The 115343-nt window shown below is 42.6% G+C and carries 106 protein-coding genes and 1 pseudogene (2 of these 107 running past the window's edge); 63 read left to right on the top strand and 44 right to left on the bottom strand.

Annotation, left to right across the window (positions count from 1 at the left end; all coding sequences use genetic code 11):
• Positions 1–368, bottom strand: the start of a protein-coding gene (locus AAFX28_RS00995) for an SGNH/GDSL hydrolase family protein (protein ID WP_408684816.1). 883 nt of this gene lie to the left of the window's left edge; the window shows 368 of its 1251 coding nt (coding positions 1–368); it begins with the start codon at positions 366–368; its stop codon lies beyond the left edge, outside the window.
• Positions 369–792: 424 nt separating this feature from the next.
• Here AAFX28_RS00995 and AAFX28_RS00990 point away from each other — a divergent pair, with 424 nt between their 5' ends.
• The 4 genes from AAFX28_RS00990 to AAFX28_RS00975 all read left to right on the top strand — a co-directional run bounded on the left by AAFX28_RS00990 (position 793) and on the right by AAFX28_RS00975 (position 5334).
• Positions 793–2814 carry a S8 family serine peptidase gene (locus tag AAFX28_RS00990; RefSeq protein ID WP_408684814.1) on the top strand — a complete coding sequence of 674 codons (2022 nt, stop codon included), beginning with the start codon at positions 793–795 and terminating at the stop codon, positions 2812–2814.
• Between the two features lie 9 nt (positions 2815–2823).
• Positions 2824–3171 carry an ATPase gene (locus tag AAFX28_RS00985; RefSeq protein ID WP_408684812.1) on the top strand — a complete coding sequence of 116 codons (348 nt, stop codon included), beginning with the start codon at positions 2824–2826 and terminating at the stop codon, positions 3169–3171.
• Between the two features lie 127 nt (positions 3172–3298).
• Positions 3299–4828, top strand: coding sequence for a phospholipase D-like domain-containing protein (locus AAFX28_RS00980; protein ID WP_408684810.1), 1530 nt, complete (start codon positions 3299–3301; stop codon positions 4826–4828).
• A gap of 86 nt (positions 4829–4914) precedes the next feature.
• Positions 4915–5334: a VOC family protein gene (locus AAFX28_RS00975; protein ID WP_408684808.1), complete on the top strand. Its 420-nt coding sequence runs from the start codon at positions 4915–4917 to the stop codon at positions 5332–5334.
• A 45-nt stretch (positions 5335–5379) separates the two neighbouring features.
• Here the strand turns inward: AAFX28_RS00975 and AAFX28_RS00970 are convergent, their stop codons facing one another.
• A complete protein-coding gene (locus AAFX28_RS00970) occupies positions 5380–7359 on the bottom strand; it encodes a methyl-accepting chemotaxis protein (protein WP_408684806.1) in 1980 nt (659 codons plus the stop codon).
• 421 nt (positions 7360–7780) lie between these two features.
• On the bottom strand, positions 7781–8506 hold the full coding sequence (locus AAFX28_RS00965) for a TetR/AcrR family transcriptional regulator (RefSeq protein WP_408684804.1): 726 nt from the start codon (positions 8504–8506) through the stop codon (positions 7781–7783).
• A 213-nt stretch (positions 8507–8719) separates the two neighbouring features.
• Between AAFX28_RS00965 and AAFX28_RS00960 the strand changes: the two genes are divergently transcribed.
• The 11 genes from AAFX28_RS00960 to AAFX28_RS00910 all read left to right on the top strand — a co-directional run bounded on the left by AAFX28_RS00960 (position 8720) and on the right by AAFX28_RS00910 (position 24464).
• On the top strand, positions 8720–9766 hold the full coding sequence (locus AAFX28_RS00960; RefSeq protein WP_408684802.1) for an efflux RND transporter periplasmic adaptor subunit: 1047 nt from the start codon (positions 8720–8722) through the stop codon (positions 9764–9766).
• Between the two features lies 1 nt (position 9767).
• A complete protein-coding gene (locus tag AAFX28_RS00955; protein WP_408684800.1) occupies positions 9768–10823 on the top strand; it encodes an efflux RND transporter periplasmic adaptor subunit in 1056 nt (351 codons plus the stop codon).
• A complete protein-coding gene (locus AAFX28_RS00950; RefSeq protein ID WP_408684798.1) occupies positions 10820–13882 on the top strand; it encodes an efflux RND transporter permease subunit in 3063 nt (1020 codons plus the stop codon). The genes AAFX28_RS00955 and AAFX28_RS00950 overlap by 4 nt, the downstream gene beginning before the upstream one ends.
• A 247-nt stretch (positions 13883–14129) precedes the next feature.
• Positions 14130–15890 (top strand): ABC transporter ATP-binding protein, encoded by a 1761-nt coding sequence (locus AAFX28_RS00945; protein ID WP_408684796.1) that lies wholly within the window; start codon positions 14130–14132, stop codon positions 15888–15890.
• A complete protein-coding gene (locus AAFX28_RS00940) occupies positions 15884–17668 on the top strand; it encodes an ABC transporter ATP-binding protein (RefSeq protein WP_408684795.1) in 1785 nt (594 codons plus the stop codon). Before AAFX28_RS00945 ends, AAFX28_RS00940 begins: the two co-directional genes overlap by 7 nt.
• A gap of 636 nt (positions 17669–18304) precedes the next feature.
• Positions 18305–19045 carry an SDR family oxidoreductase gene (locus AAFX28_RS00935; protein ID WP_408684793.1) on the top strand — a complete coding sequence of 247 codons (741 nt, stop codon included), beginning with the start codon at positions 18305–18307 and terminating at the stop codon, positions 19043–19045.
• A gap of 14 nt (positions 19046–19059) precedes the next feature.
• Positions 19060–20268 carry an acetyl-CoA C-acetyltransferase gene (locus AAFX28_RS00930; RefSeq protein WP_408684791.1) on the top strand — a complete coding sequence of 403 codons (1209 nt, stop codon included), beginning with the start codon at positions 19060–19062 and terminating at the stop codon, positions 20266–20268.
• A 33-nt stretch (positions 20269–20301) separates the two neighbouring features.
• Entirely contained in the window at positions 20302–20649 is a 348-nt protein-coding gene (locus AAFX28_RS00925) for a phasin family protein (RefSeq protein WP_408684789.1), read from the top strand.
• A 58-nt stretch (positions 20650–20707) separates the two neighbouring features.
• Complete coding sequence (phaC, locus tag AAFX28_RS00920) at positions 20708–22483, top strand: class I poly(R)-hydroxyalkanoic acid synthase (RefSeq protein ID WP_408684787.1); 1776 nt, start codon at positions 20708–20710, stop codon at positions 22481–22483.
• 119 nt (positions 22484–22602) lie between these two features.
• Positions 22603–23295 carry an aspartate/glutamate racemase family protein gene (locus AAFX28_RS00915; RefSeq protein ID WP_408684786.1) on the top strand — a complete coding sequence of 231 codons (693 nt, stop codon included), beginning with the start codon at positions 22603–22605 and terminating at the stop codon, positions 23293–23295.
• A complete protein-coding gene (locus AAFX28_RS00910; RefSeq protein ID WP_408684785.1) occupies positions 23295–24464 on the top strand; it encodes an MFS transporter in 1170 nt (389 codons plus the stop codon). Before AAFX28_RS00915 ends, AAFX28_RS00910 begins: the two co-directional genes overlap by 1 nt.
• Positions 24465–24539: 75 nt before the next feature.
• On the opposite strand, the gene AAFX28_RS00905 is transcribed toward AAFX28_RS00910, so the two are convergent.
• A complete protein-coding gene (locus AAFX28_RS00905; protein ID WP_408684784.1) occupies positions 24540–24725 on the bottom strand; it encodes a hypothetical protein in 186 nt (61 codons plus the stop codon).
• Positions 24726–24904: 179 nt separating this feature from the next.
• The gene (locus AAFX28_RS00900) at positions 24905–26563 is read right to left on the bottom strand and encodes an FAD-dependent oxidoreductase (RefSeq protein WP_408684783.1); all 1659 of its coding nucleotides are present in this window, start codon (positions 26561–26563) and stop codon (positions 24905–24907) included.
• A 192-nt stretch (positions 26564–26755) separates the two neighbouring features.
• Between AAFX28_RS00900 and AAFX28_RS00895 the strand changes: the two are divergent.
• The 3 genes and pseudogenes from AAFX28_RS00895 to AAFX28_RS00885 all read left to right on the top strand — a co-directional run bounded on the left by AAFX28_RS00895 (position 26756) and on the right by AAFX28_RS00885 (position 27928).
• Positions 26756–27054 (top strand): annotated as a pseudogene (locus AAFX28_RS00895) (ArsR/SmtB family transcription factor).
• Positions 27047–27460, top strand: coding sequence for a YeeE/YedE family protein (locus AAFX28_RS00890; RefSeq protein ID WP_408686791.1), 414 nt, complete (start codon positions 27047–27049; stop codon positions 27458–27460). The pseudogene AAFX28_RS00895 and the gene AAFX28_RS00890 overlap by 8 nt, the downstream one beginning before the upstream one ends.
• 12 nt (positions 27461–27472) lie before the next feature.
• Entirely contained in the window at positions 27473–27928 is a 456-nt protein-coding gene (locus AAFX28_RS00885; RefSeq protein WP_408686790.1) for a DUF6691 family protein, read from the top strand.
• Here the strand turns inward: AAFX28_RS00885 and AAFX28_RS00880 are convergent.
• Positions 27921–28805 (bottom strand): endonuclease/exonuclease/phosphatase family protein, encoded by an 885-nt coding sequence (locus tag AAFX28_RS00880; protein ID WP_408686789.1) that lies wholly within the window; start codon positions 28803–28805, stop codon positions 27921–27923. The two genes, AAFX28_RS00885 and AAFX28_RS00880, sit on opposite strands and share 8 nt — an antisense overlap.
• A gap of 294 nt (positions 28806–29099) precedes the next feature.
• Here AAFX28_RS00880 and nrdD point away from each other — a divergent pair, with 294 nt between their 5' ends.
• From nrdD to AAFX28_RS00855, 5 genes are all read left to right on the top strand, one after another.
• The gene (gene nrdD, locus AAFX28_RS00875; RefSeq protein ID WP_408684782.1) at positions 29100–31220 is read left to right on the top strand and encodes an anaerobic ribonucleoside-triphosphate reductase; all 2121 of its coding nucleotides are present in this window, start codon (positions 29100–29102) and stop codon (positions 31218–31220) included.
• Between the two features lie 77 nt (positions 31221–31297).
• Positions 31298–31768 (top strand): anaerobic ribonucleoside-triphosphate reductase-activating protein, encoded by a 471-nt coding sequence (gene nrdG, locus AAFX28_RS00870; RefSeq protein ID WP_408684781.1) that lies wholly within the window; start codon positions 31298–31300, stop codon positions 31766–31768.
• Between the two features lie 158 nt (positions 31769–31926).
• On the top strand, positions 31927–33108 hold the full coding sequence (locus AAFX28_RS00865; protein WP_408684779.1) for an aromatic amino acid transaminase: 1182 nt from the start codon (positions 31927–31929) through the stop codon (positions 33106–33108).
• Between the two features lie 55 nt (positions 33109–33163).
• Entirely contained in the window at positions 33164–33814 is a 651-nt protein-coding gene (locus AAFX28_RS00860) for an ATP-dependent zinc protease (protein WP_408684778.1), read from the top strand.
• A gap of 213 nt (positions 33815–34027) precedes the next feature.
• Positions 34028–34411 carry an NUDIX hydrolase gene (locus tag AAFX28_RS00855; RefSeq protein ID WP_408684776.1) on the top strand — a complete coding sequence of 128 codons (384 nt, stop codon included), beginning with the start codon at positions 34028–34030 and terminating at the stop codon, positions 34409–34411.
• Positions 34412–34482: 71 nt separating this feature from the next.
• Here the strand turns inward: AAFX28_RS00855 and AAFX28_RS00850 are convergent, their stop codons facing one another.
• Positions 34483–34956 carry an FKBP-type peptidyl-prolyl cis-trans isomerase gene (locus AAFX28_RS00850; RefSeq protein WP_408684774.1) on the bottom strand — a complete coding sequence of 158 codons (474 nt, stop codon included), beginning with the start codon at positions 34954–34956 and terminating at the stop codon, positions 34483–34485.
• Between the two features lie 17 nt (positions 34957–34973).
• On the bottom strand, positions 34974–35594 hold the full coding sequence (locus AAFX28_RS00845) for a thiol:disulfide interchange protein DsbA/DsbL (protein WP_408684772.1): 621 nt from the start codon (positions 35592–35594) through the stop codon (positions 34974–34976).
• Between the two features lie 252 nt (positions 35595–35846).
• Here AAFX28_RS00845 and AAFX28_RS00840 point away from each other — a divergent pair, with 252 nt between their 5' ends.
• Complete coding sequence (locus tag AAFX28_RS00840) at positions 35847–36464, top strand: OmpA family protein (protein ID WP_408684770.1); 618 nt, start codon at positions 35847–35849, stop codon at positions 36462–36464.
• 90 nt (positions 36465–36554) lie between these two features.
• On the opposite strand, the gene AAFX28_RS00835 is transcribed toward AAFX28_RS00840, so the two are convergent.
• Positions 36555–36800 carry a YgjV family protein gene (locus AAFX28_RS00835; RefSeq protein ID WP_134837198.1) on the bottom strand — a complete coding sequence of 82 codons (246 nt, stop codon included), beginning with the start codon at positions 36798–36800 and terminating at the stop codon, positions 36555–36557.
• A 286-nt stretch (positions 36801–37086) separates the two neighbouring features.
• A complete protein-coding gene (locus AAFX28_RS00830; RefSeq protein ID WP_004411669.1) occupies positions 37087–37404 on the bottom strand; it encodes a DUF496 family protein in 318 nt (105 codons plus the stop codon).
• Between the two features lie 186 nt (positions 37405–37590).
• Between AAFX28_RS00830 and AAFX28_RS00825 the strand changes: the two genes are divergently transcribed.
• From AAFX28_RS00825 to luxQ, 6 genes are all read left to right on the top strand, one after another.
• The gene (locus AAFX28_RS00825; RefSeq protein WP_408684768.1) at positions 37591–37782 is read left to right on the top strand and encodes a hypothetical protein; all 192 of its coding nucleotides are present in this window, start codon (positions 37591–37593) and stop codon (positions 37780–37782) included.
• A 36-nt stretch (positions 37783–37818) separates the two neighbouring features.
• Positions 37819–38469, top strand: a complete 651-nt coding sequence (locus AAFX28_RS00820; protein ID WP_408684766.1) for a YceH family protein — start codon at positions 37819–37821, stop codon at positions 38467–38469.
• On the top strand, positions 38469–38783 hold the full coding sequence (locus AAFX28_RS00815; protein ID WP_408684764.1) for a GIY-YIG nuclease family protein: 315 nt from the start codon (positions 38469–38471) through the stop codon (positions 38781–38783). The genes AAFX28_RS00820 and AAFX28_RS00815 overlap by 1 nt, the downstream gene beginning before the upstream one ends.
• A gap of 75 nt (positions 38784–38858) precedes the next feature.
• Positions 38859–40019 carry a conjugal transfer protein TraF gene (locus tag AAFX28_RS00810; protein WP_408684762.1) on the top strand — a complete coding sequence of 387 codons (1161 nt, stop codon included), beginning with the start codon at positions 38859–38861 and terminating at the stop codon, positions 40017–40019.
• A 146-nt stretch (positions 40020–40165) separates the two neighbouring features.
• Complete coding sequence (locus tag AAFX28_RS00805) at positions 40166–41263, top strand: substrate-binding domain-containing protein (protein ID WP_408684761.1); 1098 nt, start codon at positions 40166–40168, stop codon at positions 41261–41263.
• On the top strand, positions 41263–43821 hold the full coding sequence (gene luxQ, locus AAFX28_RS00800; protein WP_408684759.1) for a quorum-sensing autoinducer 2 sensor kinase/phosphatase LuxQ: 2559 nt from the start codon (positions 41263–41265) through the stop codon (positions 43819–43821). The genes AAFX28_RS00805 and luxQ overlap by 1 nt, the downstream gene beginning before the upstream one ends.
• A 61-nt stretch (positions 43822–43882) precedes the next feature.
• Here luxQ and AAFX28_RS00795 read toward each other — a convergent pair whose 3' ends face one another.
• The 4 genes from AAFX28_RS00795 to yccS form a co-directional block, all read right to left on the bottom strand.
• Positions 43883–45142: a hydroxymethylglutaryl-CoA reductase gene (locus AAFX28_RS00795; RefSeq protein WP_408684757.1), complete on the bottom strand. Its 1260-nt coding sequence runs from the start codon at positions 45140–45142 to the stop codon at positions 43883–43885.
• Between the two features lie 99 nt (positions 45143–45241).
• Positions 45242–45523 (bottom strand): hypothetical protein, encoded by a 282-nt coding sequence (locus tag AAFX28_RS00790; RefSeq protein WP_408684755.1) that lies wholly within the window; start codon positions 45521–45523, stop codon positions 45242–45244.
• Between the two features lie 55 nt (positions 45524–45578).
• On the bottom strand, positions 45579–45740 hold the full coding sequence (locus AAFX28_RS00785; protein WP_408684753.1) for a hypothetical protein: 162 nt from the start codon (positions 45738–45740) through the stop codon (positions 45579–45581).
• A 226-nt stretch (positions 45741–45966) separates the two neighbouring features.
• Positions 45967–48135 carry a YccS family putative transporter gene (gene yccS, locus AAFX28_RS00780; RefSeq protein ID WP_408684752.1) on the bottom strand — a complete coding sequence of 723 codons (2169 nt, stop codon included), beginning with the start codon at positions 48133–48135 and terminating at the stop codon, positions 45967–45969.
• Positions 48136–48377: 242 nt separating this feature from the next.
• Here yccS and helD point away from each other — a divergent pair, with 242 nt between their 5' ends.
• The 4 genes from helD (at position 48378) to AAFX28_RS00760 (ending at position 52550) form a co-directional block, all read left to right on the top strand.
• Entirely contained in the window at positions 48378–50444 is a 2067-nt protein-coding gene (helD, locus tag AAFX28_RS00775; protein WP_408686788.1) for a DNA helicase IV, read from the top strand.
• 11 nt (positions 50445–50455) lie between these two features.
• Positions 50456–50776: a divalent-cation tolerance protein CutA gene (gene cutA / locus AAFX28_RS00770; RefSeq protein WP_408684750.1), complete on the top strand. Its 321-nt coding sequence runs from the start codon at positions 50456–50458 to the stop codon at positions 50774–50776.
• Positions 50777–50962: 186 nt separating this feature from the next.
• Complete coding sequence (locus AAFX28_RS00765; RefSeq protein WP_408684748.1) at positions 50963–51802, top strand: isopenicillin N synthase family dioxygenase; 840 nt, start codon at positions 50963–50965, stop codon at positions 51800–51802.
• A 130-nt stretch (positions 51803–51932) separates the two neighbouring features.
• The gene (locus tag AAFX28_RS00760) at positions 51933–52550 is read left to right on the top strand and encodes a DNA-J related domain-containing protein (RefSeq protein ID WP_408684746.1); all 618 of its coding nucleotides are present in this window, start codon (positions 51933–51935) and stop codon (positions 52548–52550) included.
• Here the strand turns inward: AAFX28_RS00760 and AAFX28_RS00755 are convergent.
• The 5 genes from AAFX28_RS00755 to tesA all read right to left on the bottom strand — a co-directional run bounded on the left by AAFX28_RS00755 (position 52539) and on the right by tesA (position 58872).
• Complete coding sequence (locus AAFX28_RS00755; protein ID WP_408684744.1) at positions 52539–53090, bottom strand: GNAT family N-acetyltransferase; 552 nt, start codon at positions 53088–53090, stop codon at positions 52539–52541. The two genes, AAFX28_RS00760 and AAFX28_RS00755, sit on opposite strands and share 12 nt — an antisense overlap.
• 60 nt (positions 53091–53150) lie before the next feature.
• Complete coding sequence (locus tag AAFX28_RS00750) at positions 53151–54806, bottom strand: P-loop domain-containing protein (protein ID WP_408684743.1); 1656 nt, start codon at positions 54804–54806, stop codon at positions 53151–53153.
• An 82-nt stretch (positions 54807–54888) separates the two neighbouring features.
• A complete protein-coding gene (locus AAFX28_RS00745) occupies positions 54889–56802 on the bottom strand; it encodes an EAL domain-containing protein (RefSeq protein WP_408684741.1) in 1914 nt (637 codons plus the stop codon).
• 212 nt (positions 56803–57014) lie between these two features.
• Positions 57015–58199 (bottom strand): enoyl-ACP reductase FabV, encoded by a 1185-nt coding sequence (gene fabV, locus AAFX28_RS00740; RefSeq protein WP_408684739.1) that lies wholly within the window; start codon positions 58197–58199, stop codon positions 57015–57017.
• Between the two features lie 73 nt (positions 58200–58272).
• Positions 58273–58872, bottom strand: a complete 600-nt coding sequence (tesA, locus tag AAFX28_RS00735; protein WP_408684737.1) for a multifunctional acyl-CoA thioesterase I/protease I/lysophospholipase L1 — start codon at positions 58870–58872, stop codon at positions 58273–58275.
• On the opposite strand from tesA, the gene AAFX28_RS00730 reads away from it, so the two are divergent.
• The 3 genes from AAFX28_RS00730 to AAFX28_RS00720 all read left to right on the top strand — a co-directional run bounded on the left by AAFX28_RS00730 (position 58871) and on the right by AAFX28_RS00720 (position 63719).
• Positions 58871–59545 carry an ABC transporter ATP-binding protein gene (locus AAFX28_RS00730; protein ID WP_408684735.1) on the top strand — a complete coding sequence of 225 codons (675 nt, stop codon included), beginning with the start codon at positions 58871–58873 and terminating at the stop codon, positions 59543–59545. The genes tesA and AAFX28_RS00730 overlap by 2 nt on opposite strands.
• On the top strand, positions 59545–61986 hold the full coding sequence (locus AAFX28_RS00725) for an ABC transporter permease (protein ID WP_408684733.1): 2442 nt from the start codon (positions 59545–59547) through the stop codon (positions 61984–61986). The genes AAFX28_RS00730 and AAFX28_RS00725 overlap by 1 nt, the downstream gene beginning before the upstream one ends.
• 287 nt (positions 61987–62273) lie before the next feature.
• Positions 62274–63719, top strand: coding sequence for an FAD-dependent oxidoreductase (locus AAFX28_RS00720; protein WP_408686787.1), 1446 nt, complete (start codon positions 62274–62276; stop codon positions 63717–63719).
• Between the two features lie 48 nt (positions 63720–63767).
• Here the strand turns inward: AAFX28_RS00720 and AAFX28_RS00715 are convergent, their stop codons facing one another.
• The 3 genes from AAFX28_RS00715 to AAFX28_RS00705 are packed head-to-tail and all read right to left on the bottom strand — an operon-like array spanning position 63768 to position 66156.
• Positions 63768–64700 carry a biotin-dependent carboxyltransferase family protein gene (locus AAFX28_RS00715; RefSeq protein WP_408684732.1) on the bottom strand — a complete coding sequence of 311 codons (933 nt, stop codon included), beginning with the start codon at positions 64698–64700 and terminating at the stop codon, positions 63768–63770.
• Entirely contained in the window at positions 64697–65404 is a 708-nt protein-coding gene (locus AAFX28_RS00710; RefSeq protein ID WP_408684730.1) for a 5-oxoprolinase subunit B family protein, read from the bottom strand. Before AAFX28_RS00710 ends, AAFX28_RS00715 begins: the two co-directional genes overlap by 4 nt.
• Positions 65401–66156 carry a 5-oxoprolinase subunit PxpA gene (locus AAFX28_RS00705; RefSeq protein WP_408684728.1) on the bottom strand — a complete coding sequence of 252 codons (756 nt, stop codon included), beginning with the start codon at positions 66154–66156 and terminating at the stop codon, positions 65401–65403. Before AAFX28_RS00705 ends, AAFX28_RS00710 begins: the two co-directional genes overlap by 4 nt.
• Before the next feature lie 169 nt (positions 66157–66325).
• Between AAFX28_RS00705 and AAFX28_RS00700 the strand changes: the two genes are divergently transcribed.
• From AAFX28_RS00700 to galE, 4 genes are all read left to right on the top strand, one after another.
• Positions 66326–68350 (top strand): TonB-dependent receptor plug domain-containing protein, encoded by a 2025-nt coding sequence (locus AAFX28_RS00700; RefSeq protein ID WP_408684726.1) that lies wholly within the window; start codon positions 66326–66328, stop codon positions 68348–68350.
• Positions 68340–68834 (top strand): YfiR family protein, encoded by a 495-nt coding sequence (locus tag AAFX28_RS00695; RefSeq protein WP_408684725.1) that lies wholly within the window; start codon positions 68340–68342, stop codon positions 68832–68834. Before AAFX28_RS00700 ends, AAFX28_RS00695 begins: the two co-directional genes overlap by 11 nt.
• Entirely contained in the window at positions 68834–70801 is a 1968-nt protein-coding gene (locus AAFX28_RS00690) for a diguanylate cyclase (RefSeq protein WP_408684723.1), read from the top strand. The genes AAFX28_RS00695 and AAFX28_RS00690 overlap by 1 nt, the downstream gene beginning before the upstream one ends.
• An 84-nt stretch (positions 70802–70885) precedes the next feature.
• Positions 70886–71902 carry a UDP-glucose 4-epimerase GalE gene (gene galE / locus AAFX28_RS00685; protein WP_408684721.1) on the top strand — a complete coding sequence of 339 codons (1017 nt, stop codon included), beginning with the start codon at positions 70886–70888 and terminating at the stop codon, positions 71900–71902.
• 112 nt (positions 71903–72014) lie between these two features.
• Here galE and AAFX28_RS00680 read toward each other — a convergent pair whose 3' ends face one another.
• From AAFX28_RS00680 to napF, 6 genes are all read right to left on the bottom strand, one after another.
• A complete protein-coding gene (locus tag AAFX28_RS00680; RefSeq protein ID WP_408684720.1) occupies positions 72015–72152 on the bottom strand; it encodes a TIGR02808 family protein in 138 nt (45 codons plus the stop codon).
• Between the two features lie 13 nt (positions 72153–72165).
• Positions 72166–72744, bottom strand: coding sequence for a NapC/NirT family cytochrome c (locus AAFX28_RS00675; protein ID WP_408684718.1), 579 nt, complete (start codon positions 72742–72744; stop codon positions 72166–72168).
• Between the two features lie 28 nt (positions 72745–72772).
• On the bottom strand, positions 72773–73228 hold the full coding sequence (locus AAFX28_RS00670; RefSeq protein ID WP_408684716.1) for a nitrate reductase cytochrome c-type subunit: 456 nt from the start codon (positions 73226–73228) through the stop codon (positions 72773–72775).
• A 72-nt stretch (positions 73229–73300) separates the two neighbouring features.
• Positions 73301–75790, bottom strand: coding sequence for a periplasmic nitrate reductase subunit alpha (gene napA / locus AAFX28_RS00665; protein WP_408684714.1), 2490 nt, complete (start codon positions 75788–75790; stop codon positions 73301–73303).
• A complete protein-coding gene (locus AAFX28_RS00660) occupies positions 75787–76101 on the bottom strand; it encodes a chaperone NapD (RefSeq protein ID WP_408684712.1) in 315 nt (104 codons plus the stop codon). Before AAFX28_RS00660 ends, napA begins: the two co-directional genes overlap by 4 nt.
• A gap of 18 nt (positions 76102–76119) precedes the next feature.
• Positions 76120–76602 (bottom strand): ferredoxin-type protein NapF, encoded by a 483-nt coding sequence (gene napF / locus AAFX28_RS00655; RefSeq protein WP_408684711.1) that lies wholly within the window; start codon positions 76600–76602, stop codon positions 76120–76122.
• Positions 76603–76845: 243 nt separating this feature from the next.
• Between napF and narQ the strand changes: the two genes are divergently transcribed.
• Together narQ and AAFX28_RS00645 are read left to right on the top strand one after the other, a co-directional pair.
• Positions 76846–78579, top strand: coding sequence for a nitrate/nitrite two-component system sensor histidine kinase NarQ (gene narQ / locus AAFX28_RS00650; protein WP_408684709.1), 1734 nt, complete (start codon positions 76846–76848; stop codon positions 78577–78579).
• Positions 78566–79198: a response regulator gene (locus AAFX28_RS00645; protein WP_408684707.1), complete on the top strand. Its 633-nt coding sequence runs from the start codon at positions 78566–78568 to the stop codon at positions 79196–79198. Before narQ ends, AAFX28_RS00645 begins: the two co-directional genes overlap by 14 nt.
• A 66-nt stretch (positions 79199–79264) precedes the next feature.
• On the opposite strand, the gene dcuC is transcribed toward AAFX28_RS00645, so the two are convergent.
• The 3 genes from dcuC to AAFX28_RS00630 all read right to left on the bottom strand — a co-directional run bounded on the left by dcuC (position 79265) and on the right by AAFX28_RS00630 (position 82722).
• Entirely contained in the window at positions 79265–80632 is a 1368-nt protein-coding gene (dcuC, locus tag AAFX28_RS00640; protein WP_408684705.1) for an anaerobic C4-dicarboxylate transporter DcuC, read from the bottom strand.
• 252 nt (positions 80633–80884) lie between these two features.
• Positions 80885–81730 carry an EAL domain-containing protein gene (locus AAFX28_RS00635; protein WP_408686786.1) on the bottom strand — a complete coding sequence of 282 codons (846 nt, stop codon included), beginning with the start codon at positions 81728–81730 and terminating at the stop codon, positions 80885–80887.
• Positions 81731–82086: 356 nt separating this feature from the next.
• Entirely contained in the window at positions 82087–82722 is a 636-nt protein-coding gene (locus AAFX28_RS00630) for a hypothetical protein (RefSeq protein WP_408686785.1), read from the bottom strand.
• 103 nt (positions 82723–82825) lie between these two features.
• On the opposite strand from AAFX28_RS00630, the gene AAFX28_RS00625 reads away from it, so the two are divergent.
• The 3 genes from AAFX28_RS00625 (at position 82826) to AAFX28_RS00615 (ending at position 84332) form a co-directional block, all read left to right on the top strand.
• The gene (locus tag AAFX28_RS00625) at positions 82826–83074 is read left to right on the top strand and encodes a DUF2164 domain-containing protein (protein ID WP_408684704.1); all 249 of its coding nucleotides are present in this window, start codon (positions 82826–82828) and stop codon (positions 83072–83074) included.
• A gap of 152 nt (positions 83075–83226) precedes the next feature.
• A complete protein-coding gene (locus tag AAFX28_RS00620) occupies positions 83227–83766 on the top strand; it encodes a cytochrome b (protein WP_408684702.1) in 540 nt (179 codons plus the stop codon).
• Complete coding sequence (locus AAFX28_RS00615) at positions 83763–84332, top strand: YceI family protein (RefSeq protein WP_408684700.1); 570 nt, start codon at positions 83763–83765, stop codon at positions 84330–84332. Before AAFX28_RS00620 ends, AAFX28_RS00615 begins: the two co-directional genes overlap by 4 nt.
• Positions 84333–84439: 107 nt before the next feature.
• Here the strand turns inward: AAFX28_RS00615 and focA are convergent, their stop codons facing one another.
• The gene (gene focA / locus AAFX28_RS00610; RefSeq protein ID WP_408684698.1) at positions 84440–85891 is read right to left on the bottom strand and encodes a formate transporter FocA; all 1452 of its coding nucleotides are present in this window, start codon (positions 85889–85891) and stop codon (positions 84440–84442) included.
• 254 nt (positions 85892–86145) lie between these two features.
• On the opposite strand from focA, the gene AAFX28_RS00605 reads away from it, so the two are divergent.
• Entirely contained in the window at positions 86146–87051 is a 906-nt protein-coding gene (locus AAFX28_RS00605) for a LysR substrate-binding domain-containing protein (protein WP_408684696.1), read from the top strand.
• Positions 87052–87221: 170 nt separating this feature from the next.
• Entirely contained in the window at positions 87222–87704 is a 483-nt protein-coding gene (locus tag AAFX28_RS00600) for a DUF1097 domain-containing protein (protein ID WP_408684694.1), read from the top strand.
• A 111-nt stretch (positions 87705–87815) separates the two neighbouring features.
• Here the strand turns inward: AAFX28_RS00600 and AAFX28_RS00595 are convergent, their stop codons facing one another.
• Complete coding sequence (locus tag AAFX28_RS00595) at positions 87816–89447, bottom strand: ATP-dependent endonuclease (protein ID WP_408684693.1); 1632 nt, start codon at positions 89445–89447, stop codon at positions 87816–87818.
• A 229-nt stretch (positions 89448–89676) separates the two neighbouring features.
• On the opposite strand from AAFX28_RS00595, the gene AAFX28_RS00590 reads away from it, so the two are divergent.
• The 5 genes from AAFX28_RS00590 (at position 89677) to AAFX28_RS00570 (ending at position 95005) form a co-directional block, all read left to right on the top strand.
• Complete coding sequence (locus AAFX28_RS00590; protein ID WP_408684691.1) at positions 89677–91428, top strand: bifunctional metallophosphatase/5'-nucleotidase; 1752 nt, start codon at positions 89677–89679, stop codon at positions 91426–91428.
• Positions 91429–91900: 472 nt separating this feature from the next.
• On the top strand, positions 91901–92860 hold the full coding sequence (locus AAFX28_RS00585; protein WP_408684689.1) for a TerC/Alx family metal homeostasis membrane protein: 960 nt from the start codon (positions 91901–91903) through the stop codon (positions 92858–92860).
• 287 nt (positions 92861–93147) lie between these two features.
• Complete coding sequence (locus AAFX28_RS00580; protein ID WP_408684688.1) at positions 93148–93342, top strand: hypothetical protein; 195 nt, start codon at positions 93148–93150, stop codon at positions 93340–93342.
• A gap of 132 nt (positions 93343–93474) precedes the next feature.
• Positions 93475–94173, top strand: a complete 699-nt coding sequence (locus AAFX28_RS00575) for a DUF1223 domain-containing protein (protein ID WP_408684686.1) — start codon at positions 93475–93477, stop codon at positions 94171–94173.
• A gap of 100 nt (positions 94174–94273) precedes the next feature.
• Positions 94274–95005 (top strand): hypothetical protein, encoded by a 732-nt coding sequence (locus AAFX28_RS00570; protein ID WP_408684684.1) that lies wholly within the window; start codon positions 94274–94276, stop codon positions 95003–95005.
• A 96-nt stretch (positions 95006–95101) separates the two neighbouring features.
• Here the strand turns inward: AAFX28_RS00570 and AAFX28_RS00565 are convergent, their stop codons facing one another.
• Positions 95102–95659, bottom strand: a complete 558-nt coding sequence (locus tag AAFX28_RS00565) for a PhnA domain-containing protein (RefSeq protein WP_408684683.1) — start codon at positions 95657–95659, stop codon at positions 95102–95104.
• Between the two features lie 265 nt (positions 95660–95924).
• Here AAFX28_RS00565 and AAFX28_RS00560 point away from each other — a divergent pair, with 265 nt between their 5' ends.
• The gene (locus AAFX28_RS00560; protein WP_408684681.1) at positions 95925–97007 is read left to right on the top strand and encodes a site-2 protease family protein; all 1083 of its coding nucleotides are present in this window, start codon (positions 95925–95927) and stop codon (positions 97005–97007) included.
• Positions 97008–97040: 33 nt separating this feature from the next.
• Here AAFX28_RS00560 and AAFX28_RS00555 read toward each other — a convergent pair whose 3' ends face one another.
• Positions 97041–97829 (bottom strand): M48 family metallopeptidase, encoded by a 789-nt coding sequence (locus tag AAFX28_RS00555; protein WP_408684679.1) that lies wholly within the window; start codon positions 97827–97829, stop codon positions 97041–97043.
• A 92-nt stretch (positions 97830–97921) separates the two neighbouring features.
• Between AAFX28_RS00555 and AAFX28_RS00550 the strand changes: the two genes are divergently transcribed.
• The 4 genes from AAFX28_RS00550 to AAFX28_RS00535 all read left to right on the top strand — a co-directional run bounded on the left by AAFX28_RS00550 (position 97922) and on the right by AAFX28_RS00535 (position 100647).
• Positions 97922–98371 (top strand): hotdog fold thioesterase, encoded by a 450-nt coding sequence (locus AAFX28_RS00550; RefSeq protein WP_408684678.1) that lies wholly within the window; start codon positions 97922–97924, stop codon positions 98369–98371.
• On the top strand, positions 98371–98604 hold the full coding sequence (locus tag AAFX28_RS00545; RefSeq protein WP_408684676.1) for a DUF3389 domain-containing protein: 234 nt from the start codon (positions 98371–98373) through the stop codon (positions 98602–98604). The genes AAFX28_RS00550 and AAFX28_RS00545 overlap by 1 nt, the downstream gene beginning before the upstream one ends.
• A 76-nt stretch (positions 98605–98680) precedes the next feature.
• On the top strand, positions 98681–100396 hold the full coding sequence (locus tag AAFX28_RS00540) for an SgrR family transcriptional regulator (RefSeq protein ID WP_408684674.1): 1716 nt from the start codon (positions 98681–98683) through the stop codon (positions 100394–100396).
• Entirely contained in the window at positions 100396–100647 is a 252-nt protein-coding gene (locus AAFX28_RS00535) for a hypothetical protein (protein ID WP_408684672.1), read from the top strand. Before AAFX28_RS00540 ends, AAFX28_RS00535 begins: the two co-directional genes overlap by 1 nt.
• Before the next feature lie 446 nt (positions 100648–101093).
• Here AAFX28_RS00535 and AAFX28_RS00530 read toward each other — a convergent pair whose 3' ends face one another.
• Positions 101094–103340, bottom strand: a complete 2247-nt coding sequence (locus AAFX28_RS00530; protein WP_408684670.1) for a TonB-dependent hemoglobin/transferrin/lactoferrin family receptor — start codon at positions 103338–103340, stop codon at positions 101094–101096.
• 255 nt (positions 103341–103595) lie between these two features.
• On the opposite strand from AAFX28_RS00530, the gene AAFX28_RS00525 reads away from it, so the two are divergent.
• A complete protein-coding gene (locus tag AAFX28_RS00525) occupies positions 103596–104492 on the top strand; it encodes a LysR family transcriptional regulator (RefSeq protein WP_408684668.1) in 897 nt (298 codons plus the stop codon).
• A gap of 33 nt (positions 104493–104525) precedes the next feature.
• On the opposite strand, the gene AAFX28_RS00520 is transcribed toward AAFX28_RS00525, so the two are convergent.
• A complete protein-coding gene (locus AAFX28_RS00520; RefSeq protein ID WP_408684666.1) occupies positions 104526–107210 on the bottom strand; it encodes a bifunctional acetate--CoA ligase family protein/GNAT family N-acetyltransferase in 2685 nt (894 codons plus the stop codon).
• Between the two features lie 217 nt (positions 107211–107427).
• Here AAFX28_RS00520 and AAFX28_RS00515 point away from each other — a divergent pair, with 217 nt between their 5' ends.
• Positions 107428–108003 carry an SPOR domain-containing protein gene (locus AAFX28_RS00515; protein WP_408684664.1) on the top strand — a complete coding sequence of 192 codons (576 nt, stop codon included), beginning with the start codon at positions 107428–107430 and terminating at the stop codon, positions 108001–108003.
• 162 nt (positions 108004–108165) lie between these two features.
• Positions 108166–109158 (top strand): D-alanine--D-alanine ligase, encoded by a 993-nt coding sequence (locus AAFX28_RS00510; RefSeq protein WP_408684663.1) that lies wholly within the window; start codon positions 108166–108168, stop codon positions 109156–109158.
• Here AAFX28_RS00510 and AAFX28_RS00505 read toward each other — a convergent pair.
• Positions 109155–110111, bottom strand: a complete 957-nt coding sequence (locus AAFX28_RS00505) for a tyrosine-type recombinase/integrase (protein ID WP_408684661.1) — start codon at positions 110109–110111, stop codon at positions 109155–109157. The two genes, AAFX28_RS00510 and AAFX28_RS00505, sit on opposite strands and share 4 nt — an antisense overlap.
• A gap of 99 nt (positions 110112–110210) precedes the next feature.
• Between AAFX28_RS00505 and AAFX28_RS00500 the strand changes: the two genes are divergently transcribed.
• A complete protein-coding gene (locus AAFX28_RS00500) occupies positions 110211–110588 on the top strand; it encodes a DUF3319 domain-containing protein (RefSeq protein WP_408684660.1) in 378 nt (125 codons plus the stop codon).
• 5 nt (positions 110589–110593) lie between these two features.
• A complete protein-coding gene (gene yciH, locus AAFX28_RS00495; RefSeq protein WP_408684658.1) occupies positions 110594–110905 on the top strand; it encodes a stress response translation initiation inhibitor YciH in 312 nt (103 codons plus the stop codon).
• Between the two features lie 226 nt (positions 110906–111131).
• On the opposite strand, the gene AAFX28_RS00490 is transcribed toward yciH, so the two are convergent.
• The 6 genes from AAFX28_RS00490 to vxrA form a co-directional block, all read right to left on the bottom strand.
• Entirely contained in the window at positions 111132–111551 is a 420-nt protein-coding gene (locus AAFX28_RS00490; RefSeq protein ID WP_408684656.1) for a hypothetical protein, read from the bottom strand.
• Between the two features lie 489 nt (positions 111552–112040).
• Positions 112041–112187 carry a YoaH family protein gene (locus AAFX28_RS00485; protein WP_408684654.1) on the bottom strand — a complete coding sequence of 49 codons (147 nt, stop codon included), beginning with the start codon at positions 112185–112187 and terminating at the stop codon, positions 112041–112043.
• 77 nt (positions 112188–112264) lie between these two features.
• Positions 112265–113473 carry a conjugal transfer protein TraF gene (locus tag AAFX28_RS00480; protein WP_408684652.1) on the bottom strand — a complete coding sequence of 403 codons (1209 nt, stop codon included), beginning with the start codon at positions 113471–113473 and terminating at the stop codon, positions 112265–112267.
• A 60-nt stretch (positions 113474–113533) separates the two neighbouring features.
• Positions 113534–114412, bottom strand: a complete 879-nt coding sequence (locus tag AAFX28_RS00475; protein ID WP_408684651.1) for a DUF2861 family protein — start codon at positions 114410–114412, stop codon at positions 113534–113536.
• Complete coding sequence (vxrB, locus tag AAFX28_RS00470) at positions 114412–115071, bottom strand: response regulator transcription factor VxrB (protein WP_408684650.1); 660 nt, start codon at positions 115069–115071, stop codon at positions 114412–114414. Before vxrB ends, AAFX28_RS00475 begins: the two co-directional genes overlap by 1 nt.
• Positions 115046–115343, bottom strand: partial view of a sensor histidine kinase VxrA gene (gene vxrA, locus AAFX28_RS00465; RefSeq protein WP_408686784.1) — the 3' end only. Its footprint extends 1118 nt past the window's final position; 298 of the gene's 1416 nt are visible here — the last part of the coding sequence; its start codon lies beyond the right edge, outside the window — the gene reads right to left on this strand; the stop codon is at positions 115046–115048. Before vxrA ends, vxrB begins: the two co-directional genes overlap by 26 nt.

Raw genomic sequence — 115343 nt, 5'->3', positions numbered from 1 at the left:
CGGTTATCTGCCGCAAAGAAGGTAATATCCGCGTTTTCGTTGGCAAGATCTAAGGTTTGTTCACAGCGCTGCTGAATTACACTTTGTGGCGTGTTGGTATAAAACATGTTTTTGAAAGAGACGGCACTCCACCAATAACCATCAATAGTGAAATAACTACCATCTGGGTTTTCAGCCCACTCCCAGTCTGTTGCTGGCTCGTCTAGAGAGTAGCTGGTTCGGTACCAACAACGTACATACGTATAGGTTTGATTGCTTCTAGCACTCGCTACCTGTGCTGAGCTAACCATTTCTGGAGCGATAGAGGTTTCTGATGCGGTTGCAGTGAGTGGCAACAAAGCACTCAATAAAATCATTATTCTATTCATAATCGTCTCGTTATATTTCGCGATAAATGAGAAATGGTCTCATCTAACGTCAGTTTCTGACTAATTACTCTAAATTGTCAAATATTCACATATGCAAAGTTTCAGCTTTGGGTTGAAGATCGACTTTCAATAGATTTGGTTAATGATGTTATACATAGTTATTTAGAATTTTTACTCAAATTAGATGAGTATTGATTCAGGTTGATTGTTATTAAGTGATTGCTTTGTAAGGATAAATGTAAGAATTTGGTGTTAACGGAAAGTGTTGCTTTGCAGATGTTTTGTTCAAATTTTAATATTCAGGACGTAAATGTATTGGCATTTATGTGTGTTGGATTATAGCTATGCTGCTCATCCAGATTTGGATTGGATGACTATTAATTAACATAAAGTGAATAAAATTGTCTCAAAAGGAATAAGGCAAATGCATCACATTCTAAATACAAAGAAAAGCTTGCTTTCGACGACTGCGGTTGCAGCTGCGTTAGCATTATCAACGTCAACTCACGCTTCTTTAACTGGGTTCGATGAATCGAATCTACCGACTAAATATATCGTAAAGTTTAAAGAAGACTCATCAACACCTTCCACATTAGCGAACAGTCAGTTTTTTGGCCCGCGTATTGTGCAAGAGTCGGTATTGGAGCAACTCGATGCCAATGAAATCGAAAAGTTAGGTGACCAAGCAATCTACAGCATTGAGATCGACAACTCTAAGTTGAAACAACTCAGCAATCGTAGCGACGTTGAATACATTGAGGTCGATCCACCTCGCTATTTACTCAGCGAAACAGTTCCTTGGGGTTACACCGCTGTTAATGCGCAGCTGCTTGATGATTCCAATGCGGGCAATCGAACGGTTTGTATCATTGACTCAGGCTACGACTTAGCACATAACGACCTAAGTGGTAATCGAGTTGATGGTACTGACGATAGCGGAACGGGCTCTTGGAGTTCGCCAGGCACCAATAACGCGCATGGCACTCACGTAGCGGGTACGATTGCTGCAATTGCAAATACTGAAGGCATTAAAGGGGTAATGCCAAATCAGAATGTTAATCTTCATATTGTCAAAGTGTTCAACGAAGCGGGTTGGGGTTACTCATCAAGCTTAGTGAAAGCGATACAGACGTGCGCAGACAATGGCGCAAATGTGGTAAACATGAGCTTGGGTGGCAGTCAATCAAGCGTTACAGAGCAAAACGCACTTAAGCGCATTTACGATCAAGGCGTGTTGTTAATTGCTGCAGCAGGTAACGATGGTAATACGGCACACAGCTACCCAGCATCTTATGATTCAGTAATGTCGGTCGCGGCAACGGATAATCAAAATGATCATGCGGCGTTTTCTCAAGCAACGGATCAGGTTGAAATATCAGGGCCGGGTGTGGCGATTCTTTCTACGGTAACGGTCGGGGAAGGCAAACTGTCTGATATCTATCTTAATGGAGTTAGTCAGTTTGAACGAGGCGTTGTACCACATAATAGACTCGTACAAAGAAGTGGTAGTTACACTCCCGAACCTGTTGAAGGTTCGATCACTGGTGTATTGTCCATGTGTGACATCGCAAATGGCAACTTTGTTTGTGACGATATGACAAATAAGGTTTGTTTAGCTGAGCGAATTGGCAATCAAGGTTCTGGCAATTATCCTGAAATTGATGCTGTACAAGCGTGTTACGATGCAGGTGCTAGAGCGGCTGTGGTATACAGTAACTCCGAGTTGCCGGGTCTACAAAATCCTTTCTTAGTGGATCAGAATGACACCGCGCGTCTTGTTTCAGTTACGGTTGATCGTCAGTTTGGCCAAGAGCTATTAGCGCATGTTGGGCAAGAGATTACTGTCTCGACTGAGCTAGGAAAAGACTACGAATATTACAATGGTACTTCAATGGCGACGCCGCACGTGACTGGTGTGGCAGGCTTAGTATGGAGTTACTACCCAAGTTGTACGGCTAGCCAAATCCGTAATGCTTTGACCAAAACTGCCACTGACATCGATGTTGCAGGGCGCGATAACCGCACGGGTTTCGGTCTAGTTAATGCTGGCGCAGCAAAAGAGTATCTAGCGCAAGGCTGTAATGGCTCAGGCGGAACAGATAACGCTTCTTACGTAAATGAAAGGCGTGAATCGATTCCTGACAACAATGCCAGAGGCGTAGTCAGTGACCTTGATGTTGATCGCTCCGGTGATTCAGGCGTTGTCAAGGTAGAGCTTGATATTAGCCATACGTATATCGGCGATCTTAGAGTAACTTTGACATCACCTGAAGGTGCTCAAGTCGTGCTTCATGAATACTTGGGTGACAGTAGCAATGACATCAAGATGAGTTACCAAGTGGATTTCTCAGGCTTTGATTCACTTGGGGTTTGGAAACTAAAAGTAGTCGATAGTGCCAGAAGAGATGTAGGTACTTTAAACCGGTGGTCATTGATGTTTCCGTAAGGAGTGGCAATGAATAACACAACGATACTTACGCTGTTGTCGGCACTACTTTTCCCAGCAATTGGGTTGATGAGTAGCAAAGCATTAGCAGCAAACAATCAAGGGTTTCCTATCGTAGACAATCGCCCTGAGCAAGTAGAGCAGCAAAGTGCACGCTACTTTGTTAAATACAAGCGAGGTAAAGAGCAACAGGTCCTTGAACTTATAGCGGCTAGTGGCTTAGAGATTGTCGAAACGCTCGAAAGTGAGCGAGTTTTAGTGGTGACCGGAGCGAGTGAAAGTGTCAATGCGCTCAATGATAGCCCTGCCGTGGAGTACACCGAACAGGAGCCATTAAGGAAATTGTTGAGTCCGTAACAGTATAAGGCGAACTAAGTGTTCGCCTTTTTCTTTGTGTATCAGATATTTTCGAATTTGAAATGTGCTGTTTGAACGGTCTTAGTTTAGTATTGAACTTAGTAGATAAGTACATGGAAATGAATTAATGCCTAATCTTAAGCGTAGCTCTGTCATCGCTCTTGCTGTTTTATCTTTGTCGGGCTGTGGCTCTTTGCCTGAACAAGTGGTTCATTCGAATGATCCTGTGATCTTTACAACCAGCACGTTGTCTCAACTCAGTGCTAAGTCTGAACCGAATAACGTAGGTACAAAGGCCAACTCGGTTGTATTGCAAGAGAGTGGCTGGGACGCACTGTCTCAAAGACTTGCTTTAGTTGAACTAGCAGAGCATACCATTGATATTCAGTACTATATTTGGAACTCAGATGTGTCAGGACTATACCTAGCGAATCGCTTGTACGCTGCTGCGGATCGTGGAGTCAAAGTGCGAGTAATGCTGGATGACATCAATCTGAATGAGAGGGAAGATCTGCTAACCGCATTGGATGCACACCCAAATATCGAGATTCGCGTTTTTAACCCAGTCCCAACTAGGCGAGGTGTGACCAAATGGTTAAGCTTCTTGGGGGATTTTTCGCGTTTAAATCGTCGTATGCACAATAAATCATTTACCGTCGATGGGGCGTTCTCAATTGTTGGTGGACGAAATATTGGTGATGAATACTTCGACCTTTCTGATGAAATAAATTTCAAAGATCGTGATGTACTGGTTAGCGGTGATGTCGTCTCGGATATTCAGTCTGGGTTTGTTGACTACTGGACCAGTCGGTGGGCATACCCTGTTGAGTTGTTAGGGGGGGAGGTCGATACTTCACTGCCGACGTCCGATCAAATTACAAAGCCGACTTATGCAAGCTACCCTCAACTGCCTGCCGATAAAGCAGATTCCAGTCAGCTTCTGACTAAAGTCATGGAAGGAGCGGACTGGGTAGAAGCGAACTATATTTATGACGATCCTATTCCTTCAGAGGTTAGTGATACGGACACACCGAAGCGTACTGCGCAGTATTTGTCTGAGTTAGTCGATACCGCAACTGATAGCGTTGTTATGGAATCAGCTTACTTGGTGTTTGACGACAGCCAGTTAGAAGAATGGCAACAGCTTGAGCAAACTGGTGTTGATGTTAAGGCGTTGACTAATTCAATGGCTTCTAACGATCTTGTGACTAACCATTCCGCGTATGCAGGACGTAGGCAAGAGATGCTGGAGCATGGTATTGACCTGTATGAATTAAAGCCTGACAGCAAACTGTGTATTGAATCGACAAAAGATAGCAATAAGTGTGCTCCGTCTGTTGCCTATGGACTTCATACAAAGTCACTTGTGATTGATGACCGCGTCGCTTCTATCGGCTCGTTTAATTTTAACCTGCGCTCAACTTACCTGAACACTGAATCGATCCTTGTCATCAATGACCAAGAGGTTGCCAAGAAGCTCAATGATAAGATGGAAAGAGCTTTGACTGATGATAATAGCTGGAGATTGGAGCTAAAAGATGGGGACGTCTATTGGCAGTCAGGTGATCGTGAGTGGGATAAGGAGCCAGAAACAGGTAAATGGCGAAGAATGCAGTCAAGCTTCTTACAATTACTACCAATCGAAAAATATCTTTAAAAATAGACAAATTAGCACTTTACCTCAACTTAACTTGAGGTATTAGCATGACCTTAGTTGCTTAAAAAGACCCTAAGGAGAGAGTTATGATTCAACTAGAGCATGTTAATTTAGTCGTTAAAGATATTCCTGAGATGTTGAAGTTTTACCAAGCAGCATTTCCTCATTGGTATGTACGTGATGAAGGACAGGGTGATTGGTACGGAAAGCCACGCAATTGGTTACATTTTGGCGATGAGTATCAGTACATTGCCATTAGCGATCATGGTGAAGGAGAAAATCGAGACTTATCGGGTCACCAAGTTGGATTAGCGCATTTTGCTTATGTGACGAGCAGTGTCGATGCGGTCATTGAAAGGCTTAATCAAGCAGGCTTCCCAATCGCAAAAGATGGTGCAGAAGAGCCTTATCGTAAGAATGTTTACTTTGTTGACCCTGCGGGTTTTGAGGTTGAGTTTGTAGAGTATTTGAGTGACGAACCTAAAAAGCGAAACCTGAGCTCCTAAACAAAAAAGCGAGCCATTTAGGCTCGCTTTTTTGTTATGTTTCGATCAGATTTTAAACGTAGATGCTAGGTTTCGAAGTGAACTTGCTAGCTGAGCTTGTTCTTTCGCAGTAGACGCAATTTGGCTTGCCCCTGTCGTTGACTCAGTAGATTTCTCTTCAACGGTCATGACATTCTTCGCAATATCTTGTGTCACGACGGCTTGCTCTTCAGTTGCCGTAGCAATCTGCTCTGCCATACTAAAGATATCGTTAACCGATTCAGAAATTAGACTTAACGTCTCTTCTACTTGACGTGAATCTTGTACGGCTGTCGCTGACTTCTTCTGACTACTATCAATTACGCTAAACGCCGATTCAACATCAGACTGTAACGAGTTAATGAAGCCTTCAATTTCAGAAGTAGACTGTTGCGTACGTTGTGCTAGCGTTCGAACCTCATCAGCAACAACGGCAAACCCTCTGCCTTGCTCACCCGCTCGTGCAGCTTCGATAGCAGCATTTAGAGCCAGCAAGTTCGTTTGTTCAGCAACAGATTTAATCACATCAATCACATTGTTAATGTTGTTGCTGCTCTCATGAAGGTGAGTGATTTTTTGTGCTAGTCCATCAATTTCTTGCGCAAGGCTTTCTATCGATTGATACGAGTTTTGAACAGTACTTAAGCCATTCTGAGTCTGATCGTTCACGACTTTAGCTGATTCTGCAGTTTGCTGAGTCTTGGTCGCAACTTCGTTAACTGTTGCTGAAAGCTCTTCAATTGCTGTTGCGATGAGACCGATTTGATCTTGCTGCTCTACCATAGAAGAAGAGTTGTACTGGCAAGTTTGAGCGGTTTCTTCTGCTGCTGAAGCAAGTGTTAAACTTGAGTGGGAGAGATTATCGATAACGTCTGAGAACTTTTCGAGCGTCGCATTGAGCGAGTACGCTATTTGCCCCAATTCACTGTTACCAACGTACGCCGCTCGCACAGTAAGGTTATTATCTTCACGCACAGACTTCATAACAGACGTGAGATTTTGTACGCGTTTAGTTAGATCTTTGATCGTAAAGAAGCTTATCAATGCGGCAGCGATGGTAATAAACGAGCAAATAATGATGCTTACAATGAGGTTAAGTTGAGCCGCATTTGCTTTTTGCTCCGTCAACTCAATCAAACCATTTGCAAGATGGTTTTCGATCTTCTTCAATTGACCGATACGGCCAGTAGCTTGGCTAAACCAATACACGGCGTCTGCATTAAAGTTTGAAGAGCGTGACTCGGCAAGGGCGCGAAGCTTGTTAACCTCCTGAATGGAACTGTCCTTCATTTGCTGAGTGTAGAACTGTTGATTTTCAGGATTGCTAAAGACACTGAAGTTAGAAAAGTAAGTATCTTGCTGAGTAACCAGAGAAATAAACTTGACCAACATTCCTGGCCCAAACTCATCTTTGGCAAAAGTGTTACTTAATACAGCGCGTTCAATACCTGCACGTTCTTTACCTTGGATAAAGTTATAGTATGCAACGGTTTCTTTCGTAATTTGAGCGTCCGTACTGATATCAGAAATCAATCCAGAGGCACTTAAGAGCATACTATTGAGCTGCGTGTAGTAAGCGAGGGCATCGGAAAGCTTGATTGATTGAGCATCGACCTGATTACGGATGTTTTCAATCTGCGTTAAACGCTCACTGATTTTCGTGTTGAGCTGTTGAATTTGGCTGTTTTCAATTTGGTTCGCTTGCCAGTAGCGAGTTCGTTGGTCAAGTTTGCCATCCGCCGCACTTCTTTGATTACGCAGCTCAGATTGAAATTGGGTGCCTTTTGAACCGAGGAAGCCGGCTGTCATTCCACGTTCTTTCTGAATCTCATGTACCAGCTCACTGTACACCACAGATAGTTTAGTTAGCTGGTTAAGGGAAGACATCTCTTTGGCTGTTGAGAGGTTGTGAGAAATGGATGAAACACTTAGCCAAAGAAATCCTAGAATAGGGAGTGTGATTAAAGCAGTGATTTTCTGCTTAAATGATAAATCGGACAGATTCATTAAATTTTCCTCTTTGCCAAACACGTATGAATGGCGGATAAGCCTTTTATTATTTTCGCTGATGAACCTATTGAGTAAGCGATGTAACTTCAATAACCCTTAATGGGTACATGGTTAATTTTTTGTTCAAGAACAAATGAATGGCATAAATTCGGTTACTTTATGATAACTCAATACTATTTCGGTTTTATTAGAATTCGCTTAACAAGTATAGCGAATCGTCTGATTGTGACAGGGACATTTTCAATGTTTTGACCTGAATTTGATTCAGATCAACTTGGTGAGGGTCAGGTTTGAATTGAAATGAAGGGCTAGCGACTTGTTATTAGGTGACATGCTCGCAACTGGGCTTGTTTGATAACGACTATTACAGTAAAAAGCGAGCTTGAATAGCTCGCTTTTTATCAGAAGAAAGTGTTGTTTAACTCAGCGTTAGTTTCTCGATATCACATTCGACATCGTAGACAAGATCAGAGACTTTCTCCGGCTTCAAAATATGTTCGGTAGGTACTTGGAAGCGACAAGCCATCATGTTGTTATACATTTCCCAATGCTTCAGTAAACAAATTTCAGGGTCATTGGTCTCATCGGCCCATGTTTCCTTCATAAATGGGGTTAAGCTCGCAGCACCATGAGCAAACATCATCATTTGCCATTTGATTTCCCAAATCTTAACCGGAGTATCAGGGTGGTTCTCGTTATAGTGGTCAGCTAATCCGTGGACAATCTGTTCAATTTCGCCAGAGTTATCAATGAAGTAGTCGAAAAGAGCATCTTCTTGACGAACAGCATCTGCAATTAACTGAATAGGCTGTTTACATTCAAGCATATGCGCGAGTAGGCGGACCGAAAAATGGTAGAGCTTTACATTGGATCCTACGCCTTCAGGCATATTGGCAATGATTGTGCGCATGTACTGTTCCATGTACAGATGCAGACCATCACTGATGGCATACCAAATTTGCTCTTTGCTACCAAAATGGTGGCGAATCAAACTATGCGATACACCAGCTTTCTCACTGATGTTACGTAATGACACTCGCTCATAACCTAGTTCACAAAATAGCTCGGTCGCGACTCGCATGATTTCGCACTTCGTCTTTTCTGCATCTTGGGCGCTTCGTCTGCCTTGCTTTCTTTCAGTCATAATTCCTAGTCAACTTTCTTCGACGCCTTCTTTCTACCAGAAAATGGGCGTTATTTCATTAAAGAATCATATAAACAGTATAGCCTACATGTCCTTTATATTACACAGGTGGAAAATAAACATTGATCTCGGTTATAAAATTTATATACTGCACAGGTGTGTAATAAATGAAGATGATAGAAAATGAACACATCAACACAAGGAATAAGACCAATGATGCGTTTCGCAGCGATAGGTTTATCGGCATTGGCAATTGCAGGTTGTAACAAAGCTAACTCTGAAATTAGTGAGTCTGTTGTAAAGCCAGTTAAACTGACTCAAGTGCCCAATATTCAGAATGCGCAATACGATTCGTTCATCGCTAATATCGATGCCACAGACAGAGCGTCTCTCTCATTTCAAGTTGCTGGTGAAGTCGAAGAGTTATTTGTTCACATGGGAAGCGAAGTTAAACAAGGTGATGTACTTGCAAAGCTAGACCCGACAGACTATCAACTCGCATACCAAGCACGCTTAGCTGAATTTAACCTAGCCAAGACGGCATTTTTACGGGCTGAGCAACTGCATCATAAGAAACTCATTAGTGTTGATACATTTGATCAAAATGAAGCGAGCTATAAAGCTGCTTCAGCGTCATTGGAACAAGCGAAGACCGACTTAAACTACACACAAATTCTTGCTCCATTTGATGGGGTGGTTTCGATTACTTTTAGCAAAGAGCATCAAGTTGTTGGTGCCAATCAGCCTGTACTGAATGTCATTGATAACGGTGTTATGGATGTGGTGTTCACAATCCCAGTGAGCTATGCCGAGCAATACGGACTTAGCCATTTGGAAGGCTCACTTTTTAACGTCGTGATGGACAGTCATCGTGATGTTTTGATTCCTGCAACATTCAAAGAGATTTCGACCAAACCTGATAGTGATACCAACAGCTATTCAGCGAGCGTGTCTATTGTACGCCCTCAACAACTGAACCTATTACCAGGGATGACAGCGCAAGTCAGATTACAAAACGAAGCAAATCATAGCTTAGTACGAGTTGCGGAAACCGCGTGGGTTTCGAAACAAGATTCAGTCGGTGAGCTATACCGATTTGATCAAGAAACTAAGACAATTTCAGCGGTCACGGTAGAGCTCGATACACAAGGCAATATCATTGCAGGTCTAAATAGCGGTGACCTTATCGTCGAAGCCGGAGTAGAGAAGCTACTACCAGGTCAACAAGTGAAAGCATGGACGAAAGAAGGTGGTATCTAACATGCGAAAGAATAAATTTTTACTAGCGGCAGTATCACTAAGTGTACTTGTTGCTTGTACACCTGACACGGAACATCGCCCAACTAAGCCGGTAATGGTGGATACTTTCACGGTTGAGCAGGCATCACAAAGTTCATATAGAAACTTTAACGCCCAAGTAATGCCTGCGGAATTAACGCCTCTAGCATTTCGTTTAGACGGAGAGTTGTCATCAATATTAGTTAAAGAAGGTGACAATGTCACAAAAGGGCAAACTCTAGCGATACTGGATGATTCTAAGAGTAAGCAGCAGCTTATCGATGCTCAGGTGAAATATGAACTCGCTTTGAAACAAGCGAAACGTGGTGAAGAGCTGCGAGCGAACAAAATGATTTCTCGTGCTGAGCTCGATGAATTGACAGCGAACTTGCAACTTTCCAAAGCTAACCTAGGCGCCGCGCAAGCAACAATGCGTTACATGCGTTTAACCGCGCCATTCTCAGGGGTGATTTCTTCTGTCGATAAGAAGAAGTTCGAAAACGTCACTCCAGGGGAGCAAGTCGTTACGATTTATCAAGACGATCAGGTTTACGTAAAGATTGAAGTTTCGGATTCGGTATTGGCAATGCTTAACCCAGAAGTTAACGCACAGGGCTATCAACCAATAGCGACATTTGCGGGTCATGAAGGTAGCTACCCAGTGAGTTATTTAGAGCATACCAGTGAGCTTCATCCGCAAAGCCAGACGTATGAACTTTGGCTAAGCATGGCGCAACTTGAACATCAAATTCTGCCAGGTACAAGCGCTCGCGTTTCAGTTGATCTAATGAAGGCTGGCCTAAACACTCTTGAAGCTTACCAGTTGCCAATGACTGCCATTGATGCTGGCAGCCAAAACCAAGAGTTCTACGTTTGGAAGCTTGAAGATGGCACCGCACACAAATACCCAGTAAGTATTGATCAAATTACCGGCAGTGGTGCTCTAGTAGCATCAGGCATTGTTAAGGGTGATGTACTTATCAATTCAAATTTAAGAAAGCTTCGTGAAGGTATGGAAATTAAGGGAGTTGAGCTGTGAGCATTGCTGAGTACTCAATAAAAAACAAAGTCATTAGCTGGCTATTTCTGATCATATTAGCGATTGGTGGTTACACCTCTTTTATGGATTTAGGTCGATTAGAAGACCCTGCATTTACCATTAAAGACGCGATGATCATCTCGACTTACCCTGGTGCAACTTCGCAAGAAGTGGAAGAGGAGCTGACCTATCCCTTAGAGAAAGAGATTCGCAAACTACCATACCTTGACAAAATTACCTCGACATCGTCTAACGGTATGTCGCAGATTATGGTCAGTATGGAGATGGAGTATGGTCCAGACGAGCTCCCACAAATCTGGGACGAGATGCGCCGAAAGATTAATGATCTTCAGCCAACGCTTCCATCTGGCGTGAACTCTATCCAAATCATTGATGACTTCGGTGATGTATACGGCATCATGCTAATGCTCACGGGAAGTGGATACGATTATGTCGAGCTAAAACGTTATGCAGACTACTTAAGTCGAGAGCTAGAACTTGTTGACGGTGTAGGTAAAGTCGCTATTGCAGGTGATCAGCAAGAACAGCTATTTGTTGAAGTATCTCTAGAACGTCTTGCTGCACTTAATCTAGATATGAATACGGTTGTTGGGTTACTGAGTCAGCAAAATAGCGTTCAGTCCGCGGGTGAAGTGATGGTTAATGGTCAAACTCTGACTATTCGACCAAATGGCACTATGAGCTCAGAACAGGAGCTTGAAGAGTTGATTATTCATGGTCGTGACACAGGTAACCTTATTCGACTTAAAGATGTTGCGACCATCAGTCGTGGCATTCAAGAAAAACCGTCTAATGTACTGACGTTCAACGGGCAACCTGCGATTAACCTTGCTATCTCTTTTGGCGCGGGTGTCAATGTCGTTGAAGTTGGCAAGGCGCTAGAAGCGGAGCTTCAATCGTTAGAGTCTATTCGTCCTGCTGGCGTTGAAATCAATTACTTCTATAACCAAGCGGCAGAAGTTGAAAAGTCAGTCGATGACTTTATTGTCAGTCTTGGCCAAGCAGTCGCTATTGTTATCATCGTATTGCTATTTGCAATGGGACTGCGTAGTGGTCTAATTATTGGTGCGGTACTGCTTCTGACAGTGTTCGGTACCTTTATTCTAATGAAGCAAAATGATGTTGAGCTACATCGTATCTCACTAGGCGCGCTGATCATTGCACTAGGTATGCTGGTGGACAATGCGATCGTCGTTGTAGAAGGTATTTTAGTTGGCTTAAAGCGCGGTAAAACAAAGCTTCAAGCAGCTATTGATATCGTGAAGCAAACACAATGGCCTCTGCTTGGTGCTACCATCATCGCAATTACCGCATTTGCACCTATTGGTCTGTCTGAGGATGCAACGGGTGAGTTCATGGGCTCATTGTTCTGGGTACTTTGCTATTCTCTATTCCTAAGTTGGATCACTGCGTTGACGCTGACTCCATTTTTGGCTGAGCTTCTACTGAAAGAAGAGAACAAAGAGACAACGTCTGAAGATGATGACCCGTACAAAGGTCTGCTGTTTACAGTTTTTGGTGCGAGCTTAAAATTTGCTTTACGTTTCCGTTGGCTGACTGTTGCGAGCATGATTGGTTTACTTGTTGTTGCCGTTGCTGGTTTTGGCATGGTGAAGCAACAGTTCTTCCCTCCATCAAATACACCCATGTTCTACGTTGATATGTGGATGCCAGAAGGGACCGATATTCGCGAAACGATTAAAGAAACGAAAAAAGTAGAGCAGTATATTCGTGAACAAGAAAATGTCGATTTCGTATCAACGACAACAGGCCAAGGTCTACAGCGTTTTGCATTGACTTATCAACCGGAAAAAAGCTACGAAGCGTATAGCCAATTGCAAATACGTACCACTGATCGTGAAACGATGTTTGAACTGTTGGCAGAGTTAGACGACAACCTAGCGGTTAAGTTTAACCAACCAACATTCCAATTTAAGTTAATGGAATTCGGACCTTCTCCAGCGTCAAAAATTGAAGCTCGTATTACAGGTCCAGACCCACAAGTACTTCGTGAGATTGCTGTTCAAGTCGAAGATGTATTACTGAAAGATCCTGGCGCTCGAAATGTAAGACATGACTGGCGAGAGCGTACCAAAGAGTTAGTACCTCAGTTTAATGAGTCTAAAGCTCGTCGACTTGGTATTTCTAAAGAAGACCTATCGAATACACTGCAGATGTCATTTGGTGGCACACCGATTGGTTTGTTACGTGATGGCACTCATATGCTGCCTATTATTGCTCGTCTTCCAGAACAAGAGCGAATTGACTTCGAATCGTTGGCGAACGTGAAAATTTGGAGTCCAACGCTTCAAAGTTACGTTCCGGTAGAGCAGGTGATTGATGGCGTCGCACTAGACTGGCAAGAACCGCTAATCCAGCGTCGCGACAGAAAACGCACACTGACAGTATTGGCAGATCACGATGTTCTTGGACATGAAACACCGGCGAGCCTATTCACTCGAATTAAACCGAATGTAGAAGCATTAACACTGCCTGAAGGCTACGAGATTACATGGGGTGGGGAATACGAGTCGTCGAAAGATGCACAAGAAGCTCTGTTTGGCTCACTGCCTATGGGTTACTTGTTGATGTTTATCATCACTATGTTGCTGTTTAACTCGTTCAGAAAGCCTTTGGTGATTTGGTTTACTGTTCCGCTGTCGATTATCGGTGTTTCAATCGGTCTACTAGCAACCGACATGCCATTTAGTTTTACCGCATTCCTTGGCTTACTAAGTCTGAGCGGTATGATTTTGAAAAACGGCATTGTATTGCTTGACCAAATTAATATCGAGCTAGACTCAGGTAAAGACCCTTATCAGGCGGTATTTGATAGTGCTATTTCTCGTGTTAGACCAGTAAGTATGGCTGCTTTAACAACGATCTTGGGGATGATCCCTCTCGTATTTGATGCATTTTTTGGCTCAATGGCGATAACAATCATGGCGGGCTTAGGTTTCGCTACGGTATTGACTCTTATTGTTGTACCTGTGCTATTCGCTATTTTCTATCGAATCAAACCATCCACTGCCGGATAGTTCAAGGATTGAAATCGATTCGTTTAAAGCCAGCCCGGATTAGTTCCGGGCTTTTTTCCATTTAGATTTAAGCCTTAAACACACTTCAAGCGGATGATTTTTCACGCTTAAGAGAGTAAAATGCTATGCTTCTAATGGCATTCTAAACATTACCTTATAAGCGTTTCTCATCATGTACTCATCACCGTTTCGTACTGAAATGCTAAATTGAATCGCATACTAAAACTTTCTAGAAAGAACGAGTCGTATGACCAAAACTGAGTTTTTCGCGCATTATGTGCGTATGAATCGCAAATCGTACTTGCTTGCGATTGTATTTATCTTTCTTGTGAACTGGCTGCAAGTCGAAATCCCTCGTTATATTCAACTTGCGATTGATTTGATTGAAGATGCTTCGGTCACAGGACATGCTCAGCTAAAAAGCTACGTTGGAATTGTGGTCGCTATGTCGATTGCAATGGTAGTTGTACGCATTTTGTCGCGCATCTATGCATTGAACCCTGGCAGGATTACAGAAGCGGCACTAAAAAATACGCTGCTTCAAAAGCTTAATCGTTTACCTAGTAGCTTTCATCAGCAGTTTGCTTCGGGCCGCTTAATTTCAATTATCAATAATGACCTCAATGGAATTCGACTTTTATTTGGCGTCGGATTTTTGCAGTTTTTTAATGCTCTGTTAGCGCTGTCACTAACTCCTTTGTACATGTGGCGTATCTCTCCTGAGCTTACACTGTATTCGGTCATTCCTATCTCAATTGCTTTTGTCATATTTCGCGTTGGTTTTACGCGTATGAAAACATTGCACCTTGAGCATATGAGTCGGTTGCAAAATTTGTCAGCGCAAATGATGAATTACTTGTCTGGCATCGACTTGATTAAGAGCCAGAAGATGTCTCCTTGGGTGAAAGCTGAGGTAGAAAAGCTCAACCAACAATTGTTGCGCTGTCGTATGAGGATCATGCGCATACAAGTCTACTTTATGCCTGTTTTAGATTACGCCAATGACTTAATGAAGATCATTATTCTCGGTCTAGGTGGATACATGTTGATGGCACAAGAGCTCACACTGGGTGAGATAACAGCATTTCTGACCTATTCGGTGCTGCTGGCGATGCCACTAATGCAGTTGGGACGTATTGCGACTATTTACCAGCGAGGGATTGTCGGTATTCAAAGCGCTCAAACAATCTTGAACGCGGAGATGCCTGAGCTAGATGAAGTTAAACTCTCTCAGCCTGAAGTTGAGCAACTCACAGGGAAAACTATCTCGGTCCGAAACTTGAGTTTTCAATACGATGTAGATGAAGAAAATATACTGTCCAATATTAGCTTTGATATCCCTAAAGGAAAGAAAGTTGGGATTCTTGGTGGGATAGGTGCGGGTAAAACGACGCTGGTTAACTGCCTAAACCATCATTTGGAAGTGCCTGCTGGAAGCATCTTTATTGGCGATAGAGACATTACCTCTTTTTCGCGTTCGGACTTACGTCGCTATATCAAAACAGTAACCCAAGATCCGTACTTGTTTTCAGCAACGGTTGAAGACAACATCCGCTTTGGTAGCCAGAGTGAGGTAGCTAAAGTGCAAGTCGATGAAGTATTAGAACTCAGTCAGCTAGCCAGTGATGTGTCTCGTTTTGAACATGGCGACCAAACCCTAGTGGGTGAAAAAGGCATTATGCTGTCTGGCGGGCAAAAGCAAAGGCTTAGTATTGCGCGTGCGCTTCTAGAACCGGCAGAGTTGATCATTATGGACAACGTACTCTCTGCAGTTGACTACGAAACAGAGAGAAAAATCTTAGAGAATCTATTCGACCATTTAGGTGACAAGTCCGTTTTGGTTGTGTCTCACCGCGTCAATGCACTTGAATATATGGATGAGATTGTTGTTCTAAATAACGGTGAAGTGATTGCGCGAGGGGATCATCAAACGTTGCTCAAAACGTGTGACTACTATCTAGAAACTTGGCAACTTCAACAAAACGAGACGGAGGCAGCAGCATGTTAAAAGGTGTCGACGTCAAATATCTTAAGCACTTTTTCAAGTTTGCAAAGAAGTATAAAAACTCAGCGATTCTAGGCATTGCTATGTTGCCGCTTACTGTGCTGACGAGCTTATTGTTTCCATGGTTGATTATTCAAATAATCGATGTTCACCTTAGTCAAGGAGACATGGACGGATTGTTAGAATATGTCTCGTATTTAGTTGCTGTTCTCGTCATGAGTTACTTCGTTGACACTACTTACTCATACAACTTGCGCAAGACAGGGCAAAACACGGTAACTGATATGCGAAGTGTTCTATTTGATCGCGTATTAAAGTTACCACGCAGCTATTTCGATGGTACGCCTATTGGTGTCACGCTTTCTCGCCTGACAAGTGATTTGGAAACCATCGGCGAGACTTTCGTTCAATCAGTTGTTGGTTTAGTGAAAGATACTTTGAACACTATTGCTTTGTTGGTGATGATGTTTTTAATCGATTGGCAACTGACTCTTATTGTATTGATTGTCATGCCGCCAGTTATGTACTTAACGGTATACGTTCGAAATAAACTTCGTGAACTTTATCTACTGACTCGATCTGCGTTAGCAAGAGGCGTTGGCTTTTTGCAGGAAGTCTTATTTGGTATGAAAACCGTTCAAATGTATCGGGCAGAAACTCAAGTAGAAGAGAAGTTCAAAAGCTACACCGACGAATTCTTGCATGCACAGAAGAAGATTAATAAATATGATGCGATTCTGTTCTCGTTTATCTCGGGTATTACTTCGATCACGATAGCTTTAATGATTTGGTATGGTTCAGAGCAAGTCATTGAAGGTGCTTTGACACTTGGTGTTTTGATTGCGTTTATCAACACGTTGGAAAAGGTATTTGTTCCTATCCGTGACTTCACTTCTCAAATTGCCTCGATCCAAAGTTCATTTGCGGCGTTTGATCATATTGAAGAGCTGTTTGCTCAACCGACAGAAGAAGAGGGGCGCAAACTGTTACCAAATAACGAAGTGAGTCCCCATTTAACGCAGTTCGAGACATTAGAGTTTCGCAATGTGAGTTTTCGATATAAAGAAGATGCTCCCTATGTATTAAATGATGTCTCTTTTGTGCTCAAAAAAGGTCATCAAATTGCACTGGTGGGATCAACTGGTTCAGGAAAGTCCACAATACTCCGTTTGATCTCTAGGACGTACCTAGATTACGAAGGTAGCATCTTACTAAATGGTATTGAGCTATCAGATATCGCCGTAGAGGACTCTATGCACCTGTTTTCCTTAATGATGCAGGATGTACATTTATTTGAAGAGAGCATTGAGTTTAATATTGCTTTGGGCAAGCCAGATATAGAAAGTAAAGATGTAGAACAGTCGGCACAATATGTGTACGCGAACCGTTTTATCGATAAACTCCCTGGACGATATGATTTCAAAATTGAAAAGAATGGCTCAAACCTATCAGTAGGGCAGACCCAGTTGATCTCATTTGCGCGTGCTGTTGCACAAGGTGGGCAAGTGATGATGTTAGACGAAGCGACGAGCTCGGTTGATTCCATCACTGAATCCTTAATTCAAAAAGCTATGCAACGATTGTTCAATGATAAGACGGTAATCGCCATTGCTCACCGATTGAGTACTGTAAGGCACTCCGACATGATACTTGTGCTAGACAAAGGTGAGATCATTGAGCGAGGAAGTCATAAGGAGCTATTGGCCCTCAATGGAATATACGCTGGCTTATTAAACGAAACTATCGATTCGTCTACGGAAAATATCGCAGTGAAAAATTAATAACGTAATAGTTGCTTAATAAAAAGTTCAATGAAACCATGTAGCCCGGATTTATTCCGGGCTTTTTTATACAAACATATTATAAATAGAAAATTTAAATCATTACTTTTTAACGTAGAGGTAGACATAAGTCTAAGTAATAAAATTTGGCATCACTACTGAAAATCATAATCTTATATGTTTTGTCGTTGAATATAGCCCAAGTTATTGATGATGTTTAATACTAAAGTACAAAGTCGTAATGATAAAAAACTCACTGACTTCTATTGGATTTTTCGTGGTTCGAGTTAAAGGCTTATACGTTGGAATATTTTTGTAAACACCTTAACTTCAAGGGTATGAGTTTATTAATCAATGAGATAGCTTTTATTGATTGGATTGTAGATTAAATAATTATGTGTAAAAACATTCACTTAAAGAGATTTAACAGTAATATAACATTTCATGCCATATGAGACTTTGTTCAACTTTATGCATTAATATCCGAAAAATATTTGAAGTGTAATATTTAGCGATTAAGTTTAATTATTAAAAGGCATTGGAAGTGCCTGTCCAATATTTAAATGGTTTTGGTTTTTACGCATTAATTAATCGTAAAGGCTTTTATGTGTTGCTGTTATGAATGGAGTCCATTGAATGAAGAAAATTGCTTTGATCACAGGGTCAAAAGGCGGAATAGGTTCCGCTATTTCCGAGCAACTTGTGAATGACGGCTATCGTGTTATTGCTACTTATTTTACGGGTAATCACCAGTGTGCATTAGATTGGTTCAATGAGAAGCAATTTAACGAAGATCAAGTTCGTTTATTTGAACTAGACGTTACCGATACAGAGCAGTGTGCAGAGAGATTGGCTGCATTACTTGCAGAGGAAGGGACAGTAGATGTGGTTATCAATAATGCGGGGATAACTCGCGATGGCACATTCAAAAAGATGCAAGCCTCTGCATGGAAAGAAGTTATCGAAACTAACCTCAACAGTGTATTCAACGTTACTCAACCTCTGTTTGCGGCAATGTGCGAGAAAGGCAATGGGCGAGTTATCAACATTTCTTCAGTCAATGGACTTAAAGGGCAATTCGGCCAAACCAACTATTCTGCAGCAAAAGCCGGAATGATAGGTTTCTCTAAGGCGTTAGCAGCAGAAGGCGCACGCAGCGGTGTGACGGTGAATGTTGTTGCTCCTGGTTATACAGGTACACCAATGGTCGAAGCGATGAAGCCAGAAGCTTTAGAATCTATTAAAGCTCAAATTCCAATGGGAAGACTCGCGACCCCCAATGAAGTCGCAAAATCTGTCGCTTATCTTGTTAGTGATGCTGGCGCTTATATTACAGGGGAAACTCTTTCTGTAAACGGCGGCTTATACATGCACTAAAAGAGGGTGAAATAATGGAAAAAGTATTTATTGTTGCTGCGAAACGCACACCAATTGGCTCTTTTGGTGGAATGCTAAAAGATACATCTGCGGGCAACTTAGCCTCGATTGCGATTAAGTCTGTGCTGACAGAAGGTAATGTCGACCCGAACCTAGTCGATGAAGTGATTGTTGGTAACGTAATTAGTGCTGGACAAGGTATGGGAGTTGGCCGCCAAGCTTCCATTTACGCCGGGATCCCAAATGAGGTTCCAGCATATTCCCTAAACATGGTTTGTGGCAGCGGAATGAAAACCGTGATGGATGCTGCAAGTCATATTAAAGCTGGGGACGCGCAAATAGTTGTCGCTGCTGGCGTTGAGGTAATGTCCCAGATCCCATTCACAGTACCTTCTGGAATTCGAGACGGTCATAAGATGGGTAGCATGAATCTTACAGATCTTTTGATCAACGACGGTTTGACGGATGTCTATAACCAATATCATATGGGCGTGACCGCTGAAAACATCGCGAAAGAAGTTAATCTGAGCCGTGAACAGCAAGATGAGTACGCTCTAGGTAGCCAGTTAAAAGCTGTTTCAGCGATTGAAGCTGGAAAATTCAAGCAAGAAATTGTGCCTGTTGACGTAAAACAGCGTCGAGAAACTGTGGTTTTTGATACGGACGAATATCCCAAAGCGGAAGCTACACTGAGTGGTTTATCTAAGTTGCGCCCTGCTTTTGATCGTGAAGGAACGGTAACCGCAGGGAATGCATCAGGGCTTAATGACGGCGCGAGTGCTGTAATTGTTGCAAGTGAATCGGTAGTCAAACAACACGGATTAAAACCTCTCGCAGAGATAGTCAGCTACGGCCAATCAGGGCTTGAGCCAGAACTAATGGGTTTAGGGCCTGTGGAAGCGATCAGTATTGCCTTGGATAAGGCGGGGTTGAGCATTGAAGACATTGACCTCTACGAACTGAATGAAGCGTTTGCCGCACAAGCATTAGGAGTCATTCATAAATTGGCAGAGAAGCATGAAGTTGGTGTTTCTTCCATTTTGGATAAGGCAAATGTCAATGGTGGAGCCATTGCGCTTGGACACCCACTTGGCGCGTCGGGTAACCGAATTCTAGTCTCACTCATTCATGAGCTTAACCGTCGAGGTGAGCAATATGGCGTGGCATCTTTATGTGTTGGTGGTGGTATGGGTACCGCAATAATCATCAAGTCTATTAACTAATTTTTAAATGGAATTAACCTAGGAGCATTACTCATGTATACAGACTTTTTTAAAACATTCAGCGATCAAACAGAAAAGAGCATGGAACCGTATCTAAAGTTCAATAAGCTTGTTACCAAAAACGTCGAAGTGTTGACTGAGCTCCAGCTCAACGCAATGCGCACTTATAGTGAAATGGGCTTAGCTCAAATGAAAGCTGCAAGTGAGATTAAAGATGTGACTTCTTTGACTGCGTTTAACAGCCAGCAGCTAAGTGTTTTGACAAAACTATCGCAACAGATGATGGACGATAGCAATAAGCTGCAAGCAGTAGCGAAAGAATTTAAAGATGATGTAGAACAGATGACGACGGAAAACCTTAAGACAGTGACTCCCGCATAACACTGCCTATATTAGCCGCCGAAAGGCGGCATTTTTTTCCGATCGTAGGAGTCTAACCATGTTACAAAACTTCTTTTCGGACTACCTTGTTAAGCTCCAAGAAACCAATCAAAAATGGTGGGAAGATCTAGAACTGAGCAGGGCAGCCGCAAACTCTCCTCTGAATAAAGCAATGCAAGAGGTGAACTTCGAAGACACAACAAAATTGTTTGAGAGCGCAGCTAATCAACCCGCAGCATTATTAAAAATACAAGCGGATTGGTGGCAACAACAGTTGCAGATTTGGCAAAACGTTGCGCTTAGTGCAAATGCTGAAGATGTCATCAAAGCAGAGAAAGGTGACAAACGCTTTTCTCATGAAGAGTGGCAGCAAGACGTATTCTTTAACTTCATTAAGCAGTCTTATCTACTCTTCAGCAAAACGTATCTTGAGACTATTGATAGCATCGAAGGTTTGGATGAAAAAGCTAAAGAACGTATCAGCTTCTTCTCACGACAAGCCATCAACGCGCTCTCACCGAGCAACTATATTGCGACAAACCCAGAGCTTCTGAAGCTAACACTGGAACAAAATGGGCAAAACCTATTAACCGGTTTAGAGCAGTTGAAGGAAGATGCAGAGTCGAGCGCTGATATTTTAAAGATTCGCATGACCAACAATAATGCGTTTCGAATCGGTGAAGATGTTGCGAACACGCCTGGTGATGTCGTTTACCAAAATCAATTGTTTGAGTTGATTCAATATCGTCCTCTTACTGAGCAGGTTAACTCTACTCCGCTAATGATAGTCCCGCCGTTTATCAATAAATACTACATTCTTGATTTGCGCGAGAAGAACTCAATGGTGCGTTGGTTACTAGAGCAAGGCCATTCGGTATTTATGATCTCATGGCGTAACCCTGGATCTGAGCAGCGTGATGTTGAGTTTGGTGATTACGTCACTGAAGGTGTCGCTAAGGCGGTATCAGCAATCGAAGATATTACAGGACAAGACCAAGTCAATGCTGCGGGTTACTGCATTGGTGGGACTGTTTTGGCGAGTACGATTGCTTATTACGCGGCGAAACGGATGAAAAAGCGCATTAAAAGCGCATCATTTTTCACGACCTTACTCGATTTTTCGCAGCCCGGTGAAGTCGGAGCATACATCAATGACACCATACTTAATGCCATAGAAATGCAGAACTCTGCAAAAGGCTATATGGATGGACGTTCATTGAGTGTGACGTTTAGTTTGCTACGAGAAAATAGCCTTTACTGGAATTACTATGTAGATAATTACCTTAAAGGTAACAGCCCGGTCGATTTTGATCTGCTTTATTGGAACAGTGACAGTACTAATGTAGCAGCCAAGACACATAACTTTATGTTAAGAGAGCTGTATCTAAACAACAAACTTGTGCAAGACAAGGGCGTGAAAATTGGTGGTGTTTGGATTGATCTCAACAAGATCAAAATCCCGAGTTACTTTATATCGGCCAAAGAAGACCATATTGCTCTCTGGCAAGGGACGTATCGTGGGGCTCTGAATGTGGGTGGTAATAAGACATTTGTTCTGGGTGAGTCGGGACATATTGCCGGTATTGTTAATCATCCAGACAAAGAGAAATACGGTTATTGGACGAGCGACACACTAGACGAAAGCGCTGATGAATGGCTAGCTAATGCCAAGCATAGTGAAGGTTCTTGGTGGACACATTGGCATCAATGGTTAATGAGTTTTAATGCCGAGGAGCAAATCGACCCATTCCCAGTAGGCAGCGAGCAATTTCCAGTGTTGTCACCAGCACCAGGCGACTATGTGAAGCAAGTGCTACCAATAGCTTTAAAATAGCCACTGCGTAAAGAGTCAAACCAATTAGGCTTCCTTCTCAATGTTGGAAGCCTTTTTATTTGTAATGTCATGGTCGATCTGTTTAATTATTTGTAACGACCATATGAGAGGGAAACAGCATGAAAACGATCGGGATTATTGGTGGAATGAGTTGGGAGTCAACGGCGACGTATTACAAACAGCTCAATGAGGGCGTCAAGCAACAACTGGGCGGACTTCATTCAGCAAAAGTCATTCTCAATAGTGTCGATTTTTCAGAAGTGGAAGCCCTACAACGTAGCGGAGAATGGGGTAAAAACGCTGAGATTTTATGTGATGCTGCCCAGTCCATTGAACGAGCTGGGGCAGATTTTGTTCTCATTGCAACCAACACCATGCATAAAGTCGCTGATCAGGTACAAGAAGCGGTCTCGATCCCCTTACTGCATATCGCAGATTCGACTGGTGAAGCACTAAAGAAACAAGGTATTACAAAAATAGGTCTGCTAGGGACTGCCTTTACTATGGAACAGGCGTTTTATAAGCAGCGGCTGACAGACAAATTTGGTATCGAAGTGCTTGTCCCAAATGGCGTTCAGAGAAAGTTGGTACATGACGTGATTTATAATGAATTGTGTCTTGGTAAAATCCATCGTCGTTCAAAAGATGACTATCACACGATTATTAATGATCTTGCTATGAATGGTGCTCAAGGGGTGATCCTTGGATGCACTGAAATAGGTTTGTTAGTTCAACAACATGAAACAGACGTTCCTCTTTTTGATACGGTAGAACTGCACGTTCAAGCCGCAGTCGAAAGGGCGCTTAGCTAATGAATCGAAACGTATGGCTGCTCTCTCTTTGCCAAGCATTGTTAATGACTGGGAACATTTTGCTTATCTCTGTCATAGGGTTGGTCGGAAAAGCCATTTCCCCCAGTGCTAGTTTGATTACGCTCCCAGTGGCTCTTCAGTTTTTAGGACTGATGAGTGCTACTATTCCAGCTTCGCTAATTATGGGACGCTTAGGACGTAAAAAAGGATTCAGTATTGGCAACTTGATTGGGATTAGCGGAGCGAGTGTTGCCACATACGCGCTATCACAAGAACTGTTTTATCTGTTTTGCGTGGGTACTTTTCTACTTGGTATCGGGATTGGGTTTGGGACACTTTATCGTTTTGCCGCAATAGAAGTTTGTGATGAAAGCGCAAGGCATCGAGCAATATCAATATCTATGGCTGGTGGCGTATTAGCTGCGATGTTGGGTCCTAACTTGGCTATTTACTCTCAGCAGTGGTCCTCCGACGGATTGTACGTCGGAGCGTTTATGGCGTTGATAGGCTTGAACATCTTAGCCCTCTGCTTACTACAGACCATTCACTTTCCTTCTTTAAACAAGTCTCATGGTCAGGAGAAGGCGCAGCCACTTGCAGAAATCATCACAGCTCCAAACTTTATGCTAGCTGTCTTTGCTGCCATGGTGGCGTATGCCGTGATGAATATTCTGATGACTGCCACACCACTTGCAATGATTGGTTGCGGATTCAACTTTGAAAAAGCGGCCGGTGTTATTGAATGGCACGTGTTAGGAATGTTTGTCCCTGCATTCTTTACTGGTAGCCTCGTTGAACGATTTGGCGCAAGGAAGATGATCTTAGTCGGTGGCCTACTGTTTGTGCTTTGTATTGCTATCAATATTCATGGCCAGTCTATTTGGCATTTTAGCATTGCACTTATATTGCTCGGTGTAGGTTGGAACTTTATGTTCATTGCTGCAACGGGTTTATTTAGTCAATCCTATGCACCTCAGAACAAGTCCAAAGCTCAAGCATTCAATGAATTTTTTGTCTTCAGTTGCGTGACGATAACGGCTCTACTTTCTGGATGGTTGGAGTCGACAGTCGGATGGGAGATGATGAATATCTATGTACTTCCAGTTGTATTAGTCGTCCTCGTGTTGTTTGGCCTAAATACATACAAAACACGTCAATCAATGGCCTAGTTGAAATTGAAAAATGAAAGGGCTGCAATCTAGCAGCCCTTTTTGATGTTTACTGAGATAATTCAAAGAAAGAGTTTAATTTAGATTGTGTTGAATTAATTCAATAAGTTCAGTTTCTGTTTCTGGCATCTTTTTCAGTTCAACCGCACAAGATGCACCACCTTTTAGCATGTAAGCGTTGGTTGTACAGTGATCATGGTGAAACCATTTTCCATCAATACAAACATCGGTATAACAGCGAGGGTCTTGTTTCAATTCCATAACTCAATCCTTTGTTAAAGACTTATTAACACATAGTCAACATAACCTTAATCTGTATGTGGTTAATTGATCTAAATCAATTTCGATCAGCCTCTATACCAAGGTAGTAGTGATATGGGCCACAAGTTGTAGCAACAAAAAAGGGGAGCGAGTGCTCCCCAAATGCAGTGTAGTGTCGATTACGCTTGAGCGTGCAGGTAGGTTCGATAGCCACCGATGAGGTTTCTGGCCTTGTATCCGTTGTTAACCAATTGTCTGTACGCGACGTTACCACGCAATCCAACTTGGCAGTATATGATGATTTCTTTGTCTTTTGGTAGCTCATCCATGCGCTGGCGGAGTTGATCAACTGGAATATTGATTGCCCCATCAAGGTAGCCAACTGACTCTAATTCACCTGGGTTGCGAACATCGAGAAGAATCTGGTCATCAGAGAGGTTGGTTACCTCATCATAATGAATTGGCATAGAATCGCCTTTGATGATGTTATTCGCAACAAATGCAGCTTGGTTAATAACATCTTTAGCTGAACCATATGGCGGAGCGTATGTGAGCTCTAAATGTTGGAGTTGCTCTACTGTCATTCCAGCACGCTGTGCAACCGCCATAACGTCTATACGCTTATCAACTCCGTCTTTACCAACAGCTTGTGCACCTAAGATTTTACCTGTAGCAGGATCAAAGAGAAGTTTGAATGAGACTATCTCAGCTCCAGGGTAGTAACTCGCATGGCTTGCGGTATGGACGTAGACTTTCTCATAATTGATCTTGTCACGTTTAAGCTGCTTTTCATTCTTACCTGTTGAAGCAACGGCGAGGTCAAATACTTTGCAAATAGCGGTACCTTGAGTGCCATGGTAAAGTTCGTTTCTGCCAAGCATATTGTCTGCAGCCATACGGCCTTGTCTATTAGCAGGCCCGGCCAAGGGAACGACGGTACTCTCGCCTGTAACGAAGTCTTTCTCTTCAATTGCGTCCCCAACAGCATAAATAGCGGGGTCAGAAGTCTGCATCATTTCATTGGTTTTAATACCACCGAGAGCTCCGATTTCTAGGCCAGATTGCTGAGCTAGCTTGGTCTCTGGTCGAACGCCAATTGCCATGATTAAAATATCAGTTTCTAATTGTTGACCGTTGCTGAGCGTCAGTTGAAGGTTTGGCTGAGTATGATGAGGTTGATGTTCCACAGCCTCTAACGCAACACCCAGTTTAAGGTCGATCCCTTTGTGTTTGATTTCAGCGTGAACAAAACCAGCCATTTCTCTATCAACGGGAGCCATCACTTGTTCGGAAAGTTCCAAGAGTGTGGTGTTCAAACCGAGTGAATGGAAAGCTTCCATCATCTCTAGTCCAATAAATCCGCCGCCAACAACCGTAGCATGGCGGATATCATGGGTTTTGATATGTTGGAGAATCTTGTCCATATCTGGAATGTTACGAAGGGAGTGGGTCAATGGGTTTTCAATTCCAGGAATTGGTGGAACAACCGGTGCAGCTCCGGGACTAAGGAGTAAGAAATCATAGCTTTCAGTATATTCGCTACCATCTAGGCTGCTTGTGACCGTCACTTTCTTTGCTTGACGATCAATGGCAGTGACTTCGCTCATCACGCGAACGTCAACATTAAAACGAGCCAAGAAGCTCTCTGGAGTCTGAAGAAGAAGTTTGCTGCGTTCCTTGATATCACCTCCGATATGATAAGGGAGACCACAGTTAGCAAAAGATACGTTTGGGCCGCGTTCTAACATGATGATTTCAGCGTTTTCGCTTAGACGACGTGCTCTTGCCGCAGCAGATGCTCCGCCAGCTACGCCACCAATAATTACAATCTTAGTCATTTCCCGCTCCTTCAAATTTTTATAACGAGGTGATGTAACCACTATAAAAACATTAATTAGCAAAGTCTAATGTTAATTTATCTAATTTCATTATTGCTAAATTAGGTTTGACTAATTTATAATAATTAGTAAACTCTAATGTAAATTGAAGTTTTGTGAGGGCGTAATTTGCAAGCGACAGAGTTAACCAAAATGCAGAGTAACGTTATAGAAGCGTCTGATTGCTTAGAGTCATGGCGCACCCTGAGAGGTTGATGGTGTTGTGCCAACTAACACAAGGTGAAATGGGCGTTAGTGAGCTCCAGTTGCAATCGACCTTAAGTCAGTCTGCTTTTTCTCAGCATTTAACCGTATTGAAAAAACACAACCTCATTGTGGCGAGAAAGTCGTCGCAACAAGTGTTCTATTCGTTGTCAGATCCACGTGTTGAACGGTTGATCGGCACGTTACATAGTGTTTTCTGTGACTCAGAAGGTAAAGATGATGTTTGAAATGATTCCATGGATGTCTTTACTGGGAGGGATACTCCTTGGGCTATCCGCGACTGTACTGATGTTGATGAATGGAAAAACCGCTGGGATTAGTGGTGTTATTAATGGCCTTCTTTCTCCAAAAACGGGTGATGTGTTGTGGCGTTTGTTGTTTATTGGAGGAATGGTCTTCGGTGGAGCATTAGGAGTAGAGCAGTTTGTGGTCACTACGCCAGAATTTGAGCAAATACCGTTTCTTACCATTGTTTTCGGAGGACTGTTCGTTGGGATTGGAACGAGAATAGGCAATGGATGTACCAGTGGCCATGGAATATGCGGAATTGGGAGACTTTCAACGCGCTCAATTGTGGCGACACTGATATTTATGGCTACCGCTGCTGTCACTGTTTATGTCCGATTACATTAAGAAGAGTTGATGATGAAAAAGATACTAATTACGTTCTCTCCTTTACTAAGTGGATTACTCTTTGGTTTAGGGATGTCTATTTCAGGAATGATTGACCCGCAAAAAGTCATTGGATTTTTAGATGTAACGGGCAGTTGGGACCCAAGTCTTGCTTTTGTTATGGGCGGTGCATTGTCGATATTTATGCCAAGTTATTTTTTTCTCATAAAGCCGCGTACCCACAGTGTTAGCCAAGAAGCGATAGCGTCTATAGGAAACAAGAAAGTGGATTCGCGTTTAATTGCAGGATCTGCATTGTTTGGTATCGGTTGGGGTATTGCCGGTATTTGCCCTGGACCAGCGATCTCTAGTTCTTTGCTTGGTGGCTATCCAGTATTGTTATTTCTCGTCACAATGATGCTGGGCTCTCTAATCGGTAAAGTAATTCTCAACCACAGAGAGCCAATCAACGAGGCAAAAGCTACTTAATCACTGTAGAAACTGGGCAATGGTCGCTCATTTGGTTGTTGAGTACATCGTCGATTTTGTAAAGGTCTTGCCAAGGAGAGCTAAAGCTTAGATTACTGCTTACAATAATATGATCGATAAGAGAACGGAATTGGTGTGTTTTGTCAGGATTGTTACGCGACTTGACCTTACATTTTGCCTCGGTTTTCTTTGTTGCCAATATCGCATTTGAATTCTCAGAGATATCAGCCCATAGCCAATCGCCTTTATAGTTTAGGTTGTGGTTAAAATCGCCCAAGATTATATAAGCATCACCGTTTGTCTCGCGTTTTTGAATCCAATCATTAAGCATTTCACCCTGCGCCTTGAGGGTTCGACATGATTTATTGCTCTTGTAGGCGCCAGAGCAGCGTGCTTTCAGGTGCACAGATAGAGTATGTATAGGTTGTTCCGAGTCTGAGTCGACCACGATGTAGCTAGCATACCTAAGCTTACTGTTACGTGAAGTATCGAGTCTTATGTCTGGTTTATCTATCACCGAAACACCATTCTTAACGGCAAAGCCTGTGTATTGGTTTATATCACTAAACTGATGATGTTGATTCTTCGGCTTCGCTCGATGTGAAAAGAAGATCTGATACTCATTACCGATGACTCGTTGTAAGGCAGACACATCATTCACCTCTTGAAACGCGACCACGTCACTATTCATAGATTCAAAATGGCGACTTAGAGATTGATAGTCGGGTTCTTCTCGTTGGGAAGGTTTGAACTTCGTAGATGGTGTACTACTTAACCATTCTAAATTCCAAGCAGAATAAACAGTTTCTGCGTAACTGTTGAATGATCCGAATAAAGTGAGAACGCCAATAAGTGGCCATGATTTTTGCATATCAATAAGGATGATGTGTTGAATTCTATTGCAACCTTTATCCTATAAGTCATCGCAAAAAATCAAGTCGAAAATTCGTCATTTTTGCAATTTTCACGATTTACTTTCTAAGTTGGATCAATGCCACCAAGATTGATTTGATCTTGAGCTAGGCTCTCATTTTATTGATCAAAATCAATACTTTCGACTGTGTCATCTCGTTAAATACGCCACAACATCTTGTGTCAGCTAAATAATAAATCGCCTATATAGTGTATTTTGTGGATAACTCTGTGAGTATGCTTAGGGTAAGGAGAATCAGTGAAACCAATCGTAATCAAGCGTGATGGGTCGAGAGCACCATTTAGTCGAGACCGTATCCAAGCAGCAGTGGAAGCAGCAGCGGATCACAATAGCCAAGAGATCGCTATCTACGCCTTAAATGTGGCGTTGGCAGTGGAGCTTAAGCTACAAGATCGCGATGAAGTTGAGATCACTGAAGTTCAAAACCTTGTTGAAGATGAATTGATGCAAGGCCCTTATAAAGAGCTGGCACGTTCGTACATTGAATACCGTCATGATCGTGATACAGCGCGTGAGAAACAAAGCGCGTTGACCCAAGAGATCGAAGGTTTGATCGAAGAGAGCAACTTAGATCTTATCAACGAAAATGCAAACAAAGACGGTAAAGTGATTCCAACGCAGCGTGACTTACTTGCGGGTATTGTTGCTAAGCACTATGCGAAAACTCACATTCTGCCGCGTGACATTGTTCAAGCACATGAACAGGGTGATATTCACTACCACGATTTAGACTACGCACCGTTCTTCCCAATGTTTAACTGTATGTTGATAGACTTGCAGGGTATGCTGACACGTGGCTTCAAAATGGGTAATGCAGAGATCGATACTCCGAAATCAATCTCTACTGCGACAGCGGTAACGGCGCAAATCATTGCACAAGTAGCAAGCCATATTTACGGCGGAACAACAATCAACCGTATTGATGAAGTATTAGAGCCGTATGTAATGACAAGCTACGACAAGCACTTCGAAATTGCGAAAGAATGGAATATTCCTGATGCAAAAGCGTTTGCTACGGCTCGTACTGAAAAAGAGTGTTACGACGCCTTCCAATCGCTAGAGTACGAAGTAAACACGTTACATACTGCAAACGGCCAAACTCCTTTCGTTACTTTTGGCTTTGGCCTTGGTACTAGCTGGGCATCTCGTCTTATCCAGCAATCTATTCTTAAGAACCGTATTGCAGGTCTGGGTAAAAATCGTAAAACAGCGGTATTCCCTAAGCTTGTTTTTGGCATCAAAGATGGCCTGAACCACAAAGCGGAAGATCCAAATTACGACATTAAGAAGCTAGCTCTAGAGTGTGCTTCTAAGCGTATGTACCCTGATATCCTGAACTACGACAAAGTCGTTGAGATTACAGGTTCGTTCAAAACACCTATGGGTTGTCGTTCATTTCTTGGTACCTATGAAGAGAACGGAGAGCTCGTTCATGAAGGTCGTAACAACCTTGGTGTTGTAAGCCTCAACTTGCCACGTATCGCGATTCAAGCGAAGGGCAGTGAAGCGAAGTTTTACGAACTCCTTGATTCAAAACTTAAGCTAGCTCGACGTGCATTAGAAACTCGTATTACTCGTCTCGAAAATGTCAAAGCACGTGTAGCGCCAATTCTGTACATGGAAGGTGCGTGTGGCGTTCGTCTGAAAGCAGATGACTCAATTGCTGATATCTTTAAGCACGGGCGTGCGTCCATTTCGTTGGGTTACATTGGTATCCACGAAACGGTTAATGCGTTGTTTGGTACAGAAGCACATGTTTATGACGACGCTGTTCTTCGTGAGAAAGCGCTTGGCATCATCAAGCATATGAAAGAAGCAGTAAACTCTTGGACTGACGAAACTGGTTATGGCTTTAGCCTATACGGCACACCAAGTGAGAACTTATGTAGCCGCTTCTGCCGCATCGATAACAAAGAGTTTGGTGTGATTAAGGGTGTGACTGATAAAGGATACTACACCAACAGTTTCCACTTAGATGTTGAGAAGAAAGTAAATCCATACGATAAGATCGATTTTGAGATGCCATATCCTGAAATATCGAGCGGTGGTTTCATTTGTTATGGTGAATTTCCGAACATGCAGCGTAACGTTGAAGCGTTAGAAAACGTCTGGGACTACAGTTACAGTCGTGTGCCATATTACGGTACTAACACACCGATTGATGAATGTTACGAATGTGGCTACAACGGTGAGTTTGATTGTACAAGTAAGGGCTTTACTTGCCCAAGCTGTGGTAACCACGACTCAACCAAAGTGTCAGTAACGCGTCGTGTATGTGGTTACCTAGGTAGTCCAGATGCTCGCCCATTTAACTTTGGTAAACAAGAAGAAGTTAAGCGTCGAGTGAAGCACCTTTAAGCGCTTGCACCCAAACTCATTTACTGAAAATCAACCTGTCGAGGGTTGATTTTCTTTTCGTCTATGAAGGTCTTGTCATGAACTACCACCAGTACTATCCAATTGATGTTGTTAATGGTCCAGGTACGCGCTGTACACTGTTTGTGTCAGGTTGTGTTCACCAGTGCCGTGGTTGTTATAACCAGTCAACGCAGCGTTTGGACTCTGGTATCTATTTCACTCAAGAGGCCGAAGATCAAATTATTGCAGATCTGAATGATACTCGGATTAAAAAGCGTGGTTTATCGTTATCTGGTGGCGATCCTTTACACCCAGCGAATGTCGCCGACATTTTAAAGCTGGTTAAGCGTGTTAAATCAGAGTGTCCTGGAAAAGATATTTGGGTTTGGACGGGTTATACATTAAGTGAGCTTGATGAAGCCCAAAGAGAAGTGGTTGAATATATTGATGTCCTGATTGATGGCAAATTTGAACAGGACAAGAAAGACCTGAACCTTGAGTGGCGGGGCAGTTCCAACCAGATCATTCATACCTTCAAGCTTCAGTAAATTTAACGCTGATAGTAAAGTTGTGAATGTTACGTGTATGTTAAACTTTACAGGTTTTAATCCTGATTTGCGCTAAGTCGATAAAATTTGTTTCTGAATTTATAGGTTAGATGATAACGTGTCAGCCGTTACTTGAATTTCAAAGGGTTATGACTTTCATGTTTTCTAATCTACCAACACCAGTATTAGATCCTATTTTATCTCTTTCCGTTGCATACCGTAACGATGAACGCTCAAACAAGGTTGACCTTGGCATTGGCGTATACAAAAACAGCGCAGGCGAAACACCAGTAATGAAGGCCATTCAATTGGCTCAAGACGTTGTTGTTGCAAATCAAAAGACCAAATCTTACGTTGGTCTAGCAGGTTGTGAAGAATTCAATCAGAGCATGATTGATTTACTTCTAACCGGGACATCAGCAATGGATCGCGTTGCTGCTATTCAAACTCCAGGTGCGAGCGGTGCATTACGTATGCTTGGTGATTTGATGAAAGTCGCGCAACCTGACACGACAGTTTGGATTTCGAATCCTAGCTATGTGAATCACAAACCAGTGATGGAAGCGGCTGGCCTTAAAGTTAAGTTCTACCACTATTTCTCTCCTGAAACGAAACAAGTTGATACGGCTAAAATGTTAGAAGACCTCTCACAAGCAGGCCCTTCTGATGTTGTACTTCTTCATGGTTGTTGTCATAACCCAACTGGGGCAGACATTGACTTTGAAGCATGGCAAGAAATCACAGCACTTTCACAAAAGAATGGGTTTACTCCCTTCGTTGATATCGCTTATCAAGGCTTTGGTGACGGCTTAGAAGAAGACGCAAAAGGTCTTCGCTATATGGCTGACAATGTGGAGGAGATGTTGATTACTACATCTTGTTCAAAAAACTTTGGCTTGTACCGTGAACGGACAGGCGCAGCAATTGTTGTCGGTCAAAATCAAAAAGACGTCGGCAATGCGAAAGGCAAGTTGCTGACGTTGGCACGCTCCACTTATACAATGCCGCCAGACCATGGTGCAGCATTAGTAAAAACTATCTTGCAAAATCAAGAGCTAACATCAGTCTGGAAGCAAGAGTTAAGTGAAATGCAGCAGCGCTTGTTAAACTTGCGTCAGACTTTGTGTAATGAATTGAGAAATACCCACAATACTTCACAATTCGACTTTATTGAAAGCCACAAAGGCATGTTTACTGTGCTAGGCTTTACACAAGACCAAATGACGCAACTCCGTGAAGAATATGGTATTTATGGTGTAGGCGATGGTCGTATTAACATCGCGGGCTTAACGGAAAAGGATATTCCCTACGTAGCCGAAGCGATTATCAAAGTATCTTAAATGTAATGGGGCGCAGGGCGTCCCTTATGTTGTTTTGTCGAGATTAGGTGGTCGAATGAATAAACCATGGAAAGTGCTAATTCCAATTATGTTAAGCGGTGGCTTAATGGCATGTTCCACAACGGGTCCTGCACCCGTTGAACCAGAAGAAAAGCCAGTTATCGAAGAGCCAGTGGTTGAGCCTGAAGTTGAGCAACCAAAGGAAGAGGTTGTTGAGCCAGAAAAGCCTGAGCCAACGAAACCTAAAGAACCTGTACCAGAAGTAAAAGTTCAGAAAACACCAGATGGCAAATTGCTACTAGGTGAAGAAGAATGGGTTTACGTTCCGGGTCTGGAACAGAGTTTCAAATCGCGTGTCGATACAGGTGCAACTACTTCATCTATTAGTGCTGTTGATGTTGTCGCGTTTGAACGTGATGGCAAGGACTGGGTTAAGTTTAAAATTGAACACGATAGCGTAAAAAGTAAAGAGATTGCGCTCCCAGTAAAACGTTGGGTGAAAATTCGACAATCAAGCGCAGAGGGCACTCAGAAAAGAGCCGTTGTTGAAGCTTGGATTCAATTAGGCGATTTGAAAGAAAAGACCGATTTTACTCTCGCCGATCGTACCCATCTTTCTTTCCCACTCTTACTTGGTCGCAGCTTCTTTAAAGATGTTGCCGTTGTAGACGTAAGCAAGAAGTATGTTCAGGATAAGCATAAATAAACCAATTTATGTTCTAGCCAATAAACCAGCACGATGATCATGTGCTGGTTTTTTTATTTGTAGATCATATTTTTGCGACGCATATCAGCACACTTTTTATTCATAAGGTACTATTTGCATGTCCAGTCGGTATGACGGCAAGTTTGCGTTCCCCCAATATTATAAAAAGTACACGCAAACTACCGTGCAAATAAAACAATAAGGAGTAGGGATATGAAACACTTGTCTAAGGCTATTGTTATTAATAATGGCAAGGTGTTAGTTCAAGAGACGCGTAATGCATCGAAAGGAAAGGTGCTCGATTTTCCTGGTGGCGAAATCCGTAGTAACGAGTCGGGAACGGATGCTGCTGCGAGAAAACTGTTTGCTGAAACGAAAATTGAAAATTTACCTCACACTGCAACGTTTAGTGGTGTGAATGAGCGAGGCGGCCGCACTTACTACGCTATTTTTAAAGCTGATGAAAAGGCAGAGCTTACTGCATCAATATCAAATGACTCTCAGGCATACCATTGGATTGCTCCCCAAGACATTCCACTCAATGATTTCTATGCCGCTGATGCTGAATTTATTCAAACTCATCTAAAAAACGATTAAGTCGTTATTCTAGGTAATAAAAAAGCCAACCGAGACACTCTCGATTGGCTTTTTGTTTTTTCGGGCGAGTACTATTGAATTTCTAATAGCTCAACTTCGAAAATCAAAGCGGATGCTGGTGGAATTGGTCCTGTACCATTTTTCCCGTAAGCAAGTGGGCTAGGGATGTAGAGACGGAACTTATCACCAACACTCATGTAAGTCAGACCTTCTTGCCAACCTTTGATCACTTGGTTTAGCTTGAAGCTGATAGGCTCGCCGCGATCTACAGAACTGTCAAACACGGTACCGTCGATTAATGTACCGTGGTAGTGAACTTTTACTTTGCTTGAAGCTGTTGGTTTTTGTTCACCTTCGCCTTTGTGTAGCACTTCGTATTGAAGACCACTTTCAGTAGTGACGATACCTTCTTTCTTACCGTTCTCTAGCAAGAACGCTTGCCCGATAGCAAAGTTTTCATCGCCAGCTTTATGGTTTGTCCAAGTGCGGTAAATAAAGAACGCTGCTAGAACGAAGATAATGATTGGGAAAATAATCTTAGACATAAATCCTATCCGTCGAATTATGGTTGAGTAAGTAGAAAGTTAATGGTGTTCGCAATGCCTTCAACATCTTGGTGTGCGCTGGTATTAACAAGGTACTTACCTTTAACGATAAAAGTTGGTACTGCGTTAATTTGGCCTTTAGTTGTAATGTCATCTGCAAGTTGCATTGCCGCAAAGAGTTGCTTCTGTTGCTCTTCAGTAAAGTTGTAAGGGCTGACAAGACTTCTGCTTTCGAATGCTTTATCGATCGCTGCTTTCTTATCTGCTAGCGATGCACCGTCCCCCATTTGTGTTGCGGCAAACAGTTCAAGCATCATGTCGTGTTCAGGTTTTTTGCCCAATTGCATTTCAGCCGCGTAGTAAATCATCGCACCAATTTGAGCGCTTTCATTAAATGTCACGTGGACTTTGCCGATACTTTCACCAGTAAGTTGCTCAAGGGTAGGAATTTCGTTTTCCATTTTACGACAATGGCCACAATTCAAAGAGAAGACTTCAGTAACAAGAGGCAGGCGGAAAGTAGCCAAGTTTGCCGGTAGTTGTTGATATTGTGTGCCTTCTTGTGGGGTAGTGCTTTCAGAACACCCAACAAGCAATGTTGATAACGCAATTAGCGCGAAAGTAACCAGCTTTTTCATATTAAATTCTCTTATCGGTACGACTGCCGCACGCAAATAATGAGGCAGTAGTTCTTATTCAGTTGTTCGATTTTACTTTGTCCACGTCAGAAGAGAAACAGCTAGGTGGCTGAATTTAGGATTAAAGTATGACTAATAGTTAAAGCAGAGCAAAGATTAGCCACTCGAATAAAGAATTTTGGTTGGATAGCTAAAGTCTTCAAAAATTGGCCGATATAGATAGAGAACAGTAAAGGACACACGGGTGAACGAATGAAGCGCTTGGTATTACCACTTATATTAACGTTAGCTGGCTGTAGTAATATGACTGATGAGATGGCAATGCTCGGCAGTGATATGCTTGATACAGCACCACGTTCAGATTTTGATGTTAGATACCCTGAGTGGGGAACGCCAACAAATATCGCGCCATCCGGTGTTAAAGGTCCTATGGGACAACAGCGCACACAAAGCTATAGCAATTTACAAAGTTTCTTGATCAGCAATGGTGTCGACTATGAACTATTACCAGGCAATCATGTGATGGTGAAATTAAAAGACACGATCAAATTCAATACAGGTTCGTCGAATGTTTCGTCTGATTCGAGATATTGGCTAGATATGATGGGTAGCTATTTAGCGACTCAACCAGGTATTGATATTGTGATTGATGGACATGCAGACAGTACAGGCGCGCCAACATTTAATGATGGTTTGTCAATGAGACGTGCAACAGCTGTGAAGCAACAACTTGTTCAAAACAACGTTGCGATGGATTCAATTTTTACCCGTGGTTACGGTGAATATGTACCGGCATGTAGTAATAGAACCAAAGCAGGCAAGGCGTGTAACCGTCGAGTAGAAGTGCTGTTTATTGTCGCTAACCAGTAGTGACTACGCAACAAGTAGTGGAACGTTTCAATTATATTAAAAAGCCCCTGAATAGAGACTATTCAGGGGCTTTTTTGCAATTAAGCGTTTTTATGCGGCGCTTTTAACTTGCTCGTCTTTTTTTTCGCTTTGCATCTTTGCTAGGAAGTAGACGTTAACACACGCAATGAAGCCGTTTGTAACAACGACAGGCCAGGCATCAATCATAAGGCCGTATGCAGTGAACAATGCACAACCGATGAAGTTAAGAACACGTAACTTTACAATGTCTTTCATCGTTAGCGAGATAGCGACCATGATAGAAGCTGCATAACCTAAAATTTCAACCATATCCATAATTTGACCCTCTAATTTTTGCCGAACAATGTCGGTACCAATTCTTCTCTTCTTGAGATAAGTGAGGAAGCTCCGTGCCCCGAATGGTCTGAATGATTAACTGAGATGAACTATAACAGGGGTAAATGTGTGATGAAAGCCCCAAAAATGGGATCGGAGAGGGTTAGCGATTACGCAAACGTTTTACGCATATTTCCATCAATAAATAACCAAATTTGTTGGTGGTACATCGCAATAAAAAGCCCGCTTACGAAAGCGGGCTCTTAAATATCATGCAAAGTAAGAATTACTTCTTTTTGCCTTGGATTACTTTATCTTCTTCAGTCAGCTCACGGATACGGCGGCTGATATCACGACGTTCTTTAGAGATCTCTGCACTCTTGATGATGTGGTCATCAACACGATCTTCATAGTCAGCTTTCATGTTTTTAATAATGCCAACAATCTCGTCGGTGCTCATGTCTGAACTGATGTAATCAAGTAAGTTTTCCAAAAGGTCTACACGCTTACGGTTGTCACGAACTTTCTTTTCGTTGTCGATAAGTTCACGTTTCAGTTTATTTTTACGACGTGCTTCAGATACGATTTCAAATACACCGCTCATAGGTCTCTTTCCCTAATTTTTGATTAACTACTCATGATTAAATCACATCATGTACTGTGAGAACAGTCTTTAGATCAATCATTACAGTGTGTTGACGCTTTTATCGCCAATCTGCGACGAGGCAATTGAGCGTGTGCGAGTAACGATATATGATTTGGATATCGTTAGTTAATCAAAGCGCAAACAATGCGTACGTCCCAAATAGTAATTCCTAAGGCTAAAGAAGAGTCTGAAGGTCGAGCAAGTAAACTAGTGTCAGCCTATAAGAAAGAGCGGACGCGACAAGAAATTACGGAAGTAGAGTTAAATCGCGGCAAAATAGTCATGATTGATGAGAACGGGGAGTTTAAGCCCGTTCCTATTTTGGCTGAACACTAGTGGAATGAGTTAAAAATAATAAGATAAGGAAACGGTATGAACATTGAGCTAAACCCTATTGAGGCGCGTGTCATTGGCTGCTTAATCGAAAAAGAAGTAACGACACCGGACTACTACCCATTAACCCTCAATAGTTTAACGACAGCTTGTAATCAAAAGAGTAACCGTGAACCTGTTATGTCATTGAGTGACAGTGATGTCCAACAAGCGATTGACGCGCTAATTGGCCGTCGTCTAGTTAGTGACGAAAGTGGGTTTAATAGTCGAGCAAATAAGTTCCAACATCGTTTTTGTAATACAGAGTTTGGTGACCTTAAACTTAGCAAGCAAGAGAAAGGCATTGTTTGTTGTTTGCTGTTGAGAGGAGCTCAAACCCCTGGTGAGTTAAGAACTCGCACTAATCGACTAGCAGATTTCAGTGATGTAAAAGAAGTCGAAGCCGTGCTTGACCAAATGGCTTCACGCCCAGAAGGTGCGTTAGTTGTTAAACTACCACGCGAAGCGGGCAAACGAGAGTCACGCTACATGCATCTTTTCAGTGGTGAAGTCGATATCGAAGCGCTGGCAGTGTCTGCTCCCGTTACAAGTCCAAGTAATGATCGAATTGCTCTACTTGAACAAGAGGTGGAGTCACTTAAATCTGAAGTAGCTGAGCTTCGCGCAGTCGTTGAACAGCTACAAGGTTAATGAGTTCAACAAACACTAAGACGCATTCGGACTGGTATGTTTACTTAGTCCGTATGCGCAACAACGCTTTGTACTGCGGTATTACAACAGACGTAGAACGCCGATTTCTACAGCATTGCAATGGGACTGGCGCTAAGGCCCTAAAAGGTAAAGGCCCATTCAAACTTGTTTGGTCTCAACTGGTTGGCGACTCTCGAAGTGGTGCGTCAAAAGTGGAATACAGAATCAAACGCCTCACCAAACCACAAAAAGAATCCCTCGTTTCTGGTATTGAAGAACTATCTAATTTAGTCGAAGTTGAACTGATTGATTAATATTTGCTCTAAGTCCCGGTATTTGTATTAACCTTGATAATACTAGGTGAACAACTTAACAGGGTTAATAAGGATATGAATCAATTAAGTAAATTATCACTAGCTGTTGGGTGTATCGGCTTCTCATCCGTTTGTATCGGGGCGACTGTCATCGCGGATGGACGAGGTAACGGTATGGGTAATACGGGTGTTACCAGCGCGGACTACCTTTTAGCCCCTTTCTATAACCCAGCCTTAACTGCTGTCCATCGTGATAGCGATACTATAGGAATTCTCGTACCGGCTATCGGGGCGACGGTTCGTGATACAGATCATTCACTCGACACACTTGACGACTTACAAGACTCTATTAAAGCCTTTGAAAATAGCGGTAGTACTGACCCTGCCATTGCGATTCAACTTAATAATTATTTGACCGAGTTATCTGATGACAAGCCTCTAGGTGTGACGGGTGGGGCGGGTATCGCAGTTGCACTCCCTATAAACGTGTTATCCGTCAATATATTCTCCCGTGGTTATGCCGAGGTGGTTGCAGTTACCGATATAGCTGCGAACAATGGTAATGGCCCGACTGAAGTGACGACGCGCTATGAAAATTCTGAAGTCGACATGATTGCGTTTGGCTACACTGAATTTGGTGTAGCGCTGGCGAAACGAATGACCGTCCAAGGGCAAGATGTGTCATTTGGTGTTACTCCGAAATACCAACAGCTTAGAACCTATAAGCAGAACCTTTCGGTAGAGGAGTTTGATATCAGTGATTACGACCAAAGTGAAACCAACAAGAACGCTTTCAATATGGATCTTGGGGCGATTTGGTTCTATGACGCCTATCGAGTAGGTATTGCGGTGAAAGATCTATTTTCGCAAGAACTAGAAACAGCCGATGACGGTAGTGGCACAAGCAAGTATAAGCTCAATACTCAAATTACAGTATCTGGTTCTTATGCTCTGGAGTACTTCGTAGCGACAGCTGATTTAGATCTCACTAAACAAGAGCGATTTACTGATGTGAATGATGACACTCGTTACTTTCGTTTAGGTGTCGAAGGCAATGCATTTGGTTGGGCTCAGTTAAGGGCAGGCTATGAAATGGATATGGAAGATACCTTGGATGACTCGGTTACACTGGGCATCGGCATTAGTCCTGGTGATTTAGTGAGCTTAGATTTGGCGGGTAGTTATGCGGGTAGCAATCAATTTGGCGTTTCGGGTAATTTGGCTTTTACGTTCTAGACACTATTCGGCATAATAGAAAAGCTGAGATAAATGAATGAGTTGAGCTCATGAATTTACTCTCAGCTTATAAATTATGAATGAGACGCTAGAAACTCTAATATAATTAATAGTGCTCAGTATGGTTGGTTACAAGAGAAATATGCATGTCTAAAACGCTAATATTATCGATATTCGCTTTGTATTCGTCGGCTTCATTTGCACACACAACTCAGGTGCTTAACGGTTACTGGCAGTATGATGAATACCTAGAGGCTCACCCTAGTCAAAAGCAGCTTACCGAGCAACTCAGTGAAGAGGTCCGCCGCTATCCAACTCCGTTAGCAGTCCAGCAGCAAAAGCCTGTGACGATATCGGTCGTTTATCCCGGCCAGCAAATCTCCGATTATTGGAGTCGAAACATCAAAGCGTTTGAAACTCGGCTCGAAAAACTTGGCGTGAGCTACAACATTAACCAGGTTTTCACTCGTCCTAATATCGATGTCAGGCAGCAAAGTCTATCGCTACTTGAAGCGGTTCAAAACAAATCCGATTATTTAATTTTTACCCTTGATACTACTCGTCACCGTAAGTTCATTGAACATGTTTTGAGTTCAACCGATACCAAGCTAATCCTGCAAAATATTACGACACCCGTTCGAGCTTGGGATCAACAGCAACCGTTCATGTATGTCGGTTTTGATCATATCCAAGGAACAAGGGTAATTGAAGACTACTATAAGAACTCTGTAGAGCAGGAGAGTCGCTATTCAGTTCTCTACTTTTCCGAAGGGTATGTGAGTGACGCGCGTGGTGATACGTTCATTGAAGAGATGAGCCATCACGATGACTACAAACTTTCTTCATCTTTCTACACTAAGGCGACAAGAGACTCTGGCTATCAAGCTGCTTTGGCTGCAGTTGAGAAAGATCCTAATCTCAAGTTTATCTACGCATGTTCAACTGATGTTGCGCTTGGCGCCGCAGATGCGTTAGCCGATTTGGGTCGTACTGACATTCTGTTGAACGGTTGGGGCGGTGGAACAGCCGAACTTGAAGCGATAGCGAACAAACGACTAAATGTGACTGCGATGCGCATGAATGACGATACAGGTATTGCTATGGCAGAGGCGATCAAATGGGATATTGAAGGGCGCACAGTACCACATGTTTATTCAGGTGATTTTGAAGTGGTTACCAGTGAAGATAGCCCTAGTAAGCTAGAGAAGCTAAAACAACGAGCGTTTAGATATTCGGATCAGTAATGAGAAACCTTTTCTCGCACGGTAATAAAAGCCGACTCGCTACCATACTGACAAACTCAATCTTCTTGGTGATTGGAGTGTTGATCATTGTGATGGTGTTACAGAACTATCAGGTGAATCGAGAAGTCGTTTCCCAAGAAGTCGGCCGTACTAAGCAGCAAACAAAAAGCCTCGTTCAAGAAATCTTTAACCTCAGAATTAAGTCGTTAGAGATTCAACAAGACAGCTATAGTCGAAACCGTGTCTTGTTGGAGGGACTACTAAGTGATGATGCTCAGGCACTTGGCCGATTCTTTAATGGAATTGACCAAGTATCACCTGACGTGGCTCCCGACTTTCGCTTTATTTATAGTGATGGAGGGATCGTTTGGGACGATGCAAACTATCAGTTTTACGGTATTTCAGAAGAGCAAATCCTCCATCTTACTGTAGATATGGTGAGTGGAACCGATTGGTATATTTCACAGACCCCTTCCATCATGGGAATGCGTTATCTGATGATGCGTCGTACCGCTATAATCGATTTATACTCAGGCGAAGTAGTTGGTTTTCTATTTATTGGCGTAGTTCTTAATAATAACTTTTCGTTAGTGAACGCGATAACCAAAGGTGGCAATGCGGATGAGATACTCTTGGCGGTTGGCTCGCAAGTGATCGCTGCCAGTACAAAGGATCAAGATTTCCAGCATATCGAATGGCTGGAGCAGTCATCCCAATCGCTGAATGCAAGTCGCTATATGGTGTCAAAAACGGACCTCACCATAAACAACGTTCCAACCTTCTTGTCAGTTTATACCATTCAAGGTAACGAGCATGTCGTCCGCTTCGTTCGCAGCCACTATGTATGGATTGCAGTCGCGAGCATCTTGGTTATTTGTATTGCTATCTATACTCGCATTTGGTTAGGAAAGCGCGTTTCGAAAGAGCTCCAAAGCCTGATGGAATATGCTGATACATCGATTCAAAGTCAGACGGTTCGTGACTTTACTGGATCAAGTATCGAAGAATTCCACCAAATCGGTAATTCGTTCCAACGTTCATTTAAGCGACTCAGTGAGCAAGAAAAGCAATTTGCCGATCTATTTAACTTTTCATTATCGCCGGTCACGTTGTGGAATGTAGAAGGGGACTTAGTTCGTTTCAACCCTTCAGCTGAGCGTAGTTTTAAGACAGACAAAGCGCGAGAACTGCTGATAGAAAGCCTTAAACCTCATATCAAGATGTGTGCTCAGGGAGCAACCTTAACCGGAATAAACACCACTATTGCTAATAAAACGTTTCGTTGGAACCTCTCTCCGATTACCACGGACAGTAGCGTGATGCGAATTATGGCGCAGGGACAGGACATTACCAGCTTTATTGAGGCAGAAAAACAAAGTGAAGCGGCAAGGGAAGAGGCAGAAGAGTCGGCACGAGTAAGAGCAGACTTTTTGGCTAAAATGAGTCATGAGTTACGTACACCACTTAATGGCATTTTAGGGGTGTCTCAGTTACTAAAAAGTAAAATGGATAATCCTCAAGATGTCGAACATATGGAGGTGTTGTGTAACAGCGGTGAGCACCTATTAGCGGTATTGAATGATATTTTAGATTTTTCAAAGATCGAGCATGGTAAGTTTCATATCGAGAAGTCTGCGTTCCGCTTGAGTGAATTGACCAATACGGTTGAGAAAATTTTTAAACCGCTATGTGATAGAAAAAATGTCGATTTCACCGTATCAAGTAACGTTGATACGGAAAGTTGGGTGTTTAGCGACCAGATTCGCTTGAATCAAATCATGTTTAACCTTGTTAGTAACGCTGTGAAGTTTACTCATCAAGGCTTTGTACAAGTGAATATAAATACGTTAGAGAGCGATGGTTCAACTTTCCTAAAAATTGATGTTCAAGATACAGGTATCGGCATCGACCAAAGCAAATTAAAAGATATTTTTGAACCTTTTGTGCAAGCTGAATCAACGACGACACGGGAGTATGGGGGAAGCGGCCTTGGTCTCGCGATTGTTCGTAGCTTAGTGTCCATCATGGATGGCGATATCAAGATAGAAAGCGAAGTAGCTAAAGGGACACACTTTACTGTTCACGTACCTATTCAGTTCGGAATGAATTCTAGCTTTTTACCTGAAAATACGGGGTTGTTAGAAGAACCAGCGACGCTGTTTGAGGATGAGCTACACGTTTTATTAGTCGAAGATAACCATACCAACGCCTTTATCGCAAAAGCGTTTTGTGAGAAGTACGGTATGAGAGTCACTTGGGTCAAAGACGGCTTAAACGCTATCGACTTTTTAAAGAAGGTGGACGATGTGGCGTTGATTTTAATGGATAATCAATTGCCGAATATTGGTGGTATTGAAACGACTGAGATCATCCGAAATGAACTCGGATTAATGACCCCTGTTTATGCTTGTACAGCCGATGGGATGCAAGAAACACGACATTCATTCTTGAGAGCAGGCGCCAATTACGTGATTGTAAAGCCGATTAAAGAGATCGCGTTAAACAAAGCCTTCATACATTACAAGAAGCATTACTACCAATTCGCCGAATTAGGATAAAAAAAGGGCTGTGCAAATCACAGCCCTTTTTATGTCGTGTACCTAAAGTTAATGTGGGTACTTAACGAGCGAGCTTTTGGTGTGCACGAGAAAAGTGCCCAGCACAAAATGCACCGACAATCGAAAGTTCACCAGCCAAGCATAATGCTGCTGCGACTTCCGCGAGTGCTTTAGCTTTACCGTTGCCATGAAGTTTCATTAACTCAAGACATGCTTTTTGGGATGGTAAGCTTGTACCCCCACCGACAGTGCCGACCATTAGGTTGGGTAAGGTGACACAAGCGTAGAGTCCACCTGTTTTACTGACTTCCATCCGAGTAATACCCACTGCAGATTCAGCAACACAAGCCGCGTCTTGTCCACACGCAATGTAAAGTGCAGCTAGAGCATTGGCATAATGAGCGTTAACCCCAATACTGCCACTTAGCGCGGCGCCAGTTGTTGTGACTTGACCAAAGCGTGACATTGCTTCTGGTGTGGTATGAAGATATTTTTCTACCAAAGCGCGTTCGATATGAACCTCAGCCGTGACTTTTTTACCACGCACGTGACGCAAAGTGTGTGAGTTCGCTTTCTTATCACCAGATAAGTTGCCATCTAGGAAAGCTTCTTTGGGGGTGTAGGGCGAGTTATCTAAAATATAATGGAATACTTCATTGGTCGCGATGGTGACCATGTTCTGGCCGGAAGCATCACCAGTACGGTATTCAAAAACCAGATAAACATGATTGCCTTCAATATTGACGTTGATGTCATGAAGTTGGCCATGAGAGGTGGTTGATTCTGCAATGCGCTTAAAGTGGTCGTATTGTGTGACCACCCATGCGACAAACTGGCCAGCATCAATAAGTGACTCAAACAGAAATACCGGAGTACGAGTGACCCCTTCATTGATAAGCATTGCACTGGCACCGCCAGAAGCAGTGATCAATTGAGCACCACGATTGTAGGATGCGACTAATGCGGCCTCGGTTGTTGCAAGTGGCACAAGGTAATCGTCTTGTGTATGTAAACCGTTAACTCTTAATGGACCAGCAAGGCCAACAGGCACTTTAACGGTCCCAATGAAATGCTCAATGTTTTTATTATATAAAGGTGCATTTTCAAGCGTTTGCTCATCTAAGAGTAAGTTCTTATCGGTTAACTGTTCGATCTTATTCCAGCGTTTTGACAGTGCTTTATCGGAAATATAAGGACTAGGAGTTAACCTCAATGAAGGACGTGCAAAGTTTGGACTGAGCTTTTGTTCTAAACTGGATGTGCAGTGATCTGGTTGGAGAAATTGGGTGATGTCGCGATTAGAGAGGTTTAGTTTCGGCATTACGAATTAAAACGATAAATTTGTCTGCATTCTAACGTATAGGATAGGGAACACAATGGGTGTTTAATGTATTGCTACAATTTAAGCGAACAGTGAGCGTTACACATGGATATCAAGTAGAGTGCCAATCATATCTTGGTCGCGCTGAAGTACGTTTGTACCTACGCGTGAATAGCGCTCTGATGAATTTAGTTTATTGATAGCGTCGATTTGGGAAGGGAGCGGTTCAGAGTTGAACTTTACTTTATTAAACTCGTAAGAGTCGTCTTTAGGCATGGAAAGGGCACGTTGACTTTGCTGAATTTCGAGCGCAGCTTCCTCAGCCATCTTAGATGACATATCAATAATTTGATAACCCGATTGAACGGACGAGACTGCCATACACACCTCCACTTAATTATAGCTTAAATGCAGCTGTCGTTTTCAGCAAGTTTGGTTAGGCAAACAGGCTCGAAATCATCTCTTGCTCTTCATCAGTGATGTTGACCGTGTTATCTGAGCCCAACTCACTGTTGATTTCACTTTTCAGTGTATGAAGCTGATGTGTTGAAAGTTGCTTGATTTGTTGCTTTATCAGTTCGAATTGTTGTTGAGTCATGGGTCTATACCTTTAAATCGCTATAAATCGCCACGTCAGCAAATTCCGTTCTGCTGTGTAGGATTAAACTGATTTCATTTTATTTGGCATAGCTCAAATTTTGTCCGAATAATGTCAGGGCGTGTAAAGAGTGCGTGAGGTGGTTATAGGTTAGGCCCAAATGCGTAACTAAACATAATCATTTAGCTACACATTTAGAATGTTCGAAAGAGGGTTTAGCGTATATCTATTGTTCATCGTTATGATTTACTCTAACGGCAAATTTACTCGCTAATGAGTGCAACTCCGGTAACATACGATAGATTAGATGAAGCTGTTGGAGCACCATACGTACGGAACTATCGTCTTCATCACGCCACTCCGATAACCTTTGCTCTAAGGCTGGGTCATCGATTTCACTCGTATCACAAGTATCGCAATGTTGGTTTAGTTGAGCGAAGAGAATATCCAAGTGCTGGTGGATGACACGGTGTGCATCCAAAATAAGCTTGTGCGTTGCCTCATCTGCGATTTGCGTTCTATGTGCACCTAATGCAGAGACATAGCTAAGTAGCGCGTGGTTTAGGGTCAAGAATCGATAGCTCTCATCAATTGCCGATTGGTAGCGGCCCGGCTCGGCGAGCATGATGCTGATTGCGTTGGTTAAATTGGCATCTTGATTGTGTGCGCTGCGACGTGAGATGCGATAGGACAAACTATCCTTTTTACCTATCCGATATTGGCCGATGATTTGCGCAAGGTAATCCTTGTTAGCGCTGATCGCATCTGCCATTACTTTATGTAATCGCTTTGATTGCCAGTCTGGCAGTATCATTGCTACCGCTGCAACAGCCAGCGCACAACCAACAAGTGTGTCCCCTAAGCGAGGCAGAACAACCGCATAACCATCTCCCAGCTGATTAAAGCAAAACAGCACGAGCACAGTAATAAAGCCGGTCGCATAGCCGTAATTTGCTAAACGAAATGCGAAAAAAGCAACTCCGGAGACAAGGATAAACACCAACTGGCTCTCTTGAGATGGGAAGAAAGTCAGCAAAGGCACCCCAATCAGTAAACCAGCAAAAGTCCCTAGAACACGCGCAACCAACTTTTGTCTGGTTGCACTGTAGTTGGGCTGGCAAACGAACAAGGTTGTCAGGAGAATCCAGTAACCACGCTCGATATCGAACAATTGAATAATGCCGTAACCAACGGTTAGCGCAATTGACATACGCACGGCATGTCTAAATAGCATGGAATCTTTACTGAAATTGGACTTTATTTTGCCCCACATCGCTTTAATCGAGTGGGCTTCAGTATCGTCCAACACATCTTCTTCGAGTCGGTTTGCGTCAGGGTTATTGACATTACTCAGCTGCTTTTCAACGGTAGCAAGGTTGTTGAATAGGTAACCCAGTTGACCTAAAAGCAACCGCCATTGAGGGTTGTTGTGCTCTTGTAGATAATTCAGGGAATTCTGCAGTTCGTCCAGGGCAATGATGGAGTCGTCGTTATGTTGATATTCCTTACCCAACAAAATGGCTTCGGCGATTTCTCTGCATGATTGAGCTTGCGTTTCCATAAGATGTTTAAACCGAAACAGGACATCTGAGCGCTCAAAGTGGTGAGCTAATTCTTGGTATCGGTAGTGGGTTGAACTAATACGTTCATGAATGTCCTGCGCAAGAAAGTAGATATTCAAAAAGCGATCACTGGCGCCATCTACGTGACCGCGCTTGGAACGACTTAGAAATGTTGCTTTACAAGAGTTTAAAGCGTTAACGGTTGCGGCATTGAGCTTGGCTTCGGCAATACGGTGGGGTTGAGGCTGCATACTACTTACTGGATGAAACAATTGGCTCTTGGAGTCAAAGTAGTTAGCCATTTGCAAAAATACGTTGGCAAGACTTTGTTGAACTGGTTGCATTGGCCAAAATGCGTGCCAAATCATGGAGACGAAATAGTACCAAGCAGCGCCCGTGAGCAACATTAATGGTTGGAACCAAAGGTTGGTGCTTTGGTGTGCTCCGAGCATGGCGTAAATGGCGATTAACAAAGAACCAAAAGCGATACTTGCATAGCGGGGTCCAATCGCTCCGAGCATAATGAAGCCAAATGTCGAAATAAACAGTCCTAGAGCAAACAACCACGGAGTGTGGAATAGTAACTCGATAGAAAATGAGGCAATGGCAAAACAGATAAGCGTAAGGGATTGAGATTTAAGGCGACCTGTAAAGCTATCGTCACTCTCTGCTAGTGCGGCAGCAATGATCCCAAGAATTAAAGGGATGATCAACGAATTTAATTGGAAGTACCAGGCTGGAATAACTACCCCAAGCAGGGCTGTTAGTATCAATAGGCTATAGTTGACGGTTTTGTTCGCCCAATGGTGGCGTAATTGACTAATTAAATTCACTAAAAACTGCTTCTTATCGGTGTTTACGCGCATTGTAATGATTATATATCGTAACGCTCTGATCCAAATAAAGATACTGAAGAGTTTGATTAACTTTTGGACTATGTATCTCTTGACTATCAACCTAACTTAGCCTGAGCAATGTAGCCACCCTAAGGCTACGATATTTTTGTCTTAATTTTGTCACAAGCAAAATCAATTGCGTTATGATGTTTGCAAAGGAATTTAACGGCTTAGAGATAATGCAGCTAACAGCAAACAAGACTGCACAGTTTTTCATTCAGCGTGAATACAATCAAATTGAAATCACCCAAGGTGCGCTAATACTAAATTCAGAGACTCGCCAAGAGACAATTCCATTCAATATATGGAGTGGACGAGTACAAGTAAAAAATGGCTTAGTTTGGGGAAGCTTACTCTTTTTTGCTCATACTGATGGTGAAAGTGAACAGGCGTGGTTAGTTCAAGGTCTTCCTCTATCCAAATGCCGTGAGTTTGCACGTTATGCAGTAGCCACGTATCAAAGCTGGCATAAGAATCAATGCGTTCAGTTGTTGGAATACCTACCGCGATGGGAAGAAAAGCTCAGTCAACTTCGCCATCAACCATCCTTTCTTACGCATTCCGCGGTTGATAGTTGGCGCAGCTCATTACTCGATGACTTCAAACAGATGGAAATGAATCTCGAGGATGCATGTTTACGTATGCCTAATCGTATGATGGATATTGAGTCTTGGTTAATCGATACAAACGATGTCTTACCTAAGCGTAATGATGATTGGATGCAAAACGAGCTAGAAAACTGGAGAGTTCTGTTTTCTCAAATTGAATCGTCTCCATTAAACTTAAGCCAAAAACGCGCTGTATTACTCAATGATGATAATAACTTAGTCTTGGCAGGAGCAGGCTCGGGCAAAACGAGTGTTCTGACTGCGCGTGTCGCATACCTATTACAAAGTCACTTAGCACAGCCGAATGAAATTCTAATGCTTGCGTTTGGTAAAGATGCCGCCGCTGAAATGAGTCAGAGACTGAGCGATAAAATTGGCAGCGCAACGGATGGTGTTAAGGTCAATACTTTCCATCAACTAGGATTATTTATCCTCAATCAAGTTGAAGGCCAAGGTGCCACTCTTTCCCCATTAGTTTCAGATGACAATCAGCGCCATAACTGGTGTATTGATTGGCTCAAAAAACATTGGATGACACCGACAAATTTTAAACGTTGGCAAAAGCATTTATCTAAGTGGCCTATCGCTTACCTTGCTGGTGATGAAGAGCTTGGAAGCCATGTGGAGAATCCAAAACTCATTGCCTGGTTGGAAAAACAAGTTTCTCAGTTGGCAGTGATGGGCTTAACCAAGAAAGAACTGCAACAAGCGCTGGTGGATAACTCTGAGTACACGCGGTTAAACAGTGAACTCGGATTAGTGTGGCCATGTTATCAGGCGTGGCAACAGCAATTAAAAGAGCAAGGACATATCGATTTTAACTTGATGATTTCTAAAGCAACTCAGCATGTTAAAAATGGTAAGTTTACCGCTCCATGGCACTATATCATGATTGATGAGTACCAAGATATTTCACCTCAACGGTTACAGCTTATTGAAGCACTCTGTGAGCAGAAGAGTAGTGAGCCTTGTGTGCTTTTTGCGGTAGGAGATGATTGGCAATCGATCTATCAGTTTGCGGGCTCTGACGTGGATCTAACGACAGGGTTTGAACAACGTTTCCCGCATTCTACGGTGCATTATCTCGACACGACATATCGCTTCAATAGCAAAATTGGCGAAGTGGCAAACCGCTTTGTGCAGGAGAACCCAGCGCAGTTACCTAAGCAGTTAAATAGCCATAAAGAACAAAAAGCTAAGGCGGTGAATTTAATACCGAGCAATAACATTGAGAAAGTACTCGACCAACTCAATCGCAGTGCGAAGTCAACGCAAACTGTATTGTTATTGGGACGAAACCATTATCACAAGCCAGAATTGCTATCTGACTGGCAGAAGAATTTTGCTCTTCTAAATATTGAATTTATGACCTGTCATGGTAGTAAAGGTAAAGAAGCTGACTTCGTTATTATTGTTGGAGTGGACGAAGGCCAGTTCCCTGCAAGAGTGAAAGCACTTCACTTAAGTGACGCACTGACTCAATCAAAAGATACGTTTGCTTATGCTGAAGAGCGCCGCTTGTTCTATGTTGCGTTAACCCGAGCGAAGAAAAAGGTTTGGATTGCTTACAAGGGTTCGGGCTCGTGTTTTGTTAAAGAGCTTGTTGAACAAGAATACCCAGTCACCATTGCAAAATAGTAGAGGATCTAATGAGCGGCCAATTCTGCATTGTCTTAACGACCACTAATACCGATGCTAATCGAAAGGTGATCATCGAACAGATTTTACAACGAGGCTTAGCGGCGTGCATTCAAACCATGCCTATCGAAAGTCACTACGTGTGGAAAGATGAGGTTTGTACCGACCAAGAAATCCTTCTTATCATGAAAACAAAGAAAGCTTGTTACGCGGAACTAGAGCAGGTGATCGTCGAACATCATAGTTACGATGTTCCTCAAGTCGTTCAAGTACCATTTACAGAAGGCTTTAATCCATACTTAGCTTGGATTGAGCAAAATACCCGCTGCTGAAACAACAGGTGAGTTAGGGCATAGGTCAGAAGGTTCATACCAGAGCATTTACAAATCCTGTTGAAAACTCGCCTCTTTGCACACTCTACATGCAAATGAAACGCGTATTGAGCTTATCGTTTGCTTTACCAAAATGTCACAATTACAATCTGCGCTTCACATACATAACTATTAGAAAGTAAAGTCATGAAACTGGAAACCGTCGATTACCAAGCTGATAATGCTGCTGAACTATTTGTAACTTCTTTACGCGAAACAGGGTTCGGCGTATTGAAGAACCATCCGATTCCTAAGGAACTCGTAGAGTCAATTTACGAGAACTGGTACAAGTTTTTTACTTCAGAGCGAAAAGAAGAGTTTCACTTTAACGTAGAAACACAAGATGGCTACTTCCCGCCAAGTGTTTCAGAGGTTGCGAAAGGCCATGCCGTTAAAGATATCAAAGAGTATTTCCATGTTTACCCATGGGGACAGATTCCAGAAGAGCTGAAAGAGCAAATCTTAGATTACTACAATCGTGCGAATGCATTCGCAGAAGAATTGCTAGGCTGGGTTGAAGCTCATGCACCAGCAGATGTTCAAGAGAAGTTTTCAATCGCATTATCTGAAATGATCAATGGCAGTGAAAAAACGCTACTTCGTATCCTTCATTACCCACCAATGACCGGTGAGGAAGAACCAGGTGCGATTCGTGCAGCGGCTCACGAAGATATTAACTTGTTGACTGTACTTCCTGCGGCGAATGAACCCGGCCTACAAGTATTGAGCAAAGAAGGTGAGTGGCTAGACGTGCCTTGTGATTTTGGTAACTTAATCATCAATATTGGCGACATGCTTCAAGAAGCTTCAGGTGGTTACTTCCCATCGACAACGCACCGCGTCATCAACCCAACGGGCGGCCGTCAAGAGCATTCGCGTATCTCTTTACCACTGTTCCTGCATCCAAAGCCAGAAGTGGTATTGTCTGAGCGTTACACAGCAGACAGTTACCTAATGGAGCGTTTAAGAGAGCTAGGCGTTATCTAATTCCAACTTGTTTTGATGAAAAGAGTCGGTCTAACCGGCTCTTTTTTTATGCTACATACGGCAATTGTCATTGTTAAGCCTCGACAAAACGATGAAATTGACATTTATTGAAAGAAAAAGAGAGAGGCTTATGAACGATCAACATGAATTGACAGCGCAATTCCAGCAGTACATGGAAAACCCTTTGTTGTGGCCAATTCTTGAGGTGCTCAAAAAGCAGCCTAGTGGTTGGAAGGTTCATACGCTTGCGTCGCATTTAGATAGCTTAGGTTTTATTCCCGTACTTGATGGTTCTCCTGAGAAAGATCTTTTTAAGCGTAATTTCTTAATAATGAATGCACTTTATCAACTGCAAGAGACGCTCTATCCAGATAATTGGTTACAAGTTGAAGCGATGAACATTGTATTAATGTCGTCCCATCAGGTTGCCGGCCATCATGTCGATCACCAAGACCCTTTGAGAGATTACTACACGCAGTGGATTAATTATGAAGCTGAAGAGGGGGAAGTAAAAAGGTTGCTCAATGAGTTTTGGACTCGATACCGTGAATTCGTTGGCAGCACAAATGGCAACGATATGGACAGGGCGAAAGCATTGAGTTTGTTTAAACTACCGCATGATGCCACACGAGCAGAAATTCGAAAAACATGGCGTAAATTGGCTCTGAAATGGCACCCTGATAGAGAATCTGGCAACAGCGAGCAGTTTAGGGTTCTCTGTGAAGCATGGCATGTATTACGACATTAAGTCGGGCACTAACCACTCTTGACGTAGAATCGCTAGCACTGTTGTATCCCACCAGTTCTCCTTAAAGTATCGGTTTTGTCGAAACTGTGCTTCAATACGCATACCTAATCGCTGGCAAAGCTTTATCGCAGCTTTGTTCTTTGAAAGTGTTTCAGCGTAAGCACGGTGAACATCTAAGTGCTCAAATCCGTATGAGAGTAGAGCAGCCATTGCTTCTTCACTGACGCCTTTTCCCTGTTTACCTCTAATAAGGCCACAGCCGACTGAAGCTTGCTGGTCACCTTCAATTCGTAATGCGGCTATTCCCAGATAGTCACCTGACGCTTTATCGGTAATCGCTAGATGGAATTGCTTTCGAGGTTGTTCAGCAGCTTGTTGGCGAAATAACGATGCCAATTGACCTGACTTTTCCACAGAGCAATCTTCTTCACTATAAAAACGTTGATATTTGGGATCTTGGCACTGGTTAACATAGTGCTTTGAATCTTCTTCAGTGAAATCTCTAAGAATTAAATGGTCGGTTGAAATAGAAAAACTCATGTCGATATAAAATAAAAGCGCCTAACTAGGCGCTTTTATACATGAAAAATGAACGAAATATTAATGGGAGGCTTTGAATTGCGACTTGCGCATGCGGTTTAACGCTGCCATAACGTCTAAAGTGCGTGGTTTTGCAAGATCGCCTTGGTTTGGCATCATCGCTGACCAGTCTCCTCTAAGTTGACTGTCGATCTCTTTGGCTGGGTTCTTAGACCAACCTGGCTGTTGTGCGAGTTGGAACCACAACCAACCAATAGCTTGAAGCTCGCTCGTTGACTCGAGTTGTTCTAGCGCAGTTAGATCAGTGAACTCCTTGCCAAAGCGTAGCGAGTTTTTACCTTTAGCAGAGATCCTAAACTTACCTTCTGCAAGGATCTTTTGTAGTGATGAACAGTTCAATTGACGAGGAGGGAATGTCTCTAAAGTAGACTCACTCTCATTAGCACGTTGCGTAGGGTGCTGAGCAATGACCTCTTTTGCCTTTGTGGTAACATCGACTGCTTGATAGTCATGCATTTGAATAACGGTATCAGCAACATCTAGGTAATCGCCAGAACCGCCCATGACGATCACTGTTGAGATACTCAGACCGTCTCTTAGTTGCCCGATACGGTCGACCAGTGGAGTAATTGGTTCGTCACCTTTTGCTACTAGCGCCTGCATTCGCTCGTCACGAATCATGAAGTTAGTTGCTGACGTGTCCTCATCAATGAGTAGTGCTTGTGCGCCAGCTTCAATAGATTCTTGTAGCCATGCTGCCTGAGATGTAGAGCCTGATGCGTCTTGTGTTGAAAAGTCTGCGGTATTCTTACCCATTGGAAGATGGTTGATGTAGTTCGATAGGTTTAAATTATGAACACAGCGGCCATCTTCTGCACGAATCTTCATTGCCTCGTGGCTGGTTACAATCCATTCACGGCCGTCACCAGGAATATGGTTGTAAATAGAGCGTTCTATGGCGTTAAGAAGTGTCGATTTACCATGGAAACCGCCACCAACAATCAAAGTGATGCCTTTAGGAATACCTAGGCCAGTGATTTGACCTTGGTTAGGCGTGGTCATTGAGACTTCAAGGGATTTAGGTGCATTAAAGGTAACCGCGTCCTTCATTGGGAGGTCACAGTTACCAGCGATACGTGGCAATACTGATCCGTTACCTACGAAAGCGATTAGGCCCATATCATCGAGTTGGTTACGCATCGCAACTTGGTCTTCGATAATCTGGCAGTGTTTTATCAATGCGTCTTTATCCAGTTCTCTTTCTAATGTCGCTTTGCGAATAAATTTGGGTAGGTGGAAAGTCAGGATGTTATCCGTTTTCTTACCAAGAACAGAGCGGCCTTCTGCTGGAAGGTTAATGCGAAAACGTAGCTCAATTCCTTCGTCAGTGAATAGTACAGCTGTGCTGTCTAAAACGGTTTGACCTGTTAGAGCTATATCGACACTTTGTTCTTGTTTGGCAAACTCAGAAAAACTGCGAGCGATAAAGTCACGTGCAGCGATTTGGTAAGCATCTGATTGATCTCGAAGCCATGCAAGACCAGTCACAGACCAAGGTCTGACTGCTCTAACACGTGATGCTGACGCATATGGGTCGCCCTGTACATAATCGATGTAAAACGTGTAATCAGTAAAGTCATATTGGCCTTTGATTTGCTGATAGGCACGATAGTTTTGTTTTTCGATTTTTTTTAATGTGGCGGTTAGTTGGTCCATTTTGACATCACTGATTGAGAACAGGAAAGGCGAGGATTATAGGAATCGCTCGCCTGAGAGTAAAGGGCTTACTGATGATCCATCAAGAAGAGTAGGTATATTGTTCTGATAAGTAGTTCTGGTTAATTAAACTGGTCTCAAACTCGTCACAAGGCATGGGCTTCCCATAAAGGTAACCTTGCCCTACGTCGCAGCCTTCGCTGAGTATAAACGCTTCATGATCTTCATTTTCAATACCTTCTACAGTTACTTCGAGATCGAGCTTCTTGGCGATACTAATAATCGAGCGCACGATTTCTTTGTCTTCTTCACTGGTATCGAGCTGTTGAACAAAACTTCGATCAACCTTGATGGCATCGAAAGGAAACTTCTTGAGATAATTAAAGGAAGCATAGCCCGTACCAAAGTCATCTAGTGACAGTGTCACTCCTAAGTTACTCAATGACTGCAAGGTATTCTTGGCGATCACTTCATCCGCTATCAACCCACTTTCAGTAATCTCCAGTTCGATATAAGAACCCGGCAATTGGTAGGCTGCGAGTAAGTCTTCAATCTGGGTAGTAAACTGCGGGCTTTGTAACTGGACGGCGGAAACGTTGATACTGACTTTGAAGTCGTGAACTTTACCACGCCATTCCGCGGCCTTTTGGATAGCAGAGCGTAAAACAAAGCTGCCAACTTCAAATATAAGGCCGTTTTGCTCAGCTAAATGAATCAGCGTTTCGTTGGAAATATCACCAAGAATAGGGTGACGCCAGCGAATAAGTGCTTCTGCTCCTATCCATTTGTGTGTCTCTGGTGACACTTTTGGTTGGAAATAAAGCAATAAGTCATCATTGCGTACCGCTTGCAGCAAATAGCTTTCGAGCTGGTTAATGTTTTTCTGCGTATCGGAAATGTCTTGGCAATGGAAACTAAACTTATGACCAGAATCTTTACATGATTGCATTGCCCCCGCTGCGTATTTAAGCAATGTTTTTGCGCATAAAGAGTCGTCTGAGCTCGCAATACCGATATAGCTGTGTAAGTGAAGGTGTTCTCCATCCACATAAAAAGCAGACTGGCTTACTTCTACTAGCTCTCGACATAAATTATTGATGTTGTCGTCAAACTGATGAGTTTCAAAAACGAAAACTAAATCCGTAGAGCTAGGGCGTGCAGTAATCAGTTCGTAGCTTCCATGAGAGGTGAGACGTTGTTTAAACTCTATGAGGATATTTTCCCACACGGCGTAACCGTATTTGGCTTGAATGCGGCGACCATTGGTAAATCCGATATGGAGAACGCCTACTTTACGCTTTGATTGTGGAGTTAAAGCAGTGAGTAAAGTTTCAGTATGATACTCAAGAGCGGCACGGTTCAGAAAACCTGTTCCTAAATCATGACGTTGTTGGTATCGAATGGTGCGCTCAGCGGCTTTACGTTTGTCGATCTCTTGATTGAGTGAGTAGTTTAAATCGACCAGATCTTGAGTCCGGGTGTTTACCCTTGATTCGAGCTCAAAGTTTAATTGCTGCAAGCGATGATTTTGGTAAACCGTTTTTAGTTGAGCTTCAACAGAGAGCTTAAAAGTACTAAGTAGCTGTTGATAGGTAGCCGAAAAATGGTTCTCGTTATCATCGAGGACACAAATAGTGCCAAACGGATCTCCATTTGGCCACAGCAAAGGTAAACCGCAGTATGCGACGAGCCCAAAACGCATATCAGGGTTGTCGCACCACTCATCATCCTTAGAGGCATCAGGGACGAGTAATTGACGGTTTTCGTTAATCACGGTTTCACAATATAAACCGTGGCCAAGCTGCTCGGTATCGCCAATACGGTAAGGATGCTTTCGATTATTGTTGGCTGAAAAGACTTCGATATGGTCTTGATGAACTCTCATGATTAGCGCTGCTGGAACAGAAATGATTTCTGCTAAAAGATTTACAATCTCTTGCCATCCCGAAGCTAACTCATCTGGAACGACCATATTGCTTGTATTCAGTTTGGACATACAAAATCCCTATGGGCTATTTGACACATAAGAGCACTCCTTGCTCTCATTAATCTAATAATAGTCGGTATAACAAAACTAAAACGAATAATAGTTTGAACTGGGTTAAGGATGCATGAGCAAAAGGATAAAAAAAACCCCTAGCGTGTGCATAGGGGCTTTAGTCAGTTGGTTGTATCATTAATGAGACATTCTTTTAAAATCAGATACCTTTATTTTATAAACTCATCAATATTTACTTTGTTACTATAATCCACATTGTCGAACCCAAAACCATTTAGATTAAGAAACTCTTGCTTGAATCCAGCATAATCTGCAAGTTGTTTAAAGTTTGATTCGTCAAGTTGCTCTAGAAGGGCAGACACTTCTCTTTGAGTATTTGGTGCGAGCTCAAAGTTATCAATCCGAATTAGACGCTGATTATCCACCGGAACGTTGTCAACATTGTAAAGCTTCGTTGTGAACAAGCGTTGCATTTGCTCGATACAGCCTTCGTGCGTCCCTTTCTCTTTCATCACTTTGAATAACGCAGTGATATAAGGACTAAATCCTGGAATATAAGCGCTCGCTTTGGTCACCAATGCTTTACAGACAGTCGCGTAGGCACCGCCATCAAAATTGGCGAGTTTAAGGTTCAAAGCATGGCTGGTTTGATGCAAATCTGCTTTAGCTGCGCCTAGTGTACCTTCTAGATATATAGGGTGTGTAACACAAGGACCAATATAGGAAAACGCGATGGTTTGACACCCTGTCGCGATGGACTCTGAATTGATTAGAGTATCGATCCACTGCTCCCAATCGGCTCCACCCATAACTTTAACTGTGGCTTCAATCTCATCAGGTGTTGCAGGCGTTAGAGTCGTGTCTTGCCATTGGTCAGTTTCCAAGACAAGTGTCGCACCTGTGACCGAATCACCAATTGGCTTAATGGCAGAGCGCCAGACGTTTCCATCTTCATGACGTACGCCACTTGCTAAGCTATAGACAATAAGATCGACTTCACCTTCGAAGTAGGTCTCTATAGCTTCAACGACTTGGGCTTTTACTTCTGGCGAAAAAGCATCACCTTGAATGTTAATTGCAGTTCGTCCATGTTGCTCTGCAAACTTCTTAAAGTAATGATTGTTGTAGAAACCCGCGGTGCCGACCCCTTTCTCTGAAGGTCCTTTTTCGTAAGAAACGCTAATGGTGTCGGCGTTTGAACCACCGAATGTGAGAGCAATACGTGATGCAAGCCCAAACCCTGAAGAACCACCAATGATGAGAACACGCTTAGGACCATCGACAATTTGTTGAGATGACTTAACGTATTCTATCTGCTGTCGTACCGCTTCTTTACATCCGAGTGGATGAGCGGTACGTGCTACAACACCATCTATTACCGATTCAATAATCATAGTTAATCCTTTATAACAAAGCGTACGAATTAAGTTAGCGTAAAGCTTTGTAAAGTTTATTGAGCTAGGGCAATTAGAGGTGATTAATTAACTGTTCAGCTACGAAGTTAGATATCCACGGCTGTGCTTGAGGTTTTGGATGCAGGCCATCACTCATCATCCATTCTGGCTTTATGATTACGCCTTCAAGGAAGAATGGAAGCAAAGGAGTATCAAGGGATTGAGCAACCGTTGGATAGACTTGAGAAAAGGCTTCTGTATAGCGTTTACCGTAATTAGGTAAAACATGAATTTGCATTAACAAAGGATCTGCACCTGATTCTCTAATCATACGTATGATCTGTGTTAAATTGTTTTGAATAAGGCTAGGAGGGAAACCACGCAGGCCGTCGTTGGCTCCAAGCTCAATCAAAACATAGTCAGGTTGATGTTGAGTGAGAAGATTAGGTAGGCGTGCTAATCCGTTACCTGTAGTGTCTCCAGAAATACTCGCATTTACCACAGTAATAGCTTGTCCCTTACTTTCTAGATCAGCGGGGAGCAGGGAAGGCCAAGCTTCAGCGATCGGCATTTGATAGCCGGCGCTCAGGCTATCGCCGAAAACCATCAGTGTTTTACTGTATGCAGGATTAAAAACAAAAATTAAAAGTAGAAAGGAAAGTCGTCGAAACATGCAAACATCCGTAATTAAAGCAGACTCATTGTCTAAAGTAGTCTCTACTAATCAGGAACAATTAACAATCCTTGATAACGTGAATCTAGATATAAAAGAAGGTGAAAGCGTCGCGATTGTAGGTACTTCAGGTGCTGGTAAGTCAACATTGATGACTTTGCTAGCGGGGCTTGATACACCGACTAGTGGTGAAGTGGATCTTCTTGGGCAAAAACTTCACACGCTTGATGATGAAGAGAGGGCGGCGATACGAAGCGAATCTGTTGGTTTTGTCTTCCAGAGCTTTCTATTGATCCCAAGTTTGACCGCTCTAGATAACGTGACATTACCGTGTTTATTAAAAGGCGAAGCCGAAAATAAACAACGAGCGACTGAGTTGCTAGAGTCGGTTGGATTGGCAAATCGCATTAACCACGCACCAACACAACTTTCAGGTGGGGAACAGCAGCGAGTCGCCTTAGCCCGAGCGTTTATGATAGAGCCGAAGGTACTTTTTGCTGATGAACCCACGGGCAACCTAGACCAACAGACAGCAAGTAATGTTATCAAGCTTCTATTTGATCTAAACAAACAACATGGAACGACATTAGTTCTGGTGACTCATGATCAAAACTTAGCTCAACGTTGTGATCGTATCTTCACAATGAAAGCTGGGCAATTGGAGGAGTCATAATGGCTGTTCAAGGGAAGGCAGAGCTAAACAAGCGTTTTATTCGATGGAGTTTGAGTGAAATTAGACAAGGACAGTTGTGGCCAGTAGCAATTGCTCTTGTCTTGATTATCGCTTGTATATTTGCATTGACGGCGTTAGCAGAGCGTATGGAGCAAGTCGTCGTTAAGCAAGGTAAGGAAGCATTAACTGCAGATACGGTTTACGTGTCTGCGAATCCAATTGATGCATCATTCACTCAGTTGATTGACTCCTATTCGCTCACTCATTCTACGCAAACCCGTTTTGCGACCATGGCATTCAGTGATAATGGGATGAAGCTCATTACTATCAAAGCGGTTGATGACTTATACCCATTACAAGGTGAGATGCGCCTTAGCAATGACCAAGAATCATTTAGTAAAGTGCGTCCTGGGGAGCTATGGCTTGATGAGCGTCTGTTCAATCAACTCGATGTGACTGTAGGGGATGCAATCACTGTCGGTGACGCTGACTTTGTTGTATCTGGCAGAATATTAGAAGAGCCGGGCTTAAGTTTTAATCCTTTCCAGCAAATGCCTTCGGCGTTTATACATAGCAGTGATTTAGACAAAACAGGCGCAATTCAGCTCGGAAGCCGAGTTCGTTATAGCGTTTTCATCAATGGCGATACTGACGTTATCGAACAGTTGAAAAGCAATGTAGAGTTAACACCGAGCGAAAGGTGGCGTGACCAAAATAGCGCGAGCCGAACCAATGAAGTTTTCCAGCGAACAGAGCAATACCTGTCTTTAACCGTTGCTATCGTCGTGATTATGGCTGCGACGACTCTGGTGCTTACCTGTCAGCACTATGTAGCAACAAGACGAAAAACCATTGCAATGCTAAAGAGCCTTGGCGCAAGTAAAGCTTGGGTGACACGATGGCTGATAACCCAAGTGATGATTTTGCTTGTTACCGCAATTGCTGTTGGACTTGCTCTGGGCGTTTTACTTGAGTTTCTGCTAAGAATCCCATTGGTCGATCTTTTACCAAATCCACTGCCAAGTTACGGTGTTAAACCTGCAATGGTAGCGATTGGAACCAGTATTCTAATTGCGGTACCAGCGCTGGGCATTCCGTTAATCGGGCTGACTAATGTTAGTGCGGTAAACGTTATGCAGGACGGTGAATCAAGCAAAGTTAGTCGCAAACGTTTTGCGCTATTGTTAGTGCCGATCATTCCTATGCTTTTTGCCTACTATGACAATCTGTTTGTTTGGATTGTATTGGGAGGGATGGTTGCACTGTTTATCGTCTTAGCAGTTATAAGCGTTTTGATTACACGTTCATTATCTAAAGTGCCGTTAAGTACTGCCTTTAAGTTAGCGCTAAGTCGCATAAACCGCTCGGTCTCTGCGACAGGAATCCAGTTTGGTGCATTGGCGCTTTCGTTAATGCTGTTGTCAACCATGTGGTTGGTACGAACAGATTTGCTAACTGATTGGCAAAGAACTTTACCAGCGGATGCGCCAAACGCATTTGCACTGAATATTGCGCCGTATGAAAAAGACGTCTATCTAAAAGTACTTGATGATAATCAAATTGCTCGCTCAGAAGCTTACCCAATAATAAGAGGTCGTCTGGTCAATATTAACGGGCAAGATGCAAAGTCTCAGGCTCAGGGTGAAGAAGGCTCAGACGCATTAAGACGAGAGATTAACTTTACATTTGCTGATGCTAATCCAACTCATAATGAAATCATTAGCGGTGACTGGACCTCAAACAATGGCGTTTCGGTTGAAGCAGATGTCGCTCGTGATCTGGGATTAGCAGTGGGCGATGAGCTTAGCTTTGTGATCAATAGTCAAGAAGTCACTGCCAAAGTGAATTCAATAAGGGCAGTTGAATGGAGAGACATGAAGCCGAACTTCTATTTCATATTTACACCAGATGTACTTGCTGAGATTCCAGCGACCTATCTGGTTAGCTTTAAAGTAGAAGAGAGTAATGACGCGGTCCTTAACTCTTTATCAAGACAACATCCTACAGTTAGTTTGATGGATATCAGAGTGATGGGGGCTAAGATTCAAGAATTATTGTCGCAGATCGTTTGGTCTATCACTTTGCTGGCAGGCATAGGGGTACTATCGGGTTTACTTCTGATCTTTACTCTGTTGCGTTTGAGTTTAGGGCAAAGACAAGATGAGATTCAGCTTTATCGCACTTTGGGAGCGAGTAAAAAACGCGTCCAACAAACCATATGGGCTGAATATGGTTTAATGTCATTGGTAGCGAGTTTTATTGCAATAATAGGCTCAGAGTTAGTTGTAGGCGCTATTATGCTGTATGGATTTGAGCTGACCCCAAATCTACATGGTTTACTCTGGATTCTGTTGCCTACTGGCACGTTTTTCACACTTGCTTTAGTTGTGAACAGTTTGATAAAACGGCTGTTAACCCCTGTAAATAAAGCATTTAGTTAGAAATCCACAGGCCTAGAAGTTCAGTTATCCACAAAAACGGTGGATAAAGTTTGGGATAACTAGGCCTGTAGATAACTTTAATCGGCGGCAAGCCCTAGTTTATAAAAGCGTTGGCGAGTTCTGTTATTCACAGTGGTGATTTATTCAGAAATCACAAATTCTCAGTCAAGCACTTTTTTCATTTTTTTTACCGCGATTTTCTGTCAATTCACCCTGCAAAAAATGTGATTTTAATCGTCGAACAGAAACAGTAAAATGTTCTGAGAATGAATGAATTAGCCACATTAATGCAATCTCATAACGACAAATCACTTAAACCAAAGCTCGCCATTATTGGTGGTGGTATCGCAGGCGCGACGGCTGCTCTTCACATCGCCGAACTCGGCCTCAACGTTACTCTTATTGAAAAAGGAACTGGGCTGGTTAGTGGACCACCAATCTGTCATTTACATGCTGGTGGAAATTTGTACAGAGAAATCGATACTGACCAATGTATTGAACTGTTAAAGCAATCTATCGACACGGTTAGGCTATATCCAAAGACGATTAACCACAGACCCACTGTGATTGCCGTTCCCTATACCGATGGTGGCAGTCCGGAAGAGCTCTATGAACGTCTTATCACTATTCAGAAGTGCTATGCAGAACTTGTAGATGAAGATGAGGCGAATAGAGTATTGGGTGAACCCAACGACTATTATTGCTTCTATAGCCGTGAAGAACTCGACCTTTTAGCAACTCAACCTCAGCCAGCAAACCCCAAGACCATTGATGAGTGGATGATTCCTTTCGCAAAGCATGCTGACCTTGACGGGTTAAAATTTCCCGTTGTTGCTGTACAAGAACATGGGTGGAGTGTTTTCCGTATTGCGGCATCTGCGACGTTAGCGTTAGAAAACATTCCTAATTGTGAGTTACTGACCAATACCGAAGTTGTCGGTGTGGAAGAAACTGAGCATGGCTGGAAAATCGAATATTCAAACAGCGATGGCAATAGCAAGGTTATTGAAGTCGACTACTTAGTTAATGCTTGTGGTTACGAAACGGGTTCGATTGATGACTTAGTGAAGAAACCACGTGAAAGGTTGGTTGAATTTAAAGCGGCTTACGTGACTCAGTGGGAATCTTGTGGGGAACAATGGCCGGAAGTGATCTTTCATGGACCAAGAGGTACCCCAAATGGTATGGCTCAATTGACGCCTTATCCTGATGGAATTTTCCAATTGCACGGCATGACAAAAGACATCACTCTATTTGAAGATGGTCTTGTTGCTTCAGGAGAAAAATCCTCTCAACCTGCGTTGCCGAACCGCCTGATTAAGAAAATCAAGAAAGGTTGGGATGAGGATGTTATCGTTGAGCGCAGTCGTAGAGCGATTGAACATATGTCACGATTCGTTCCGGCCTACGCGAGCGCTCATGAATTTGGAACGCCTCTATTTGGCGCGCAGCAAATCCCCGGCAAGGATGATACCTTGCGCGCTGCTGATGTCACTTTCGAAGGTGAGTATTACGCTCGTGTTGAAGTAGTCAAAGGTTCATCTGCGTTAGAAGCTGCGATAAAGTTAGTCGAAGAGTGGGGACTATATGATTATAAAGAACAGTCGATAGAGCAACTTCATCCAGTCAGTATGTCCCTTACGATGAAAGACATTGAACAAAAAGCGAAAGAGCTAGCATTAGAGCGTGGTTATCCCGAGATGCTGGCACGCTATTATGGTGAAAACGAATAGAGGTGGTAACAACCACCTCAACATTGTGTTACCTCAACTTATTTGAAGTCAATAGCCGAAAAAGCGTGCCCATTGGCTCCAAACATCTTGCAAACCGAGTAGATCCCCTTTTACAAAGCGTACTTTCTGACCAGGCTTAGCTTGAGCTAATCTTGGTAGATCAATTCTGGCAATACATCCGACTTTTGGATAACCGCCTATTGTCTGTCGATCATTAAGTAAAATTATCGGCTCGCCATTAGGTGGGACTTGTACAGCACCTAAGGCAATACCTTCACTTAGATATTCCTTGTTAGGACCTTGTATTGCATTTCCGGTAAGTCTATAGCCCATGCGATTGATAAGTTGGCTGACTTCGAATTCATGTTTATAGAGCAAATTGACTTGGTCTCTGTCGAATTCATCGACCTGGTACCCCTCAATAAGTCTTAACTCTAACGGCAAGTTATAATCTGGCTTATAGCGGAATGTCATTTGTTTGGTTTGAGGCGAAAGCTTATGTGGAGTGAAATTGAGGACATCGCCGAGTGCGAGTGGGTGACCTTGGCTTAATCCGCCAAGTTTATCTCTTGTAACTGTCGCGACGCTTCCAAGCTGGGGGGCAATAGCAAAGCCGCCTTTGACTGCTAGATAAGCCCTTAGCCCATTTTTTGGTAAGCCAAAGGTTATTCGTTGTCCTTTTAACGCTCGAAAGGTCGACCAGTTCTCAATCGACTTTCCATCTAATCGAGCATTGAGATCGCCACCAGCAATGGCTAATTCACAAGAGGCATGACACAAAAACTCTGCCTGTCCAAGTGTGACTTCTAGTGTCGCAGCGTTAATTGAATTGCCTAAAAGGTGGTTTGCCCAACTGTAGGCGTAATCATCGACAGGGCCACCTTGAGCAATCCCGATATGTGCAAAACCATAACGGCCAAAGTCTTGTATTAGTGTCTGCTGACCGGGTTTGATAACTTCTATATAGTGCGTGTTGCTCATTGCCAGCCCTCCAGAACTGTCCCACCTAACTGTTGGAATTCTTCGAGACTGATAGGGTAGAACTTTACTTGATTGCCAATTGAAAACGGTGAAAGAGGTGACTTAGTAGGGTCATATAAATCAATGGGGCAGTTCCCAATAATGTTCCAGCCACCAGGACTCTCACACGGATAGATAGCAGTCTGATTGTTCGCAATACCTACACTACCTTTAGGTAAGGTTACACGTGGACTGTCTCGACGTGGTAACTGAATGTTTTCATCAACGTCGGTTAGAAAGGCAAAGCCGGCGGTAAAGCCGATCGCGCCAACTGTATAAATTTGATTGTGGTGAGTTTGAATTACGTTATTAATATCCAAACCTTGTTTTTGGTATAACACCAAATCAGGACCAACAGAAACATCGTAATAGATAGGTAACTCGATCGTAGTCGGTGAATGATGCTCTGGTAGAGCTTTGACTGCTTCAGTGACTAGGTGTTCTAAGTAAGGTACAAACTCAAATATAGAAATGCGATGGGGCAGATAGTCGATCAAAATGGTGGTAAAAGATGGAGTGACATTCATAACCCATGGGCCAAGCTGGTTACCAAGGTAATGGGCAACCTGGCCAATAACCCATGATAAGTGCTCAGAAGGTTCGCTATGAAATTTAATTAGGATGGAACATTCCGCGACCGGGTCAATGGAAGTAGCTATCTTCATTCACTAAGTTCCTCTGCTTCAATCAATTTACGTATGTCTTGAATAAGCTTAATACTCCCTTCATTGTCCCCATGAACACAAATCGTATCGGCTTCAAGTGGGATTAGGAAACCATCAATAGTACGAACTTTGTTATAGCGGACAATTTGTTGAACTTGGCTAAGTAGATCATCTCGACCATGAATCACTGAGCCGGGCATGCCCCGAGGCGCTAAAAGCCCATTCGCTTGATAACGACGATCTGCAAATGCTTCAAACAATAGCGGTACGCTGTATCTATCTGCGATATCGAGCAAAGCTTGATTATCAGTAATTGCCAACGTCATCAGGGGTAAATCAAAGCTAGAAACGGCGTCAACTACGGCTTCAAATACTGCCAAATCTACCTGCATATCGTTATATAGTGCCCCGTGAGGCTTTACATAAGTCACTTCGGTATTGTGGCTTTCACACAAAGCTTTTAGTGCGCCGATTTGGTAGATAAGCATTGCCGTAATTTCATCAGGGGCCATAGCAATACTGCGTCGCCCAAAGCCTTGCAGATCGGGATAGCTTGGGTGAGCACCGATCTTCACATCGTGGGCGAGAGCGAGTCTTATGGTTTCGTTCATTATGATTGGATCAGATGCGTGGAAACCGCAGGCAATATTCGCCATGTCGATGTGTGGCATGACCGCAGAATCGTTTCCCATTTTCCATGTGCCAAAGCTTTCACCCATATCACAATTCAAATAAGTCGACTGTTTTCTCATCAAGTATTGCTCCGCACTTTGAGTTGTCTAGTAACATGTTTCAATTAGGAAATCCAAACAGTGATCAGATTCATCATTTGATTAACAAATAATAAAAACACAGCGTCCTGTATGTTAATTGGTAATGATAAATGAAATAATAGAGCTACCTAATATAACGGGCCTTTATATGCTCAAAAGAACGCTACTTTCTTCGATCATCACATTTTATTGTTTTTCCTCTCAGGCTAGTGATGAGCTTACAGATCTTATGTCTATGAGTTTAGAAGAACTTTCCATGCTTGATGTCACGATGGAGACAGCTTCAAAGTTTTCTCAAAAGCTGACTGATATTCCGGCAGCGGTTTATGTGCTAGATGGTGAACGTATTAAACGTAGCGGGGCAAAAACTATCGCAGAAGCTTTAGCGTTAGTTCCAGGGCTTAGAGTGAGTAACTTCTCGGCGGCAGAACCCATGGTATCGAGTCGAGGGTTCCATGGCGGTTTATTCAATAAAATGCTTGTTTTACAAGACGGCCGAAGCCTATATAGCCCTGTCTATGGTGGCGTTTACTGGGCTGATATAGATTACTTACTTGAAGATATCGAACGAATAGAAGTGCTGCGTGGCCCGGCGGGAACAATCTGGGGTGGAAATGCTGAAAATGGTGTGATCAACATTGTTACGAAATCGGCGAAAGACACTCAAGGCGGTTTAGTCTCGTCAACTTATGAGCAGTATGGGGCGTATAGCCTCGGTGTTCGTCAAGGCTTTGAAGTAAATGATGATGTTTATGCTCGAGCTTTTTACAAATACAAATCGGTTAAGCGTAACCCAGTCAGTGACCCTAGCCGATGGAATACGCACCTTGCCGGTATGGTATTTGAAAAAACAGATGATTGGAGCATTCGGGTTGGTGGAGAGCAAGCCAGCTTTGAAGAAGATATCTATAAGGTCACATATCAAAACGGCTCACATACGGACATACGTTCAGAGACTGAAGAAATTGATAGTTATTCATATTACGCTCAATACGATAAGTCATACCAAGTTTCTGACAATACAGAAAGTAGCTATCGCCTTTGGTTTCAGCAGAACCATGATGGTGCTTATGACGCACCAGGAAAGTATCTAACAGTCGATGCCGAAGCGAACTTCATCACAGAGCTAAACGAGGAGCACAAACTGACCTATGGTGGTGGCTATCGCTTTATTCATATTGACTTTTATCACCAGCTCAGTGGTTACGATTTTGACGATACTCACTATTATATAAGGCTATATAACATAGACTCCGCCTCAGACAGTATTGTTAATGGTTTCCTTCAACATGAAGCTGCATGGACGAATCGTTTGACGACGGTCGTCGGGGTTAAAGCTGAATACTTTGAACAAAATGATCAAGTCGAGTTATCACCTCAAGCTAGGGTGATTTATGACTTTTCTGAACAGCAGAGCCTCTGGGCCGGCGTCGGTCGCAGTGCGATCGCTCCATCGTATATGGATACTAACTCGTCGTTTATTTCGACGGGCACTTATTGCCCATCGAATGTGGACTGTACAACGGATTATGAGTATTTCTATCGTTTCTCAATGCCAAGTGAATCAGAAGAGATAGAAAGTGTTGTTACGTATGAAGTGGGATATCGATACCTCTCCGATCAATTCGAACTCGATAGTACTGTTTTTTATAGTCAGTATGACAATATCGTAGGGCTTGAGTATGTAGGTCGTCCACCAAATCACGACCAAGTAGACTTATATCAATCCAGTTATGACTATTTAGTGGACTCTTATGGTATCGAAATTGCGGCTCACTGGAATGTTACAGAACAATTTAAGCTATACAGTGCTTATAGCTTTTTGGTGATGGATCAAAATTGGGAGCAAAACAGTTCAAGTGATGGAAGTGACGACGATCATTACTCCATTGACTCACAACACATTGCATCTCTCCAAAGCCTTTGGAATATCAATGAACAGTTTGAATTCGATATGGTGTTACGCGCTCAATCTATCGATTACGGCAATGAATCGGAAGTAGATAACTTTTTAGCAATGGATATGCGTTTAGGTTGGCAACAAACACATTCAGCACCACTCCTTGAATTACTAGTGAAGAATGTGGGAGAAAAGGAGGGGTACTACGAAGAGGCGTATAGCGGCTATAAACAAGAGCAGAATGTATCAGTAAGGGTTAGCTATGCTTATTGATAGAAGATGGGGCGGATTACTCGCACTTTTAATTTTGCTGGGAATGCCGACTCAAGCTGTCGCAAAATATACTCCTGAACAAGTAAAAGCCGTTTATTTATATCGAATCGTGACATTCATCCATTGGGACAATGAGTCTGAAATGCAGGGTATCAATATATGCGTTGCTGATGACTCTAAAATTGAAAAGCTGCTCGCTCATATAACTGAAGGGAAGCAAGTTAGGAACAAACCTCTAAATGTTGTTAACGCTGATTGTCATGTCTTGTTTATTAGTCAAACAGATAACTTGTCCTTGTTAGACGAGCAATCCGACTCGACAGTAACAATTGGGGGAATGGAGCGCTTTACCACACATGGTGGCGCGATTGAATTAGTAGAGAGGCAAGGGAAGATTAAACCCAGAGTAAATTTGGATAATATTGAAGGTTATCAAATTTCGTCGAACTTTCTACGTGTGGCTATAGTAGAGGGAGATAATTAATGAAGCTTTTATCTGACCTCTCTTTAAAGAGTAAGCTGATCGTACCGATCATTGCGTTCACAGGGATGATATTCATCGTATCTCAAAGTTATGCTTTCTTTAACTCATTTGAAACTCAGAAAGAAAACCTTATTAACCGTGTTGGCGTTCTGGCAAAAGGGGTGGCTTATAATCTTCAGGCAGCTATTTTGTTTAGCGATAGTCTTAGTGCAACCGAAGTTCTCGATGCATTTTCTGCTGACGAAGAAGTCTTCCGAGTAAAACTCTACACATCAGATGGCCAATTGTTTGCAATGTACGAAAGAGAGGGGTCAGTCGCTCCTGTTCCTACCGAACATCAGAGGGAAGAGATTACGAAGAAGCGTTATTCCATCGGTGGGGAATATATCTTCCTGCTTGTTCCAGTAGAAGTTGAAAATGAAGTCATCGCCAATCTACGAGTGACCATCTCAAAAGCATCATTCCAAAACCTCTACACCAATGCACTGATGAATAGCTTAGTATTTTTTGTCCTCCTTGCTGTTGCTGGTGTAGTGCTATATATGACGGTTCAAAAGTACATTTTGGGACCCGTATACAACCTAAACATCGGTATGAGATCTTTTATCGATCGCAAACAAACTACGATAAACATTCTTCCTGCCGCTAATGACGAAATTGGTGCATTGGTTAAAGCATTCAATACTATGCTTGACCGATTAAAACAACGAGAGCAACAGGTGGCGTTCACTCTCGATAAGTTAGAAGAAGAAAAGTCATTCGCTAATGAAGTGGTAGAAACGGTAAAACACGCGTTAATCGTGGTGAATTCTCGAGGTGAAATTATCCACTTTAATCCTGCCACCTGTGATGTCTTCAGATGTACCACAGCCTTTCTAAAAGGGGCTAAGCTGGTGGACATCGTCAATGAGAGTGAATCTTCAGTTATTTCCGATGCGATAAACAGCAGCACCGAGTTTACAGACAAACAAGTTTGGGTAATGGACGTCTTCAAACAACACCAATTGCTCAATATTAGTTCGACAAAGTTAAGTAAAGTAGGGCAGGTTTTATTTGCTATTCAAGATGTCACAGAAGTTGAAGCAGCTCTAAGACGTCAACGCCTAGCCGCTGGTGTGTTTGAAAACAGCCAAGATGGTTTGATGGTTACTGACGAAAACGACATTATTACCATGGTTAATCCTGCTGTGACACGCTTACTTGGCTACCCTCAAGAGGCGTTACTTGGCAAGAAAGCAGAAGACTCATTTGAGTGGCAGCAGTTTTATTCTCTCATACCAACGATCAAAGAGTCGGTTGTGAACTACGGTCAATGGCAAGGGGAAATCTGGGAAAAACACTCGCAAGGCCATAAAGTGCCAATGTTTGTTAAAGTATCACGCATTGTAAGTGCAGAAGGTATCAATAGTCATGACTATGTCTATATTCTCTCTGACTTGTCTAATTTAAAAGAGATGGAGAGGCTTGAATATCTGGCGCACCATGATTCTTTAACCGGATTGGCTAATCGCGCGAAGCTTTATCGAGTGCTAGATGAAACCTTAACAAATGAGCGCAATTCTACAGACGGCATAGCATTGTTGTATCTTGATCTAGATGGTTTTAAAGGTGTCAACGATACTTATGGGCACGATGCTGGCGATGAAGTCTTAAAACAAGTGGCAGAAAGGCTGCTAGGGATGTTTGCTAGCCAAGATTTAGTTGCTCGTTTATCTGGCGATGAGTTCGTCGTACTCTCAACAAGCACAACGGTTGAAAAAGTTTCAGTCGTCGCTGAGCAGCTCATTGAAGTTATCCAGCAGGATATCGTTTACAGAGGCCGAGTATTAAGAGTTGGGGCTAGTGTGGGTGTTCATTACTCTGATGATATGACCGAAGATTTAGATCAATGGCTCAAAGCTGCGGACACAGCAATGTATCAGGCGAAAACAAGTGGTAAAGGTAGATATGTAATCAATCATTGCTAACTTTGCTTACAGTCTCAAATATGTCCTATGTTTTGTGGTGTGAGTTCTCTATTATATGGACAACGTTTTCAAAAGGTTAGCAATATGAATGTTCTAGTAACAGGCGGTATGGGCTATATCGGTAGCCATACATGCATTCAAATGATTGAAGCAGGGATGACACCTGTAATTTTCGATAACTTGTACAACAGCAAGTCTACAGTTCTGGATCGAATTGAAAAAGTTTCTGGAGTACGTCCGCATTTTATTGAAGGTGATATTCGCGACAAAGCACTTCTTAAAAACGCTCTGCGAACACATAGTATCGAAGCTGTTATCCATTTTGCTGGCTTGAAAGCAGTAGGAGAGTCGGTCGAAAAACCGCTTGAATACTATGATAATAATGTCAACGGTACATTGGTTCTTGTTGATGCGATGCGTGAAGTCGGCGTGAAATCTCTTGTCTTTTCTTCTTCTGCGACAGTATATGGTGACCCTGCATCTGTTCCTATTACAGAAGATTTCCCAACCAGCGCAACTAATCCCTATGGCCGCAGTAAGCTTATGGTAGAGGAGTGTTTAACTGACTTCCATAAAGCGAATCCTGATTGGAGCATTACTCTTCTGCGCTACTTTAATCCTGTTGGTTCTCACCCGACTGGTGAACTAGGTGAAGATCCTCAAGGTATTCCTAATAACCTGATGCCATTTGTTTCCCAAGTAGCAGTAGGACGTCGAGAATTCCTATCGGTATTTGGTAATGATTACCCAACGCCAGATGGCACAGGTGTACGAGACTATATCCATGTTATGGACTTATCTGATGGCCATATTGCTGCTCTGCAAAAAGTTGGGCGTAAAGACGGGCTTCATATCTATAACCTTGGGACAGGTAATGGTTCTAGCGTACTAGAAATGGTGAAAGCGTTCGAGGCGGCTTCAGGCAAAGAGGTGCCATTTAAGATCGTTGAACGTCGACCTGGTGATATTGCAGAATGTTGGGCAGACCCGGCTAAGGCAATGAATGAACTAGATTGGAAAGCGACACGCTCACTAGAAGAGATGACCGCAGATACTTGGCGTTGGCAGGCGAACAACCCTCAAGGCTATCCAGAAGCGTAAACTTCACGTTCGATAAATAAAGAAAGCCACCGCATGTGCGGTGGCTTTTTTACGCTTGATACAAAATAGGCAAAATTGTGTCAGCGTGGTTGAGTACCATTATAAATGGAAATTAATCAACCTCTTTATCTTTACCCAGTGACAATAGCCAAACAGAGACTGCTGCTACCGCCGCAAAGCCAGATAGGATAATGAAAGGCATAGCTCCATAGCCAAGGATATGCCAAATAACGGATTCTAAAGTACTCATTATTCAGGGCTCCCTATTGCCAGCCTTCAACGCCATGCATGTCTGGCAGTTTGTGTGCGATACCTTTGTGACAATCTACACAAGTCTTCTCACCAGATGCAAGGGCAGTAGAGTGTTGCTTAGCGCTGCGCGTGCTTTGCTCTGAGAAGTCCATAAACTCAAATTGGTGACAGTTACGACACTCCAATGAATCGTTCTTCTTCAAGCGAGCCCATTCACGCTCTGCTAGGTGAGCTCTACGCTCTTTAAATTTCTCTGGTGTATCAATTGTTTTAGCAATGAAATGAGCGTATAGCTCTTTTGATGCTTGAACTTTACGAACGATCTTATCTGTCCACTCATGCGGAACGTGACAGTCAGAACAGATGGCACGAACACCAGAGCGGTTAGAGTAGTGAATCGTCTCTTGGATCTCTTCAACGATAGGTGCGTGACAGCCAGAACAGAACTCTTCTGTGTTGGTTGCTTCCATACCTGTGTTAAATGCGCCCCAGAACAGAAGACCACCGGCAAAACCCATAAATAAAACTACGCCAACGGCAGCTTTACTTGGACTTGCTAGTCTCTTCCAAAACGCTTTCAATAATTTCATAGGTAGCCTCTTATTTACTCACGTGTGCTTATTTAAGCGCATCTACACTCTTGTATTCATTTTCAACAAGCGGTTTTGCATTTGCTTGAGGAACGTGACACTGAAGACAGAAGTAACGACGAGGTGAAACGTCAGCAAGTACAGCATCTTCACGGTTTACATAGTGAGTTACACTGATCTTAGTCGCGCCCATCTCTTTTGCGTTTTTCCAGCTATGACAAGCAAGACATTTGTTCGCATTCAAAGAAACTTCGTAGCTACGAATGTTATGTGGAACCAGTGGTGGCTGATAAACAAAGCTACTATCTAGTACTTGTTCACGAGGGTACTTTTTAAAGTCGTCTGCAGCGCGGGTTGTTTCTAGCTCACTTGCGCCACGTAGAGATTCAAGACCACCGATGCCGCCAGGATTTTCGATTTCAGCAACAGCAACGCCGCTGATAAGAGCACCAACAGATAACAGTGCAATTAGAAATTTTTTCATTATTAATTCTCCGCCTAATGGCCAAATTCTTGATTCTGACTGCCCTAAACAGAGCAGTCAGAGCATTCATATTTAAGCGATCTTAGTGATCTTAACTGGACACTTCTTGAAGTCTGTCTGTTTAGACAGTGGGTCAGTTGCGTCTAGAATTAGCTTGTTAATAAGAATGCGTGCGTCAAAGAACGGTACGAATACCAAGCCTTGAGGTGGACGGTTACGGCCACGAGTTTCAACACGAACACGAACCTCACCACGTTTATTCGCGATAAGAACTTCTTCACCACGACGAACGCCACGAGCTTTAGCATCAGCAGGGTGCATGTAACACACCGCGTCAGGAACCGCTTTGTACAGCTCTGGTACACGACGAGTCATAGTACCTGTATGCCAGTGCTCAAGAACACGGCCTGTACATAACCACATATCGAACTCAGCATCAGGTGCTTCTGGTGGAGCTTCGTATGGTGCAGAGATAATGAGTGCTTTACCATCTGGCTTACCGTAGAAGTCCCAACCACTGCCTGGTTTAGCATATGGATCTGAACCTTCTTTGTAGCGCCATAGCGTTTCTTTACCATCAACAACTGGCCAACGTAGACCACGTACTTGGTGGTAAACATCGTATGGTGCTAAATCGTGACCATGGTCGCGACCGAATGCAGCGTATTCTTCGAATAGGCCTTTTTGAACGTAGAAACCTTGAGCGTGTGCGTCATCGTTAAGCTCACGAGCTTCTTCGATTGGGAACTTGTCGACTTGGCCGTTTTTGAACAGCATGTCGTACATTGTCTTACCGCGGTACTCAGGTGCTTTCGCAAGTAGTTCTTCACCCCAAACTTCTTCCATAGTGAAGCGTTTAGAGAACTCCATGATTTGCCATAGGTCAGACTTAGCTTCGCCAACGGTATTCACTTGTTGGTACCAAGCTTGAGTACGACGTTCCGCGTTACCGTAAGCGCCTTCTTTTTCAATCCACATTGCTGTAGGAAGAACAAGGTCAGCAGCTTGTGCTGTTGCTGTAGGGTATGGGTCTGAACATACAATGAAGTTTTCAGGGTTACGGTAACCAGGTAGACGCTCACCGTTGATGTTTGGACCCGCTTGCATGTTGTTGTTACACATTACCCAGTAAGCGTTGATAGTACCGTCTTTTAGTGCACGGTCTTGAGCAACTGCGTGTTTACCAGGCTTAGGTGGAATCGTACCTTCTGGTAGCTTCCAGATGCCTTCAGCAATCTTACGGTGTTTAGGGTTTGCAACAACCATGTCTGCAGGCAGGCGGTGTGAGAACGTACCAACTTCACGCGCAGTACCGCACGCTGATGGCTGACCTGTTAGTGAGAATGGGCTGTTACCCGGAGTCGCAATTTTACCTGTTAATAGGTGAATGTTGTAAACCAGGCTGTTCATCCATACACCACGAGTATGTTGGTTCATACCCATAGTCCATAGAGACATAACCTTAGTATTTGGATCTGCGTATTGCTTAGCTAGTTCAATTAGCTTGTCTTCAGCAACACCTGACATTTCAGCGGCTTTCTCAACTGTGTAAGGAGCAACTGACTTCTTGTACTCTTCGAATGAGATAGATGTCATTGCGCCCGAGTTAGGGTTAGCTGCAGCTTGCTGTAGAGGATCGTCGTCACGTAGGCCGTAACCGATGTCTGTTGTCGCTTGCTTGAAGTTAGTGTGCTTGTTAACGAAATCCCAGTTTACAGCATCGTTTTCGATGATGTAGTTCGCGATAAAGTTTGCAATTGCAAGATCTGACTGAGGTTTAAAGATATAACCTTTGTCTGCTAGCTCGAATGAACGGTGGTAGTAAGTAGACAGTACGTTTACTTTAACATGTGGGTGGCTAAGACGACGGTCAGTGATACGAGTCCATAGAACCGGGTGCATTTCAGCCATGTTCGAACCCCAAAGTACAAACGAGTCTGCAGCTTCAAAGTCATCATAACAACCCATTGGCTCATCGATACCAAATGTACGCATGAAAGCACCTACCGCAGATGCCATACAGTGACGTGCGTTAGGGTCAATATTGTTTGAACGGAAGCCCGCTTTCATCATTTTAGCTGCAGCGTAACCTTCCATAACGGTCCACTGGCCAGAACCGAACATACCAACACCTGTTGGACCGTTCTTTTTCAGAGCAGCTTTCCATTTGTCAGCCATTGTGTCGAACGCAACATCCCAAGATACAGGTGTGAACTCACCATCTTTATCGTATTGTCCGTCTGTCATACGAAGTAAAGGCTGAGTCAAACGGTCTTGACCGTACATGATCTTAGAAAGGAAGTAACCTTTGATACAGTTTAAACCTTTGTTTACTGGTGCTTCAGGGTCACCTTGTGTCGCTACGACTTTGCCGTTTTGCGTACCTACAAGAACAGAACACCCCGTACCACAGAAACGACAAGGCGCTTTATCCCATGTGATTTTAGTTTGGTCTGAGCTAGCGATCAGGTTAGTAGCTGACGCTGGCAGTGTTATACCTGCGACTGCTGCTGCTGATGCTGCCGCGTTTGCTTTCACAAACGCTCGTCTTGTCATCTTCATACTTCACCCTCGGTTTGGGAATGTTGAGTTCCAGTGTTTTTATTTTCTAATTCGTTTTCATCTAGCTCAGTTTCGATTTGGTGATAAACCAGTACTGTGCTTAAAACGTTTGGTAAGTTGTTAATTGCTTCGATATTGTCAGTGATAAAACCTTGGTTTTCTGTTTCCATCACAACGACGATTTTCCCTTCTGGGCTATCGCCGTATATCTCGGCATTATCAATTTCTTCAATCTGAGACTTAATCGTTTCAAGGTGCTCTGGAGCACAATGGATGACTAAGCTCGAAATATGCACTTCATTCAGTGACATTTGATACTTCCGTTTTTCTTAAACTAACTTGCTCACATTGATGGATGAAGTAGGGCATACCGCAACGCATGCTCCGCAACCTGTACATTCATCAAGGTCTAAATTTGGTTGTGCGACTCTACCGATTTCCAACTTGAATTGGATCGCCATGGTGTCACACATATCTCCACAGCTTCGGCATTCGACATTTTGCTTTGCTAGACAACTCTCAGCGATGCTTGCTTTCGCACCCCATGGATTATCTTGTTCTTCTTTAAACAACGATTCCGGACACGCCTGCGCGCATCCGTAACAAAAAGTACATTCACCACGTGAGAAATCTACTTGAGGAAAACCGCCATCACCATTAATGATGATTTTTGTTTCACAATTTTCGGCACACTTCCCACAACGAGTACACATGTCGGTGAACAGAGCGCTGTTTGCAAGCCAAGGTAGACGAGTAGTATTATCGTCAACTGTACGTTTTGAGAAAAAGCGTCTTTTGGAGAGGTCTACCACTGTCTCACCTAAACTTGTTAGCTATTGTAATTACGAATAAATGATTGTTCATATTCTGTCATTTATCCATATATAAATTGTAGTTTTTGAAATATTTCGATAAATACCCCCTAGGTGGTAATTGGGGATTAAACTTGTTTTAGATCAATAAACTTACGATGAAGTGATCACATATTGTCGCGCCAATTAATTATAAGCTTAGTATGTAAACAATAAAATTGTGTGAAGGTGTTAAAAAATCACATGTTAAAGAATGTGAAAAGTTCAGTTACGACGACAATTGCCAAGGCAATGATATGCATTTTGTTGCTCTCTGTGGCGACAACAAGCTTCGCTATTTTTACCTTAGCTTCAAGTTTAAACGATGCTGAGGCAGTAAATGTCGCAGGCTCAATGCGGATGCAGAGCTATCGCCTAGCATATGACATACAAGCAGAGTCAGAAGACTATGCTTCGCATATTGTTATGTTTGAGCATTCTATCTACTCTCATTCGATGAAAGCGCTGCAAAATTGGTCAGTGCCTGAAGACATTACTCATGACTACTACAGCTTAATTACACGTTGGCATGAACTTAAACAGGTTCTTAGAGGAAGTGACAGAGAACGCTACTTAGATCTCGTCGAAGGTTTTGTTAATCAGATAGATGCGTTCGTTTTCAAGCTCCAGGATTATTCTGAAAAGAAATTGATTTCGTTAGCTTGGGTTGGCGGATTAGGGCTGGGCTTTGTATTATTGATCAGTGTGTTCGTGGTTCATTATACGCGTAAGCATGTTGTGACTCCGTTAAACTCTTTGGTCCTTGCTAGTGAGCAGATTCAAGCTCGTTCGTTTGATGTACAGTTAAATATCGCGAGCGAAAATGAAATGGGGGTTCTCGCAAAAGCGTTCAACAATATGGCGCGTGATCTGGGCAATCTATACAGAGGCTTAGAAAAGGCAGTTAACGAGAAAACTCTCAAACTTCAAAATGCCAATGATTCACTCAGGGTGTTGTACCAGTCTTCACAAGAGCTTACTGCCTCTAGAATCACACAAGATAACTTTTCAGCCATCTTAAGGCATATTGTCAGTTTGGAAGGTATTTCTGCCGCTCGGCTAGAAATCAATGAACCTGGTGAAAAGCCAATTTTAATTTCTGAAGGGGAAGAGTGCAGAAACTGCAAAGAATCGTGCAGTAGTGAGAAGCTTTCGTTGGACGGTCTAGAGCTTGGAACGCTATACTGGAAAGTCTCGTTGCCATGTCCAGATCAAGCATTGATTGACAACTTTGTACAGATATTATCGCGTGCGGTATATTATAATCAGGCTCAGCGTCAGGCAGAACAACTGCTTGTTATGGAAGAACGCGCTACTATTGCTAGAGAGCTGCATGATTCTTTAGCCCAAGCGCTATCTTATTTGAAAATACAAGTCTCCTTGTTAAAGAGAGGCATGAGTAAAATTCCAGATTCACCAGCATTGCAGAAAACGTCCCCGGTTCTGGCCGAACTAGATACCGGTCTATCTGCCGCCTACACGCAGCTTCGAGAGCTATTAACGACATTTAGATTGTCGATTCAAGAGGGCAGCTTTGGTACGGCGTTACAGAGCATGACGGAGCAGCTGTCAGATCAAACAGATGCTGAAATAAATCTTAATAATCAGCTGTCATCAATTGAACTTGATACAAACCAGCAAGTACACTTGTTACAGCTAATCCGAGAGGCGACGACAAACGCGATCAAGCATGCTCGGGCAAAACATATAAAAATAGAGTGCGGCGAAACAGATACTCATATCCAAGTTTTGGTTAAAGACGACGGAATTGGCTTTGATACTAAACTTGAAAAAGCCAACCATTATGGATTGAGTATTATGCAGGAACGCGCTTCAAGGCTTAACGGTGAGCTAACTATCACAGCGAATCAACAGAACGGCTGTGAGGTCTATTTAAAGTACCCCAAAATTAAGGATTGTAACATTGACAGAGTGTAGAGTGTTATTGGTCGATGACCACCCACTAATGCGACGTGGTATCAACCAGTTGTTGAGCTTCGAAGACGAATTTGAAGTGGTCGCTGAAGCTAGCAATGGTACGGACGCTGTCGCACAAAATCATGAGCATAAGCCAGATTTAATTCTTCTTGATTTGAATATGAAAGGCATGTCTGGCCTAGACACACTAAATGCATTACGTGCTGATGAGTGCGATGCGACGATTGTCATTCTTACCGTTTCTGATAGTCCTGCTGACATAGAAGCGATAGTTAAGGCAGGGGCTGATGGCTACTTGCTCAAAGACACTGAGCCAGATGAGCTTATCGATTTGTTGAAAGATTCGTTACGTGGTAACAAGGCGTACAGTAAAGAAGTTGCAACCTACTTGGCTGAACGTGAAAACAGCAGTAGCGTATTCGATGAGTTAACTGATCGCGAAATGCAGATTCTGAAAGAGGTTGCGAAAGGCCTAAGAAACAAGCAGATCGCAGACACACTCTTTATTTCAGAGTCGACGGTGAAAGTTCATATGAAGAGTTTGCTTAAAAAGCTTCAAGTGCCGTCTCGCACAGCAGCAACAGTGCTATATTTAGAACGCTATGGTGATATGAAGTAACACCAGCTGGCAAATAAAATTAAAAAAAGGGCGCTCATTGAGCGCCCTTTGTATTTTATAATTGATTTAAGCCGTCATTGGTACAAGAACCAAAGTACCGATAATTACCGTAACCAAGCCACAAATCACAGGTACTGAAGTACGTTTAACTACTTCGAATGGGCTAATCTTACCCATACCAGATGTAGCAACCACAACGCCAGATACTGGAGAAATAGTACGACCCAAGTTAGATGCTTGTAGCATTGGAATGATTAGGAATGCTGGGTTTAAACCCATTTTTGCAGCAAGTGATGGAGCTAGTTCAACAAACGCATAGAATGGTGCGTTACCAGAACCTGTCGCAATTGCAGCAGCAACAGTAAGGCCAGTCAGAATAAGCATTAGAGCAATACCACCAGCGCCTGCTGTTTCAGCTAGGTGAAGTAGGTTATCGATCGCACCAATTGACATTAGACCTTGTGCAAATACACCAGCCGCAACCAATAGCATTACTACACCTTTGAAAGCGTCAGCCATACCTTGGTAGCAAGACTCTAGATCTTGCAGTGTTTTCTCACCATCAAAGCGTTTCTTAACGAAATCGACTAGGGCACCAATAAAGATAGACAAAACAACGATTGTGTAGATATCCAGTTGAAGTCCTGGAATCGTACGGCCGTTGAATAGGAATACACCAATGATAGGTAGGAAAGGAAGCACTGCATAAAATGCTGGTGCGTTCACTTCAATCTCAGACACGTCAACACGCTCCATCGGCGAGTTGTCTTTCTTATCTAGATATTTATTCCAGAAGAACGCAGCGGCTGCCATTACGATGATCGCGCAGATTGATACTGGTAGAACCGTTTGTACTGCGAACACGTCTAATGCCAAACCAGATTTCTCAGCGGCAATCACTACGTCGCCAGATGTTGGTGAAAGGATGATAGCTGCAGGTGATGCACATACAGCAACAGCTGCAGGGCGAGAGATACCCATTGCAGTCATCATAGGGAATAGCGTTGCCATTAATAGCACACCTAGGCCTGTTGCAGAACTCACGGCAAGTGACATCAAACATGCAACAATGTAAGCCGCAACAAGCAGTACATATGGCGACTTAATGACAGATAAAGGCTTAGAAAACTGTTTAACTACAACATTGTTAGCGCCAATATGTGTCATGTATGAAGCGAAACCACAAAGTAGCATAATTTGCATACCTAGGCCGCCGCCTCGGTATTGAAGCATGTATTTAACGTACTCTAGTGCATCAGTGAATAGATTTCCTGTGGATGCAACTTTGGCAGGAAGGACTGTATGGCCAATAAGACCAGTTAGAATGAGTAGTAGTACACCCGCTGTTAAAAGCACACCGGCGGCTTTGTAGCCTTTAACAATGAAGTAACCTACGGCCACTGTCACTGCTAACCCGATTAAGAGTTCCAGCATAGAAATATCCTCAACTAATTATAAATATAAAGAAACTGTTTCAAACTATGTCAAAGAATGTACAGAATTCTATGCTGAGAGACGAGGCTAACTTAACTATCCGATGATCTGGAACAATAAATTAAACTGTGTATTACAAGTAGTGAAACATGTTGTTTTTGTAAGGTTCTGTAGATGTTAAATATATTGAAGAGCGGGCATAAGGAAGTTTTAAATAGATCAAATATTGGGATTGGGCTGTTTGTTGAGTGCTTACAGAGAAGAGCGGTTATAAATTACGCTAGGATCACCGAGTGAAGTAAAATCATTGCTTTCGTCACAATATACGGCTTCCAGTGCTTCTGGTAAGGCGAGATAATACCCTTGGTACATCTCTACATTAAGTGAACGCATTGCGGCGAGTTGTTCTTTTGTTTCGATTCCTTCAACTACGACTTTGGAGCCGAGTTTTTTCGCTAACTGTAAGCCTGACAGCAAAGGAAACTTATCCCCATCCATATAGGAAAGCATCAACGAACGATCAATTTTTAGGATACTGGGTTTGAGCTTTTCAACACGTTCTCTGTTTGATGCATCGACACCAAAGTCGTCTACGGCAATATTAAAATTGCTCTCGTTCAATTTTTTCATCGCATCAACAAGGCTTTGTTCGTTGTCAGCATCAAGCTCTACCACTTCCATGACAATTTGGTCATTGTTGATGTTTAAAGAGCGCAAGCGCTTAGCAAGTAAGCTAGAATCGATATTTTCTAGGGCGAGATATTCACCAGCAGAGGGTAAAACGTTCAGGAACAATTTTAAGTGACGATACTTGGAACGGGCAAAATTTCGAATATGGATCACGCGGCTAAGGCGTTCAACATTGATTTTGTCATCCAGTGGTGTTTCATCTGAGTGAAAAAAAATATCGGGCCGAATACAGCCTTGTTGAGTGTGTTTGATGCGCACGAGGGCTTCAACACCAATTACATTGTTGGCTGCATTAAAGATAGGTTGAAATACGCTATTAAGAGTCAACTCTTTGTACTGTCCTATGTACTGGAGTTTATCGTTCATAGACAGACAATCAACGAATTGTTGCTGAGTTGAGAGAATCATATCTACTTCTTCGACCTCGATAAATATGCGCTTTTCCGAACGGTGTAAAGCAAACGGTTGCCATAATATTGACTGAGGCATGATTTTGTCAACATTTACCTCAACTTAAATAGTAGTCCTGTCTAAGTTTAAGTAAATAAAAATAAACATCCTTCGATATTTCAGGCGGTTACTTTGATAACTCTGTCGGTGACTAGTGAGTTAGATTAAGATTTTATAGATTCTGAGATGAATTGATAGTGGAGTGCAGTCCAACAGATTAAAATCGGGAGGAATCTCTCATCCTACATGGTGCTGTCCGTAACTCTACTAAACTATTTTGTGGTGCGAGAGCCAAAAAGTTATAGAGCAGTTTGTTAACTCAACTGAATAACGGAATACAGTTGTATATACTTTCGTACCAGTTGCTTATCAGTAGCGCGTTTGAGTGGGTGAGTAAACTTCACGAAATATGGGCTTAAATTAAAGTGCTCTTCCAACGATAAAGAAAGCTGAGACTCACTTTCATACAAAGCAATGCCTTGGGTGCGATACTCGTCAATTTCGTCAGGGAGTTCGCCTGTCCACCAGTGTAGGAGTTCACGGCTCTGTTTACTGCGAGTAATCCAGTGATCTGTTAATAGAAGTAAAAGGTCGTTGGGTTGAACAGCAAACCCGTATTCCTCTTGCCATTGGGCAATGGTTTTAAATAGTTTCTTGCGGCATGAAGGACCTGCACTAACTAAGTGTGAAGTCAAAACCCAAACCGTGCCTATATCAGAACTGACTCGGTAGTGATGCGGGAGATCAGAGCTTTGAGATGTATCTAGGGGCTTGTAATCATAATCATGACCAAACTCGTTTAACGTGCGAGAAAGTCGACGAGCAAACGCTAGACCTAAATGGTGCTCGCTCATTCCTTTATTATGAATTGTAGGGTAGTGCTTTTCACACAATACCATGCAGTCAGCCTGAAATTCGTTAACACTCTGAACTAGCACATCCAATAACAAGATCCATCTCTCCATAATGAGCAATATGCGCAAATAGCGTAACACGCACACGTTAAGTTTCGTTACACTTAATCGACTAAAACATGAGGAGCTTTAGGGGTTTATGTCTAAGATTGAATTTACGTCACAACAAAAACAGGCGATGTCTAGTGCTCTACAGCGCTATTTAGAAGATGAGCTCGATGTGGAAATTGGCCAATTTGATGCGGATTTTTTGCTCGACTTTATCACAACAAAGTTTGGGCCAGCCTTTTACAACCAAGGTTTATCAGATGCGCAGTTCATCATGCAACGCAAAATTGTTGATATCGCAGACGAAATTTACGAAATAGAGCAACCAAGTGATTTCTAGCAGCGAAGGTTAGTTCCTTCAAAATTTTCGAATGACTTCATCAAGCGGAGAATATTTCACTATTGTAAAGAATGGTAAATAATCTGTTGCAAGAAAGAAGAGCTATGTACTCTAAATTTAAATAAGAGTCATTTAACCATTAAGGTTTGCAAATGGAATCAGAAGTTAAAAACTACAATGTGCTAGCGCGAGCGATTCATTGGGTATCGGCATTAGTCGTTATTGGTATGTTCGCCGTGGGTTTATGGATGGTTGACCTTTCATACTATAGCGAGTGGTATCGAACTGCGCCTCACTGGCATAAATCTATCGGTATTCTATTAGCGTTATTGACTCTATTTAGGTTTGTTTGGAAGTGTGTGACAGTGTCACCAAAAGTGGAAGGCGCAAGCTATGAAGTACTTGGTGCAAAGCTGGCACACGCAATCATGTACATAATTCTTCTCGCACTTCCGATATCTGGTTATCTAATCTCGACCGAAGATGGTCGAGGAATTGATGTATTTGAATGGTTTACTGTACCTGCTTTAGGTGCTCTATTTGAAGGGCAGGCAGATATTGCAGGACAAATTCACTTTTATGCTGCCTGGGCGCTGATTCTAATTGCAGCTGTTCACGCTATTGCAGCTTTAAAACACCACTTTATTAATAAAGACAACACGCTACGCAAGATGATAGGAGCTTCAAAATGAAAAAAACGTTATTTGCTACCGGATTAGCAATGGTAATGGCATTACCATTTGGTGCAAGCGCGGCGGATTACATGATCGACACTAAAGGCGCTCATGCTTCAGTTAACTTTAAAGTTAGTCACCTAGGTTATAGTTTCATTCAAGGTCGTTTCAATACGTTTGATGGTGAGTTTTCTTACGACCCAGCAAATGTTTCGGCTTCAAAAGTGACGGTGAACGTTGATACGACAAGCTTAGACTCTAACCATGCTGAGCGTGATAAGCATATCCGTAGCTCAGACTTCATTGATGCATCTAAATACTCTACAGCGACATTTACTAGTACCAGTGTTGTTGATAAAGGTAACGGTCAGTTAGAAGTTAATGGTGATCTAAACCTTCACGGTGTAACGAAACCAATCACAATCGATGCTGAATTTATTGGTGCAGGTCAAGACCCTTGGGGTGGTGAGCGTGCAGGTTTTGTTGGAACCACTCGTTTAGAACTTGCTGATTTTGATATTGCGGTAATGGGTAGTTCTAGCTACGTCGACATGGAACTGCATGTTGAAGGTATCAAGAAGTAACACCTTCTTATAAATACAAAGTGCCCCCAACATAGGTTGGGGGCGTTTTGATCAAGCGACTTATTTCCCGACCAAATTCCTAGCCACAGCGTTGTTTGTTTTTATATTTACGCTGTTTCAAGCTCACGCTTTGTTTCGACAATGTTCATGCGCTCACCATAAATAGGGCGAAGAGCATTCAATATATCTTCTCTTGTGATTACACCAACGAGCTTTCCGTCTTCTAGAACAGGTAGTACGTGTGGTTTACTGACTTTCATTGCCTTTGCTCGTTCTTCTAATGACAGCGTTGTTAGCTGCGTTGCAATGCCCATGCTGGTTGTTGGATATAGCTGATCTTTGTCTACACAAAGGAATTCGGCGATATCAACTAGCTTATCGTTAACGTCAATCGCTATAACGTCACGAGCCATGATGTCCACGACTTTTTGTTCTTTCGCTGGGATATAATCCTGACACCATAGGTCAACCATGATGTCGTGAGCCGAGAAGAAACCAACCAGACGACCTTCAATATCACAAACTGGAGCACTTACTTGGCGATGTTCTAACAGCGAGTCAATCGCAACTGGAGTAAGCATTTCTGCGCGCAAGATAAGTGGGTTAGAGTTCATTACATTTTTTGCAGTGATGTTGTTGTTCATGATGATTTCCTTAGCCGTATTAATCTGAGTTGTTTTAGTAATAGCGCGAACATTCGCGGCTTTTAGTTGTGGTCTGCGGTAGATTCCCCAATTGGCAAGCCCAACAAGAACAGAGCCTCCAACGATGTTCCCAAGCGTTACGGGAATTAAGTTCGCAAACAGAAATTGTTTAATATTTAAGTCTGAGTATTGCGCAGCGCTGACGCCGACTTGTTGCCAAAATGAATCTGGAGCAAAGTTTTGAATGACGATACCCAGTGGAACCATGAACATATTGGCGACACAGTGTTCAAACCCACTTGAAACAAACATTGCGACAGGCATGATCGTCATCGCAGCTTTAGTCAGAGCGTTAGCGCTACTGAAGGTTAACCAAATTGCTAAGCACACAAGTAAGTTACAAAGAACACCAAGAGCGAAAGCTTGTACGGTAGTATGGTGTAACTTGTGTTGCGCAATATTGAGTGCGTTCAATCCCCATTGACCGTGATCCATCTGGTACAAGCCTGCTACTGCGACAATCGTGAGTAGCAACATTGCGCCGATAAAATTACCGACATAAACCTTTCCCCAAATAGAGAGCATTTTGTTAAAGCTAATCTGTTTATTTGCCCATGAAATGCTAGAAAGAACCGAACTGGTAAATAACTCGCCGCCGCAAATAACGATGAGAATCAGGCCCATACTAAAGGCAAGTCCACCAGCTAGTCGGCTAAGTCCCCAACCTGCATCTGTACTACCCGTAGTCACTGTTATATAGAACAAAAAGGCTAAGCCAATAAAAGCACCTGCCATGATGGCCAGACTGAGGGTCATACCGCTGCTTTTCTTTGCTTTACTTAGCGCAAACTTTTCTGCCTCTGCCATCATTTCCATGGGTGAAAAGTACTGGTTATTCGTTTGAGCTGATGTCATAAGCACTCCCGAATGTGAACGTCATAGTTAATCTCCTTAAAAGTGCAGCAACCTCTCGCTGACTGCCAATTCAGATTAAGGAGTGATTAAGTACAGGTAAAATTGATAATTTTTAAAATCCTTATCAAAAATATTGATATGGATTAGAGAGAAGGTAAAATGAAACGGCTTGCGTATTATTCCTAGGATATTTCGTAAGTCGCTGGAGTTTTTTATGTTGTAAAACTCGCGCAACCCACAAGGATAGGAGCCTTATGCGATACTCATTGAAACAGCTGACTGTATTTGACGCTGTTGCGGATACTGGCAGCGTCAGCCTTGCAGCTGACAAGTTAGCGTTAACACAATCAGCGACCAGTATGTCGTTAGCACAATTAGAAAAGATGCTAGGTAGACCTTTGTTTGAACGACAGGGAAAGCAGATGGCATTGACGCATTGGGGAATGTGGTTACGCCCAAAAGCTAAGCGCTTGTTGCAAGACGCCCAACAGATTGAAATGGGGTTTTACGAGCAGCATTTATTAAGTGGCCATCTTAAATTAGGTGCAAGTCAGACTCCGGCTGAACACCTTGTTCCAGACCTTATCAGTATTATTGATAACTCATTTCCTGAAATGCGTATCTCGTTAAAGGTGAAAAGTACCGATAGTGTCATTGAGGGTGTACTCGACTATAAATATGACCTTGGCATCATCGAAGGCCGTTGTGACGATAATCGTCTTCAGCAAGAAGTTTGGTGCCGAGATCATTTGACCGTAGTGGCCGCAGCGCACCACCCATTTGCAAAACAAGAAACAGTCAGCCTAGCTCAATTAGAACAAGCTAAATGGGTACTTCGAGAGCACGGTAGTGGTACGCGCATGATTTTCGACAGTTCCATTCATCATCTTATCGAAGATCTTGATGTGTGGAGGGAATATGAACACGTTCCTGTGCTGCGTAGTATGGTTGAACATGGACAATACATCACTTGCTTACCTTACCTTGATGTTGAGCGCTTTATTGAGAGTGGTCATCTTGTCGCACTTAATGTACCCGAGCTAAAAATGGAGAGAACACTCTCGTTCGTTTGGCGTGCGGATATGATTGAAAACCCTCTAGTCGAATGTATTAAAAGAGAAGGGGCGCGAATGATGAAAGGTAAGCCGTCTGTGTTCTAAGTCTTTATAGTTCCTATTTCTGTTGAAATAACGATTGCGTCACAATTCATGTGTAATGAATGTCGTTTTAATTTCATTAAATGTGATCAGTGCTATGTGATGGGCGGCTTACTTCTCCTAATATGCCTACTTGTACTTTTGATGTGTGAAAACACACTGAGCGAGGCGTAATGAGCACTTTAATCGCAATCTCACTAACTACCGGTATTCTATCAGGGCTTTGGGGCTGGATAGCTGTAACATTAGGACTTTTGTCGTGGGCAGGGTTCCTTGGCTGCACCAGTTACTTTGCATCGCCAAATGATGGGTTGAAAGGTCTATCAGAAAGTTTGATAACGAATATGAGTGGTGTTTTTTGGGCTATGGTGATTATTCACGGTTCACAGTACGCATCGCTTGATATTCTTGGCTATGTCATTACTGCAGTCGTTGCATTCTTTATGTGTGTACAAGCTAAACAGTCGTGGCTTGCGTATATTCCAGGAACTTTTATCGGTTCATGTGCAACGTTCGCTGCTGATGGTAACTGGAAGCTTGTAATCCCTTCGTTGATCTTAGGCGGTATTTTCGGATACCTAATGAAAACGAGTGGCGTGTGGCTGCATCAAAAGTCAAAGCAATCTCAGGTTAATACGAGTTTACAGACGCGATAGTAACCTTTGATAAGTCTCAGCGGTTTGAAAAGGGCTGTTAAGACTACCCCCGATTGATTAGTATCACCCGTTTTTTTGATACGCGGCATCGATAAATTCGATGCCGCTTTTTTATGTATTGCCATTAGCCATGGTGACGACTCGTTTCAAAGTCCAGCGAAGTAAAATAGGGATCCCTTCCGTACCTTGTTTTTCGCAATGCGACACAATGGCTAAAGCAAGGTCTGGTTTTGCGAATTTTTTAAGGACACGAGTGACTACCTTTTTAGCCGGAATTGGGTGTTCCAATGGAATCTTCAACATGTTTTTGAAGAACTCTTCAAAGCCATTGTTATAGAGGTAATGTTCAATATCTCTATCAGGGAGTTCTGTTAACCGGTGCCTTTGTTGATCATTGTCGAGTTGAGCTTTTACCGCTGCAGCATATTTCTTACCTGCTGCATCACCATCGGTTACCACATGCCAATCAATACCAAAAGCTTTGGCGACTTTAATGAGAGACTTTAGACCTGACTGCGCAAATTCGATGATTTGAACCCCTTCAGCCGCCAAGTTGTACCCGCATTGATTAGCTAACTCGTTAAACAACCAAACTTCGGTCTCTCCCTCCACAAGTAACCAACACCTAGCGAAAAGAGCCCCAGAACGATGAAAGCGGATGTGAAAGCCAATCCTTCTTAGTTCGTCTCGGCCTAAACCTTGGTCTGAAAGGTAAGTTGTTATAGTACGATCGGATTGTCTAACTAAACGCCGGATACTATATAGAGGGACTTGCCCCAACAAGTCACCACTGTTGGTCGTTAGAATCTTTTGCATCGGCAATAATTGTAATAACCCCCATGCACGAGCGAGATGAGTAGGGTGCAATCGTCCTTCGGGATCTTCGATGATCAAAAGTGGGCGTGCGCACCGTCGTAGTGTTGTTGGCCCTTTAGCTTGTAAATAGGCGTTAAGTAGCCCCATGAATAACAGGCGTGTTTGTTTGTCTTTCGTTTCTTCAACCACCTCTGAGATACTTTTAGTGCCGGGCGACGCATTGAAGAAAATTCCGTCACGTTGCTTACGAAGGTTGGTCCGAACGTTTGGTTTAAAAGAGAAATAGTGCTCGACCAATGCATTCATTGAACTCAAACTGCTACGCATTTCACCTTTGTTTACGTGGCCAGGAATCGCCATGAGTCTTCGACAAGTATTATCAATTCTTTTCTCGACTCGAGCGTTAACATCTTTGGTATTATTGATTGGCCTCTCAAAGCGACGTGAATCTTTAAGTCGTATCACAGGATGGAGAGACATCAATTCTTGAGCAAGTTTTTCAGAGTGGTGTAAAGGTAGCGGCGTACCTTCAAAGTCTAAAAATGAATACCGAGTAACAATATCGTAGCCGTCTCTTGAGGCGCTAAGTCTGTAGATAATACGGTTTGTGCCGCTGCTGTCTTGAACCCATATCGGTTTAATCTTTCTATAGCGGCCAGAGTGAATTTCGTTTTTATCGGTTGAGACTAAACTCAATACAATTTGTAAATGCTGAGTTTGTGGGTGGGATACTGAATAATCGACGTGAAAATCAGCCATCTCAAAACTGTAGGGCTCTCCCTCAGGAGGCAATGCGACGGACAAGGCATCAAGTAAAGACGATTTGCCCCAAGTGTTTTCACCAATCAAGGTCGTGAGTTCGTCAAAAGCAATAGATAGACGTTTGATCCCGCGAAAACCAGAAATTTCGATCCGCTCAAGCTTCATTGAATCCCTCCATGACGCTATTTCTAAACTAAGCATAATAGAATTTTCTAGTTAGAGCAGACATTTAGCTCACAAAGTCGTACGAATTACTTTCGATACTTCAAAAGCAAAGGAGTGAGGATGGTCATACATATCAATGTATATGAAACGTCATGTTCAATATAAGTGTGAAATATAATGAATCTGTCACATTGATTGCGGTAGGATATTCATGAAAAGAGAGATGAATATGACAGATAAAAATAAAAAAACGACAAAATTAAGATTGGCGCACATTAATGATACACACTCCTATTTTGAACCGACTTCTCTGCAACTAACGATTGACGTCAATGGTGAAGAATTATCGCCATTTGTAAGTGCTGGTGGTTTCGCTCGTATCGCGACGCGTGTTGAACAACTGCGTCAAGAAGCAAAGAGTGCTAACAAAGATCTGCTGTTTTTGCATGCAGGGGATTGCTTTCAAGGAACACTCTATTTTTCGCTATTCAAAGGAGAAGCAAACGCAACGCTCCTCAATGGCTTGAAAATAGATGCAATGGCGTTAGGAAATCATGAGCTCGACATGGGTAATGAACCCGTTGCTCAGTTTGCCCAGCGAATCAACTTTCCTTTGCTGGCCGGTAACTGGGATTTATCTAACGAATTGGCTAGTAAACCGATTCGCCTTTCAAATAACGATCGGGTGTATGCTTACGAGACAAAGACTAAAGCAGCAACTTGGATAGAAAAAGCCATTGGCGATGATAAAGTCGCGGTGTTCTCATTAGCACTCGACAAAATGTCCGACATTTCAAACCCGGATATTGATACTCCTTTTGTCAATGCAATCGAAACAGCTAAGCACACGGTTACATTGATTCAATCTAAAGGTATCAACAAGATCATTTTGCTCAGTCATATGGGGTATGACTCAGACTTAGACTTAGCGAACCATGTAGACGGTATTAGTGTCATCGTAGGAGGACACAGTCATAGGTTACAGGGTGACTTTAGTGGGCTGGGTTTAGCTAAAGATGATGAGTATGGCGTTAAGGTTAATGACACCTACGTAGTGCAAGCGGGATACCATGCACTGAGTCTTGGGCATTGTGACATTGAGTTTAATGAGGATGGTTCAGTCGCCTCATTTACGGGTAAGAATGAACTATTACTCGGTCGACGCTTGTTTATTGATGCGAGCATGAGTCGAACCCACAGTGAAACTCCTTACCAAATGGCAAGAAGCTTCATCGATAGCCACCCGAATGTAGTAGTGTGTAAGAAGGATCGAGCTCTTCAATCGATTCTTGAAGAGAGATACATCTCACGAGTGCGGACACTTCAAAAAGAAATTATTGCTACTGCCGATACAAAGCTTCGCCACATACGTGTGCCCGACCAACAAGGGCCGAGCCAACTTGCGCCGCTCGTTGCTGAATCGTTTACCTATAAAATGAAGCAATTAGGGCATAGTGTGGATTTCGCTATTCATAACGCTGGTGGCGTCAGAAACTCACTAAATTCCGGTAGTGTGTCTGTTGCAGATGTTGCCGGAAAACTACTGCCGTTTGCCGTACCAATCGGAGTGTACAAGATTAAAGGGCAATATTTGCCGCTAATTCTTGAAGGAGCTATCAACAACGCATTTAACAATGGTGTGGATGGCACCGGAGATGGATCTTATCCGTACACGCATAACCTTAGGTATGAATATGATTATGACGCTCCAAAAGGCCAACGAATTAAAGGTTTGCAACTAGGTGATTCAAAGGGTGATTGGCAAGCGATTGAGCCTGAAGCCATTTATACTGGTTCGTCTTCAGCTTACACCATGAAAGGTAAAGAGGGCTACGAAGCTATCCTCAATATGGAAGGGGAAGGTGTTATTTCTACCGTTTCCATGGCGGATTGTTTCATCCAGTTGTTGACTGAACAACCAGATGTTCTCAATCGAGACCAAAGCAACCAACATATCCACCAATGGCATAAAGGTTGCTAAATATACCTTGGGTTCATGCTATGTATGAATAATACTCAGGGGGTATTATGTGGAGTCGAGATTGGATTGATGTAGCCGTGGTCATTAGTTGGATTGGCGTTTGGTCTGCATTGGTGTACTTCGTTCCTATTGGCGGTGTATGAACGCAATAACTACTGTGCCAATAGATTTGATAAAAAGGAGTAATTATTTGCTCCTTTTTTGATTTTACTTGTAGACGAATCACATTTTCAGGAATAAAATCCGCCTTGTTTGGGGAGTAGTCGCCTCTGGTTTACTTATCGTCATCTCGTTAGACGTCGTTCTATCCGGTAAGTATAAGTATGTTAACTGAATCATTTTGTAAGCATATTTCGACGAGACCAACGTAATCAAATGTTACTTAGCCTTTGCTGGCTGAGTAATAAGTTTGTTTGCGGTAGGGATCGTCACACATCATAACATCTTCGATCCCTCCGCCTTTGGAGGAAACATGACCCCAGTTACTTACTTCAGCTTCGGCCTATTAACACTCACATTAGTTGCGCTAGATATTTGGCAAACGCGTGGTGGAAAAATTACCATCAAAAAAGCGGCAATTTGGAGTGTATTTTGGTTTGCATTAGCGTTTCTGTTTGCGGCGACAATTTACCTATTTTGGGATGTTTACGCTCCAGGAAGTGAATACACGGCTGAAAAAGCGACCCTGTCATTCATTACCGGTTACTTACTGGAAAAATCACTCAGCGTCGACAACTTGTTTGTATTCGCGATAATTTTTCATCAGTACGCGGTGCCTGAGCATTTACGCCCAAGAGCGTTGCTGTGGGGTGTAATCGGCGCGTTGGTTCTACGTGCAATTATGATTGCTGTGGGTGCTCAGCTTCTTGAGCAGTATCACTGGATCTTATATCTATTCGCTGCGTTCCTTATTTGGACCGGCATTCAGCTAGCACGAGATAAAGGTGAAGATGAAATTAATCCTTTACCGGAACGTATTATTCGCAAGTTTATCCCGGTTTCTGATAGTTACGCAGGCAATGCTCTAACTATCGTTGAGAAGGGTAAGCGAATTGCAACGCCAATGTTCATTGTGATTGCAGTCATTGCATTTATGGATGTGATGTTTGCTCTTGATTCGATCCCTGCAATATTTGCGGTGACAAGAGAACCGTTCCTAGTATTAGCTGCGAACGTGTTTGCATTGCTTGGTCTACGTTCACTTTACTTTGTTCTGCAAGGTATGATGGATAAGTTTATTTACCTCAAACCAGCGCTTTCATTCATCATGGTGTTTATCGGTATCAAGATGGTGCTAGTTGGTTCAGAATGGGAAATCCCTACGGCAGTATCATTACTTGTGCTTCTGATTACAATGACAGTTGCAGTAATTGCGTCAATCATTAAGCAAAGAAATGAGTCAGTGAATACCCCCGTTTCTACTGATAAATAAACTAATTAACGTGCGAGTGACTTCCTGCTTTTTTAAACTTTGTTTTGTAAAAAACTTGTGATCCAAAGCAGGTTGTTAAACCTTTGGAATAATAAATAGTCAAACCTAAAGACTAAATATGCACATAAGGCTCGTTTTTTTGAATAAACCACAAATCAACGTGTTAATGGTTTGTTCTATTAGAAAAACTTATGCGAATAACCAAAAATAGTCATTTTTTGTGCTGATAAATATTGCCTATTATTGCCGCAACGAAACGAATTACACCAGTTTATAGAGAGGCAATCATGGCAGCACAAGCAATGCAAATCGGTACTATCGACGCACCTATCTCTATGGATAAAAAAACCTACGCGGTTTCTTTCAAAGGATTGATTGCTCACTTATTAGATATTCTATTCACAGACAACAGCGAACCACGTGCGTACTACGCAAATGATTTGTCTGGTCACATGCAGAAAGATATTGGTCTATATCGTTAATTGGAACGAGCAGAATTGAAAACGCCAGCTAGAAATAGCTGGCGTTTTTTTATGCCTGATGAAAGTTAATAAACATAGTCACGGTCAGTATAAGCAGTATCAATTGCCCAAAATGACTAGAAGGACTTCTTTATGACCGCTCTTATTGCTTTATCTGTTGTCAGCTCAATCTCAGCGGGACAAATATGGTCCAATGAAGGGCAACCCGCTCAGGTCATAGAACTCTTTACATCGGAAGGGTGCTCAAGTTGCCCACCAGCGGATAAATACATCTCTCAACTCGAACATCACGAAGGTTTATGGGACAGCTACATTCCGGTTGTCTATCATGTCGACTATTGGGACTACCTAGGATGGAAGGACAAATTTGCCCAGCCTGAGTTTACTCAGTTGCAACGGCTATATCATGCGTATGATGTTGTTGGCAGTGTATATACGCCAAGCTTTGTCGTTGACGGGAAGGAGTGGCGCGGATTCTTTAACTGGGTCAATCGAAGACTTCCAGCTAATGAACTCCAACCTTCAGAACGTCTTACCTTAGTGAGAAAAGGTAATGAGTTTGTACTCAAATTTGCTTCAAAACAGCTACTCGATGCAACGATTCTATTTTTATCAAATGATCAAGTAACGGCTATTAAAGCGGGTGAAAATAGAGGTAAATCTTTAGACCATGATTTTATTGTGATGGAAAGAGAGCAAGGACGATCAGATAAAGGTCAATGGCAATTTTCTTACAGTGGTGATTTAACTCAAATAGATGCAGTTGCTGCTTGGGTTTCTCCCGCCGGTCAGTTCTCAAGAATTCAAACAGTTGCAGGCAAAATTGAGTAATCCAAATAGCCACCTAGTGCACATAATTGCGTAGTGAGTATGGATGTAGCCAGCGCAACGATTCATGATTGGTTAAGCGTATAAAACGATTGTTAACCTAATGAATATCATAAAACTATTAGCCCCATTGACTTTACTTTTTTCGTTCTCTTCATTGGCGACTGAGTGCCTACCTTTTTTCCAGCAAACGGCCAAGCAATCTTTGCAAGGTAGAATCGAAACGGAACTAGAATCGTTCAGTGCAGATCAACTCTCAGAACCGATTGATTACTACCTTGCTGCATTGAAATATCGTTATGGGATTGGCGTTAAGAGGGACTTTGAGAAGTCGAACAACTTACTTGAAATGCTTGATGACAGCAGTTTTGAACAGCACCCTGACATGATCACATTCAAGTATTATTTTTTAGGCAGTTACTATTATTCTTGTGGCGACAAAAGACGCGGATTAAGTCGCCTTTGGTATGCTGCGGAGAACGGTGATCCTAACGCCAAGTTCCTCTATCTTTATATTTCATACAATGACCCGATTGAAGAAAAGCTCTCTTTTGACGAATATTTGCGAAGCTTGGCGCGACTAGCTGATGATGGAAGTAAGCTCGCTGGATTTGAACACCTCTATCAAACAAAAGTGAAAGAAGTCGACAGTGCTAAGTCTAGGATCTGGGCGAATATGTTTTCTCGCTTCACGACTTTTGAAACATGTGACTTAATGGAATTCTATCAATTTGGAACAGGGGTCGACGGCCTCGTTGTTGATTGGCCCAATAAAGCAAAACTTATTTATTACTTCTGGCCCGACTATTATATGAATTGTTTAAACAAGGGTTAAGAATATAGGTAAGTTAGAAATGTCTTCCTACATGTTAAAAACAACAAAGGCGCTCATTTGAGCGCCTTTGTTTTATCTGTCGAGAGTAACTTGTGATTACTTCTTACGGCAGTATTCAGCGATAACGTACATAGATTGGCCGCCGTTCGCTTTACCAGAAACAAGCTTAGGATCGTCACCGATGCTGATGCCGCGGATAACTGTACCTTGCTTGATTACTTGGTTAGTACCTTTAACTGGCAGGTCTTTAATAACCGTTACGTCGTCACCTTTCTTAAGTTCAACGCCATTGCAATCGAATGGTTTGTCGTCTGCAGACATACCCGTCATTGCCCAGTTCATTTGCTCTTCTTCCATGTACATCATGTCCAGCGCATCTTGCGCCCAGCTTTCAGTGTTTAGACGAGTTAGCTGGCGCCATGCCGTTACTTGTACAGCAGGAACTTGGCTCCACATGCTGTCGTTTAGACAACGCCAGTGATTAATGTCTTTTGGCTCATCAATCTCACCTAGACACTTGTCACATACCATGATGCCATAATCTACTGTTACATGGCTGTGCGGAGGAACGGCATAAGCGGTTAATGGTGCATCAGCAGCACATAATTCACATTTTGATTGGCAGCGTTCTAGCATAGTAGCTTCAGAAGACATAATGGACTCACATTAGTTAGGTGTTAATTACGCCGGCTATTATGCACTTTATCCATCGAAAAGAAAGGGGTATACCGAATAGCAAAGGTTTAACCTAAATAAAATTGCGCTACTCTGACTTTTGAATACGAAAGGTGAACAAAATTCGTCACATCAATAGGTTATTCCATGTGACATTGTCACATTGTTAGCAATTTCTTTACCTAATTAGTCTAGATAGGCATAATCATCGCCGTTGTTATAGCAAATTAATAGGTTACAAACGTTGGAACTTCTCTCCATTGAATTTTTAGGCAAACCACTTCGTCTTGAAGGCTCTATGGCTGGATGGCAGCAATTGTTTTGGAATAATCAATTGGTGTCTCAGTTTGATGCTAACTCAGAGCGAGGTGAAAACACACATCATCAATTTACTTTGATGAATGGGGAGCAAGAACTCGTTTGTAAACTGGAAACGACACTTGTATGGCAACCTTTCACGATTGAGTATCAAGCTTCAGTTAATGGTGAAATGATTAACCAAGGTAGTCGTGATACTAAAGACATTGAGAAGCAAGTTCCATTCACGCCACCGACACCAGAAAAACGTTTTAGCTTAATCGGCCTTGTATCGCTCGGTATGAAAGCACTAAAGAGTGCAAAGCTAATAAAAGTTGTGCTAGCGTCCGCGAGTTTGGCTGCTTATTCATGGTTATTTTCATTTCAATTTGCTTTAGCTCTTTTAGCCTGTTTGGTCTTCCACGAGTATGGTCACGTTAAGGCAATGAAGTATTTTGGAATGAAAACGAAAGGAATCTACCTAGTCCCATTTTTTGGTGGTTTAGCGCTAAGTGACGAGAAGATAAACACGCGCTGGCAAGATGTCGTTATTTCAATTATGGGGCCAATGTTTGGTCTGATTTTATCCGTCATTCTGTTAGTCGTGTACCTCATAACAGGAGAGATGTTCTTTGCTGGGTTAGCAGTTTTTAATGCGTTCTTAAACCTATTTAACTTATTGCCGATATTGCCATTAGATGGTGGACACGTCCTAAAAAGTATCAGCTTTTCAATGAACAGTGTGGCGGGTCTTATCTTGTGTACGGCGGCTGCGGCTGGTGGGGTGTTCCTTAGCTACTCGCTCGGTTTAACGCTATTTGGCTTTCTGTTGATCATGGGCATGCTAGAAATTTTATTTGAATGGCGTGGTCGTCATTATAGCCACTTGTTACCCCTAGACAGATATGGGCAAATTATTTCAGCAGTTTGGTATGTCGGTTTGGTGGCATCGCTGATTGGTATTATTTGGTTCTTTGCTTCAACTGGAGATCAATTGTTGCAATTACCGCTACTCATTTTGGGTACTTAACGGACTAGAAAAGGGAGCATGACGCTCCCTTTTTTATGAACATTTTGGCTTTGCAACGTTATAGTTTGGTAAAGCTTGGATCTTCGCCTGCAGATCTTGAATACGAGTGCTGTGGGAAGGGTGAGTAGAGAGTAACTCTGGTGGTTGCTTTCCGCCCGATGCTTTAGCCATGTTCTTCCATAAATCGACACTTTGCCTAGGATCAAAACCAGATTTTGCCATTAGCTCTAAACCGACGATATCTGCTTCAGATTCTTGAGTACGACCGTAGGGCATTAGTACTCCGTATTGAACACCTAAGCCTAATGCTGCCATTGTGACTCCAGTATATTGAGAATATTCTGATGCACCTAAAGCGATATTGGTAATTTGAAGACCGGCGTTAGCAATTTGAGACTGGGATAAACGCTCATTACTATGATCTGCGAGGACGTGAGCGATTTCGTGTCCGATGACTGTCGCCAGTTGGTCTTGATTCACTGCTACATCTAACAGGCCAGTATATACGCCTATTTTTCCCCCTGGTAAGGCAAATGCGTTAACTTGCTTACTATCAAACACAACCACTTCCCATTGGTTGAAGCCTGGTTGTGGTGGCACATGGCGTGTTATTGCACGCGTCACACATTGAACATAAGCATTTGTCTTGCTATCGGTACTTACTTTTTGATCTTTCTTCATTTGATCAAATGATTGGGCACCGAGGTTACTCATATCAGTGTCTGAAAATAGCAGTAGTTGATTACGACCGGTTGGAGAGGCGCTACATGCGGCAATTGCAAGAGTAGTAACAACAGTGGAGAGTTTTAACCACGAGTGCATTGAATTCCCTTCTTCAAACGCAAGATTCTAATTGGTAAATCATAACATTAGGTTACAATCGATGTTAACTGTAGTTGGTATTGGAATCGCAAATGAGTATCTGGAAACGTCACATTGACTTAGAAGTATTAAATAAAACCTCTAAAAACACGTTGATAGACCACCTAAATATTATTTACACGGAATTTGGTGACGACTATATATCTGCAACTATGCCAGTTTGTTCATTCACTCATCAGCCTTTGGGAATGCTCCATGGCGGTGCATCTGTGGTACTTGCTGAAACGTTGGGATCAGTCGCTGCTAACTTTTGTATCCCTGAAGGTAGTTATTGCGTAGGTTTAGACATCAACGCTAACCATGTTCGCTCAATGCGAAGCGGTCATGTTGTTGGGACGGCAAAGCCCATTCATTTGGGCGTATCGACTCAGGTGTGGCAAATCAACATTACTGATGATCGTGAAAGACTTGTCTGTACCAGCCGTTTGACGATCGCTGTTAAAAACAAGAAAACGAGCAAGTCGAACAAAGAGGCTCAATAATGGTGATTGAGTTTAGTAGCGGGAAGGTGATAGCTACATCGCATGAAATAGTCGTTAAGTTAAATCATGAAGCAATGGTCATACTACAAGCGCAGGTAGATGCGGTTACATTAATCGGTCGAGGCGCTAATGTTATCGCGGCAAACGGTAGCGAAACTAAATGGTCTATAAAGCTTGATAACGAAGCGCAACTTCAACAATTAGCACAAGAAACGAGCATCGCTATTCAATAGTGTAAATAGCACTTGATCCGACTCGCTTAAATGAGGAAACTCAATAGCATGTAAATGTTAGTGAGATTTCCTCTTTATGAGTAGCCCCCGTCTAAGAGTTCAGTTTGAAACCTTGTTTGAACACTACAAGGGAAAAGATTCTGGTGTGCAGTTAGAAGAAATTACTGAAATCCTATTTTGTACTCGTCGTAACGCACGTATCGTGCTCAACAAAATGGAAGAAGAAGGGTGGTTAGAGTGGCATCCTGCTCCTGGACGAGGAAAGCTCTCTCAGCTCAACTTCAAAAGAAGTCGCGCAGACGTTAGTGAAAACCTAGCTAAACGGTATTTAGAAGAAGGGAAAATCGGTCAAGCATTAAAAGTTCTAGATCACGATAGCGCTAAACTTGCTCAAGTTGTTGAAAAGTATTTAGGAATTGTCCACCAAGAAGGGCAGCAAGTTGTACGCTTGCCGTACTATCGACCGCTCTCAAATCTAAACCCAATGGACCAAATGAGGCGTTCAGAGCTTCACATTGCTCAGCAAATTTTTAGTGGACTGACACGCTTAGATGAGCATGAACAACTGCAACCGGATCTGGCACATACGTGGGAAATGATTTCACCCAAGCAGTGGCGCTTTTATATTCGCCCAAGTGTTCGTTTTCATAATGGCGATCTGCTAACCGTCCAGACCATTATTGAATGTCTGCTTACACTCAAAACCAAGAACCTGTTCTCACATATTGATCGCGTGGTGTCTCCTGATCATTTGATGATCGATGTTCATCTTGAACGTGAAGACTATAAATTACCTCTTTTATTCTCCGAGTCTTGCGCAAAGATTACCTTACCAATCGAAAGTAGAGCGGATAACTTTGATGTTTTCCCTATTGGGACTGGCCCATACCGCATAGTCCAAAATGATAATAAACGGCTCGTTTTGCAGGCATTTGATGGATACTTTGGTTTTAGACCTTTACTTGACCGAGTAGAGGTGTGGGTGATAGATGAAGCGTACTCTTCTATGGTGTTTCCAAGTCTTGCAAAGCCAGTAAGACCAGATATTGCAGAATTCTCGGATGAAGTCGAGCTTGATCCAGGTTGTACACTTTTACTCCTTAACCGAAAGAATGGTTTAGCGGTGTCCAATGATTGGGCAAACTACTTCAGCCAGAAATTGAGCACCCTCAACCTATTTCAACAGTTACCTCAAGATAAGCTTGTTGAGTTAGGCGTGCTGCCTGCTCATGGCTTGAAGCCCGGTTGGTACCACCATACTAAGCAAGGATACACATCACCGCCTTCCTACCGAACAGTGACGATCGCCTACCATGGGCAACATCCGATGTTCCCAACATTGGTAAAATGCATAGAGTTACTGCTTAAACAAGACGGGTTGAGTGTAAACCTTGTCACTTACGATCATACCGTTGAGGATACGTCTGAAGTTGATATTTGGCTTAAGCCTATGGGCATCTCCACCAATCGTGATGATGCATTGGCGGGGTGGCTTCTCAATTACAGTGACATTGAGGGATTGAGTAAAACTGAGGACTTCGATTTTTGGGCTGCGATGGTAAAGGAATGGCAAGCATCACCTAATGCTGCGTTCCCGGCAAAGGAGTTGGGTAAATCTCTAGTAGAAAAGATGCAATTAATCCCGATGTTTCACTGTTGGTTGGGAGTGAACAAAGATCAGTGTGGTTCGCTACAGAACGCAAAATGTAACGCGTTAGGTTGGTTTGATTTTAGTCAGGTATGGGTAAAGCCGCAGATTATTCAAGAAAACTCTAACGACGGTGGAGAGTAATGGCCAAACCGAATAAAAAACAACCCACCAAAACCGTCAACATCTATTGTGCAAAGTGTAAAACACAACTGTTCAAGTACCGTAAAGGTGGGAAGGGCGCTTTGGTAAAATGTTTCAAGGAAAGAATTGTCGAAGACTATACAAACACGCCCTGTATCTGCCCTGAATGCAGCGGGGAATTTGCACGTGATACTTTGGTAAGAGGAACGCCGGCTTTCAAGATAATCGGTGGCAAAGTAACCATGAAGTGAAGCATTAACAGAATATTGTATTAACAAAGTGATTGATTAAAAACGAAACAGAAAGTGTTGAAAACAGACCGTTCATGCTGAATTTTGAGCTCAATCGATATTTTTCGTAAATTTCTCGTTAAGAGGTATCATTGTGATGTAAACCTGTTAGAATACCCGCAGTTAATCTTCGGTTTTTCCAAATATTGAGTAGGGGTTTACAATGGAACTAGGTCTTATCGTCACTTTCATCGTCGCTGCAGCCGTAATGGTTAAGAAAGAGATGACTAGCACTAAGTAATTCGTTCATTTGCTCCATTTTTTATATTCTTTTTTTGCAAATGAAGTGGATAAAAGCTCCTAAATTAGGGGCTTTTTTGTTATCTAATGTCAATAGAATTAGATAATTAGACCCGGAAATAGTAAAAAAGCCAGCATAGTGCTGGCTTTTGTCATTTTCAATAGTATTAGAATTCGTATTTGGCTGTAATAGCCCAGTTGCGACCTGCTTGAGTTTCGTCTAAATCAAGCTCGGTACGACCACGAACGTCGCTCCACGTCCAATACTTTTCGTCAGTCAGGTTAAATAGACCAGCACGTAGCGTTAAGTCTTCAACTGGAATGTAGTATGCAGTTAGATCTACAACTGTTGAAGATGGATTTTCAACTTGATCTGTAGTGCCACCATTGTCTCCATCTAAATTCAAATCGCTATTTGACTTTTTAGCAATGTAACTTAGCTGGATACTAGTACCCCAGTTTTGACTTGGCGCGTCATAATTTAGACCTACGACTGCGTTCCATGGTTCGATACTGTTAAGTGCGTTTCCATTACCGTCTTCACCTTCTGTGTAGGCGATAGCAAAGCGCGAGGTAATGCCTTCAAATGCACCTGTCACCGCACTCACATTAAGTGTGTTACCGAATTCAACCCCTTTTATAACCGCTTCATCCACGTTTACGTATTGGTATACATCGGGATCCGAGTTAGAAGCACCTTCTTCTACAACTTTATGATCTATAAAGTTAGTAAAATCACTGTAGTAGAACGCAATTTCTGAAGAGCTGAAATCAGTATTGTGTCGGAATCCGATTTCGTAGGTAATACTTTCTTCTGCTTCTAGTTGTGGGTTAGGGCGGTTTTCATATGAAGAGCCACCATCGTAAGAGTAATAAAGCTCATCAAAGCTCGGAGCTCTAAACCCTTGAGAAATTTGTGCGAACGTTTTTACTTGATCAGTTAACTCGTACACTGCACCAAGTCGACCTGTTACTGCTGAGCTAGAGTGCTTGTCGTAACTTACGTTAGGGTCGATACCCTCAGTTGTAACATCCGGTTTAGTTTCAAAGCTGTCAAAACGTACCCCTGGAGTAAGACGTAGTTTCTCACCGAGTAATAACATCTCATCTTGAACGAATGCACCATAGCGCGTTTCTTCTGCATTTGGTTGATAGAAAATAGTACTATCGGAATTATCGATCAGATTACGAGTCAAGTTACGGTTTTCAATGTCTTTGGTTTGGTAGTTTGCGCCGTAAATTAAGGTATGTTGAATACTCGCTGTTTCGATATACTTGGTTGCTTGAATATCGAATTGAACTGATTTCTCATTGTACGTGTACTCTTTATGTTCTGCACGTAGTGCATCATCACCTGTCGGTACGTCCGGGATTGGGTCACCAGGAACCATTTCACTTACTGACGTGATTTCACCGTTACGATGAGTGTTACCAAGCTCATCTTTTTTAACGGTTGCTACACCCCAAACCAGTTTATCTGCGATTGTAATGTCTTTTTCAAGAATATGTTTAAAGCCCAAACGAGTTTGTTCAGACTCATCATCACCATAGTTTTGACCCCATTCGATGTTGCCAAGACCCATTCTAAACGTAGGTGGAAAGCTACTGAAATCCATATCAGAAACAAACGTTTGGCCAGTCTTTTCTAATTGAGTTTCGGTTTGTTTCTTACCGTATTCACCAACGAATTCAATTCGGTTTTCTTCATTGATTTGGTATTGAGCTTTTACAAGAAGGTTGTCATTTGAAGTATCTTGCTCATCTGGTGTACCGAAGTTATCAACTTCCTCTCCATCACGACGTGTATACGCAACAAGTGTTTCTAAGTCTCCAAACTTGTTTGCAAGGGCAACTGACTCAGAAAATTCATTTGTATCTGATGCATAACCAAGTTTAACGTAGCCACCAAGTTGCTTTTCATCAGAAACAAAATCTGATGGATCTTTGGTTTGGAAGGCTGCAATACCGGCGATACCGTCACTACCGTATAAGCTTGAAGCTGAACCTTTAACAATCTCTACTGATTTGAGCATTTCAGTATCTGTCATAACCCGGCTAGATTGAAGGAAAGAATAACCAGAATCATATCTCGCTGGCTGAGATACACCATCGACTAAAATATTGACTCGGTTGCCACCAAGCCCTCGAATATTAATGCCTTGAATCCCGTGGCGGCTATCTGTTTCTACAGATACACCCGGTGTGTATTTAAACGCGTCGCCAAGATCTTTTGCTAAGTTATTGTCGATATCTTCAGCCGTAACAACTGAAACTGAGCCAGCTACATCTTCAAGCTGTTGTTCGGTACGCGTTGCAGACACCACAACTTCGTCAAATAGGGCGTATTCTTCCGCATATGCAGTTGACGTCAGCGCTAAAAGGATTGAAGCTGACAGTAGAGACTTTTTATACATTATGTTTATTACCTTTTATCCATTTAGGTTTTTTCATTGAACGGACGGCATTCTATTGGATCTAAATGATAATTACTATTGTTTGCATTGGCGTTTTGGTGGTTATTCGTATGTCATATTTGTCTTATTTTCGAGAAAACCCTTAAATTACAACTAGATAAACATTTTGTTAACATTTGTAAAGGTTCCACTGATGCTCATTTTGTGTGATGAGTATCACTTAAATGGCCTTGTTTATAGATAAGGAAAGCAGTTGTGCAGAGTCCAATAACATTAGAAGCACTACATATTTTGGATGCGATTGAAAGGCGGGGCAGTTTTGCCGCTGCAGCTAATGAGCTAGATAGAGCCCCATCTTCTCTTAGCTATCAGATTCAAAAATTAGAACAAGATTTAGATATCATGATCTTTGATCGTTCAGGGCATAAAGCCAATTTCACCGAGGCAGGAAAGCTGATCCTGGAAAGAGGGCGAGACATCCTGGCTGCAACAGAAAAGTTAGTGAATGATGCGAGCGTGTTGGCAAACGGTTGGGAATTGGACATCTCCCTCGCTTTTGATGGAATCATTCCGGTTAAAAACTTTTTCAATATGGTGTCTGAATTAGGTAACGTTAGTTCGACACGAATTAAGCTTCAAGAAGAGATCTTAGCGGGGTGTTGGGAGGCGCTGAATACAGGTCGCGCGGATTTACTCGTCGCTCCGAGAATTGATACGTTACCTCAAGATGTGAAAGCCGAAACGATCGGTACGATGGAAATGATTTGGGTCGCGGCAACTGATCATTATGTTCACAAGCGTGTAGGAGAGTTTGATGAGACTGCGCGTGAAAAATACCGAATAATCGCGATCGCAGATACTGCGAGAGAGCAACCAGCAATAACCGTTAATATTACGCAACGTCAACCGAGACTTACTGTTACGAATTTCTCGGCTAAGGTCGATGCATTAAAATTAGGTCTTGGAATTGGTACTTTACCGAAAGAATTAGCGTTAGAGTTAATAAATGAAGGGTCAATCAAACAAATCGAAGGCACAGAAGCGCAGTCTATCGACATAATCTTAGCTTGGAAACGTAACAAAATCGGCGAAGCTAAGTCTTGGTGTATTCAATACTTAATGAAGAATTGGAAAACCGCCGCAAAGGTATAAGTCGTTTAGGGGAGCAAATTGCTCCCCTTTGTTTTAATCAGTCAATGCTAAGCGCATATCTGCGATGCCGTCTTCGAATTGAACATCTAAGGTAAATCCGAGTTTCTGCGCCAACATAAGCATTCCTCGATTAGTTGGCATAGTCATACCCGACATTTGCAATGTCCCTTTGTGACGACAGTATTGTATGACTTTGTTCATAAGTACTTTGCCTAGTCCATTTCCTTTAAGATCCGAACGGATCAAAATAGCAAACTCGGCATCGGTATTTTCTGGATTGATCAATGCCCGAGACACGCCAATGATTGGTGAACCTTCTCTGGATTGGCTTACGGCGACAAACGCCATTTCTCGGTCGTAATCGATCTGAGTTAGGTTAGCCAATGCTTCGTGGTTAAACTCGCCAACGTCGGTAAAGAAGCGTTTATAAAGATCTTCTTTGGATACATTATTGATGAAGTCAGCATGATGAGGCTCGTCTTCAGGCAATATCGGACGCAGCAATACTTGTTCACCGTCTTTAAGTTCTATCAGCTCCTCATACTCGACAGGGTATGGCCGAATTGCGAGCCTTTGCTGCGCATCTCCTTCGTAGCGCTTCAAAATTAGGTCAGCATCAATAATGGTAAAGTTAGAACCATTAGCGAGTACTGGATGAATATCCAGTTCGTGTACTTGAGGGCAGTCAACAACCATTTGTGAAATACGAACGAGTAATTCGGATAGTCCATGAATGTCCATAGGTTCAGGAAGTTTTTGAGGTCGTATCTTTCCATTTTTGATTGCTCTAACAATCAGATAACGTGCTAACGCCATATTAAGTGGAGGAAGTGCAGATGCTGCATCAATTGATTCATCCCACTCTGAACCTCCTTGCCCAAGTAAGATTACTGGACCAAAGGTATCATCGTGCTTAACTTTAATTCTTATCTCTTCACCGCCGGCGAGCTTGGCCATACCTTGAACCAATAACCCATGAATATGAGCAGAAGGATAAGAGAGTTTTGTGCGATCAAGTATAGCGTCGGACGCGTTTGCAACTTCTGTGCTATTGCGGAGGTTAAGCATCACACCTTGTACGTCAGACTTATGCGCGATATCAGGTGACCGCAATTTGACGGCGACAGGATAACCAATTTGTTCGGCGACGTGGACTGCCTCACTGGAGTCAGAGGCTATCCAAGTTGGCAATACTTCAAAGTTGAAGCAGCGCAAAAAGGGACCTATTTGATGAGTATCCAGTGACACTGTGTTTTTATCCAGTAACTTTTCCTCAATCCAATTATTTGCTTCATTGAGTTCGGTAATATGGACAGGCTCGGCGGTTGTTGGTGTCTCCATCAGTTGTTTTTGGTTACGTCTGTATTCTACAAGGTGCATGAAGGCAACGACCGCACTTTCAGGAGTTCTATAGGTTGGAATACCTGCTTGAGTAAAGATATCACGAGCTGGCTTTGCCGTTAGTTCACCAGACCAATTGGTTAAAAAGTTAAATCGCTTGTGTCGAGGGTGAGCCTTTATAGCATCAACAACTGCTTTGGCGGTCAGCTCAGAATGGGCAACAGCTGACGGACTATGCATGATTAAGATAGCATCGGCACAATCGGTATCCATCAGGGCGTTCAAGGTATTTACATAGCGAGATTGATCCGCATCTCCGACCATATCTATAGGATTATTGTAACTCCAGCTGGTGGGTAGGAGGTTGGTTAGTCGATCCAGAGTTTCTTCAGATAGCTCTGCCAACTTTCCGCCACGTTCAAGTAAGGTGTCTACCGCCATGATTGCTGGTCCACCACCATTAGTAATGATGGCGAGCTTTTCACCCCGGAGTGGAACCGAATGAGTAAGCGTTTCGACGGCCGCAAATAGTTCATGTGAGTTTTTCACTCTAAGCATGCCTGTACGGCGAATTGCTGAATCGTAGATAATATCAAGTGTATCGTCACCACCGGTATGGGCTTTAGCGGCAATACGTCCAGCGGAGGTCTTACCGCCTTTAAGAACCAGAATGCGTCGGTTGCGCGAAGCGGCACGCGCGGCTGACATGAAGCGGCGTGAGTCCTTGATCGTATCTACATAAAGAAGGATCGCCTCGGTATGTGAATCTGTACTCAGATGATCGAGAAGATCAGAAAAGTCGATATCTAATGCGTTGCCTAAAGAAATGAACGCTGAAAATCCAATATTCTTATCATTCGCCCAATCTAAAATAGTGGTACACATAGCCGCGGACTGGGAAATGAATGCAATTTTTCCTCTTTCGGCCGTCACTGGTGAAAAAGAGGCATTAAAGTTAACCCATGGCAATATGAGTCCTAGGCTATTTGGACCGAGTATTCGCATGCCACTATGTTTTGCGATTCTTAGACAGACAGATTGAATACTTTCGCCGTCGTAGTTTGATAGGTGCATATCGGCGGAAAGCACAATGACAGACTTAACTTGCTTTTGGGCCAACTGTTCAAATAGTGCTTGGTTGTACTTGGCGTGTGTACATAATATTGCGACGTCAGGGATGATAGGGAGTTGGTCAATAGATGGATATGCTAGGACTCCACAAACGGATGAGTATTTTGGCGTAACAGGCATAATAGCGCCTTCGAACCCGCCGTGGAGCAAATTTTTCATGACAATGTTGCCGGCTCTCATTGGTTTAGTCGATGCACCAATAACTGCTACGGAACGAGGTTTGAAGAGTTGATTTAAGTGACTCATGGTTTGCTCCAAATCTAGCGACACCATTCATCCTAGCGAACCTAACGGTTAAATTCTTATCCATTTCGATGTTGTTTTAATCAGATCACCTCGGCGCAGGTAAAGTTTGTGCCATGCGTCACAGTGTATTGATATATAATTAAAATGTTGGGTTGATTCTATCTCTATCTAACGGCATGATTTACAGTAATTTCTAGTTAAGGCATTTGAAAATTTCATGAATAAAATTGCGATTGTTGGCTTATCAGTGGTGCTTTCAGGTTGTGTGTCGAGTGACTATGTCACCGATGTAAGCTCGGAAAGCTATCGTGAGGATTACAAAACAGCTCAGGTTGAACAACCAGTTGTATCACAACAAGGAGTGACCAACGGCATTTCAGAAGACAACGTGAAGTCAGACGTTGTTAAAATGTCTCCAACTCAAGAAAAGCAGGTCGTTAAGGCTCAGCCACAAACAAAACCAGCAGTTGCGATTATTCCTCCGACAGCAAAACAGCAAGCGATGAATCCTCGTTACGGTTTCACCATTCAGGTAGTGGCGGTGGGCTCTCAGACTAAAGTTGATCAATTCGCACGTAAACTTCCACGTGACAATCAGCCAGTTTGGGAAAACTACAAGGTTGTGAATGGCACTAAGTGGTATTCAGTACTTTACGGTGATTACGCAACTCGAACTGATGCGAAAAAAGCGATCAGCGAGCTACCTGCAGAGTTCCAAGCGCTTAAACCATTTGTGAAGAGTATTGATGCGATTAAGAACTCTCAATACCCAACTTTAAACAAGTTGAACTAATAGCATTTTTATAAGAAGGGGCATTCGCCCCTTTTTTTACGCCTAAATTATAAGCACTCAACAGCCAAATAGAGAAATTAACAGTGAAATCAGTGTAACTGGATGCGCTTTTGATTATCATGTTTTTCTAATCCCTCTGTTGTGTCACGGAAAGATCGATTAATGACTAATACGACAATTCTACTTCTTTGCGGTGGTGGTTCATCTGAACATGAAGTATCACTGGTTTCAGCTAACTTCCTTCAATCTCAGTTAGAGCAAACTTCACACTTTAACGTTATACGCGTAGAGATGAAAACAGACGGTTGGTATACCAACAGCGGTGAACTTGCGTATTTAGATACCAACTCTGGGACGTTAAACACTGCCAGCGAGCAAACCAAGTTAGACTTTGTAGTACCTTGTATTCATGGTTTTCCTGGTGAGACTGGGGATATTCAGTCTATGTTGGAATTATCAGGTATTCCATACTTAGGTTGTGGACCTGAAGCGAGTACAAATAGCTTTAATAAAATCACGTCGAAGTTGTGGTATGACGCTTTAGGCATTCCAAATACGCCTTATATTTTCCTTTCAGAAAACAACCAACAAGCATATACACAAAGTGAAGAAGCATTTGAAAAGTGGGGAAGCATCTTTGTCAAAGCAGCTCGACAAGGTTCGTCTGTCGGTTGTTACAAGGTAACGGAAAAATCACAACTGCAAAATGCTCTAAATGATGCGTTTGGCTATTCAGATCAAGTATTGGTTGAACAGGCCGTAAAACCGCGAGAGCTTGAAGTTGCGGCTTATGAATTGGATGGAGAACTTCATATAACGGCGCCAGGCGAAGTAATAGCGCCGCAAGATGCGTTCTATTCGTATGAAGAAAAGTACAGTGCTGACAGTCACTCAACGACGGAAGTTGTTGCTTCAAATTTGACAGAAGAGCAGCTAGAAGTGATCCGTGTTAGTTCGGAAAAAGTATTCACACAAATGAGACTACGTCATTTATCACGTATTGATTTCTTTTTAACTCCGGACGGACAAATATACTTAAACGAAGTAAATACCTTCCCAGGAATGACGCCAATATCTATGTTCCCTAAAATGTTAGAGAACAATGGACACAGCTTCTCTGCATTTTTAACGAACTGCGTTACGACGTCACTTTAAGTCCAAGGTTTAATCGTTCTAAATACGACCTTTTCATTTTCAGCTTGTGCCTTATTACCTAAGTAGTGATAAGGCATAGCAGCACTTTGCCAACGTCCCAAGCGCTGTATTTCTCGCACTTTCTTTCCTTGTTTCGCCAAATTTTCAACCGCACCAACACGCAACGATTGCCCCGAAAATTGGACGTCTAACCCAAGCCGAGTACTTGCATTACGTAAGATACGATAGATTGAAGAGTCATCTAGAGCGGTGTTACTAACAACATTGTACTTATCAATCGCGGTAAATAGAGGTCCTTGGTCATAGCATTTTACGCTGATCCATTTACGTAAATAGTGACTAGCAGTCTTGGTTAAAGAATAGGTACCGCCACCAATAGATACATCTACGTGTTCTTCAGTGTTAAATAGGTCATCGTGCGTTAGGGCTTTAAGTTCAGAACGCTTTAGCATGCATTCAAACATGACATGGTAGATGGCAAGGTCACGTTTATCTTTTAACTTGCTAGAACGTTCAAGGCGCTGAGTTATCGTCTGCAAATGTTCAAGTGTAAAAGGATGAGCTGTAGAAGAATCATGTTTTTTTTCTGTCCTCATACGAGACATCAGCGTCTGAATTGCTTGAGTGGAAGTGGGATCGGTAAAACCTAAAGTTCGATGCACTAACCCCAGCGTTACGCTGTAACGCTTGATGGTTGAAAATTTTCTTTGTTGAGATTCTCTCTCCAAAAATAAGCGAACTGCGGTAGAAGAGGCGGGAAGAGGGCATACGCGTCTGCGTTCACAGAAAGCTTGGAATAGGTTCCAATCCTTTCTCATAGCTAACAATGAGTTACGGGAATAGGAATAATCTGTAAGGTTATTTATATCTTCAAGCTCTATCATTTTAGAAAATAGCGATACAAATTGATTTCTGTGCTCACTACATGTGATGACGCGAACGATTTTCTTCATTATTACGCACTATAACCAATAAACGTATGATAAATATACTTGATAATGAGCAATTTACAATTATTATTAAACTAACTAAATACAACGATAAAAATTATTATGGCTGCTGCTACTTACCGGGGATTTACCCTAAAAACTGCTGGAAACACGACCGACGTTTGGCAAGTTCAAATTAAGAATCATGTATTGTCTGGAAGCATGGCTGCTGTTAAGAAAAGCATCGATTGGTTCTGTGATACGGCGACGATCATTGACCCGAAAGAATTTAGCTCTTTAGCAGAGAAAAAAGCACAAACAGGCAGTCCTTCTCAAGAGAACTTTAATGGCTATACGATTAAGAATGATACTGGTGAAGTGAATGGCTGGTATTGTTTTTTCAATGGACGGCTAATTAAGGGTGGAAAACTTGCTATACAGAAGCATATAGAGGCATACTTGGTCGCTAAGAAAAAAGCTGAACAGCAACAGAAGAAGTAATAGATATGACTCTTGTATATAGTACTGACGTAGGTCGTATTAAACCTGAAGAAGAGAAACCTCAGCGTGAAAAAGGCGATGGTATTGTACGTATCATGCGCCAAACGAAAGGACGTAAAGGTAAAGGTGTTTCGATTGTGTCTGGTTTAGATCTAGATGACGCACCATTAAAACTACTTGCTGCTGAACTTAAGAAAGTTTGTGGCTGTGGTGGTTCTGTTAAAGACGGTACGATTGAGATTCAAGGTGATGCTCGCGATAAGATCAAAGCACACTTAGAAAAGAAAGGTCATACAGTTAAACTAGCTGGCGGTTAAACCTAATTATTGGTTTGTTAATCTGTGATTATCAAACTAGTTATTAGGTATTTTATGTAAAATGCAGTTATGTTGAATGGTAAGCGTATTTGACTGAAAATGTCTATGTTAGAAGAGAGCACGAACATGTGCTCTTTTTAATATCACGATCATTTAACATAATATACATAATGCGAACTTAGGTGAGGATTTAATAAGAGCGTTAATCCACAGCATTTCTTAACTTCTATTCCTTAATTGCTGCTTTTACTGGTCCTAACTGCCAATCGTTATAAGCATAAGATCGTGCGCTTGCCATATATCTTAAGTTTAGGTTTCTATTCGTAAGCAGAATCTCAACAAACAGATCATTCTCACTACGGTTGATTGGTTGAAACGTTAAGACCTCGTCGTGGCAAGTTCGTTTAAATTCTAACGGTGTGCCGTTAGCCAAAATGCTCACATTTGGACTGTCAGTAAAATATTCGTTTTTACCGCACTGAACGCCTTCTAGAGAAAGCTCTAGCCTGTGTCCGTTAAACACGCTCAATGTTGGCAATGGGATCGATTTAGCTACGACATTTTCTGATTTAGCTTGTGCTGTTAAAGAAACACTTGTTAACGCGGTAAGTACTAAAGGCAATGCTTTGATTTTTAGGTTCGTCATGTTTGGTTACCGAATCTGCAAATAGATGACAGTGTCCCATCAATTTAGCACAGGTTGTTTGCATCTGGTCCGTCAGTTGTTCAATTTTTGAATCTATCCACGCCCAATACAAGCTTGCATTCAAAATTACAACCTGAATTTGTTACAAGATCACTAGATAGAATAATTAACTGGACGAAAGTAAGCACTTACTGTTATTGCTTTCAGGTTTGTAATTTAATTACATTTTGTTGTTTGTCGTCGATCTTGGTAGTGATTTATTTGCTTGTAAGTGACTGATATTTAATATTATATTGTCAATGTGTCGTTTGGTCAGTTCGACTTTCAGTTTGGTTACAAGTGTCATTTCTTGTTGTGTTTTCATATGGTTTTTAAGTTTGGCTGTTGAGAAGTTTTAACTCAGATTATTTTGTGGTGTTATAGTGCGTTATTTTCATTAGACGAAAAAAAAGAGCAGTCCCCTGCTCTTTTCTCTTGTTCTTTTGGCTATTATTGCTTGGCTGCTTCCGCTCGTATTTGCTCAGCTACAACCTTGATTGCTTGTGCGGTGCTCATTCCTTCGGCCATCAGTTTTTGGATTTTCTCAACGGCTTTCTGTTGTTCTTCATGACTGAGTGGCGGTAAATCGTCAAACATAAAAAAAGGCTCCTAATATTTTAGGAGCCGACTATATTACGATTTAGGAGATTAGGCTAGTGTTCCTACTCTTTCGCTTAGTAACTTGTTAAGAAGTTTACGTAAGCACCCATCGAATTTTCGTTGGTGTAGCTTGCACCAATATCGAGTTGGAACAAGTTTAATGGTGATAAACCAATACCAGCTGTAATCGTATCGTCAAGATCATCATAAGCAAGGTTTCGCTTCCAACCTGCGCGTAGTTTTAACTGGCGCATAATATCAACTTCACCACCAACTCTTAGCATTTGAGTGTTGTCGTCGAAATTAGTGTAACGTTCTTCTTCATTCAAGTCGTAGTCAACACTGATTGTTGCATAGTCTGCTACTAAACCAACACCTACAGTATATAGTGGGCGCATTTGATATGCGTAAGAAACAGGATCAAATGTTCTAGTTTGAGTACTGTCTATGCTGGAGGTAACAGTCGAACCCGCTAACTCCTGCGTTTTTATATCTCGTGATACTAAGTTAGTCGCAGATACACCAACTCGTAGCGGTCCATAAAACCAAAGGAAACCTGCGTCCATATTAAACATGGTTTCGCCAGTGCCGTTATCACGAACATCTTTAATATCGTAATTGTTTAGGTTTGCTGAATAAACGTATGTGTATATTCGTTGAATTTTGGGCGTGATACCGAAGGAAATATGTTGTCCAAGAAAGGTTTGGTATTTTGCTAAAGATATGCCAACTTCTGTAACACCAACCCCAACAGCATTAACTGCACTTAATTCTGCATTGATAGCTGGGTTTAGCGCTGGATCAACTGCACTGTTTGCACCATCGTAAATGTCAGTTTGGGCAAAGGATTCAGCATAAGCTTTACCGAATACGTTCGCTGCGATGTAACGGTTAGGTATTGCAAACGCAACAACACCACCAAACTCTAGCTTCGCTATGTCACCGTTTAACGCCTCTAATGTTCCTTCCAACTCTGCAACATTTGAGTAGTCACCACCAATAGCTTGATCGATAAGACCTGCTGCTTTATCAAGATCATCAACCATCATATGTTCGTCGCTATAAGACAAACCGATGCTTGGAGTGATCATACCGACATCGTCGTTTCTACGATAAATAGCAGTCAGGGCTGGGTTGTAAAAAGGAGCTGTAAGAAAGTTTGCAGATACAACGCCAACACCACCCATAGCATCACCACGGGCTTCGATTGCATAGTTTGCTGCTGACGCTGAAGAAGCGGCAAACATAATAGACAACGATAAGAGTTTTAATTTGTTTTCCATATCGGTATAAACTTTTTAGGTTCCATGTGTTTATATCGACATATTGTGTATTAACTTGAACTATTCCTCCACTGAAACATCATACGTTTTACTAATTATTTGTGATTGCTCTACAATTATCGGGCCTTGCCAACGTTGGTGCTTCATAGAAACCGCTAAAACATAACGTCCCGGATCAATTGGCAGGGTTCCTAGTGAGGTCGGATAATCTGAATCGTAGCTTTCGCTCCAGATTTGACTATAAGTTCCATCAACATAGTCATAGATTGAAGTTTCTAATTTCGGCAATGGGCAGTGTCTATTGAGTAGTGCGTTTTTCTCTACCTTCCACTGAGCCTTTGCATTCCATCGAACAGAGACTTTAGCTTTTGGTTCACCCAGTACTAGCCATGAACTCCATGATGTTTCGTCAGACGCCGTAATATCAACACGATAAAGCCCCATTTTCACGCGGCTATTCAAATTGTAGCGTTTAATATATCGGGTGAATTGTGACTCTTCGTCGGCACCCACTTGCGTTAACGTTGTGTCTGTCGAGATTGCTTTAGAGACCCAGCGAGTTAAAGAGATGTCTTTTAATTCTTTACTTGTCCCTACTTCAACAATTGCTCTATAGGAGTCGCGACCAGGGCTTTGAATTTCAGTGCGACGGACAACGACAGTATTGATCCAATCAGGTAAGGTCTTGTTATCAAGGCTTTTACCGCAATCTACTTCTAGTGACTGGAGAAAAAGATCATTCAAGTGAGGGATAATGCTTTGGTTTTTTTCAAGCTGCCAGACTTCGACCAGCGAACTGAACATCGCGGGCAAATCATCATCAAGCAGATGTTTATGAGCTTGAGTTAAAGGCGAGTTACTTTCAAACCAAGGAACTTGAGTAGCTGAAAGCGGTGCACTCACTACAAGTGCACCGAGAAGAAAAGCTGGCTTATTCATTAAGCTTTCATTTTGTAACCAACGCCACGCAGTGTCTCGATCTCTAGCCCTGGTAATTTCTGGCGTAGCTGAAGAACGTGTGTGTCAACCGTACGTGTTGTTGGGAAATGGTTATAACCCCAAACGTGATCTAATAGTTCATCACGTGTGAAGACTCGACCTAGGTTGCTTGCCAAGAATAACAGTAGGTCAAACTCAGTACGGGTTAGCGTGATTGCTTCATCTTTATACTGTACTTCGCGGGTTGCTTTATCTATTACCAAGTGCTCAGTGATTACTTTGCTATCATCACCCGCCTCACCTTCTGGTGCACGCAGTTGTGCGCGAATACGAGCAAATAGCTCTGCTTCAGCAAATGGTTTCGTTAGGTAGTCATTAGCGCCGGCATCTAAGCCCATTACTTTGTCTTTAACGGTGACTAAAGCCGTTAAAAGGATAACCGGTACTTCTTTGATTTTTTTCCATTCGGGTAATTGTGATACTGAATCACCATCAGGAAGTTGGCGATCAAGGATCACTAAGTCAGCTTTATCCCAATATTGAGCAACATCGGCGATCGTTTCAGAATGAAAACATTCGTATCCCGCTTGCTCCAAGCTTACTAATAGGCCATCAGCCAAGTTCTTATCATCTTCAACGAGAAGCAGTGTCTGTTTCACAGGGTATCTCCAAAATAAACGTTGTTGGTGGACCAACTAAAGACATCTTACCGCCCATTCGTCCTACCATTGATTCAACGATGGTTAAGCCTAAGCCAAGGCCACTTTTACTTACAAAAGGCTTTCTCAGTTGTCGCCAATCTTTTGCTGACAACTCGCCTTGGTCAATCACTTTAACCGTAATCTTCTGCTTTGAGGTTGTTACATCAACAACCACTGGAGCAACGCCGTACTTAACAGCGTTGCGGATTAAATTGTCTATGCATGTGCCT

The sequence above is a fragment of the Vibrio sp. TBV020 genome, assembly GCF_046056895.1.
Classification (GTDB): domain Bacteria; phylum Pseudomonadota; class Gammaproteobacteria; order Enterobacterales; family Vibrionaceae; genus Vibrio.
Note: the sequence above shows the minus strand (reverse complement) of the source record. Positions and strands in the feature narration are given on the sequence as shown.

Excerpts from the sequence above, each read along its gene's own strand:
- AAFX28_RS00750 (WP_408684743.1), bottom strand. The coding sequence starts at position 54,806 with ATGGACCAACTAACCGCCACATTAAAAAAAATCGAAAAACAAAACTAT.
- helD (WP_408686788.1), top strand. The coding sequence starts at position 48,378 with ATGCAGCTAACAGCAAACAAGACTGCACAGTTTTTCATTCAGCGTGAA.
- AAFX28_RS00680 (WP_408684720.1), bottom strand. The coding sequence starts at position 72,152 with ATGAGTACTTTAGAATCCGTTATTTGGCATATCCTTGGCTATGGAGCT.
- AAFX28_RS00490 (WP_408684656.1), bottom strand. The coding sequence starts at position 111,551 with ATGACGAACCTAAAAATCAAAGCATTGCCTTTAGTACTTACCGCGTTA.
- AAFX28_RS00815 (WP_408684764.1), top strand. The coding sequence starts at position 38,469 with ATGAGTTCAACAAACACTAAGACGCATTCGGACTGGTATGTTTACTTA.
- AAFX28_RS00565 (WP_408684683.1), bottom strand. The coding sequence starts at position 95,659 with ATGTCTTCTGAAGCTACTATGCTAGAACGCTGCCAATCAAAATGTGAA.
- AAFX28_RS00475 (WP_408684651.1), bottom strand. The coding sequence starts at position 114,412 with ATGAATAAGCCAGCTTTTCTTCTCGGTGCACTTGTAGTGAGTGCACCG.
- AAFX28_RS00760 (WP_408684746.1), top strand. The coding sequence starts at position 51,933 with ATGAACGATCAACATGAATTGACAGCGCAATTCCAGCAGTACATGGAA.
- dcuC (WP_408684705.1), bottom strand. The coding sequence starts at position 80,632 with ATGCTGGAACTCTTAATCGGGTTAGCAGTGACAGTGGCCGTAGGTTAC.
- napA (WP_408684714.1), bottom strand. The coding sequence starts at position 75,790 with ATGAAGATGACAAGACGAGCGTTTGTGAAAGCAAACGCGGCAGCATCA.
- AAFX28_RS00550 (WP_408684678.1), top strand. The coding sequence starts at position 97,922 with ATGAGTATCTGGAAACGTCACATTGACTTAGAAGTATTAAATAAAACC.
- AAFX28_RS00545 (WP_408684676.1), top strand. The coding sequence starts at position 98,371 with ATGGTGATTGAGTTTAGTAGCGGGAAGGTGATAGCTACATCGCATGAA.
- AAFX28_RS00825 (WP_408684768.1), top strand. The coding sequence starts at position 37,591 with ATGCGTACGTCCCAAATAGTAATTCCTAAGGCTAAAGAAGAGTCTGAA.
- AAFX28_RS00720 (WP_408686787.1), top strand. The coding sequence starts at position 62,274 with ATGCAATCTCATAACGACAAATCACTTAAACCAAAGCTCGCCATTATT.
- AAFX28_RS00990 (WP_408684814.1), top strand. The coding sequence starts at position 793 with ATGCATCACATTCTAAATACAAAGAAAAGCTTGCTTTCGACGACTGCG.
- AAFX28_RS00965 (WP_408684804.1), bottom strand. The coding sequence starts at position 8,506 with ATGACTGAAAGAAAGCAAGGCAGACGAAGCGCCCAAGATGCAGAAAAG.
- AAFX28_RS00820 (WP_408684766.1), top strand. The coding sequence starts at position 37,819 with ATGAACATTGAGCTAAACCCTATTGAGGCGCGTGTCATTGGCTGCTTA.
- AAFX28_RS00960 (WP_408684802.1), top strand. The coding sequence starts at position 8,720 with ATGATGCGTTTCGCAGCGATAGGTTTATCGGCATTGGCAATTGCAGGT.
- AAFX28_RS00535 (WP_408684672.1), top strand. The coding sequence starts at position 100,396 with ATGGCCAAACCGAATAAAAAACAACCCACCAAAACCGTCAACATCTAT.
- AAFX28_RS00790 (WP_408684755.1), bottom strand. The coding sequence starts at position 45,523 with ATGGCAGTCTCGTCCGTTCAATCGGGTTATCAAATTATTGATATGTCA.
- AAFX28_RS00615 (WP_408684700.1), top strand. The coding sequence starts at position 83,763 with ATGAAAAAAACGTTATTTGCTACCGGATTAGCAATGGTAATGGCATTA.
- AAFX28_RS00480 (WP_408684652.1), bottom strand. The coding sequence starts at position 113,473 with ATGGAAAACAAATTAAAACTCTTATCGTTGTCTATTATGTTTGCCGCT.
- AAFX28_RS00970 (WP_408684806.1), bottom strand. The coding sequence starts at position 7,359 with ATGAATCTGTCCGATTTATCATTTAAGCAGAAAATCACTGCTTTAATC.
- AAFX28_RS00605 (WP_408684696.1), top strand. The coding sequence starts at position 86,146 with ATGCGATACTCATTGAAACAGCTGACTGTATTTGACGCTGTTGCGGAT.
- AAFX28_RS00925 (WP_408684789.1), top strand. The coding sequence starts at position 20,302 with ATGTATACAGACTTTTTTAAAACATTCAGCGATCAAACAGAAAAGAGC.
- AAFX28_RS00855 (WP_408684776.1), top strand. The coding sequence starts at position 34,028 with ATGAAACACTTGTCTAAGGCTATTGTTATTAATAATGGCAAGGTGTTA.
- AAFX28_RS00910 (WP_408684785.1), top strand. The coding sequence starts at position 23,295 with ATGAATCGAAACGTATGGCTGCTCTCTCTTTGCCAAGCATTGTTAATG.
- AAFX28_RS00860 (WP_408684778.1), top strand. The coding sequence starts at position 33,164 with ATGAATAAACCATGGAAAGTGCTAATTCCAATTATGTTAAGCGGTGGC.
- AAFX28_RS00500 (WP_408684660.1), top strand. The coding sequence starts at position 110,211 with ATGGCTGCTGCTACTTACCGGGGATTTACCCTAAAAACTGCTGGAAAC.
- AAFX28_RS00515 (WP_408684664.1), top strand. The coding sequence starts at position 107,428 with ATGAATAAAATTGCGATTGTTGGCTTATCAGTGGTGCTTTCAGGTTGT.
- narQ (WP_408684709.1), top strand. The coding sequence starts at position 76,846 with ATGTTAAAGAATGTGAAAAGTTCAGTTACGACGACAATTGCCAAGGCA.
- AAFX28_RS00885 (WP_408686790.1), top strand. The coding sequence starts at position 27,473 with ATGAAAAAGATACTAATTACGTTCTCTCCTTTACTAAGTGGATTACTC.
- AAFX28_RS00510 (WP_408684663.1), top strand. The coding sequence starts at position 108,166 with ATGACTAATACGACAATTCTACTTCTTTGCGGTGGTGGTTCATCTGAA.
- AAFX28_RS00840 (WP_408684770.1), top strand. The coding sequence starts at position 35,847 with ATGAAGCGCTTGGTATTACCACTTATATTAACGTTAGCTGGCTGTAGT.
- AAFX28_RS00575 (WP_408684686.1), top strand. The coding sequence starts at position 93,475 with ATGACCGCTCTTATTGCTTTATCTGTTGTCAGCTCAATCTCAGCGGGA.
- AAFX28_RS00940 (WP_408684795.1), top strand. The coding sequence starts at position 15,884 with ATGTTAAAAGGTGTCGACGTCAAATATCTTAAGCACTTTTTCAAGTTT.
- focA (WP_408684698.1), bottom strand. The coding sequence starts at position 85,891 with ATGACATCAGCTCAAACGAATAACCAGTACTTTTCACCCATGGAAATG.
- tesA (WP_408684737.1), bottom strand. The coding sequence starts at position 58,872 with ATGTTTCGACGACTTTCCTTTCTACTTTTAATTTTTGTTTTTAATCCT.
- AAFX28_RS00520 (WP_408684666.1), bottom strand. The coding sequence starts at position 107,210 with ATGAGTCACTTAAATCAACTCTTCAAACCTCGTTCCGTAGCAGTTATT.
- AAFX28_RS00710 (WP_408684730.1), bottom strand. The coding sequence starts at position 65,404 with ATGAAGATAGCTACTTCCATTGACCCGGTCGCGGAATGTTCCATCCTA.
- AAFX28_RS00755 (WP_408684744.1), bottom strand. The coding sequence starts at position 53,090 with ATGAGTTTTTCTATTTCAACCGACCATTTAATTCTTAGAGATTTCACT.
- AAFX28_RS00505 (WP_408684661.1), bottom strand. The coding sequence starts at position 110,111 with ATGAAGAAAATCGTTCGCGTCATCACATGTAGTGAGCACAGAAATCAA.
- AAFX28_RS00700 (WP_408684726.1), top strand. The coding sequence starts at position 66,326 with ATGCTCAAAAGAACGCTACTTTCTTCGATCATCACATTTTATTGTTTT.
- AAFX28_RS00595 (WP_408684693.1), bottom strand. The coding sequence starts at position 89,447 with ATGAAGCTTGAGCGGATCGAAATTTCTGGTTTTCGCGGGATCAAACGT.
- AAFX28_RS00935 (WP_408684793.1), top strand. The coding sequence starts at position 18,305 with ATGAAGAAAATTGCTTTGATCACAGGGTCAAAAGGCGGAATAGGTTCC.
- AAFX28_RS00805 (WP_408684761.1), top strand. The coding sequence starts at position 40,166 with ATGTCTAAAACGCTAATATTATCGATATTCGCTTTGTATTCGTCGGCT.
- AAFX28_RS00765 (WP_408684748.1), top strand. The coding sequence starts at position 50,963 with ATGAAACTGGAAACCGTCGATTACCAAGCTGATAATGCTGCTGAACTA.
- AAFX28_RS00890 (WP_408686791.1), top strand. The coding sequence starts at position 27,047 with ATGTTTGAAATGATTCCATGGATGTCTTTACTGGGAGGGATACTCCTT.
- AAFX28_RS00670 (WP_408684716.1), bottom strand. The coding sequence starts at position 73,228 with ATGAAAAAATTTCTAATTGCACTGTTATCTGTTGGTGCTCTTATCAGC.
- AAFX28_RS00810 (WP_408684762.1), top strand. The coding sequence starts at position 38,859 with ATGAATCAATTAAGTAAATTATCACTAGCTGTTGGGTGTATCGGCTTC.
- AAFX28_RS00915 (WP_408684786.1), top strand. The coding sequence starts at position 22,603 with ATGAAAACGATCGGGATTATTGGTGGAATGAGTTGGGAGTCAACGGCG.
- AAFX28_RS00795 (WP_408684757.1), bottom strand. The coding sequence starts at position 45,142 with ATGCCGAAACTAAACCTCTCTAATCGCGACATCACCCAATTTCTCCAA.
- AAFX28_RS00625 (WP_408684704.1), top strand. The coding sequence starts at position 82,826 with ATGTCTAAGATTGAATTTACGTCACAACAAAAACAGGCGATGTCTAGT.
- AAFX28_RS00580 (WP_408684688.1), top strand. The coding sequence starts at position 93,148 with ATGGCAGCACAAGCAATGCAAATCGGTACTATCGACGCACCTATCTCT.
- phaC (WP_408684787.1), top strand. The coding sequence starts at position 20,708 with ATGTTACAAAACTTCTTTTCGGACTACCTTGTTAAGCTCCAAGAAACC.
- AAFX28_RS00660 (WP_408684712.1), bottom strand. The coding sequence starts at position 76,101 with ATGTCACTGAATGAAGTGCATATTTCGAGCTTAGTCATCCATTGTGCT.
- cutA (WP_408684750.1), top strand. The coding sequence starts at position 50,456 with ATGAGCGGCCAATTCTGCATTGTCTTAACGACCACTAATACCGATGCT.
- AAFX28_RS00830 (WP_004411669.1), bottom strand. The coding sequence starts at position 37,404 with ATGAGCGGTGTATTTGAAATCGTATCTGAAGCACGTCGTAAAAATAAA.
- AAFX28_RS00620 (WP_408684702.1), top strand. The coding sequence starts at position 83,227 with ATGGAATCAGAAGTTAAAAACTACAATGTGCTAGCGCGAGCGATTCAT.
- AAFX28_RS00865 (WP_408684779.1), top strand. The coding sequence starts at position 31,927 with ATGTTTTCTAATCTACCAACACCAGTATTAGATCCTATTTTATCTCTT.
- AAFX28_RS00590 (WP_408684691.1), top strand. The coding sequence starts at position 89,677 with ATGACAGATAAAAATAAAAAAACGACAAAATTAAGATTGGCGCACATT.
- nrdG (WP_408684781.1), top strand. The coding sequence starts at position 31,298 with ATGAACTACCACCAGTACTATCCAATTGATGTTGTTAATGGTCCAGGT.
- AAFX28_RS00835 (WP_134837198.1), bottom strand. The coding sequence starts at position 36,800 with ATGGATATGGTTGAAATTTTAGGTTATGCAGCTTCTATCATGGTCGCT.
- AAFX28_RS00540 (WP_408684674.1), top strand. The coding sequence starts at position 98,681 with ATGAGTAGCCCCCGTCTAAGAGTTCAGTTTGAAACCTTGTTTGAACAC.
- AAFX28_RS00945 (WP_408684796.1), top strand. The coding sequence starts at position 14,130 with ATGACCAAAACTGAGTTTTTCGCGCATTATGTGCGTATGAATCGCAAA.
- fabV (WP_408684739.1), bottom strand. The coding sequence starts at position 58,199 with ATGATTATTGAATCGGTAATAGATGGTGTTGTAGCACGTACCGCTCAT.
- AAFX28_RS00715 (WP_408684732.1), bottom strand. The coding sequence starts at position 64,700 with ATGAGCAACACGCACTATATAGAAGTTATCAAACCCGGTCAGCAGACA.
- yciH (WP_408684658.1), top strand. The coding sequence starts at position 110,594 with ATGACTCTTGTATATAGTACTGACGTAGGTCGTATTAAACCTGAAGAA.
- AAFX28_RS00635 (WP_408686786.1), bottom strand. The coding sequence starts at position 81,730 with ATGATTCTCTCAACTCAGCAACAATTCGTTGATTGTCTGTCTATGAAC.
- AAFX28_RS00600 (WP_408684694.1), top strand. The coding sequence starts at position 87,222 with ATGAGCACTTTAATCGCAATCTCACTAACTACCGGTATTCTATCAGGG.
- AAFX28_RS00690 (WP_408684723.1), top strand. The coding sequence starts at position 68,834 with ATGAAGCTTTTATCTGACCTCTCTTTAAAGAGTAAGCTGATCGTACCG.
- AAFX28_RS00705 (WP_408684728.1), bottom strand. The coding sequence starts at position 66,156 with ATGAGAAAACAGTCGACTTATTTGAATTGTGATATGGGTGAAAGCTTT.
- AAFX28_RS00785 (WP_408684753.1), bottom strand. The coding sequence starts at position 45,740 with ATGACTCAACAACAATTCGAACTGATAAAGCAACAAATCAAGCAACTT.
- AAFX28_RS00930 (WP_408684791.1), top strand. The coding sequence starts at position 19,060 with ATGGAAAAAGTATTTATTGTTGCTGCGAAACGCACACCAATTGGCTCT.
- AAFX28_RS00570 (WP_408684684.1), top strand. The coding sequence starts at position 94,274 with ATGAATATCATAAAACTATTAGCCCCATTGACTTTACTTTTTTCGTTC.
- AAFX28_RS00745 (WP_408684741.1), bottom strand. The coding sequence starts at position 56,802 with ATGTCCAAACTGAATACAAGCAATATGGTCGTTCCAGATGAGTTAGCT.
- AAFX28_RS00975 (WP_408684808.1), top strand. The coding sequence starts at position 4,915 with ATGATTCAACTAGAGCATGTTAATTTAGTCGTTAAAGATATTCCTGAG.
- AAFX28_RS00900 (WP_408684783.1), bottom strand. The coding sequence starts at position 26,563 with ATGACTAAGATTGTAATTATTGGTGGCGTAGCTGGCGGAGCATCTGCT.
- AAFX28_RS00555 (WP_408684679.1), bottom strand. The coding sequence starts at position 97,829 with ATGCACTCGTGGTTAAAACTCTCCACTGTTGTTACTACTCTTGCAATT.
- AAFX28_RS00955 (WP_408684800.1), top strand. The coding sequence starts at position 9,768 with ATGCGAAAGAATAAATTTTTACTAGCGGCAGTATCACTAAGTGTACTT.
- AAFX28_RS00980 (WP_408684810.1), top strand. The coding sequence starts at position 3,299 with ATGCCTAATCTTAAGCGTAGCTCTGTCATCGCTCTTGCTGTTTTATCT.
- AAFX28_RS00530 (WP_408684670.1), bottom strand. The coding sequence starts at position 103,340 with ATGTATAAAAAGTCTCTACTGTCAGCTTCAATCCTTTTAGCGCTGACG.
- galE (WP_408684721.1), top strand. The coding sequence starts at position 70,886 with ATGAATGTTCTAGTAACAGGCGGTATGGGCTATATCGGTAGCCATACA.
- AAFX28_RS00905 (WP_408684784.1), bottom strand. The coding sequence starts at position 24,725 with ATGGAATTGAAACAAGACCCTCGCTGTTATACCGATGTTTGTATTGAT.
- AAFX28_RS00585 (WP_408684689.1), top strand. The coding sequence starts at position 91,901 with ATGACCCCAGTTACTTACTTCAGCTTCGGCCTATTAACACTCACATTA.
- AAFX28_RS00845 (WP_408684772.1), bottom strand. The coding sequence starts at position 35,594 with ATGAAAAAGCTGGTTACTTTCGCGCTAATTGCGTTATCAACATTGCTT.
- AAFX28_RS00850 (WP_408684774.1), bottom strand. The coding sequence starts at position 34,956 with ATGTCTAAGATTATTTTCCCAATCATTATCTTCGTTCTAGCAGCGTTC.
- AAFX28_RS00725 (WP_408684733.1), top strand. The coding sequence starts at position 59,545 with ATGGCTGTTCAAGGGAAGGCAGAGCTAAACAAGCGTTTTATTCGATGG.
- AAFX28_RS00695 (WP_408684725.1), top strand. The coding sequence starts at position 68,340 with ATGCTTATTGATAGAAGATGGGGCGGATTACTCGCACTTTTAATTTTG.
- AAFX28_RS00675 (WP_408684718.1), bottom strand. The coding sequence starts at position 72,744 with ATGAAATTATTGAAAGCGTTTTGGAAGAGACTAGCAAGTCCAAGTAAA.
- AAFX28_RS00485 (WP_408684654.1), bottom strand. The coding sequence starts at position 112,187 with ATGTTTGACGATTTACCGCCACTCAGTCATGAAGAACAACAGAAAGCC.
- AAFX28_RS00730 (WP_408684735.1), top strand. The coding sequence starts at position 58,871 with ATGCAAACATCCGTAATTAAAGCAGACTCATTGTCTAAAGTAGTCTCT.
- luxQ (WP_408684759.1), top strand. The coding sequence starts at position 41,263 with ATGAGAAACCTTTTCTCGCACGGTAATAAAAGCCGACTCGCTACCATA.
- AAFX28_RS00985 (WP_408684812.1), top strand. The coding sequence starts at position 2,824 with ATGAATAACACAACGATACTTACGCTGTTGTCGGCACTACTTTTCCCA.